The 115,343-nt window shown below is 63.6% G+C and carries 98 protein-coding genes, 1 tRNA gene and 2 pseudogenes (2 of these 101 only partly in view); 51 read left to right on the forward strand and 50 right to left on the reverse strand.

The genetic code is table 11. From position 1 onward, the window contains the following. Positions 1-1,152: the 3' portion of a PhoH family protein gene (locus tag CGLY_RS06220; protein WP_038547469.1), read on the forward strand. It extends 228 nt beyond the left edge of the window; 1,152 of the gene's 1,380 nt are visible here — the last part of the coding sequence; its start codon lies off the left edge, out of view; its stop codon occupies positions 1,150-1,152. A gap of 49 nt (positions 1,153-1,201) precedes the next feature. Beyond that, positions 1,202-1,741, forward strand: coding sequence for a GNAT family N-acetyltransferase (locus tag CGLY_RS06225; protein ID WP_052539765.1), 540 nt, complete (start codon positions 1,202-1,204; stop codon positions 1,739-1,741). 6 nt (positions 1,742-1,747) lie between these two features. Here CGLY_RS06225 and CGLY_RS06230 read toward each other — a convergent pair whose 3' ends face one another. The 6 genes from CGLY_RS06230 to glpX form a co-directional block, all read right to left on the reverse strand. After that, positions 1,748-3,325, reverse strand: a complete 1,578-nt coding sequence (locus CGLY_RS06230) for an MDR family MFS transporter (protein ID WP_038547474.1) — start codon at positions 3,323-3,325, stop codon at positions 1,748-1,750. Between the two features lie 49 nt (positions 3,326-3,374). Then, entirely contained in the window at positions 3,375-4,073 is a 699-nt protein-coding gene (locus CGLY_RS06235; protein ID WP_038547476.1) for a TetR/AcrR family transcriptional regulator, read from the reverse strand. A 70-nt stretch (positions 4,074-4,143) separates the two neighbouring features. Then, on the reverse strand, positions 4,144-5,079 hold the full coding sequence (locus CGLY_RS06240) for a ribonuclease HI family protein (protein ID WP_038547479.1): 936 nt from the start codon (positions 5,077-5,079) through the stop codon (positions 4,144-4,146). Further along, a complete protein-coding gene (locus tag CGLY_RS06245; protein ID WP_038547482.1) occupies positions 5,057-7,636 on the reverse strand; it encodes an excinuclease ABC subunit UvrA in 2,580 nt (859 codons plus the stop codon). The genes CGLY_RS06240 and CGLY_RS06245 overlap by 23 nt, the downstream gene beginning before the upstream one ends. Before the next feature lie 91 nt (positions 7,637-7,727). Further along, positions 7,728-9,125 carry a class II fumarate hydratase gene (locus CGLY_RS06250; RefSeq protein ID WP_038547485.1) on the reverse strand — a complete coding sequence of 466 codons (1,398 nt, stop codon included), beginning with the start codon at positions 9,123-9,125 and terminating at the stop codon, positions 7,728-7,730. A 97-nt stretch (positions 9,126-9,222) separates the two neighbouring features. After that, entirely contained in the window at positions 9,223-10,254 is a 1,032-nt protein-coding gene (gene glpX, locus CGLY_RS06255) for a class II fructose-bisphosphatase (protein WP_052539766.1), read from the reverse strand. Between the two features lie 138 nt (positions 10,255-10,392). Here glpX and CGLY_RS06260 point away from each other — a divergent pair, with 138 nt between their 5' ends. Beyond that, complete coding sequence (locus tag CGLY_RS06260; protein WP_227590408.1) at positions 10,393-11,010, forward strand: DUF4245 domain-containing protein; 618 nt, start codon at positions 10,393-10,395, stop codon at positions 11,008-11,010. On the opposite strand, the gene CGLY_RS06265 is transcribed toward CGLY_RS06260, so the two are convergent. Then, positions 11,007-11,291, reverse strand: a complete 285-nt coding sequence (locus CGLY_RS06265) for an exodeoxyribonuclease VII small subunit (RefSeq protein WP_038547491.1) — start codon at positions 11,289-11,291, stop codon at positions 11,007-11,009. The two genes, CGLY_RS06260 and CGLY_RS06265, sit on opposite strands and share 4 nt — an antisense overlap. Beyond that, positions 11,284-12,639, reverse strand: a complete 1,356-nt coding sequence (xseA, locus tag CGLY_RS06270; protein WP_038547504.1) for an exodeoxyribonuclease VII large subunit — start codon at positions 12,637-12,639, stop codon at positions 11,284-11,286. The genes CGLY_RS06265 and xseA overlap by 8 nt, the downstream gene beginning before the upstream one ends. Positions 12,640-12,674: 35 nt before the next feature. On the opposite strand from xseA, the gene CGLY_RS06275 reads away from it, so the two are divergent. After that, positions 12,675-13,709 carry a 4-hydroxy-3-methylbut-2-enyl diphosphate reductase gene (locus CGLY_RS06275; protein WP_081804037.1) on the forward strand — a complete coding sequence of 345 codons (1,035 nt, stop codon included), beginning with the start codon at positions 12,675-12,677 and terminating at the stop codon, positions 13,707-13,709. Positions 13,710-13,786: 77 nt separating this feature from the next. Here CGLY_RS06275 and CGLY_RS06280 read toward each other — a convergent pair whose 3' ends face one another. The 4 genes from CGLY_RS06280 to CGLY_RS06295 are packed head-to-tail and all read right to left on the reverse strand — an operon-like array spanning position 13,787 to position 18,048. Next, positions 13,787-14,539, reverse strand: a complete 753-nt coding sequence (locus CGLY_RS06280) for a DUF6542 domain-containing protein (protein WP_038547507.1) — start codon at positions 14,537-14,539, stop codon at positions 13,787-13,789. Between the two features lie 22 nt (positions 14,540-14,561). After that, on the reverse strand, positions 14,562-16,166 hold the full coding sequence (locus CGLY_RS06285; RefSeq protein ID WP_052539767.1) for an AI-2E family transporter: 1,605 nt from the start codon (positions 16,164-16,166) through the stop codon (positions 14,562-14,564). Positions 16,167-16,210: 44 nt separating this feature from the next. After that, entirely contained in the window at positions 16,211-16,390 is a 180-nt protein-coding gene (gene metS / locus CGLY_RS06290; protein WP_038547510.1) for a methionine/alanine import NSS transporter subunit MetS, read from the reverse strand. Next, entirely contained in the window at positions 16,387-18,048 is a 1,662-nt protein-coding gene (locus CGLY_RS06295; RefSeq protein ID WP_038547513.1) for a sodium-dependent transporter, read from the reverse strand. The genes metS and CGLY_RS06295 overlap by 4 nt, the downstream gene beginning before the upstream one ends. Before the next feature lie 172 nt (positions 18,049-18,220). On the opposite strand from CGLY_RS06295, the gene ychF reads away from it, so the two are divergent. From ychF to CGLY_RS06310, 3 genes are all read left to right on the forward strand, one after another. Next, complete coding sequence (gene ychF, locus CGLY_RS06300) at positions 18,221-19,306, forward strand: redox-regulated ATPase YchF (protein ID WP_038551657.1); 1,086 nt, start codon at positions 18,221-18,223, stop codon at positions 19,304-19,306. A gap of 366 nt (positions 19,307-19,672) precedes the next feature. Continuing rightward, entirely contained in the window at positions 19,673-21,229 is a 1,557-nt protein-coding gene (locus tag CGLY_RS06305; RefSeq protein WP_038547516.1) for an LTA synthase family protein, read from the forward strand. A gap of 50 nt (positions 21,230-21,279) precedes the next feature. Next, positions 21,280-21,564 carry a YchJ family protein gene (locus CGLY_RS06310; RefSeq protein ID WP_038551662.1) on the forward strand — a complete coding sequence of 95 codons (285 nt, stop codon included), beginning with the start codon at positions 21,280-21,282 and terminating at the stop codon, positions 21,562-21,564. An 8-nt stretch (positions 21,565-21,572) separates the two neighbouring features. Here CGLY_RS06310 and arr read toward each other — a convergent pair whose 3' ends face one another. Continuing rightward, a complete protein-coding gene (arr, locus tag CGLY_RS06315; protein WP_038547519.1) occupies positions 21,573-21,998 on the reverse strand; it encodes an NAD(+)--rifampin ADP-ribosyltransferase in 426 nt (141 codons plus the stop codon). Between the two features lie 152 nt (positions 21,999-22,150). Between arr and CGLY_RS06320 the strand changes: the two genes are divergently transcribed. Both CGLY_RS06320 and CGLY_RS06325 read left to right on the forward strand, forming a co-directional pair. Next, the gene (locus tag CGLY_RS06320; RefSeq protein ID WP_052539768.1) at positions 22,151-22,876 is read left to right on the forward strand and encodes an endonuclease/exonuclease/phosphatase family protein; all 726 of its coding nucleotides are present in this window, start codon (positions 22,151-22,153) and stop codon (positions 22,874-22,876) included. A gap of 87 nt (positions 22,877-22,963) precedes the next feature. After that, on the forward strand, positions 22,964-24,073 hold the full coding sequence (locus tag CGLY_RS06325; protein ID WP_052539770.1) for a magnesium and cobalt transport protein CorA: 1,110 nt from the start codon (positions 22,964-22,966) through the stop codon (positions 24,071-24,073). Positions 24,074-24,090: 17 nt separating this feature from the next. Here CGLY_RS06325 and CGLY_RS06330 read toward each other — a convergent pair whose 3' ends face one another. Together CGLY_RS06330 and CGLY_RS16685 are read right to left on the reverse strand one after the other, a co-directional pair. Then, positions 24,091-24,708 carry a response regulator transcription factor gene (locus tag CGLY_RS06330; protein ID WP_038547523.1) on the reverse strand — a complete coding sequence of 206 codons (618 nt, stop codon included), beginning with the start codon at positions 24,706-24,708 and terminating at the stop codon, positions 24,091-24,093. After that, complete coding sequence (locus tag CGLY_RS16685) at positions 24,705-25,769, reverse strand: sensor histidine kinase (RefSeq protein WP_052539772.1); 1,065 nt, start codon at positions 25,767-25,769, stop codon at positions 24,705-24,707. The genes CGLY_RS06330 and CGLY_RS16685 overlap by 4 nt, the downstream gene beginning before the upstream one ends. Before the next feature lie 189 nt (positions 25,770-25,958). Between CGLY_RS16685 and CGLY_RS06340 the strand changes: the two genes are divergently transcribed. From CGLY_RS06340 to CGLY_RS06350, 3 genes are all read left to right on the forward strand, one after another. Beyond that, positions 25,959-26,435 (forward strand): hypothetical protein, encoded by a 477-nt coding sequence (locus CGLY_RS06340; protein ID WP_038547526.1) that lies wholly within the window; start codon positions 25,959-25,961, stop codon positions 26,433-26,435. A 76-nt stretch (positions 26,436-26,511) separates the two neighbouring features. Beyond that, positions 26,512-26,964, forward strand: a complete 453-nt coding sequence (locus CGLY_RS06345; RefSeq protein ID WP_038547529.1) for an acetyltransferase — start codon at positions 26,512-26,514, stop codon at positions 26,962-26,964. Between the two features lie 191 nt (positions 26,965-27,155). Beyond that, entirely contained in the window at positions 27,156-28,997 is a 1,842-nt protein-coding gene (locus CGLY_RS06350) for a BCCT family transporter (protein WP_038551679.1), read from the forward strand. Here the strand turns inward: CGLY_RS06350 and CGLY_RS06355 are convergent. The 7 genes from CGLY_RS06355 to CGLY_RS06385 form a co-directional block, all read right to left on the reverse strand. Continuing rightward, positions 28,960-29,922, reverse strand: a complete 963-nt coding sequence (locus CGLY_RS06355; protein ID WP_038547532.1) for a DUF808 domain-containing protein — start codon at positions 29,920-29,922, stop codon at positions 28,960-28,962. The genes CGLY_RS06350 and CGLY_RS06355 overlap by 38 nt on opposite strands. Positions 29,923-30,004: 82 nt before the next feature. Continuing rightward, the gene (locus tag CGLY_RS06360; RefSeq protein ID WP_038547535.1) at positions 30,005-30,502 is read right to left on the reverse strand and encodes a hypothetical protein; all 498 of its coding nucleotides are present in this window, start codon (positions 30,500-30,502) and stop codon (positions 30,005-30,007) included. Positions 30,503-30,585: 83 nt separating this feature from the next. Then, positions 30,586-31,146 (reverse strand): hypothetical protein, encoded by a 561-nt coding sequence (locus CGLY_RS06365; RefSeq protein WP_038547539.1) that lies wholly within the window; start codon positions 31,144-31,146, stop codon positions 30,586-30,588. A 46-nt stretch (positions 31,147-31,192) separates the two neighbouring features. Next, the gene (locus CGLY_RS06370; protein WP_052540732.1) at positions 31,193-32,023 is read right to left on the reverse strand and encodes a patatin-like phospholipase family protein; all 831 of its coding nucleotides are present in this window, start codon (positions 32,021-32,023) and stop codon (positions 31,193-31,195) included. A gap of 62 nt (positions 32,024-32,085) precedes the next feature. Then, the gene (locus tag CGLY_RS06375; RefSeq protein WP_038547542.1) at positions 32,086-32,754 is read right to left on the reverse strand and encodes an SDR family oxidoreductase; all 669 of its coding nucleotides are present in this window, start codon (positions 32,752-32,754) and stop codon (positions 32,086-32,088) included. A 59-nt stretch (positions 32,755-32,813) separates the two neighbouring features. Then, positions 32,814-34,589: a hypothetical protein gene (locus CGLY_RS06380; protein ID WP_052539776.1), complete on the reverse strand. Its 1,776-nt coding sequence runs from the start codon at positions 34,587-34,589 to the stop codon at positions 32,814-32,816. Beyond that, on the reverse strand, positions 34,586-35,329 hold the full coding sequence (locus CGLY_RS06385) for a DUF4232 domain-containing protein (RefSeq protein ID WP_158407375.1): 744 nt from the start codon (positions 35,327-35,329) through the stop codon (positions 34,586-34,588). The genes CGLY_RS06380 and CGLY_RS06385 overlap by 4 nt, the downstream gene beginning before the upstream one ends. A 118-nt stretch (positions 35,330-35,447) precedes the next feature. Between CGLY_RS06385 and CGLY_RS06390 the strand changes: the two genes are divergently transcribed. Further along, positions 35,448-36,617 carry an acyl-CoA dehydrogenase family protein gene (locus tag CGLY_RS06390; RefSeq protein WP_038547545.1) on the forward strand — a complete coding sequence of 390 codons (1,170 nt, stop codon included), beginning with the start codon at positions 35,448-35,450 and terminating at the stop codon, positions 36,615-36,617. A 77-nt stretch (positions 36,618-36,694) separates the two neighbouring features. Here the strand turns inward: CGLY_RS06390 and CGLY_RS06395 are convergent, their stop codons facing one another. After that, complete coding sequence (locus tag CGLY_RS06395; RefSeq protein ID WP_038547548.1) at positions 36,695-37,564, reverse strand: tyrosine-type recombinase/integrase; 870 nt, start codon at positions 37,562-37,564, stop codon at positions 36,695-36,697. A gap of 196 nt (positions 37,565-37,760) precedes the next feature. Further along, positions 37,761-38,998, reverse strand: a pseudogene (locus CGLY_RS17105) (IS110 family RNA-guided transposase). Positions 38,999-39,486: 488 nt separating this feature from the next. On the opposite strand from CGLY_RS17105, the pseudogene CGLY_RS06410 reads away from it, so the two are divergent. After that, a pseudogene (locus CGLY_RS06410) lies at positions 39,487-40,564 on the forward strand (IS110 family RNA-guided transposase). Between the two features lie 383 nt (positions 40,565-40,947). Here the strand turns inward: CGLY_RS06410 and CGLY_RS06415 are convergent. From CGLY_RS06415 to CGLY_RS06440, 8 genes are all read right to left on the reverse strand, one after another. Continuing rightward, entirely contained in the window at positions 40,948-41,172 is a 225-nt protein-coding gene (locus tag CGLY_RS06415) for a hypothetical protein (RefSeq protein WP_144313638.1), read from the reverse strand. Positions 41,173-41,393: 221 nt separating this feature from the next. Next, positions 41,394-41,780: a hypothetical protein gene (locus CGLY_RS06420; protein WP_038547557.1), complete on the reverse strand. Its 387-nt coding sequence runs from the start codon at positions 41,778-41,780 to the stop codon at positions 41,394-41,396. A 45-nt stretch (positions 41,781-41,825) separates the two neighbouring features. Next, on the reverse strand, positions 41,826-42,224 hold the full coding sequence (locus tag CGLY_RS17370; protein WP_144313639.1) for a hypothetical protein: 399 nt from the start codon (positions 42,222-42,224) through the stop codon (positions 41,826-41,828). A gap of 402 nt (positions 42,225-42,626) precedes the next feature. Next, positions 42,627-43,148: a hypothetical protein gene (locus CGLY_RS06425; RefSeq protein WP_038547560.1), complete on the reverse strand. Its 522-nt coding sequence runs from the start codon at positions 43,146-43,148 to the stop codon at positions 42,627-42,629. 131 nt (positions 43,149-43,279) lie between these two features. Next, a complete protein-coding gene (locus CGLY_RS17540; protein ID WP_158407376.1) occupies positions 43,280-43,441 on the reverse strand; it encodes a hypothetical protein in 162 nt (53 codons plus the stop codon). Positions 43,442-43,835: 394 nt separating this feature from the next. After that, positions 43,836-44,168 (reverse strand): hypothetical protein, encoded by a 333-nt coding sequence (locus tag CGLY_RS06430; protein WP_038547563.1) that lies wholly within the window; start codon positions 44,166-44,168, stop codon positions 43,836-43,838. A gap of 51 nt (positions 44,169-44,219) precedes the next feature. Then, a complete protein-coding gene (locus CGLY_RS06435) occupies positions 44,220-44,627 on the reverse strand; it encodes an ImmA/IrrE family metallo-endopeptidase (protein WP_052539782.1) in 408 nt (135 codons plus the stop codon). 98 nt (positions 44,628-44,725) lie between these two features. Further along, a complete protein-coding gene (locus CGLY_RS06440) occupies positions 44,726-44,938 on the reverse strand; it encodes a hypothetical protein (RefSeq protein ID WP_038547566.1) in 213 nt (70 codons plus the stop codon). 43 nt (positions 44,939-44,981) lie between these two features. Here CGLY_RS06440 and CGLY_RS06445 point away from each other — a divergent pair, with 43 nt between their 5' ends. From CGLY_RS06445 to CGLY_RS06460, 3 genes are all read left to right on the forward strand, one after another. Continuing rightward, on the forward strand, positions 44,982-45,182 hold the full coding sequence (locus tag CGLY_RS06445) for a hypothetical protein (RefSeq protein WP_038547569.1): 201 nt from the start codon (positions 44,982-44,984) through the stop codon (positions 45,180-45,182). Between the two features lie 1,729 nt (positions 45,183-46,911). Beyond that, positions 46,912-47,196, forward strand: coding sequence for a hypothetical protein (locus CGLY_RS16700; protein WP_144313640.1), 285 nt, complete (start codon positions 46,912-46,914; stop codon positions 47,194-47,196). Between the two features lie 540 nt (positions 47,197-47,736). Beyond that, a complete protein-coding gene (locus tag CGLY_RS06460; protein ID WP_144313641.1) occupies positions 47,737-48,498 on the forward strand; it encodes a DUF5677 domain-containing protein in 762 nt (253 codons plus the stop codon). 569 nt (positions 48,499-49,067) lie between these two features. On the opposite strand, the gene CGLY_RS06465 is transcribed toward CGLY_RS06460, so the two are convergent. Together CGLY_RS06465 and CGLY_RS06470 are read right to left on the reverse strand one after the other, a co-directional pair. Then, the gene (locus CGLY_RS06465) at positions 49,068-49,613 is read right to left on the reverse strand and encodes a DUF402 domain-containing protein (RefSeq protein WP_038547600.1); all 546 of its coding nucleotides are present in this window, start codon (positions 49,611-49,613) and stop codon (positions 49,068-49,070) included. Positions 49,614-49,636: 23 nt separating this feature from the next. After that, a complete protein-coding gene (locus CGLY_RS06470) occupies positions 49,637-50,452 on the reverse strand; it encodes an Rv1157c family protein (RefSeq protein WP_227590410.1) in 816 nt (271 codons plus the stop codon). A gap of 215 nt (positions 50,453-50,667) precedes the next feature. Here CGLY_RS06470 and typA point away from each other — a divergent pair, with 215 nt between their 5' ends. The 6 genes from typA to dapC all read left to right on the forward strand — a co-directional run bounded on the left by typA (position 50,668) and on the right by dapC (position 57,487). Next, positions 50,668-52,578 carry a translational GTPase TypA gene (gene typA, locus CGLY_RS06475; RefSeq protein ID WP_038547603.1) on the forward strand — a complete coding sequence of 637 codons (1,911 nt, stop codon included), beginning with the start codon at positions 50,668-50,670 and terminating at the stop codon, positions 52,576-52,578. 42 nt (positions 52,579-52,620) lie between these two features. Further along, on the forward strand, positions 52,621-54,489 hold the full coding sequence (locus tag CGLY_RS06480; protein ID WP_052539789.1) for an ABC transporter family substrate-binding protein: 1,869 nt from the start codon (positions 52,621-52,623) through the stop codon (positions 54,487-54,489). After that, a complete protein-coding gene (gene mshB, locus CGLY_RS06485; RefSeq protein ID WP_407080805.1) occupies positions 54,482-55,429 on the forward strand; it encodes an N-acetyl-1-D-myo-inositol-2-amino-2-deoxy-alpha-D-glucopyranoside deacetylase in 948 nt (315 codons plus the stop codon). Before CGLY_RS06480 ends, mshB begins: the two co-directional genes overlap by 8 nt. 4 nt (positions 55,430-55,433) lie before the next feature. Continuing rightward, entirely contained in the window at positions 55,434-55,889 is a 456-nt protein-coding gene (locus CGLY_RS06490) for a hypothetical protein (protein ID WP_052539791.1), read from the forward strand. A 99-nt stretch (positions 55,890-55,988) separates the two neighbouring features. Next, on the forward strand, positions 55,989-56,312 hold the full coding sequence (gene fdxA / locus CGLY_RS06495; RefSeq protein ID WP_038547609.1) for a ferredoxin: 324 nt from the start codon (positions 55,989-55,991) through the stop codon (positions 56,310-56,312). 47 nt (positions 56,313-56,359) lie between these two features. Beyond that, on the forward strand, positions 56,360-57,487 hold the full coding sequence (gene dapC / locus CGLY_RS06500; RefSeq protein ID WP_038547612.1) for a succinyldiaminopimelate transaminase: 1,128 nt from the start codon (positions 56,360-56,362) through the stop codon (positions 57,485-57,487). A 20-nt stretch (positions 57,488-57,507) separates the two neighbouring features. Here the strand turns inward: dapC and CGLY_RS06505 are convergent, their stop codons facing one another. The 3 genes from CGLY_RS06505 to CGLY_RS06515 form a co-directional block, all read right to left on the reverse strand. Continuing rightward, a complete protein-coding gene (locus tag CGLY_RS06505) occupies positions 57,508-60,138 on the reverse strand; it encodes an ABC transporter permease (protein ID WP_038547615.1) in 2,631 nt (876 codons plus the stop codon). A gap of 181 nt (positions 60,139-60,319) precedes the next feature. Further along, on the reverse strand, positions 60,320-61,264 hold the full coding sequence (dapD, locus tag CGLY_RS06510) for a 2,3,4,5-tetrahydropyridine-2,6-dicarboxylate N-succinyltransferase (protein ID WP_038547618.1): 945 nt from the start codon (positions 61,262-61,264) through the stop codon (positions 60,320-60,322). Positions 61,265-61,296: 32 nt separating this feature from the next. Further along, complete coding sequence (locus CGLY_RS06515) at positions 61,297-62,733, reverse strand: amino acid permease (RefSeq protein WP_038547621.1); 1,437 nt, start codon at positions 62,731-62,733, stop codon at positions 61,297-61,299. 64 nt (positions 62,734-62,797) lie between these two features. On the opposite strand from CGLY_RS06515, the gene dapE reads away from it, so the two are divergent. The 5 genes from dapE to CGLY_RS06540 are packed head-to-tail and all read left to right on the forward strand — an operon-like array spanning position 62,798 to position 67,460. Continuing rightward, complete coding sequence (gene dapE, locus CGLY_RS06520) at positions 62,798-63,979, forward strand: succinyl-diaminopimelate desuccinylase (protein WP_227590411.1); 1,182 nt, start codon at positions 62,798-62,800, stop codon at positions 63,977-63,979. A 6-nt stretch (positions 63,980-63,985) separates the two neighbouring features. Further along, positions 63,986-64,879, forward strand: coding sequence for a TIGR00730 family Rossman fold protein (locus tag CGLY_RS06525; protein WP_052539793.1), 894 nt, complete (start codon positions 63,986-63,988; stop codon positions 64,877-64,879). An 11-nt stretch (positions 64,880-64,890) separates the two neighbouring features. Continuing rightward, a complete protein-coding gene (locus CGLY_RS06530) occupies positions 64,891-65,070 on the forward strand; it encodes a hypothetical protein (RefSeq protein ID WP_038547640.1) in 180 nt (59 codons plus the stop codon). A gap of 53 nt (positions 65,071-65,123) precedes the next feature. After that, positions 65,124-66,530 carry an aminopeptidase gene (locus tag CGLY_RS06535; protein ID WP_227590412.1) on the forward strand — a complete coding sequence of 469 codons (1,407 nt, stop codon included), beginning with the start codon at positions 65,124-65,126 and terminating at the stop codon, positions 66,528-66,530. A gap of 48 nt (positions 66,531-66,578) precedes the next feature. After that, positions 66,579-67,460 (forward strand): methyltransferase domain-containing protein, encoded by an 882-nt coding sequence (locus tag CGLY_RS06540; protein WP_038547649.1) that lies wholly within the window; start codon positions 66,579-66,581, stop codon positions 67,458-67,460. Positions 67,461-67,475: 15 nt separating this feature from the next. On the opposite strand, the gene CGLY_RS06545 is transcribed toward CGLY_RS06540, so the two are convergent. Next, positions 67,476-68,990 carry a GH32 C-terminal domain-containing protein gene (locus CGLY_RS06545; protein ID WP_038551725.1) on the reverse strand — a complete coding sequence of 505 codons (1,515 nt, stop codon included), beginning with the start codon at positions 68,988-68,990 and terminating at the stop codon, positions 67,476-67,478. Between the two features lie 62 nt (positions 68,991-69,052). Then, a complete protein-coding gene (locus tag CGLY_RS06550; RefSeq protein ID WP_038547652.1) occupies positions 69,053-69,709 on the reverse strand; it encodes an O-methyltransferase in 657 nt (218 codons plus the stop codon). 231 nt (positions 69,710-69,940) lie between these two features. Between CGLY_RS06550 and sigE the strand changes: the two genes are divergently transcribed. Genes sigE through tatB form a run of 3 tightly spaced genes read left to right on the forward strand, consistent with a single transcriptional unit; the run spans position 69,941 to position 71,546 of the window. Beyond that, positions 69,941-70,528, forward strand: coding sequence for an RNA polymerase sigma factor SigE (gene sigE / locus CGLY_RS06555; RefSeq protein WP_038551730.1), 588 nt, complete (start codon positions 69,941-69,943; stop codon positions 70,526-70,528). Positions 70,529-70,586: 58 nt separating this feature from the next. Beyond that, positions 70,587-71,012 (forward strand): anti-sigma factor, encoded by a 426-nt coding sequence (locus CGLY_RS06560; RefSeq protein WP_038547654.1) that lies wholly within the window; start codon positions 70,587-70,589, stop codon positions 71,010-71,012. 39 nt (positions 71,013-71,051) lie between these two features. After that, a complete protein-coding gene (gene tatB / locus CGLY_RS18040; protein ID WP_038547657.1) occupies positions 71,052-71,546 on the forward strand; it encodes a Sec-independent protein translocase protein TatB in 495 nt (164 codons plus the stop codon). Between the two features lie 39 nt (positions 71,547-71,585). Here the strand turns inward: tatB and CGLY_RS06570 are convergent, their stop codons facing one another. Genes CGLY_RS06570 through CGLY_RS06580 form a run of 3 tightly spaced genes read right to left on the reverse strand, consistent with a single transcriptional unit; the run spans position 71,586 to position 74,596 of the window. Continuing rightward, complete coding sequence (locus CGLY_RS06570; RefSeq protein WP_038547660.1) at positions 71,586-72,716, reverse strand: Mrp/NBP35 family ATP-binding protein; 1,131 nt, start codon at positions 72,714-72,716, stop codon at positions 71,586-71,588. Positions 72,717-72,753: 37 nt separating this feature from the next. Continuing rightward, positions 72,754-73,293, reverse strand: coding sequence for a DUF1003 domain-containing protein (locus tag CGLY_RS06575; protein WP_038547664.1), 540 nt, complete (start codon positions 73,291-73,293; stop codon positions 72,754-72,756). A gap of 7 nt (positions 73,294-73,300) precedes the next feature. After that, the gene (locus tag CGLY_RS06580) at positions 73,301-74,596 is read right to left on the reverse strand and encodes a magnesium transporter MgtE N-terminal domain-containing protein (RefSeq protein ID WP_038547668.1); all 1,296 of its coding nucleotides are present in this window, start codon (positions 74,594-74,596) and stop codon (positions 73,301-73,303) included. A 140-nt stretch (positions 74,597-74,736) separates the two neighbouring features. Here CGLY_RS06580 and CGLY_RS06585 point away from each other — a divergent pair, with 140 nt between their 5' ends. Continuing rightward, the gene (locus CGLY_RS06585) at positions 74,737-74,931 is read left to right on the forward strand and encodes a hypothetical protein (protein ID WP_038547671.1); all 195 of its coding nucleotides are present in this window, start codon (positions 74,737-74,739) and stop codon (positions 74,929-74,931) included. A 225-nt stretch (positions 74,932-75,156) separates the two neighbouring features. Further along, on the forward strand, positions 75,157-75,660 hold the full coding sequence (locus tag CGLY_RS06590; protein WP_227590413.1) for a hypothetical protein: 504 nt from the start codon (positions 75,157-75,159) through the stop codon (positions 75,658-75,660). 100 nt (positions 75,661-75,760) lie between these two features. On the opposite strand, the gene CGLY_RS06595 is transcribed toward CGLY_RS06590, so the two are convergent. Further along, on the reverse strand, positions 75,761-79,498 hold the full coding sequence (locus CGLY_RS06595) for a multifunctional oxoglutarate decarboxylase/oxoglutarate dehydrogenase thiamine pyrophosphate-binding subunit/dihydrolipoyllysine-residue succinyltransferase subunit (RefSeq protein ID WP_038547673.1): 3,738 nt from the start codon (positions 79,496-79,498) through the stop codon (positions 75,761-75,763). A 294-nt stretch (positions 79,499-79,792) separates the two neighbouring features. Here CGLY_RS06595 and CGLY_RS06600 point away from each other — a divergent pair, with 294 nt between their 5' ends. Next, complete coding sequence (locus CGLY_RS06600) at positions 79,793-80,578, forward strand: hypothetical protein (RefSeq protein ID WP_038547676.1); 786 nt, start codon at positions 79,793-79,795, stop codon at positions 80,576-80,578. A gap of 695 nt (positions 80,579-81,273) precedes the next feature. Here CGLY_RS06600 and CGLY_RS06605 read toward each other — a convergent pair. Then, positions 81,274-82,743: a glyceraldehyde-3-phosphate dehydrogenase gene (locus tag CGLY_RS06605; RefSeq protein ID WP_038547680.1), complete on the reverse strand. Its 1,470-nt coding sequence runs from the start codon at positions 82,741-82,743 to the stop codon at positions 81,274-81,276. Positions 82,744-82,844: 101 nt separating this feature from the next. Then, positions 82,845-84,281, reverse strand: coding sequence for an amino acid permease (locus CGLY_RS06610; RefSeq protein WP_038547684.1), 1,437 nt, complete (start codon positions 84,279-84,281; stop codon positions 82,845-82,847). 90 nt (positions 84,282-84,371) lie between these two features. Between CGLY_RS06610 and CGLY_RS06615 the strand changes: the two genes are divergently transcribed. Further along, positions 84,372-86,504 carry a DEAD/DEAH box helicase gene (locus CGLY_RS06615; RefSeq protein WP_038547687.1) on the forward strand — a complete coding sequence of 711 codons (2,133 nt, stop codon included), beginning with the start codon at positions 84,372-84,374 and terminating at the stop codon, positions 86,502-86,504. A 36-nt stretch (positions 86,505-86,540) separates the two neighbouring features. Here the strand turns inward: CGLY_RS06615 and CGLY_RS06620 are convergent, their stop codons facing one another. The 3 genes from CGLY_RS06620 to CGLY_RS06630 form a co-directional block, all read right to left on the reverse strand. Beyond that, complete coding sequence (locus tag CGLY_RS06620; protein ID WP_081803807.1) at positions 86,541-87,254, reverse strand: HNH endonuclease family protein; 714 nt, start codon at positions 87,252-87,254, stop codon at positions 86,541-86,543. 60 nt (positions 87,255-87,314) lie between these two features. Further along, positions 87,315-88,943, reverse strand: a complete 1,629-nt coding sequence (putP, locus tag CGLY_RS06625) for a sodium/proline symporter PutP (RefSeq protein ID WP_038547690.1) — start codon at positions 88,941-88,943, stop codon at positions 87,315-87,317. A 190-nt stretch (positions 88,944-89,133) separates the two neighbouring features. After that, positions 89,134-90,612 carry an MFS transporter gene (locus CGLY_RS06630; RefSeq protein WP_052539801.1) on the reverse strand — a complete coding sequence of 493 codons (1,479 nt, stop codon included), beginning with the start codon at positions 90,610-90,612 and terminating at the stop codon, positions 89,134-89,136. Positions 90,613-90,771: 159 nt separating this feature from the next. On the opposite strand from CGLY_RS06630, the gene CGLY_RS06635 reads away from it, so the two are divergent. The 4 genes from CGLY_RS06635 to CGLY_RS06650 all read left to right on the forward strand — a co-directional run bounded on the left by CGLY_RS06635 (position 90,772) and on the right by CGLY_RS06650 (position 98,937). After that, entirely contained in the window at positions 90,772-93,924 is a 3,153-nt protein-coding gene (locus CGLY_RS06635) for a DEAD/DEAH box helicase (RefSeq protein ID WP_144313643.1), read from the forward strand. 139 nt (positions 93,925-94,063) lie between these two features. Further along, positions 94,064-94,954, forward strand: a complete 891-nt coding sequence (locus tag CGLY_RS06640; RefSeq protein ID WP_144313644.1) for an SWIM zinc finger family protein — start codon at positions 94,064-94,066, stop codon at positions 94,952-94,954. Beyond that, complete coding sequence (locus tag CGLY_RS06645) at positions 94,947-96,206, forward strand: metallophosphoesterase family protein (RefSeq protein ID WP_052539805.1); 1,260 nt, start codon at positions 94,947-94,949, stop codon at positions 96,204-96,206. The genes CGLY_RS06640 and CGLY_RS06645 overlap by 8 nt, the downstream gene beginning before the upstream one ends. Positions 96,207-96,213: 7 nt before the next feature. Next, positions 96,214-98,937, forward strand: a complete 2,724-nt coding sequence (locus tag CGLY_RS06650; protein ID WP_038547699.1) for an AAA family ATPase — start codon at positions 96,214-96,216, stop codon at positions 98,935-98,937. 64 nt (positions 98,938-99,001) lie between these two features. Here the strand turns inward: CGLY_RS06650 and CGLY_RS06655 are convergent. Continuing rightward, positions 99,002-99,074: transfer RNA gene (locus tag CGLY_RS06655), tRNA-Arg, on the reverse strand. 100 nt (positions 99,075-99,174) lie between these two features. Between CGLY_RS06655 and argS the strand changes: the two genes are divergently transcribed. From argS to thrB, 5 genes are all read left to right on the forward strand, one after another. Further along, a complete protein-coding gene (gene argS / locus CGLY_RS06660) occupies positions 99,175-100,851 on the forward strand; it encodes an arginine--tRNA ligase (RefSeq protein ID WP_038547702.1) in 1,677 nt (558 codons plus the stop codon). A 9-nt stretch (positions 100,852-100,860) separates the two neighbouring features. Further along, positions 100,861-102,264, forward strand: a complete 1,404-nt coding sequence (gene lysA / locus CGLY_RS06665) for a diaminopimelate decarboxylase (RefSeq protein WP_038547705.1) — start codon at positions 100,861-100,863, stop codon at positions 102,262-102,264. A 66-nt stretch (positions 102,265-102,330) separates the two neighbouring features. Further along, complete coding sequence (locus CGLY_RS06670) at positions 102,331-103,656, forward strand: homoserine dehydrogenase (protein ID WP_038547708.1); 1,326 nt, start codon at positions 102,331-102,333, stop codon at positions 103,654-103,656. Then, positions 103,656-104,738, forward strand: coding sequence for a threonine synthase (gene thrC / locus CGLY_RS06675; RefSeq protein WP_038547711.1), 1,083 nt, complete (start codon positions 103,656-103,658; stop codon positions 104,736-104,738). The genes CGLY_RS06670 and thrC overlap by 1 nt, the downstream gene beginning before the upstream one ends. Next, positions 104,738-105,715, forward strand: coding sequence for a homoserine kinase (gene thrB, locus CGLY_RS06680; RefSeq protein WP_052540738.1), 978 nt, complete (start codon positions 104,738-104,740; stop codon positions 105,713-105,715). The genes thrC and thrB overlap by 1 nt, the downstream gene beginning before the upstream one ends. A gap of 41 nt (positions 105,716-105,756) precedes the next feature. On the opposite strand, the gene CGLY_RS06685 is transcribed toward thrB, so the two are convergent. Next, positions 105,757-107,523, reverse strand: coding sequence for a long-chain fatty-acid--CoA ligase (locus CGLY_RS06685; protein ID WP_052540741.1), 1,767 nt, complete (start codon positions 107,521-107,523; stop codon positions 105,757-105,759). A gap of 568 nt (positions 107,524-108,091) precedes the next feature. Here CGLY_RS06685 and rho point away from each other — a divergent pair. From rho to atpB, 7 genes are all read left to right on the forward strand, one after another. Next, on the forward strand, positions 108,092-110,038 hold the full coding sequence (gene rho, locus CGLY_RS06690) for a transcription termination factor Rho (RefSeq protein WP_038547714.1): 1,947 nt from the start codon (positions 108,092-108,094) through the stop codon (positions 110,036-110,038). Position 110,039: 1 nt separating this feature from the next. Further along, entirely contained in the window at positions 110,040-111,116 is a 1,077-nt protein-coding gene (gene prfA, locus CGLY_RS06695) for a peptide chain release factor 1 (protein WP_038551765.1), read from the forward strand. Between the two features lie 7 nt (positions 111,117-111,123). After that, on the forward strand, positions 111,124-112,116 hold the full coding sequence (locus CGLY_RS06700; protein WP_081803809.1) for a N5-glutamine methyltransferase family protein: 993 nt from the start codon (positions 111,124-111,126) through the stop codon (positions 112,114-112,116). Positions 112,117-112,172: 56 nt separating this feature from the next. Then, a complete protein-coding gene (locus tag CGLY_RS06705; protein WP_038551776.1) occupies positions 112,173-112,847 on the forward strand; it encodes an L-threonylcarbamoyladenylate synthase in 675 nt (224 codons plus the stop codon). Between the two features lie 2 nt (positions 112,848-112,849). Then, entirely contained in the window at positions 112,850-114,025 is a 1,176-nt protein-coding gene (locus tag CGLY_RS06710; RefSeq protein ID WP_038547717.1) for an MraY family glycosyltransferase, read from the forward strand. Positions 114,026-114,059: 34 nt separating this feature from the next. Then, positions 114,060-114,518: a hypothetical protein gene (locus CGLY_RS06715; RefSeq protein ID WP_174411417.1), complete on the forward strand. Its 459-nt coding sequence runs from the start codon at positions 114,060-114,062 to the stop codon at positions 114,516-114,518. Positions 114,519-114,814: 296 nt separating this feature from the next. Further along, positions 114,815-115,343, forward strand: partial view of a F0F1 ATP synthase subunit A gene (gene atpB / locus CGLY_RS06720; RefSeq protein ID WP_038547720.1) — the 5' portion only. The gene runs 272 nt beyond the window's last position; 529 of the gene's 801 nt are visible here — the first part of the coding sequence; the start codon lies at positions 114,815-114,817; its stop codon lies beyond the right edge, outside the window.

Below are 115,343 nucleotides of genomic sequence, written 5' to 3' on the forward strand. Positions count from 1 at the left end.
CTGGGACTCCTCGAAGACCTGCGCCGGGCCAGCGGACGTCTTGACCGCGAAATCGAAGTCACCCCGGACGGTGGCACACTGCGTGTGGAACTCAATCACGTTGACCAGTCGGTGTTGCCCGCAGGCCTCCGGGCTCACCCGGACGACGGGGCGGACAATGACCGGAGGATTCTCGCGTCGGCCCTCAACCTCCGGGCGGAGGGCGAGCACGTCACGCTGGTCACCAAAGACGTCCCCCTGCGGGTGAAGGCCGGCGCCGTCGGCCTGGACGCGGACGAATACCGTGCACAGGACGTCGTCCTGACCGGATACGAGGGTATGGTGACCGCAGAAGTCTCACCGGATCTCATCGACCGGCTCTTCGCAGAGGGGGCCGTCGACGCTGCGGGCGAGGTCGACGACGTGATGGACCTGCCGGTGCACTGCGGCGTACAACTTACCTCCGGTAGCCAATCGGCGTTGGCGCGTGTCACGGCTCACGGGGTCCTGCGGCAGGTACCGCAGGACCGGGAGGCATTCGGTCTCCGGGGTCGTAGTGCGCGACAACGGGTGGCGCTTGACATCCTGCTCGACGAGGAAGTCGGCATCATCTCCCTGGGAGGGTCGGCCGGTACAGGCAAATCGGCCCTGGCCCTGTGTGCGGGTTTGGAGGCGGTGCTGGAACGGCAGAGTCACCGTCGAATCGTGGTGTTTCGTCCGTTGCATGCCGTCGGTGGCCAGGATCTGGGCTACCTGCCCGGAGACGGCATCGAGAAGATGAATCCGTGGGCACAGGCGGTCTACGACACGCTTGATGGTCTGGTCAGCGGAAATGTCCTCGATGAGATCGACGACCGTGGGTTGCTTGAGGTGCTGCCGTTAACGCATATCCGCGGGCGCAGCATCCACGACAGCTTCGTCATCGTCGATGAGGCACAGTCGTTGGAACGCAATGTCCTGCTGACCGTGCTGTCGAGGTTGGGACGCAATTCCCGTGTAGTGCTCACCCACGATGTCGCCCAACGGGACAACCTGCGCGTGGGCAGACATGACGGTATCCAGGCCGTGGTGGAGAAGCTGAAGGGCAATCCGCTGTTCGCGCATGTCACCTTGACCCGGTCCGAGCGCTCCGCGGTCGCGGAACTGGTGACCAGTCTGCTGGAAAAAGGGTGATGTGCTGCTGCGCTGCGCAGGTGACCGCGGCGCGTTTACAATGCCTTCCATGACATTCACGATTCGTCCTATGCGGGAGGACGACTACGCCCAGGTTGCGCGCATCCAGCAGTCCGGCATGGACACCGGCCACGCCACCTATGAGGGGGAGACTCTCTCCTGGGATGCCTTCATGGAGCACAAGATCGCCGACCTGATGTTCGTTGCCGACGAGGACGGCGACGTGCTCGGGTGGGTGTCGGCGTCGAAAGCGTCCCGGCGGTCCGTATTCGACGGGGTGCTGGAAGACTCGGTCTATATAGCGCCGGACGCTGCAGGCAGGGGAGTCGCCGGTGCGCTTCTGGACCATATGATCACCGCGGCGACGGAGGCGGGATACTGGGCGATGCACTCCACCGTGTTCCCGGAGAACCAGGGCTCCCTGAAGCTGCACCTGTCGCGCGGTTTCACGGAGATCGGTATCGCGCACACGATGGCGCGGATGAACTACGGCCCGATGGAAGGTCGTTGGCGCGACATCCTTCTCCTGGAGAAGATTCTCGAGGGGGGACCCGCGTACCCGGAGTACCAGGCACGGGTCAAGGAGTAGCAGCTCCTATTCGACGGTGTCCTTGAGCTTCTCCTGCCGGGTGAAGATCAGGACGATACCGGCGATGACGGCCAGCGGGATCAGTACGGTGAAGATCGGGACCAACGCATCGTTGTAGCTGGTGATCACAGCTTCGTGCAATACGTCCGGAAGTTGGTTGACCAGGTCCGGGGTGATGCTGTGTGAACCACTGTCGGAGAAAGAATCGGTGTACTGCGCGGCGTCGGGGCCCATCTCCTGCATGGCGCCGGGGACACGCTCACCCATCAGCGACTGCAGGCGCGAGGTGAACACCGAACCGACGATCGCCGACCCCACCGACATTCCGATCTGCCGGAAGAAGTTGTTCGATGCGGTCGCGGTGCCGACCATGGTGACCGGGAAAGCGTTCTGCACGATCAGCACCAGGATCTGCATGGCGCAGCCCAGTCCGAAACCAAAGACGAACAGCACAAGTCCGAGGTGCACGAGGCTGTCGTGGGTCTCGAGCCCGCCGAGAAGGAACAGGCCGACGGCGGTGACGAACATGCCCACGACCGGGTACCACTTGTAGTTACCGGTCCGACTGACGATGATGCCGACGACAATGGACGTGGGCATCATACCGAGGATCATCGGGATCATCATCAGACCGGCCTTGGTCGGCGACATACCGTGGACCATCTGGATGTAGGTCGGCATGTAGGACAGGGTGCCCAGCATGACTACACCGATGACGAGGCCGGCGAGAGTGCACAGCACGAAGTTCCGGTTAGCGAACAGCGTCATCGGGATGAGCGGCTCCTTGGCGCGGAGCTCAACGAAGACGAACAGGACCGCGCACACCACGGTGGCGATGATCAGGCCGATGATCGTGGCGGAGCCCCACTCGTAGTCCTTGCCTCCCCAGCTGAGGAAGAGGATCAGGCAGGTGGCGAACCCGGCCATGAAGACGGTACCCCAGACATCCAGCTTCGCATGTCCGCCGCCACGGGCCGGCAGGTGCATGGCGAAGACGGCGATGACGATCGCGACGAGAGCCAGCGGAACGTTGAACCAGAGAGCCCAGCGCCAGCCGGGGCCGTCGGTGAAGAATCCACCGAGCAGCGGGCCCAGGACGGACGACAGGCCGAACACGGACCCCATCAGGCCCATGTACTTGCCGCGCTGGCGGGCAGGGATGATGTCGGCGATGATGGCCTGTGACAGCACCATCATGCCGCCGCCGCCGAGCCCCTGGATGGCGCGGGCGATGATGATGATCCAGATGTTCTGTCCGAGGGCACCGACCACCGACCCGATGAGGTACATGCTCAGGGCGAAGATGAACAGGGGTTTACGACCGATCTGGTCGCCGAGCTTGCCGTAGATCGGCAGTCCGATCGTCTGGGCCAGCAGGAATGCCGTGATGACCCAGCTCATCTGGTCGACGCCGCCGAGTTCGCCGACGACGGTCGGTAGTGCGGTGGCGAAGATCGTCTGACCCAGGGACACCAGCAGCATGCCGAGCATGAGGCTGGCGAAGACCAGGGGAATATTGTTCTTTGAGGCGTGCGTGTCCTCATGAGTCGTCGGTGACGACTCGAGTTTCTCAACTGTGCTCATGAAGGATCTCTTCTCGTGCTTTCTTGCGTGGGGATCGGACGGTCAGGGGTTAGTCCCAGCCATGGGAGTAATTGGCCGCGAGGGCTGTCATGTGTCGGCCTGCGTGGGTGAGGACCTCCCACTTGGTCAACTCCGGCTGCTCGCGGTGGAGAAGTCCTCCGGTGGCCAGTGCCGTGCGAATAAGGCCAGTCAACTGCAGTGACTCCTGATGGACGGTGACATCCGGCAGATGCCGGTGCTCGGGGAAACGCGTGAGGAACGCGGTGATGGCGGCGAGGATGTCTCCGGCCAGGGCATCGAACCGTCGCATGCCCGCGGCGCTGAGCTCCGGGGTCTCCAGGACGATCCGACGTCGGCGTTCCCGGATCGTCAGGCTGGTGGCCCGGTCCGGGGACAGACGTAGCGCCGAGTCGGGGTCAGTATCCACCGCTTTCCCGATGTAGTCGAGGATGTCACGGATGATGTTGGTGGAGTCGGTGGTGGCGAAGGCCTCCAGGTCGTCCGCCGGGATCGGAGGTACACCCCGGCCTGCGGCCACCTGGTCCTTGGAGTCGAAGTAGTTGAAGAACGTCCGACGACTCACCTCGGCCTTCTCACAGATCTCGTCAATGGTGACCTGGTGGAATCCGTGCTCCAGGATGAGCGCCGTAGCACAGTCTTCGATGCGTAGCCGGGTTTCCCGGCGTTTGCGCTCGCGAAGACCGCACTCCGCGGTGCTCTGTGTGGATTCGTTCCTTGTCTCAGTCACGAGACAGGTCTACACCGAGTGAAAAGTTGCACGCAATGCAAAAATATCGTTAACCCCCTTATGGGGGTGGTCAGCTCCTTATGGTCTGCTGGTGATGTCGCAGAACGAGAGGAGAATCACTCGAACCGTGTCGGACCCAGAGTGAACTACGCACCGTTCTGCCGTAGGCACCACTGGCTGTGGAGCGAACCAGTACCGCGCTGTCGGAGAGGGCTTCAGTAACGACGTCAGAGATCTCAAGCCGATCAAAACCGCGTAGGGGCGCCAGGGACGCCAGGTACTCGCGGCGGTTCAGGACCGTTCCTGCACTGTCGATGACACAGAGGTCGGGGTGCAGGAGTGCTTCGGCGAACTCACGGTTGCCCCGGACTTCATCGGTGTAGAGCGCCAGTTCACGCTCAGCAGCGTCTGTGACGGCTGTGGTCTCTCCCGTCTCTCCCGTATCTGCAGCATCGGCCTTCGGCGTCCCGGCAGAGGACGGGGTTGAAGGGGCCGGTGTGGTGGTGTCCGACGACGTCCGGCCGCTGCCGTATGCGTCGAGACCGGGCCCGGTCTCCGGCGCGCGACCCGCCGAATATGCGGTGGCTGCAGCATTGGCACGTGTGTCCGCCGCCTCGTTCAGCGGATGTCCCGCATGCCCTTTCACCCACTCGAAGTCAACTGCGCGCCCCTGCATGGCCGCGTCGATCGCCTGCATCAACTCGACATTCTGGACCGGCTTGCCGTCCTTCTTCTTCCACCCCTTCTTCTTCCACCCCGGCATCCATTTCGTGACGGAGTTGATCACGTACTGGGAGTCACACAGGATCAGCAGATGCTCGTCGGCGGTAGAGGGTTCGGCCGCCGTGGCCTCGAGCAGGTCGAGGACTGCCTTCAACTCACCCATGTTGTTGGTGCCGTGGGGCCAACCTCCGGCGCGCCAGGTGTGGTCGTCGATGTACCAGGCCCATCCTGCCGGACCGGGATTTCCGAGGGCAGAGCCGTCAGCGGCTGCGGTGATCGTCATGGGATGTATCGTCGCACACGGGAAGAGCGCAGTGCTGCGCGAGGTGCCGCCCCGTCACCGACGCTGAATCGGCCGCCACCTCGTCCGGTGTCCCGGCGCTGACCACCCGGCCGCCGTCGGAGCCTCCACCCGGGCCCATGTCGACGACGTAGTCGGCGTTGGCCACCATATCGAGATCATGCTCGATAACGATCACCGTCGCTCCCTGCTCGGTCAGTCGTTGCAGGACCTCGAGCAGCGTACGCACGTCACTGGGGTGCAGACCGACGCTCGGCTCATCCAGGATGAACACCGCATCACGTTGGGTCCGGTGCACTTCATTGACCAGCTTCAGGCGCTGCGCTTCTCCGCCGGACAAGGCGGGTGTGGCCTCACCGAGGACAAGATAACCCAGTCCCAGGTCAGTCAGCGCAGTGAGTCGCCGGCCGACCTTCGGAAGCCCGCTGACCACCTCGCGCGCCTCTGCGACGGTCATGCCGAGCAGCTCGGGCAGGCTGACGCCGTCACGACGGTAGCGGTCGGCATCGGGGGAGTACCGGCGTCCACCGCACTCCGGGCACGGGATATCGATGTCAGGAAGGAACTGGACGTCCAGCGACACCTCACCGGTGCCCTCGCAGCGGGGGCACGCCAGCGGACGCCCCCGTGACGTCTTCCGGGACCGGGTGTTGTAGGAGAAGTCGGAGGCGGTCAGGCCGTCCGTCATCGCCTGCTCGGTCGCGGAGTATGCAGCGCGGAGATCGTCCATCACACCGGAGTACGTCGCTACTGTCGAGCGGACGTTGATCCCGATCGGCGTCGCGTCAACGACGTGGACCGTGGTGCCGGGCGGAGCGTCACATGCGGTCACATGACCGGGATCCCTGTCGCGGAGTGCGGGGACCAGGGACTCGAGAATCAGCGTCGTCTTGCCGGAGCCTGACATTCCCGTCACCGCCGTCACACGTCCGACAGGGATATCGACCGTAAGGGGGTGAACCGTGTGGATCTGGGCAGTTTCCAGGTGGATCGCTCCACCCGCAAAGAGCGAGCCGGCATCGGCACGGTCCCGGACCACGACCGGTTCAGCACCGTCCAGAAATCCGGCCAACCGCGAGACACCGGAGGCCGTGAGGTCGGCGGTATCACCGGTCGCCACCACAGAACCGCCCTGATCGCCAGACCCGGGACCGATCTCCACAAGGTGGTCGGCGCGACGGAGTACCTGGACGTCATGGTCGACGAACACCACCGAATTTCCGTCCGCCACCAGGTCGGACATGACACCCAGGAGACCGTCGACATTCGCCGGGTGGAGGCCGATCGACGGCTCATCGAGGACGTACAGGACCCCGGTTGTGCGGTTACGGACTGCACGCGACAACTGGATCCGTTGACGCTCACCGGTCGACAAGGTGGAGCCGGCACGATCCAGTGAGAGATATCCGAGGCCGAGTTCCGTGAGTCGCTGCGACATCTGCTGCAGTGTGTCGATGAGCCCGTTGGCGAGGGCGTGCATCTCCTCCGGGAGAGAGTCCGGTACCCGTGCCGCCCAGGTGAGCACGTCATTGAGTGGAAGCGCGGTAACTTCCGCCAGATTCATTCCTCCGTCGTCACCGTCACCGTCGTTGCTGCTGAGCATGATCCGCGGCGTGCGGGCGGCTTCACTGAGCCGCGTGCCGTGACAGTCCGGACACGTCCCGGTGGAAAGAAACCTGCTCACCCGGTCCAACCTCTTCTCGGTATCCGCGCGTTCCAGTTCGCGGATCACCGTCAACCGGGCGTTGCGGAACGTGAAATCGAGTTCATGGACACCTTTCACCGAGGTGACGGAGATATGCTTCTTCTCCTCCGGGCCGTCAAGAACGATCTCTTTCTCGGAATCGGAGAGCCTGTTCCAGGGGACGTCGGTGCGCACGCCGAACTCCCGGGCGATGTCGGGCTGCACGTTGAAGCCGAACATCGACCACGGGACCACCGCGCCGCCGTCCAGCGTCTTCGTGGGATCCGGTACGAGGGTCGAGTCGTCGACGGTGCGGATCGCGCCGGTGCCCTCGCACCGGGGACACGCCCCACCGGAATTGAAGGCGAGGTCCTCCGCGCCTGGCGGTGACACCGGTTCGTCACAGACGGGGCAGGAGAACGGCCGTTCGGCGGCGACCGCGAGCGTGGGGGAGACCCGGTGGCCGTTCGGGCAGACATGCGACGACAGCCGAGAGAACATCAGACGAAGGACGTTGAGAAGTTCGGTGAGGGTGCCGAACGTCGAGCGGACCCCGGGTACGCCGGGGCGTTGCCGTAGTGCCAGGGCGGCCGGGACGTGCTCCACGGAATCGACCTCGGCCCGGGCGCTCTGGGACATTCGCCGTCGGGTATAGGTGGACAGGGCTTCGATGTAGCGCCGTGACCCTTCTGCGTAAAGAACCCCCAGCGCCAGTGAAGACTTTCCGGAACCGGACACCCCGGCGATACCCACGAGTCGGTTGAGGGGGATGTCGACATCGACGTTCTTCAGGTTATTGACACGTGCTCCGCGTACGGTGACGTGACTGGGGGTGGCAGGAGAATCGACCGACATGCCCCCAGCCTAGAACGCCGTAGGGCGCCGCGGCAGTGGAGCCACGGCGCCCTACGGCGCGTGCGGGGATCGGCGGGTGGGCCGACCTGGATTAGTCGCGGTCGGTGTTGGCCATCGCCAGCACGTCGAGGCGCTTGTCCAGCTCGTCCTCGGACAGCGTGTCCGGGACATAACCGAGGTCAATGACCGTCTGACGGATGGTCTTGCCCTCAGCGAGTGCGGTCTTGGCGACCTTGGCGGCGGCCTCGTAGCCGATCGCCGAGTTCAGCGGGGTCACGATGGACGGTGACGACTCGGCCAGAGTACGCATGCGCTCGTTGTTCGGCTCGATGCCGTCGACGAGACGTTCGGCGAAGACCCGGGAGGTGTTCGCGAGCAGCTTGGTGGACTCCAGCACGTTGCGGGCCATCATCGGGATGAACACGTTGAGCTCGAAGTGGCCCTGTGCGCCACCGAAAGCGATGGCGGCATCGTTGCCGATGACCTGGGCGGCGACCTGGGTGGCGGTCTCGCACAGCACGGGGTTGACTTTGCCCGGCATGATCGAGGACCCCGGCTGAAGATCAGGGAGGTGGATCTCGGCGAATCCGGTCAGCGGACCGGAGCCCATCATGCGGATGTCGTTGGCGATCTTGTTCAGGGACACGGCAATGGTACGCATCGCGCCGGAGAACTCGACGAGCGCATCGCGTGCGGCCTGTGCCTCGAAGTGGTTCTCCGCTTCGGTGAGCTGCTCGACACCGGTGAGCTTCTTGAGCTCCTCGGTGACCTTCGCGCCGAAGTCGGCCGAGGTGTTCAGACCGGTTCCGGTGGCGGTGCCACCGATGGCCAGCTCACCCAGGCGAGGGAGGGTGGCCTCGACACGCTCGATACCGAGCTCGATCTGGCGGGCGTATCCGCCGAATTCCTGGCCGAGGGTCACCGGGACGGCGTCCATGAGGTGGGTACGCCCCGACTTCACTTCGTTCTTCCACTCTGTTGCCTTGGTGGCCAGAGAGGTGTGCAGAACCTTCAGCGCGGGGATCAGATCGGTGACGGCCGCCTCGGTCGCCGCGACGTGTGTCGCGGTAGGGAAGGTGTCATTGGACGACTGGCCCATGTTCACGTCGTCGTTCGGGTGGATTTCCACACCGTTCTGCTTCGCCAGCGAGGCGATGACCTCGTTGGTGTTCATGTTCGACGAGGTACCGGAGCCGGTCTGGAAGACGTCGATCGGGAATTCGTCGTTGTAGGTGCCCTCTGCGATGGCCTTACCGGCGGCGATGATGGCGTCAGCCTTCTCACCGTCTAGCGCACCGGAGTCCTTGTTGACCTGGGCACAGGCTGCCTTCAACAGCCCCATCGCCCGGATCTGCGCGGCCTCCAGGGGACGGTCGGAGATCGGGAAGTTCTCCACGGCACGCTGGGTCTGGGCACGCCACAGGGCGTTGACCGGGACCTTGACCTCGCCCATGGTGTCGTGCTCGATGCGGAATTCCTGCTCACTCATAATGAACTGTCGTGTCCTTCCTGATTATTGTGTCGACTGACATATAAGGGTACCCGCACCGCGGTGGTGTCGGGTCGCTGCGGGGGTGGGGCGGACGTCAGATGTAGTCCTGGACCGAGTAGTCCTTGAGCTTCTGCAACTGGTGGGTGGCCTCGATGTTCCGGATCGTGCCGGACCGGGAGCGCATGACCAGCGACCGGGTGGTTGCTCCGCCAGCTCGGTAGCTCACGCCGCGGAGCATGTCGCCGTTGGTGACGCCGGTGGCGACGAAGTAGCAGTTGTCCGAGGACACCAGGTCGTTCGTTCCGAGGACGGTGTCGAGTGCAAGACCTGCGTCGAGGGCCTTCTGGCGTTCTGCATCGTCGGTGGGGGCCAGGATGCCCTGGATTTCGCCACCCATGCACTTCATCGCGCAGGCGGTGATGATCCCTTCCGGAGTGCCACCGGTGCCCATCATCAGGTCCACGGCGTGGCTTTCGCCCGCGGCGGCCACGGCACCGGCGACGTCGCCGTCGCCGATGAGGCGAACCTTCGCGCCGGCAGCCCGGATCTCGGCGATCAGGTCGGTGTGGCGGGGGCGGTCCAGGACAACGACGGTGACGTCGGAGGGATGGACGCCTTTGGCCTTGGCGACCGCGTTGATGTTGTGCGCGGCGGGAGCCTCGATGTCGATGCTGCCGGCAGCTTCCGGACCGACGGCGATCTTCTTCATGTAGAACACGGCGGAGGGATCGTACATCGCACCACGCTCGGCGGCGGCGAGCACGGAGATGGCGTTGGGGCGTCCCTCGGCCATCAGGGTCGTCCCGTCGACAGGATCGACGGCGATGTCGACGGCCGGACCTTCGCCGGTGCCGACCTGTTCCCCGTTGAAGAGCATCGGGGCTTCGTCCTTCTCGCCTTCACCGATGATCACGGTGCCGTTCATCTGCACTGTGTTGATCATCCGTCGCATGGCGTCGACAGCGGCACCGTCGCCGGACTCCTTCTTGCCGCGGCCCACCCATTTGCCCGAGGCCAGCGCCGCGGCTTCGGTGACGCGGACGAGCTCCATGGCGAGGTTGCGGTCCGGGGAGGCGGCGGGCAGTGCCTCGGGAGGGGTGGGGACGGAGTCGGATCCGGAAGTCATGGGAGACCAGCTTTCTGATATCGGGCGAGCATCGGGGGTGCCCTCCATTGTTCCATGACTCCTCCCAGGTGTCCCCACACGGTCGCCCGATGGCGACGGTTAGGGGTCCTGGTCCGGTTGTCTGCAATAATCGGTGCCGTGAAACTCGAGAAACCGCGCATGTTCACCTCCACCCGCGACCTGCTGATTTCCCTGGGCGTGCTGGGGCTGGTGATGGCGTTCTCTGTCGGCTTTACCGGATTGTGCAGTTACAACCCTGGCCCGGCAGAAACGACGGGGCAGGTCAACGAGGTGGACATCGATTCGATCCTGGGCACCGAAGCGCGGAGTCTGAGCATCCCGGTGCGCAACCCGGACGTGCCGGACAACTGGCAGGCCAATTCGGGGCGACGGACGACGGTGGACGGGGAGCCGTCCTCGATCGCGGGGTGGGTCGTGGACGAGAAGTACTACATTTCGCTGACCCAGACCGGCGCTGACCTCGAGGACGCTGTGGCGGACGTGGACGACGACTACCGCGAGGAAACCGACTCGTATCGTAGTTCCGCCTCCGGAAAGACGGCGGAAATGGTCGGGGACGCCGGGGACGCGGGCGACACGGTCACCTGGCGGATCTTCAGCGGGGATGACGCCCGCACCATCTGGGCGGCTGACCTGGGGGAGTCCACCGTCTTGCTGTCCGGGACCGCCACCGGTGACATCTACGAGACCCTGGCGGACAAAGTGGTGACGACTGACCCGATCGTCACAAGCTAGTCCGGTTGCTCCGACTCCTCCGGTTCGTCGGAGGAGTTCTCCGAGCTGTCGGCGTCGTGGCGGTTCTGCAGAGCGGCCTCCACCCGCTCGGACGCGCCGTCGAGGTAACGCTCGCAGTACGCGGCGAGCTCTTCTCCCCGTTCCCAGTAGCGCAGTGACTCATCCAGACTCATCTGCCCGAGTTCGAGGATCTTGACGACCTCCACCAGTTCGTCACGGGCCTGTTCGTAGCTCAGTTCCTCCAGGGGGCGGAACGTCTGCTTGTTGTCGCTGTCACTCATCGGTGGCGGGGTCCTTTCGGTCGGTGCTTCGGTCTGGGTCGGAGGACGTGGGTGTGTTGCCCGGGGCAGGTGCGGTGGTCCCCTCCGCGCGCTGTACGGCCATGGCTGCGGCGGTGACGGACCCGTCGAGGACGCGGATCCTGAGCTGGGATCCCGGTGTGACGTCGTCGACCGTCGTCACAACCTGCGGTGGTGTGTGGTCCCGTGGGAGCACCTGCACCACGGAGTAGCCGCGGCGCAGGGTCTGAGACGGTCCCAGTGCGTTGACCTGTGCTTTCAGGGAGGTGATCTGGGAGCGCATGTCCCGGATAGTGATTCCCAACGCGCGGTCGTTGCGGTCCCGGGCTTCGGACACGAGGTCCTGTTCACGACGGATCGGCAGGAGGGGATCGGCCAGGACAGGTCGGGACCGGACGGTGGACAGGCCCCGCTGCTCATTGGCGACCCAGGAACGCAGGGCCCCGGCGGCGCGATCCCGGAGCTCAGTGACGAGCTCGAGCTCAGCCGCGACGTCGGGGACGACTCGTTTGGCGGCATCGGTCGGTGTGGCGGCTCTGAGGTCGGCGACGTTGTCGAGAATCGGGTTGTCGGGCTCATGACCGATGGCGCTGACAACCGGGGTGGTCATCCGGCTCACCTGGCGGATCAGGGCTTCCTCCGAGAAGGGGAGGAGGTCCTCCACCGAACCACCGCCGCGGGCCACGATGATGACGTCGACCCGTGGATCGGACTCCAGTTGTTGGAGCGCGGCCAGGACCTGAGGCACCGCCTGGGGGCCCTGGACCGCGGTGTTGATGACCTCGGTCTGAACCGCGGGCCACCGGTCGTGGGCGACAGCCAGGACGTCCCGTTCCGCGGCGGAGCCACGTCCGGTGATCAGACCGACCCGGCGGGGCAGGAACGGCAGAGGGCGCTTGAGCCGGACGTCAAACAACCCCTCAGCATCCAGGGCACGCTTGAGCTGTTCCATCCGTGCCAGCAGTTCGCCGACACCGACGTGTTGAACACGTGAGACCCACAGGGAGAATGAGCCGCGCCCCGAGTAGAAGGCAGGTTTCCCGTAGACCACCACCCGATCGCCGTTCTTCAGTGGTGTGGGCATGGAACGCAGCATCGATGTTGAGCAGGTCAGAGGGATGGACTGCTCCTTCTCCACGTCACGCAGGGTGATGTAGGAGAGCTTCCAGGACGGCTTCATGTTGACCTGGGTGATCTGCCCTTCCACCCAGAGATGGCCGAGGCGTTCAATCCACCCCTTCACCTTGTCATTGACCACGTGGACCGGCCACGGTGACTCCGCAGAGGTCGGTGACGGCGGTGAACCTGACGGCGGCGAGGCATCTGACATGGCTCTGATTGTAGAGGTCCGATAGCATGGGGGACATGACTGAGGCTTCACCTGTGGATAACTTCACCACAATTGCCCCGACGACCACCATCGACAGCCCGAGGCTGGACGCCGACAGGCGCGACAGCAAGCGCGTGCTGCTGGCGGCGCCGCGTGGTTACTGCGCAGGCGTCGACCGAGCCGTGGAGACGGTGGAGAAGGCGCTGGAAAAGCACGGCGCACCCCTGTACGTCCGCAAGGAGATCGTGCACAACAAGCATGTCGTCAAGACGCTCGAGGAACGCGGCGTCATCTTCGTCGACCAGACGACGGAGGTGCCGGAGGGCGCCAATGTCGTGTTCTCGGCCCACGGGGTCTCCCCGCAGGTGCATCTCGAGGCGAAACAGCTGAACCTGAAGACCTTCGACGCGACTTGTCCACTGGTGACCAAGGTGCACAACGAGGTCAAGCGTTTCGCCAAGCAGGGCTACCAGATCATCCTCATCGGCCACCACGGTCACGAGGAAGTCGAGGGGACCGCAGGAGAAGCACCGGATGTGGTGCACCTGGTCGACGGGCAGGAGGACGTCGATGCGCTGGAGTTCCCCGAGGGGACCAAGCTGATCTGGCTCTCACAGACCACCCTGAGCGTCGACGAGACGATGCGTACGGTGAAACTCCTCCACGAGAAGTTCCCGCAGCTGGAGACGCCGCCGAGTGACGACATCTGCTACGCCACCCAGAACCGGCAGGTCGCGGTGAAGGCGATTGCTCCGCAGGTCGAGTTGATGATCGTCGTGGGTTCACAGAACTCGTCGAACTCGAAGCGGTTGGTCGAGGTCGCGCTCCAGCACGGAACGAAGGAGTCCTACCTGGTCGACTACGCCGAGCAGGTCGACCCGTCGTGGTTCGACGGCGTCACCTCGGTGGGAGTCACCTCGGGCGCCTCGGTCCCGGAACTGCTGGTGCGGGGAGTGCTTGAACTGCTCGCTGAGCACGGCTTCTCAAGTATCGAGGAGGTTACCACCGCCACGGAGGACCTGGTCTTCTCACTGCCGCGTGAACTCCGGCCCGCCCGGAACGCCAGCTGACTGCGCCCCGGAATCGTCGCGTCAGACGCTTCCGGGGCACACACGGGGTCCTTGGGGAGGGGAGAGGGCCCGGGGTACTAGTCCATGTCGAGGGGCCGGTCCTGGCTCCGTGACCGACGGCGGCGGCTCGCCTCCCGGAGCTCCGCAGCGGTGCGAGTGCGGGTTTCCGCACTGTCCGAATTCTCCGGTTGTTCCTGCCTGGCGACGGGCCGACGGCCTTCTTCCCGAGCACCCGTTGCATCGCCGGTAGACCGGTACTGCCGTGTCGTCTGCGGGCCCCGGTCCGGACGGGCTGCAGGACTCGTCTGTTCCCGATCCGACGTGCGGTCGTAGTCCCGGACCCGTGCGTTGAGACGCTGATTGCTCTGCTCGGCATCACTCATCTGACGACGGCGTGACCGCTCACGCCGATGCTGACTTTGCAGTACCGCGGCGTCAATCCGCTGACGCACGACACCGATAATCGCGCAGATCACGAACGTGGCAGCTAACCAGAGGAATTTCTCGATCGCCGGATAAGCGGCGGTAATGAGCGCGGTCCTCAGTCCCGAACCTGCAGTACCTGATGAGGCATCGATCAAGCCCGCGCCGGTAATGCCGAAGAACCAGTACACCGGTAACAGGACGACAGTCAGGAACAGGCCCCTCAACTCGACCAGGGCCGTGCACACGATCGCAGAGACGGCGAAGAGGACGACGTAGGAGGTCCCGACTCCGCCGAGCACGATTCCGGTGAGAACCACGGCCACCATTACGAGCAGTGGGGCCCATACCGGAATCAGGCCCCTGCGGTTCAACGGGGCGGACTCATCAGTGGTGTCAGAAGTCACGGGCGCTGATGTTACCCGATCCTCATGACTGCGTTGAAGCAGAGTCGTCACTCGGCTTGTCGTCCTTACCGCCCTTACCGTCCTTGTCATCGGGCAGGAGAGGCGCGAGGAACCGGCTGAACGGCTTCGGTTCACCGGAGTCGTCGGTTGTCAGCGACTTCTTCCAGTCCTGCCACCGCTGGGCGGCCTGCTCACGCTGCGCACCCGTCTGCTGGCCGGCGGAGGTGGCGAAGGCGATGTCGGCCGAGTGCTTCTCACCTGTCGCCAGGTCGGTGAGGTCACCGATGTAACGGAAGACTTCGGTGATCATCGCAGCCACCGGGACGGCCAGGAAGGCGCCGATGATGCCGAAGAGACCGCCACCGACGGTGACCGACAGCAGGACGATGACCGCATGCATCTTCATCGCCTTGGACTGCAGGACCGGCTGCAGCACATTGCCCTCGAGTTGCTGCACGGCCAGGACGATACCGAGGACGATCAGCGCGGTGGTGAAGCCGTTGGCAACCAGTGCAACAAGCACGGCCAGCGCGCCGGCGGTGAAGGCACCGACGATCGGGATGAATCCACCGAAGAAGGTGATGATCGCGAGCGGACCGGCAAGAGGAACGCCCATGATGACCAGTCCAAGGCCGATGAAGAAGGCGTCGATGAAGCTGACGATGGCCTGGGTACGGATGAATCCACCGAGTGTGTTCCAGCACCGGGTCAGAACCTCGGTGAGGTGCCAGCCGACGCGTCGGCCAGCGACCCGACGCACCATGGGCAGGAACTTCTCTCCGTCCTTGAGGAAGAAGAAGATGAGGACGAGCATCACGAACAGGGTGATGGCGCCGGAGGTGATGGCCGACACGCCGGTGATTGCGGTCTGGGTGATCTGGTCGGTCTGGTCCTGGACCCAGTTGGTGGCCTGATCGATCATGTTGTCGATCTGGTCGCTCTGAAGATTCAGCGGGGGACCGGCGACCCAGTTCTGAATCTGCTCGATGCCCTCGGCGCCGCGGTCCACGAGCTGCGGAATCTGCTTGGACACACTCGGGGCGATCGCGGCGATGATGCCGCCGATCACGGCGAAGAACAGGATGATGGTCAGCAGTACGGCGAGTGCATTGGGTAGATGCCCCTTGCGCAGCAGACGCACGACCGGCCACAGGACGGTACAGACGATGATCGCGAGGATGACCGGGAGGATACCGGTCCAGACGCCCGACAGTGCGCGGCCGAGGACCCAGAAAGCTGCTGCGACGACCAGGAACCGCAGGCTCCAGCCCGCCGCCCAGCGTGCGGACGTTCCGATGACTTCGGCGCGGTCGCGGAGTTCCTTACCCGGCTCTGCATTTTCATCCGACTGCAGAGGACCGACCTCCTCGTCCGGGTGGGACATAGCCGGATCCCCGTCAAGGAAGATTGACTCACGGGATGCCTCGGCAGGGCTCTTCACTGGAGCCGGATCCTCCCCGGGAAGGGGCAACGATGACTCGGGGTCCATACGGCCCGAGCCCATGAGAATATCGGCGAAGTCCCGGCCATCGACGACATCGCGCGGATCGGGGCTGTTCGGTCCCCCGGACTTCTTCTGCCCGGAGGACTCGTTGGTGTTCTTGGAATCACTGCTCACCCGACCCATTGTGCACTACGACGCCGTGTGCGTCATCGGGACGGGCCAGGTACTCACCCTACGGGGTGGGACGTGGCGTGAAGGATGAGAGTCTCGTCGTCGGTACCGGGTGCAGAACCGAGTTCCCCGGACTCTTCATCGGAGTTGTTCCTGAGGTTGATGGAGGCAATGATGAGCCCGCCCCAGAGGAAAACCATGAACAGGACCATCATGACGATCGCGGTTGTACTCATCGGGTCGCTCCTTGTTCCTTAAGCGGGGAGGTGGTGGTGGAGTCACCGGCAAGTGGATTGGGGACTCGGCGTCCACGGCCGCCTGGCGGCACGCCGAAATCGGATCCCGGCGTGCCGTCGAGCACGAGGGACTTCCGGCGGAAGGGCACCATGTGCATGGCGACTCCGACGATGGCAATCACGATGATCAGCAACCAGCCCCAGGTGAACACCTGGTTATCCTGGTATCCACCGTATCCCTCGTCGAGCAGCGTCGAGACCTCGCTGAGGAGGGTGAAGGTCAGGATCACGGAGGTCACGTACATCAGGAACGTCCGCCACGTCGGTCCGACTTTGAAAGAGGACACGGCATTGAGATGCTGTTCCAGCTCGTTGATCCGCATAGTCAGGACGCCGACCACGATGATCGCAACCAGTGCGGCGAGGACAATACCGATGTTGTTGGTGAACTTGTCCATGATGTCCAGCGTTACCAGTCCGCTCGTGGCAGAGAAGGCCAGGATTGACAGCACTGCCATCGGCACGCCGACGGCGAGCGCGGCGGTACGGCGGGGAAGGTCGAACTTGTCACGCACAGCGGACGCCACGACCTCGACGATCGAGATCAGCGACGTGACCCCCGCGATCGCGAGGCTGGCGAAGAACAGGATGCCGAAGATCTCTCCTGCCGGCATCTGGTTGATGATCGTGGGGAACGCCTCGAACGCCAGGCCGATACCGGACGTGGCGACTTCGCTGACCGGGATCCCGGATGCAGCGGACATGAAGCCCAGGGCGGCGAACACCCCGATACCGGCGAGAACCTCGAAAGAGGAGTTGGCGAAGGCAGTGACCAGGCCGGTGCTGGTCAGGTTCGACCGCGGCTTGAGGTAGGAGGAGTAGGTGATCATGATGCCGAAACCGATGGACAACGAGAAGAAGATCTGCCCGTAGGCGGCGATCCAGACCGTCGCGTCCGTCAGAGCACTCCAGTCCGGTGTGAACAGGGCATCGAGCCCGGTGGCCGCACCATCGAGGAACAGTGCGCGGACCACCATGACAACGAACAACACGAGGAGCAGAGGGATGAAAATGACGTTGAGACGACCGATTCCCTTGCTCACGTCGAGCACCAGCGTGGCCAGGACGATGATCCATACGACAATCATCGTGATGAGGATCGGCATGACGAAGCTGCCGGAGAATACGGTGTCAGTGTCCGCCTGGAGGAACTCCCCGGAGAAGTAGTCGCCGGGGTTCTCACCCCAGCCCTTGGTGAAGGACTTCATCGTGTAGAGCAGCGCCCATCCGATGATTGCCGCGTAGTACACGGCGATGAAGAAGGAGATCCCGACCTGGAACCAGCCCAGGATCTCTGCCCGGGGGTGGATACGGCGGAACACCAGCGGCGCCGAACCGCGGAAACGGTGGCCGAGGGCGAAGAACATCCACAACAAGGGGATACCTGCAGTGAGCAGGGCGATCATGTAGGGGACGAGGAACGCCCCGCCGCCTGATTCGTAGGCGACGTAGGGGAATCGCCAGATGTTACCGAGGCCGACGGCGGAGCCGATGGCGGCGAAGAGGAAGAGGATCCGCGAGTTGAATGTGTCGCGGGTGACCTTTCCGTCTTTGCCGTCGGATCCGACCTGCGGCCCGGCGGGAGCGTCTGCAGACATGTGCGGGGACCTTCCGGGTGTCTAGTTGTGGCAGGTGAACTGAAGAAATCGAATCTATCCTAGATTCCCACCAGACTTACAGGAAACAGACAGTTAGGGCACGACTTCGCCAGGACCTGCGCTGGCGGGGGTGGGCGGCGGTGCGGGCGTGGCACCGGTTAGGATGGGCGCCGTGACCCTTACTCTCGGAATCGTCGGCCTGCCCAATGTCGGTAAGTCCACGTTGTTCAATGCCCTGACCCGCAATGACGTCCTCGCGGCGAACTACCCTTTCGCCACCATCGAGCCGAACGTCGGCCTCGTCGAACTCCCAGACCCACGTCTGAACCGTCTGTCGGAGATCTACTCCTCCGAGCGGATCCTGCCGGCCACCGTGTCCTTCGTCGACATCGCCGGCATCGTCAAGGGCGCTTCCGAAGGTGAGGGAATGGGCAACGCCTTCCTCGCCAACATCCGTGAAGCGGATGCTATCTGCCAGGTTGTGCGTGCCTTCTCGAACGACGACGTGATCCACGTCGATGGTCGCGTCGACCCCGCGACTGACATCTCCGTGATTGAGACGGAACTCATCCTCGCCGACCTGCAGACCGTGGAGAAGGCGGTCCCGCGTCTCGAGAAGGAAGGACGCAAGGACCGCGATAAAGCGGACCAGGCGACGGCAGCCAAGCAGGCGCAGGAGATTCTGGAGGACGGACGGACGCTGTACTCCGCCTCCGTCTCCGGGGAGTTTGATCTGGCTGCGGTCCGTGAGCTTCACCTGATGACCGCCAAGCCGTTCCTCTACGTCTTCAACTCCGATGAGGCGGTGTTGACCGACGAGTCCCGCCAGAAGGAACTGCGGGATCTCGTGGCCCCGGCGGACTGTGTGTTCTTGGATGCCGCGACCGAGGCGGAACTTCTGGAACTTGACGATGAGGAAGCTGCTGAGCTGTTGGCCTCGGTGGGGCAGGACGAGCCAGGACTGCAGACGCTGGCCAAGGCCGGATTCGCCACGCTCGGGCTGCAGACCTACCTCACGGCCGGCCCGAAAGAGGCGCGGGCCTGGACAATTCCGCAGGGTGCGACCGCGCCTCAGGCTGCCGGCGTGATTCACACCGATTTCGAGCGCGGATTCATCAAGGCCGAAATCGTCGGGTTCGCCGATCTGGACGAGTACGGCTCCGTGGCTGAAGCCCGTAACCACGGCAAGGTCCGCCAGGAAGGCAAGGACTACGTCATGAAGGACGGCGATGTCGTGGAGTTTAAGTTCAACGTGTAGGTGTGACTTTCCGTGACTCGTTCACGGACGCTGCCGGCCGAAGAGGAGGGGTTGAGGGGTTATTGTCCGGCGACGACCGACTCAGCACGGTGAGCGCGTACAGGTAGCCACAGGGGGACGAGGAGAACTGACCTCAAACGAGACCATATTTCCTATGGCGTCTGACCAGGAAACATGGGGGTAGGTGCACCGCGTTCAACGGCACCGGAAGCGCCTCACGCGCACGCCAATTCTCGCGTTGAGACGGTGAACTGTGGTTGAATTCCAGATATTAATCGGATGAATCTTCTGCTGGCCTCGTGCATGGCGGCAGGACGGAGCGACCCGCGCGTCAGGCGCATCGTGTCGGAAAGGTGAGATGTCCCAGTGTCTGGACCCGTCAAAATCACGGCCAAACGGGTTGGTTCAATTGTAGGGCACCTTGCCGTATACCTGCTGATCTGGCTGGCTCTCACCCTGTTCATCGTCGGTATCGGGATCCACATGTTCTGGGGCTCGATCACGGTCGACCAGATGATGATGAATCTGGTCTCCATGCAGACCGACGGTGGCGGCGGTGACCTCGTCTGGCTGGGCATCCTCGCTTTCGGCGTGCTGCCCGTGGTCCTGACTCTCGGTATCGCTTTCTGGCATCATCGCCGCGTCCGTAAACACCGGGCCGACCAGGATGTTGATCGTCCGGGCGGTCAAGTATGGGTGAAACGCACGGTCTCTATCGTGCTGGTTACCGCCGTGGTCGTCAGCGGCACCGCAATGTTCGGAACCTCGGTCCATGTCGGTGCCTATATCAAGGCGGCGAATTCCGACTACACCATCGACCAGTACTACCGGGAACCCCAGGTCGACTCGGCCGAGAATGCGCGCAACGTCGTGATGATCTATCTCGAGTCGGGCGAGGAGACACTGTCCGATACCACGCTGTTCGAGAAAGACCCGTTTGTACCGCTCAAGGAGGTCACCTCGGAAGACGACGGCTGGAACAGCGTCGACAATTTCCAGCAGTACGAAGGCGGTGGCTGGACCATGTCGGGCATCGCCGGCACGCAGTGCGGTGTTCCCTTGAAAGGCAACGGCCTCATCACCGGGCAATCTGGTCTCAACTCGCTCGGTGGTGATGTCGGAAACTACCTGGGTGGCTTGACCTGCGTCGGCGACGTCCTCAAGGATCAGGGGTACCGGAACGTATTTATGGGTGGAGCGAACGGCTCCTTCGCTGCGAAGGATCAGTTCCTCACGACCCACGGCTACGACGAGCAGTATGATCTCGACGACTGGCGGGCACAAGGTGAGCCGAGTGACCAGTTCCGTGACGACTGGGGTCTGAGCGACAAACGTCTTATGGCGAATGCGAAAGAACACGTCGACGCTCTGCACGAGGAGTCGACGAAGACAGGTACGCCGTTCAACCTCTCTATGCTGACGGTGGACACTCACGAACCAGTGCATATCTACGACTACTGCGATGTGGACACGGAAAGTGAAGTCACCTCCATGTTCTCGTGCTCCATGACGCAGGTTGCGGACTTCGTGAGTTACATGGAGGAGCAGGGGTATCTGGAGGACACTGCCGTCGTACTGATGGGTGACCACCTCAAGCACATGGGGTCCAGCAACGCCTTCGCCGAAGAACTCGGTGACCATCCGAACCGCACCATCTTCAACCGCGTCTGGGTCCCCGGAGAGGAGAAGGAGACGTCGACAATGCGAGGGGGTGTCGATCAGCTGAACATGATGCCGACGATCCTGGAAGCTGCTGGTATCGAGATGGAGGACCGGCAGGCGGGGCTTGGTGTGTCAGCGTTCTCGGACCGGATTCCCACTGACTCTGCGCAGGACCTGGACCCGGAGATCTACAAGCAGTTGCTCGAATCGCGTTCGCAGGACTTCTACAGTGCAGCGTGGGCGGGTGAGGAACTGCAGTAGTGGAGCGAAGCAACGACGCCGCGCAGGAACCGACGACCGCCGAAGCGCTGATGAGGTCGCGGTTCGATGCCTTTCGGCGCGCGGACGATGACTGGCTGTTGCGGACCTGGCACCCGACGACGAGACCCGCTCAGTTAGATCTGTCGGACAATCCCGTCTGGCGGGGGCTCCAGATCATCGACACGGTCGCCGGAGGGGTGGACGACGACGCCGGTGTCGTGGAGTTCCGGGCCACTTATATCGCCGACGGAGGCGGTATCGGCGTGTTGCGGGAACGGTCTCGGTTCCTCCGCGAAGACGGACGGTGGTTCTATCTCGACGGCGAGGTGGAGTAGAAAACCGGTCAGTTGATGATCTCGGCGTTGTTCTCGCGCAGTGCGGTCAACCGGCTCCGCCAGAGGTCGAGAGAGTGCGGTGAAAGGCGTGGCCAGTCGGCAATCTCCTCGACGATCTCCAGTGGGGACGTGGTCCGGAAAGAACGGGTCGGGTTGCCAGGGAACTTCTTGTCTGTCACGTTCGGGTCGTCTTCGAACGGCCCGGTGGGGCTGACGACATAGACGTGCGGTTCGGACTGTCCGCCACCGAGCATGGCTGCAATCTCCGCGGCGAGACCGGCGCCGTCCTTCACTGCAGTGAAGTAGATGTGATTCATGATGATCTCGGGACGGTAGTTTGACGGATGCCCGGCACACAGCAGATCACCAACTGCCAGGGCGGCGCGCGTGCCGTGGAAGAAGGGACCGCTCACCTGCGGGTTCGGTGTGTTCATCGCTCTATTTTAGCACTATGGCTTCCGGGGAAAAGGTGCTGCGAAACCAGGCGTACAGACCCCCTCTCGTCCGCTTTCCTGTGGAAGACGGTGCGGACCTCACCGGATTTACTCATCTACCGCGGCGTCGGATGTACTATGCTCGTACACCAATGAAGCTGATTAGCTACAACCTGCATAAACACAACGCGGTCACCGAGCTTCTCCCGCTCGCTGGTGTCCATGTCCCGGATGCCATCTGCGTCCAGGAGGCCGATACCCGACGGCTGCCACATCGCCTCGGCGGCCTGGAACTCGTCCACGCGACCACGGAGAACCGCCTCGGCCTCGCCGTCTACCTGCACGCGAGCAGGTTCGACGTGAAGGATCTGCAGGTGACCGCGCTGGAGAAGTCCTTCCATGACCGTGTCATGAAGCCTGCCTCCGAGCGGCTGGTGATGGTCAGGGCCCATGATGCCAAGCATGACCGTGATGTTGTCATCGCCTCCTTCCACGCTGCCCCTCTGACGGCGACGAACGCACTCCGTCGCCAGCAGATCCGTACATCCTTCGAGGCGCTCGGCCAGATCGGTGCCGGAGTGCCGTCCGTCATGGTCGGAGACTTCAATTACCCGTTGTTCCAGAGCGGCCTTCGCCGGCACGTTGATGCCCATGGCTTCGAGATGGCCAGGAGCAGCGGAGCGACCTACTCGCGTTACGGCGTACTGCGGGGGAACTATGATTTCGCACTCTCGCGAGGTTTCAGGCAGTCTCACGTCGACGTGCTGCCCCAAGGGCGCTCTGACCATCTGCCGATCCTCGTGCAGACCTCAGTCGACCGGAGCAGGGCTGCTGTCGTAGCCGCCCGGCGTGGCCTGCAACCCGTCGTAAGCGCCTGAGGCAAGTCTGAGTTACCCGCTTCGGCCGTCGGGGTCTAGGGTAACTCACGGATAACAGAGCAGACCTCGGGCCGAGAGGGCAGATGTATGGGCAACCGCAGGATCAATGACGGCAGGACTAGTAGGTTCACCCGCGGGAAGCAGCGAGTTGGGGGGTCGGTGCCGACGCCGACCGCAACTCCGCCCGTCCTGACCTATGTTGACGACGGCAGCGCACGCCCGGCCCCGGAGACCACCACGGTGGCAGAAGCGACTGCGTCTGCGGTCGATCGTCCGGAGCGTATGGTGATGCTCCTGTACCCGACCTCGGGCAGGGAGGGGATCAGCGAACTCGCCGAAGCGTGGGAGCTTCATCCGTTGCTTGTCGAAGACCTGGTGAATGCACACCAACGTCCGAAACTGGAACGGTACGGGGATGTCCTGTTCATCGTCGCCAGGTCTGCCCGGTACAACGACGCAGCGGAGGACGTCGCGTTCTCTGAGTTCCACATTCTTGTCCGCCATGGATCCGTTGCCGTGCTGTGCCAGGACGGACGGTGGGTCGACGGGACGGACAGCGCCGCGTTCGCCGCAGTGGACGGCGCAGATCCCCGTGAACGGACCTTGTTGGCGGACCGGGATGTGCTGCGGCTGGGGCCAGAGGCGGTGGTCTACCGGATCCTGGACGCGATCGTCGACGGCTATCCGCCTGTCCTCCGGGGCATTGCGATCGACAAGGAGCAGATCGAGCGCCAGGTGTTCAGCGGTGACGCTGCGGTGGCAGAACGCATTTACCGGTTGAGTCAGGAAGTCATCGACGTCCAGCAGACCATCGCGTCGATGGCGGAGGTACTTGATGCGCTTCGCGCTGGATTCGTGAAGTACGACATCCCCGAGGAACTCCGTTCCTACCTTGATGACGTCGCCGATCACCTGACGCGTGCGGGGATGTTGGCCGCAGACCATCGAGATGCTCTGGCCCAGATCCTTAATGTGAATGCCACTCTCGTCGCACAGCGTCAGAATGAGGACATGAAGAAGATCTCCGGCTGGGCGGCGATCCTCTTCGCCCCGACGTTGGTCGGCGCTATCTATGGCATGAACTTCGACGACATGCCGGAACTGCACTGGGCCTTCGGCTATCCCATGGCGTTGAGCATGATGCTCGGGGTCGCCGTCCTGCTCTATGTCTTCTTCCGCCGCAGTAAATGGATGTGAGATCCCGGGGCAAGGGGTCAGAGCCAGTCGTTGTTCCTCGCGTGACGTGCCGCGTCATGTCGGGTGGTGTGGCCAGTCTTCTGTATGGCGAAGGATAGGTAGTTGCGCACCGTCCCGGGGGACAGGTGCAGAATCTTCGCGATGTCACGGACACTGTAGCCGTCGCCGGTGACACGGAGCACGTCCTTCTCCCTCTCCGTCAGCGGTGATACGTCGGTAACTGCTTTCGCCGCCACGGACGGGTCAATGACGCGGCCTCCCTTGGCTAGTCTGAGTACCGCGGCGGTGATCTCGTCAGGATCAGCATCTTTGCCGAGGAATCCGCGGATGCCGTTCTCCAGAGCCGTTCGTAGCACTCCGGGGCGAGCGTGCCGGGTGAGAAGAAGAACTGCCTGACCAGGAACGATCTGAAGCATCTGTATGGCGGCATGTAGACCGTCGAGTCCAGGCATATCGAGGTCGAGGATGACGACGTCGGGGCGTCGGCGGGTGAACTCGTCGACGGCGGAGCGTCCATTGCTTACTTCACCAGAAATGGCGATCGTTCCGTCTAACGGAAGCAACGTCGCCAATGCCGTGCGGATGAGCCGCTCATCGTCGGCGAGCATAACCTGCACCGGTTGCTTCCCTGTCATCGATCTCCTCCTGCAGTTGCGGTGAGGACGACAGTCCCGTCCCGGTACTCCAACTCCAGGTCACCGCCCTGTGTCTGAAGTGCACGACGGAGTGCTGCCAGGCCTCGGAACGACCCGGGGGAGGGGAGTCCGCGGGCCCCGTCGTTGGTCACGGTGAGCATGGACCGCATGACTGAGACCGATACCTGTTCGGCTCGGGAGTGTCGGAGAATGTTCGTGGTGGCTTCGCGCAGCACGCGGGCCAGAAGAGCGTCATGCGATGCGTCAGGCGTGTCGGCGGGACGGTGGACTGTCGTCTCAATACCGGCAGCAGTCATCAGGCCTGTGACCGATGATAACTCACTGGTGAAGGTCATCAGGTGGGTGTCTTCAGCCAGCGCCCGGGCCGTTCTGATGGAATCGGCCGCGAGGCCCTGGATGGCTTCGAGTTCCCGGTCCGTTCGTTCCGGATCAGTGGTCCGAACCCGGGCAGCCACAGCCGCCTTCAACTTGATGGCGTGCAGCGAGTGTCCCTGGATATCATGCAGGTCTGCGGCGAAGCGTCGTCTCTCATTGAGGACGGAGAGCTCCCTTTCATTGTCCTTGGCCTGTTCGAACAAGGTGAGCAGTCGAGCTTCGGCGCCGTTGTCGATGATGGCGACCATCCAGACACCCGCGACGACCGTAAGCTTGAGGAGCGTCCCCAACGCGTTCGGGGATCCGGTGGTGAACACCAGTGCACTGACCGCCACGATAGTGCAGAATCCGACTACTCCCCAGATCCCGGGACGGGATGACTTAGAGTCGATGGCGACTGCTAACGCTGCGGCGATGCCCGCAGAACCGACCGGGTTCGATTCGGACAGGGCAGACCACAGCAGCGTCCCGACGCCGACACCGGTGGCGACGGTCAGGAGTGCACGGTTGGGTTCCTCACCCAGACGTAACATCAGGATCGCAGTGAGTACCAGACTCGGGGCAACAGCGATGAGGCTGCTCCAGTTCGTGGCATTCACGATTCCCAGGGCAACGGTGACACCGACAGAAAGCAGTACCGACCGGGCACGTCGGGTCCGCGCCATTTCCTGGATGCTCGGAGGGTGTCGGAGCCGATGAGAAGTCACGGATCCATTGCATCAGTTCTACGGGGGTGCCCGCCAGTGACGCTGCGTCACGACAACATCTGACCGAGCGCCGGTGTCCGTACTGATCCGGTCCGGGCACCGTGGTCCACGGCGAATCAGACGCATCTACTCGAGGGAGGAACTCACGTGGAACAGATTCAAGACTGGATCATCTCGTTGCAGCAGTATGTCGACACCCTTCCTGGCGGCCTGCAACTGACAGCGGTCTTCGTCATCGGGTTGGTGCCGCTTCTCGAGGGTGATGTGGCGGCACTAGTCGGTGTCCTCTCTGGCATACACTGGTTACCGACCGTCATCGTCGGAACGGTGGGGACGGTTCTGATCACTGTCTCTGCAGTAGGGATCGCAGGTACCGTCGGTCGTCGTCAGGAGGGCAGATGGAAGGACCACAGGGTGATGCGCCGTGTCGGGAGCTGGGGGTCGCCCGTGGCGATGCTTGTCAGCGGACTTCTGTTTAGTGTCCCGATAACTGCGTTCATCATGCGTGCCTCGGGTATCCCTAGGACGGTGGTCCTCACCTCCGCGGTGCTGGTTAGTGCGGCCAATGCGCTGATCGTCGGATTGCTGGTCTCTGGAGCGTTGTCGTGGCTGGTCGATACCTGAGGACGCACGGCGGTCCTGTGCACATCCGGCGGCCGACTACAGTGTGAGACCATGCAGGCAGGAACGGAGGAGTCTGATGGACAGTACATCGCTGAGACCATGCCGCGGGGCGTACGAGTACCCGACGCTGGTAGGGATCTGGCGGTCGGCCGTCGATGCCACCCATGACTTCCTGGCGGATGCGGACCGCGACGCCATCGAGTCAGCTTTAGCTGCGGAGTACTTCCCTCAGGTTCAGTTGACCGTCGCCGAGCTCGGTGGTGTGCCCGTCGGGTTCGCAGGCACGAACGAGCGGAACCTGGAGATGCTTTTCGTCGATGCCGCGGTCCGGGGGAATGGTGTCGGAGGTCTTCTGCTGGACAATGTCCTCGCCGTTCACGGCGTCCGCCGGGTGGATGTCAATGAGCAGAACGCCCAGGCAGTGGCGTTCTACCGTCGCCGCGGTTTCACTGTCACTGGCCGGGACGACTACGACGACGCCGGACGTCCGTACCCGGTCCTCCACATGTCATGGTCAGCTCCACACTGACTGTCGCCGGGGAACACCCGTGATGATTTCTGCAGCGCAGCACGTTCTTCTCTACCGTTGTAAAGGTTGGCAGTGACGAACCACAAGAGAAGATAACGGAGAAAACGATCGTGGACCCCTCAGAACCTGGAGAGAAACGCGAGCAGACGAGATCCACCCGCAGGGAGTCTGCGAAGAGTTTCATCCGGGAAGTGACTTACCCGCACAGCATCCACCCGGCTCTGGTGCCGGGCGTTTCTGTGGAGGATCAACGCATCAGGTACTCCATTGACTGGCGTATCGTGAGCGTTGTCGGTGGCCTGATCGTCGCTTTCATCGCGTGGGGCGTTCTTGATCCGCAGCAGGTGTTTGATGCTTCCTCAGCGGCATTGGCCTGGGTCATGCAGAACATGGGCTGGGTGTTCACCGCTCTGGCCACGGGACTGATGTTCTTCCTCCTCATTCTCGCTTTTAGCAGGTACGGAAAGATCCCCTTGGGCCTCGACGGTGAGAAAGCCGAGTACTCCACGATGTCCTGGACGGCGATGCTGTTCGCCGCAGGTATCGGTATCGGGATCATCTTCTTCGGCCCGTACGAACCGATGAGCCACTACCTCGATCCTCGTCCTGGTGGATATGACGCGGCCACGCAGGAAGCGGTCAAGGGCGCGATGTCGCAGTCGGCGATGCACTGGGGCATCAACGCCTGGGCCATCTACGCCATCGTCGGCCTCGCCGTGGCTTATGTGTCCTACCGCAGAGGCAGGGTTCCTCTGATGAGTTCGATTCTCATGCCGTTGTTTGCAGTGAAGTCCACCGACACCCTCCCGGCACGTCTTATCGACGGGATGGCCATCGTCGCGACCCTCTTCGGTACCGCGGCGTCGCTCGGTATCGGTGCGCTGCAGATCGCCAAGGGGGTAGAAGTGGTGTCCGGCTGGTCGCCGGCAGGAAACACCTTCGCACTCCTGATCATCATGGTCCTGACTATCGGCACCATCCTGTCTGCGGTCTCGGGTGTGGCTAAGGGCATCCGGTGGCTGTCGAACATCAACATGGTGCTCGCCATCGGACTGGCGTTGTTCTTCTTCATCGTCGGGCCCACGGCGTTCCTCGCCAATATGATCCCCGCTGTGATCGTCGATTACGTCGGGTCGATGCCCGAGATGCTGTCGGCGAATATGGGCGAAGGCGAGGATATGCAGGCCTTTCTCTCCGGATGGACGACGTTCTACTGGGCGTGGTGGGTTTCCTGGTCTCCGTTCGTCGGAGTCTTCGTGGCCAAGATCTCCCGGGGTCGCACGATCCGGCAGTTCATCCTCGGCGTTCTCTTCATCCCCTCTACGATCATCGTGCTGGCTTTCACCATCCTCGGTGGTACATCGATCTGGATTCAGCGACAGTCCGGTGGTATCGCCCCGGGCGATGATCCGGCCGGCATGCCCGCCGCCGAGGAGATTTTCTTCACGGTGCTGGACCAGCTCCCGGGTGCCGGGATCGTGGCACCGGTGGTTATCGTGATGCTTGCCGTGTTTTTCATTACGACAGCTGATTCCGCCTCTCTGGTGAACTCCCAGCTGTCACAGCGTGGAAACCCGAACCCCCGGAAAGGTGTGACGGTCTTCTGGGGCCTGTGCATGGCCGGTATCGCCGTGGTCATCCTTCTCGCCGGAGGCGAAGATGCTCTCCAGGGGCTGCAGAACTTCATCACTGTCACCGCACTGCCCTTCGCCGTCGTCCTGGTGCTGATGGCGATAGCCCTGCTTCGGGAACTCCGTACAGATCCGTACACGATCCGGGACGACTTCCAGGAACAGGCGTTGTCTAACGCCGTAGTGCACGGCGTCCGCGATCACGGCGACAACTTCGCGATCGCCGTCGAAGAGACCGACGCCGACAGTGATTACGCCACCGGCGGGGACTTCAATTCCCGCGCGGCCGAAGTCACGGACTGGTACACGCGGACGGATGAGGACGGAAACCCCGTTGACTACGACTATGAACGGGGTGAGTACATCATCGCGAACGAACCGCCACCCGACGGACAGTCGTGACAAGTGCGACGACAACAGAACCGACGAGGAGCCCGATGAACGCCGAGCATCCGGTCTCCACCAGCCACTGCACGGCACCACCGGCGGAAGAAACCAGTTCCTCAAGGTGATGGACGGCAGCGTACGGCGCATGCCAGCCCAGGTCGTCGGTACCGACCAGAAGAATATGCCCGCCGACCCAGAGCATGGCGGCGGTGCCGACCACCGAGAGCGTCGTCAATAGTCGGGGCATCAGCGCCACGAGCCCCCGTCCCAGACGACGGACGGCCTCCGCGCGTTCGCGGGAGGGGTCGGCGAGGGCGAGGCCGACATCATCCATCTTGATCAGTACCCCGACCACTCCGTAGACGACGAATGTGATCACCAGCGCTACGCCGACGAGTATCGCCGCCCGTTCTGGTAGCCCGCGCCCTGTCAGCTCATTGAGGGACAGAACCATGATCTCGGCCGACAGGATGAAGTCGGTGCGTACTGCCCCTTTCACCAGTGAATCCTCATCATCCGGGGAAGCAGCGGTGCTGTCGTCAGGCTCATGGTGGACGGTGTCTCCACCGCGTCGGGCAGCTCTGGAGGATATGGCGTGCCAGATCTTCTCCGCACCTTCAAACGCCAGATAGGTGCCGCCGAGCATGAGGATGGGGGTCAGCGCCCACGGGGCAAGCCAGCTGAGAAGAAGGATCACCGGGAGGATCACGATGATCTTGTTGACCAGCGAGCCCTTGGTGATCCGCCAGATGATCGGCAGTTCACGGGCAGGACTGACACCCTGGACGAAGCTGGGGGTCACGGCGGCGTCGTCTACGACGACGGCAGCGGCCTTCGTGCTTGTGGTTGCTGCAGCCTGTGCAATGTCACGACTACTGGCAGCTGCTTTCCTGGCGATGAGGGTGACATCGTCAAGTAGTGCGATCAGGCCACCGGCCATGGTGTGCTCCGTACAGGGTCAGGGGACAGGGAGAGAAAATCCCTATCCTAAGACATTGCAGGCTCGGTCGGTGTGCGAGACGTCACGGAGCGTGGAATGTTCCCGCCCCGGGTAACGACGGCTGGCCGGCATTCGGGGACATGGCGGAATTCGTCACCCGGATGGAGACCGCGATCTGGCCGCTGCCGGTTTTCTCATTGACGTTCAGCGGTGTCGGATCGAGGTAGGTCGGACACGGTTTCACTGTGACTTCACCGGCCTTCCCCGTCGTGAGGTTCAGGTAGTTGACGGTCACGTGCGAGCCGGCTGCGCTTCCGGAGCAGATGGTCGGGTCTGCAGGGGCGGAGATGTTCACCTCACCAGGGGTGACGGTGGCCCGGGCCACGACGGAGGCGAAGTAGGGGCCGGGGACGACAAGCCCACTGACATGAAGCCCGAGCGCCGGGATCTGGTAGACCGCCAACGGTCGACCCTCCTGACCTTGTGCAGGGCTGGCGAGGCCGACAGCCAGAGCGGTGGAAGCAGCCAGGGCAGCGACCCCGGCGAGGAGGCGTCGAGGAAAAGAGCGGGAGGATGACATGGTGCATCACGTCCAAGAGGGTGAGAGGTCCGACAGTTGTTCACTCATAGAAATAATCGGCTCTACTGTGCAAACGTTACCCACTACGTCTGCTCCCGCTGTTCATCGGAGGCGAGCTGATCGACCAACCACCTGCGACACATGACGGTCTCCTTCTCGTCGAGGAGGGTGGGAAAGCTAGAGGAGGTGGGGGAGGTTTCGGCCAGTATCTCGCTCACCGCCGACCGAAATGCGCGGTCCTGCCGGATGCATCGACGGTGGAGCACCACCCCCGCCCACAGATAGACCAGGCACAGTACGCCGCTGAAGGATCCACCGAGGACCAGCAGCAGACCACCGGCCTTCCCCGGAATGTTCCGGATACCCGCTCCGTCCGCGGTAGCGGTGATGAGGGAGAGCCCGCCAACCACGAGTAACCCGGCAGCGGCTACAACGACGACTGACCATGCCACGGCGGAAGCGGGGGACTGTGCCCGGCTCTCATTGGCGGTGATCATCATGTCGATGCGCCGGAGATCTTCCGTGGAGGCAGCGAGCTCATCAGAGGAGACACTGCTGCGGTGGAGGAGCGCACGTCGGTGCGCGATGACCTCGGGCAAATCGGAGGGGCGGAGGAGCCCGTCTCCGCGGGGCCTGGCGTCCATGGATCGAACTGTACAGGGTACCCGGCCACCGGTCAGCACCTACGGTCTACGCCGTGAGGAACTCCATCCACCTCGACCAGTCAGCACTGGTCTGTGCCGCTCCGTCCTCATAGGACGCCCGTAGCTTGTCGATCTTGCGCTCGGTGTTGGCGATCCGCATATGGTCCGGGAAGAAGAGGAGAGCACGGCCCTGTGCCTCCAACTCAAGGAGGCGGCGCTTGGTGGCGTTGTAGCGGGCGGGCCGGGTGATCACGGCCTCCGCGACAGCAGGAGTGTCCCTGAGTACCCTGCGTACTGCACCGGGGTACTTGACGTCGGGTTTGACGTAATCGCGTGGGCGGGTGCAGATGACCAGGAACTTCTCGAATCCGTCGTTCTCGGCGGCCTCCAGAAGGACGCCTCCCGAGGACCCCAGTGCTCCGTCGACGTACGGCTCGCCGTCCACCACAGGTGTCTTCATCAGTACGGGCATCGTTGAGGAGGCCCTGACTCGTTTCATCAACGACTGTAGGTCGGGGATGTCGTCCCGGCCCCAGTAGACCGTTTCGCCGGTCCGGGCATGCATGGCACCAATGCGGAACGGCGTCGGATCAGCGGCGAACTCGTCCCAGTCGAAAGGAAACTCGTTGCCTGGAAGTCCGGATGTCTCATAGATGAACTCCGCGTTGAAGTAGCCGTCGCCACGTAGGAAAGAGCTGATACCGCCGGTGCCCGGGGCTGCACCGAATTCCACGAAACTCTGTCTGGCCCGCTCTGCGTCGTGGGACAGGAAGTTCACCGTGTGTGATGCGCCGGCGGAGATCCCGCCGACCCAACCGAAGCGGACGCGCCGCTCGATGAGCTCGGACACGCAGGCCGCAGTGTAACTGTTGCGCATTCCCCCGCCCTCGAAAAGGAGGGCGACGTCGGGTGCTTGCACGGGTGCTGGCTCCGACGGGGTCACCACTCGATCCTCCGCAGAGCCTCGTGGGGATCTTCATTGCCCTCGTTGAACCTGATCGTCCGCGCGGAGGTCTGCGGGCACTCCAGCGCGGCGACAATGGTCTGGGCCACGGTCTCCCGGGGGACCTCCGTGGCGTCAGTCCGTCCATCGCCCTCAGGGAGGATCTCGATGCCACCGCGGTCGCGGTCATCGGTCAGTGTGCTCGGCGCGATGATCGTCCAGTCGAGTTCGGAATCGCGGAGGTGTTGGTCGGCAGCTGCCTTCGACTCCGCGTACGGGTAGAAGTCGCTGTCCTCAGGAATGCAGTGGTCGAGGTAGGAACCCGACCAGGACACCATGATGAAGCGGCTGATTCCGACCTCTTCGGCCGCGTTGACGGTGCGGATCGCAGCGTCACGGTCGACCGCCCAGGTACGTTCAGGATCTCCTCCGCCGGCGCCCGCCGCCCAGATGACTGTGTCATGTCCTTCGAGGAGATCGGCGATGGCGTCGGTGCTCATGGATTCGATGTCAGCCACCGTGGGGGTCGCACCGGTCTCCCGGACGTCATTGAACTGGTCACGGGAGCGGATCACCGAGGTCACGGTGCTGCCTGACTCGACGAGCATCGGTGCCGTCAGCATGGCCACCTTCCCGTGACCGCCGATGATGACGATGTCGTACATGGTGTGGGTGCCTTTCGTCGCGATCGTGTGTCCTATGTGTCCTAGGCCTCGCCCCCAGCCTAGCGGGCCAGAAGCGGGCCTACCGCTCCGGCACCGACACAGACGTGTGAGCCGGGTGGGCCGTCGATCTCGGCCAGGATCGTCCCGCCGCCACCTGACAGATTGACCCACCTGGTCACGAGATCAGTGCCCACCTCAACGGCCACGGTCCGTGCCCGCCACTGCGACTCGTCCTCGAGCCCGTTGGGGGTGGATAGACGGACGGTGACGGGTTGGTCCGCGGTCGCGGTGAATTCCCAGGTCCAGTCGCCGAACGGGAGCGCGGGGTCAACCCTGATGATCTGGGGTTGACCTGCCTCTACCCGGACGCCGCAGTCTGGGGAATCTCCCGGGGTGCTTCTCGCGATGTCGAGCACGGCTGCATCAGCAATCCGGCCGTCGGGTGTCACCACCCGCGGATTCGTGGTGACTGCGCTGATGCTGTCGCTGTCATGCAGTCGCCCCGCCACCGCACCGACTGTGTTGTACGGCGACATCAGGGGGGTGAGCACCTCCAGGGGGGTGTTCTGTTCCGGGAGCGGAATACCGGAGGTTTCAGCGTCATTCACCGCCCGACGTACTCCGGCAAGATAGTCGTCGGTCTCGTCCCCGGACCAAGCGGAAACCCAGGTGACGGTGGACACGGACGAGCTGACAATGAAAAGGAGACAGAGCACCACCGCGACTACCGGATGAGACACGCGCCGGCCAGTGTGCACGGACGTATGGCGTCGAGACCCGGCCACGGCCGCAACGAGAAGGAGAACGGTGACGGCCCACCAGTCGGCGTAGTAGTGCATGCCACGTGCCAACAGGTCCGTCGACCCCTCGCCGGTGCGGCCCTCACGAAGCAGCAGCAGGATCACCACGAGATAGCCTGCAGAACCGGCGAGAGCGGCAACGCCGACGACGATCCGTGACCGCAGGTGAACAAGGTAGGCTGCAACGAGTCCAGCCACCACAAGTGCGGCCACCAGCTGGACCACGCCGGGAGTCGTCGAGAACGCCGGGGACGGGTTCCACCGGTCCCAACTCCACGGGCCGCCGAGGACACCCGGCAGCACCGAGGAACCGAGCGCCGTGGTGATGCCGTCGAGGCCGGGGGAGAACGCGTCCGGGGTTCGGTCGACCAGAGACAGGTAGAGAACGACCCATCCACCGGTCAGTACAGCCGGCAGACTGTAGACGAGTAGTGAGAACCGTCGCCCACCTGCACGCAGTACCAGTGCCACCATCACCATCGCGGGAACCACCGACAGAGCTTTCTCCGTCATAAACAGACCGGCGAACAATACAGTGCTCGCGGCCAGGGAGCGTGTCGCCGTTGTATAGAAGCCCGCGCGCGCCGGGGCGGACAGTATGATCAGGCCGACTCCGGCGGCCGCGATCTGCCAGGCGAGCGCATTGACGCCGGCTGACCACCAGCCGGAGGCAGTTCCCAGAAACGGCGAGAACATTATCGCGGTGAAGGCAATCGTCTGAAGCAGCCGCTGGTCTGTGACGTGCCCAAGGACGTGCCCAAGGAGACGCCACCAGAGGAAAGCCGCCAAAGCCGTCGCCGCAACCGTGATGACGGCGGGTAGCCACCACTGCAACGGAGCCACAGTGTCAGCGAAGATCTGTACGGCCGCGGACCCGGGCATCAGGTGACCGTCGTAGGGAACCCACAGACCGGTGTCCCGGAACCGGGAAGGAATGACCAGGTCGTCCCAGTAGAAACTTCGTTGGCTCAGCTGCCATCCCCGCAGCACCAGGACGGTGACAGTGACGGCGAGGGGAGTAAGTGCCCGGATCACGCGCCTGCAGCGAGGGGCTGGACGGACAACAGCTCCACGGAGTCGTCGATGCATGCGGTGACCTGGGCGAGGTCGTCGGAACCGTCGGTGAAGCTGAGGACCGTGGTGTCAGTTTCCTCGGGCACGATGACCTGCAACCCGTCGGCGGGAGTCAGCCCGCAGGCCTGGTCATCGTAATTCTCCGCCCGGCTGATCTTGAGGGCTGCGGTAGCCGATTCGCCGGGCCGGAGGTCGACGACTCCACTGGGTGCATTGTCCTCCCGAACTGCAGGGGCACCGATCGGATCGCCGGCCTCGTCAACGAGTGCGACCCCGGGGAACCCGGCCAGGGTGCAGTCCGCAGAAGCGGAGTTGGTGAAGTTCACGTCCACCAGCAGGCTGCCTGCGGCGCCTTGGCTCTGTCCCAGCGTGATGTCGAGACCGTCGGTGGTGCAGCGGCCTTCATCGCTCGAATCATCATCGCCCCCGGTGCTGCCGTTCCCGGTGTTGTCGCTCCCGTCGGCAGGAGTGTCTGCAGGTTCCGCGGCAGAGTCGCTGGTGGAACCGGCATCCTCGACCGGCGCCGTGCCCGCGTCCGTCGAACTGTCTCCGTCGGCACACGCGCTGAGAGCCGACACCGCCAGAACTACTGATGCCCCGACAGCTCCCACCGTCCCGGCCCGACGGAACCTGGGGCGATCGGTCACGCTGGTGGTGGTATCTGTGCTGTTCGGAGTCCCCTGCGGGTGCTGAGTAACCATGACCTCCAGTGTAGGCTGAATCACATCATCGGGTTCGGCGTACCTCGGTGCGGGCGTACTGAGCCGGGTAACGTCCGGTACGAGCATTTCCAACGATTTTCCCAGGAGACTGACGTTCATGGCTTTCAACCCTGATTTTGATCTTTTCCAGTTGCCGGAAGAATACCGCGAGCTCCGCGACAGCATCCGTGGCCTCGCAGAGCAGCAGATCGCCCCGTACGCCGCCGCCGTCGACGCCGACGAGCGCTTCCCGGACGAGGCACTCACCGCACTCAACGACAGCGGGTTCAACGCGATCCACGTCGGTGAGGCCTACGGTGGACAGGGGGCGGACTCGTTGGCCGCGGTGATCGTCATCGAGGAAGTCGCCCGTGTGTGCGGGGCATCCTCACTGATCCCGGCGGTGAACAAGCTGGGCACGATGGGACTGATCCTGTCCGGCTCCGAGGAGCTCAAGCAGCAGGTACTGCCGGATATCGCCAACGGTGCGATGGCGTCCTACGCACTGACCGAGCGTGAGGCCGGCTCTGATGCCGGGGGCATGAAGACCAAGGCCGTGCATGACGGCGATCACTGGGTGCTCAATGGCTCCAAGTGCTTCATCACCAACGGTGGGAAATCCACCTGGTACACCGTGATGGCGGTGACTGACCCGGAGGCCGGCGCCAACGGGATCTCCGCGTTCATGGTGCACAAGGATGATCCCGGTTTCCGGGTCGGTGGCCTCGAGCACAAGCTGGGTATCAAGGGCTCCCCGACCGCGGAGTTGTACTTCGAGGACTGCCAGATCCCGGCTGACCGCATCATCGGGGCGCAGGGCACTGGGTTCAAGACCGCGTTGGCGACCCTGGACCACACTCGGCCGACGATCGGCGCGCAGGCGCTGGGTATCGCCCAGGGCGCGTTCGATGCCGCAGTGGAGTACGTCAAGGAGCGCAAGCAGTTCGGTAAGCCTATTGCGGCGTTCCAGAACACGCAGTTCATGCTCGCCGATATGAAGATGAAGATTGATGCTGCACGGCTGATGATCTACACCGCGGCCTCCAATGCGGAGCGCGGCGAGGCAGAGGGCGGGGAGAAGCTGGGGCTGCTGGCCGCCGGGTCGAAGACCTTCGCCTCCGACATCGCGATGCAGGTGACCACCGACGCGGTACAGCTGCTCGGCGGGTATGGCTACACCCGTGATTTCCCGGTGGAGCGGATGATGCGTGATGCCAAGATCACGCAGATCTATGAGGGCACCAACCAGGTCTGTCGCATGGTCATGGGCCGCCAGATCCTCACGTAGAGGTCAGAGGGGGCATCACCCCTCTGCATCACCAACTGATACATCCGGGGTGCTGGTCCCCATCCCTTGTACATCCCTTACCAGCCCCGCCGCAGATCCTCCTCATCCGGGAGGACATGCCAGTAGGTGTCCTTCGTCGTCGACGCGCTCGCGTGACCGAGCGCCTTCTGCACGGCCTTGGTACTGCGCCCCTGGGACAGCTGCGACGTCGCATAGACGTGCCGCAGCGCGTGGAAACCCCACTCGCCCTTCCCGACGAGGTTGATGATCGCGTGATTGATCCGATCGGATGACCACAGCCTCCCGGTCGGGGTACGGAACATCGCATCGCCCGCGTCGGCGGGGTGTTTCAACCGGTACCGTCGAAGCCGGTTCATCGTCTCCGGAGGAACCGGAATTTTCCGACGCGACGACCGTGTCTTGAGCGGCCCCCACCCGTCCGAGTCTTTCGCCGGGCATTGCACGGTCTGCTCGGTCACATGGATTACCCCGGCCTGACGGTCGACATTCTTCCACCGCAGTCCTCCGACTTCCCCGGGCGGCATTCCGGTGGACACTGCGAGGTTGATCATCGTTGCAATGGTGTCCCGTCCTGTGTCGTCCGCGTGCTGCACCGCGTCCCGGATCTGGGCGATCGTCGGTCGCGTGCGCGGGTCCACCGGGTCCGATCCCGCGCCGGGGCCCGGGACCTTGCTGCACGGGTTTACGATCAGCATCTCATCTGTGACGGCCATGTGTAGACAACCGGACAGCTGGGTCCACCAGGACGTCCGGGTGTTCAGCGACAGACCGCCGCACCCCTTCACCCACGGGCGGCCAGCCTTTAAGAGTGCCTGCCAGGTGCGCAGCTGGGTGGGGCGCAAGTCGGTGATCTTTGTCGTGGCGAGCTCGCCGAGGTTCTTCCCAACGCGTTCCCGTACCGCCTTGGTGCCCTCGGTGGTAGCCATCTGTTCCCATAGGGGCCAGATGTCTTTCAGTAGGGGGTGTCCCTATCTAGATTGTCAATCCCCCCGCCGTAGTTCCTTCGACCTGCCTTACTGATCAACGGTGAGGGCACTTCGAACATGCAGGCGCGCACGTTCCACCCGCGGTTACGGTGGAACGCCTACAAGGTGGGCGGGACAGGGGATTCAGTTCAACAATCTAGGCAGCAACAGCCTCCGCAGCCGGGCTCGGCGGCAGCTCCTGGAAAAACTCCCCACGGGTCAGCATCACGAAGATCACGTTGCATCGTCGGCGGGCCAGGCACATCACCGCTTCCGTTGTGTCGCTTACCCTCGGCTCGTTTCTTGGTGTAGTACGACCGTGAGGCATCGTGGCAGTTCGATGCGATCCAGGCGGATCTGAACAGGGCGTTCTTGAGCCTCTTGTTGCCGGATCGGGCGGGGAACTCCCCACGGATTGATGTGCCGGACCGTCTGGTCACCGGGGCGATGCCGGCTGAGGGGTCCAGGTGGGCGGCATCGGGGAAGTCGGAACAGTCGCCGACAGACAGCAGGATGTTGGCGGCGGTCTTGATGCCGACCCAGGGCATCGACATCAAGACTGCAACTGGCTCCAGGAAAGAGGGAAGTCATCAAGCATCTCCTCGACCTGCCCGGCGATGCTGTCACGCTGGGTTTTCAGCGCCTTGATGTTGGTCGCCAGCATCTTCGATCGCCACTTCTGCTGCGGCGGTGCCGGGCACGGTGACGGTCTGGGCGTTCAGGGCTTGGAAGATGGCGTCGACCAGGGCCTCGGGGTCTTTCTTGGCGTGGTTTCGGGCCCAGGTTAGCACCCGCTTCCTGCCCATTTTCTTCAGTTTCGTGGGCCCGGCGTAGTGGATCAGCAGGTCCAGGACGAATGTTCGCTGGATGATCTCACCGGCGAAGACCCGCTCCAACGACGGGTAGATCTGCACCAGGATGCTGCGCAGCCGGTTGATCGTGCGGGTGGCGTCCCGGGCGATGTCGTCATCGAGTCCGGACAGCATCTTCAGCGCGGAAAATACCTCAGCATTGCGGTCCACCGCACGCAGGGTATGCGGCATCGTACGGGCGGTGGCAAGCGATGATGAACGCATCCCGCGGGTCAGTCTTGGCTTGTCCGGGGTACAGATCAGCTGCCTTACGCATCGCCAGGCCGGGCAGGTAGGCAACCGCGCAGTCGCAGGCCCTCGCTACGGCGATCGGCAGGGCACCGATGGTATTGGGCTGGTCCACGATCAACAGCACACTGCCATGGGCAGTGAGCTCGTCGAAGACGGTGCGCAGGCTGGTTTCGTCCTGGGGTAGAGCTTTGTCGTAGACCGTGGTGCCATCGGTGGTCAGTGCGTAGCCGTGGTGGGCGGTTTTGCCGACGTCGAGTCCGAGGTAGACGTCGTAGGTGGTGGTGTCTTCCATGGTGGTTCCCCTCCTTGAAGTGGGGAGGTTGGTATGTGGTTGTGGTGGAAGATCACTGGTGGTGGTCGGACACTCGGTGCGGGCACCCACGTTACGAAGAGACTTCACCGCACCCGAAAGCCGGTGAGCCGCGTCCCTATTAGCCGTCAGCGTGCGTCCTGGTACCTCGGCGGCAACACCCCCCTGTAAGACTAGTTCTAGCTGGTCTGGGACTAGCTGGCAGGCTTGGTGTAGGCCGCCTCTTCGCAGCTGTGATCCAACACCCCCTCGGCCCGTTGTGGGCCTTGGATCCGAATTGTCCGGCATCGAAGCTGGCGGTCGTCACCGACCCTGTCCACACCGACGGCTTGATCAGAAGACTGCCCAGCCCACATGGTTGTGGCTCATTACAGGACTGTCTCGGTAGTGACTTCCCACACGGGGCCGCTGCCGACCGTGACGCGGTCGAACATATCTGTCCGTTCGTCAGGAAAGGACCATCGGTGACAATGACCACCGTCGCGCATTCTCATCCCTTCGTCATCGGCGTCGATACACACGCCCGCACCCACACCTATGCCGTGCTCACCGCCAAACGGTGAACATGTCGACACTGCTACATTCCCAAACACCAAACCTGGTCGATCCCGCGCCATTGCGTGGGTATCCCGCCGAACTGGCGAGGATCTCGGTGCTCTATGGGTGGTTGAGGGTACTGGAAGCTATGGAGCACTACTGGCCGGTACTGTCGCACGAGACGGATACTCGGTTATCGAAGCTCCCAGAGTCACCGCCTACGCGTCGGCGCGTCCAGGCGCTGGGAAACCCGACCCGTTAGACGCTGCTGCTATCGCTGCGGCAAGCCTGCCGCTTGAACACACCAAACTGCGCATCCCGCGTCACGATCAAGGAGCACGTGCCAGTCTGCGAGTCCTCCTTGCTGCCAGGGAACAGATGACCGACGAACGCACGGCGAAAGTCAACGCGCTCGTGGCATTGATTCGTAGCGTTGAACTCGATATTGATGCTCGGCAGACGCTCACGCCTGAGCAGCTGGCGACGGTGGCCCACTGGCGCGTCCGCAACGAGGAAATGGCCACGTCGACGGCACGAACCGAAGCAGCTCGTTTAGCCAAACGCATTATCTGTCTTGACGACGAGCTCAAGGGCAACCATGCTCGTATCACAGAGATTCTCGAGTCAACTCCCGCCGCCGGTCTACTGGACGAAATCGGGGTCGGGTCAGTCAACGCCGCTGTTGTCTACACGGCCTGGTCGCATCTCGGGCGCGTGCGTTCCGAGGCTGCGTTTGCTGCGTTGGCTGGAGTCAACCCGATTCCTGCATCCTCGGGTAACACTGTCCGACACCGCCTCAACCGGGGTGGCGATCGGCGCCTCAACAGTGCACTCCACATGGCTGTTGTCGTACGAATGGCTCATGATCCCGTAACTCAGGCCTACGCGGACCGACGAAGAGGTGAAGGCAAAACACCGCGTGAGATCCGTCGGTGTCTCAAACGCTACCTCGCTCGTCGCCTATACCGACTGCTCAACGCGCTTCATACGACTGCCGAAAATGGCCATTGACGGATATAGAAGATTCGGATCATTGTGTAGAACAACAGGGTGAATCAGCCATACCAAGGCCAGTGAACTGCCCCCGAGCTTACGGGGACACCATCAAGGTAACGGGCGTTATCGGTGTCGACCCACTCGCGCCGGCGCAGCAGCCGGGACTGTTCCTCATCGTGAGCAACAGCCTCGGCCCTGGTGGGGAATGTCCGGGAGTGCTGCTTCCCGGATGGTCCGTAGTACCGGACTACCCACCGGACCCTGCCTCTGCTGTCCTTGCCTCTCTTCGGACGTCGTTGAACGGTCATTGCTACGCTCCTTGTGTATGCTGGTGATACGGAGACGTTCTGGCCCCCATCCTCTTAACCAGGGTGGGGGGGCACGCTTCTGTCGGGTTGCTATCCGACTTCGACGACGATGTCGAAGACGATGTTTTCGCTGGTCTCTGGATCCTTGATCGTGGCGGTGGTTCCTCCGGGGTTCAGGGGCGTGAACCCTGGGTTGAACGTTGCGGATCCGTCATTCCGCCCGGGGGCGAAGCGTGCGATGGTGTCGTCTGCGGTGCTTCCCTCTGTCCACGAGGCGGCGTTACTGGCCACGTTGATGACGAGGGGTCTGTACATGGCGATTGTTATAGGACTGTTTTTGGCCAGTTCTTCGGGAGTGAGGATGACGGGCGCTGGCATGGCAGCGGATGTGTTCATCTCAGATTCTGTCGTCATGGCTTCTTGGCTGTTAGCGGCACAGCTCGCGAGAGCTATTGGCATACCGATTGTGATGGCGATAGCGAGTACGCGAAGTTCCATCTGCTGTCCGTTCTTCTTTGGGGTTCTGGATCGCTGGCCTAGTCGATATTGGTGATTGTTGGTGTTGACGTCATCTCGAGGTGTTCGGTTAGCTTGCATTGGTAACGAACGGATCGTTGTTCGTTGTTCTCGTCAGTAATCTCTGTCTTCCCCTGGACGAGCCATAGGTCACCGTCTCGTTTTCCGACATCCACGTCCGACCAACTGGCATCTTCTGCAACTGTGACTGTGCTATCGATCTTGTTCTGGCATGCTCTGATGGCTTCGCCTTCGGTCATTGACGTGAACATGATGTATCCGACGTAAGCTGCGCCCGCTACGACGAGGGTCCCACCCATGAGACTCCAGGGCAGCAGTGTTTTGTACCAAGGCTTTGCATCCGTTGTTTGGTCCTTATCGCGTTCAGAGCGCTCGGGCAATGTCATTCTGTGGTCGCTTTCGGTCCTGAAGATCGGCAGGGGTCTTCTTCGTTATAGGTCGGGGTAGGGCTCTGTATCGTTGAGGTGTACCACGCGGTCGCCGCCGAAGAGGAGCCGGTCTGCGTCGTCTGGGATCCACTGAGCTGCGTAGATCTGTTCGCTCTCGCCTGCTGGAACGTACGTTGACCACCGTTCAAAACCTGCCGGTGTGTAGCAGGGGGCGAGAGTAGCTTGTTCCGGTTTGCCGCCTGGGCGTAGGTACTGGGGGTGCCAGATTGATGCTGTGTCCGGTTTACGGCTTACGACTTCTCTGGTGGCCCACATTTGGACGAGTTTCTTTCCTTCAACTTCGGGTGTTTCTAGTGTGCCGTTGATGTCGCTTGATTGTGCACAGGGGCCGCCGACTGTGATGTGTTCGATGGTGGAGTATTCTTCGCCGCGGTCGGTCACGTGGTGGGTTCGTTCGCCTATGTGCATGGGCAGCGTGGGACGTGGAGCGGCTGCCGTGGCGTGGGTTGGGGTCGTGGTGGTGGGCGGTTCACTATCGGTGCACGCGGTAAGGATGAGGAGCATCGCTATAGCAGCTGCGAGGAGTGATATCCGGTGTGGTCTCATCCGTGTCCTTCTTCTCAAATGATCGGTACTGCTCGTCCTCATTACTCTGCCCGGCGATGGGGGGCGTATTCTTGCGCGGGGTTAGATCTTGAGGACGAGTGAAATGATCATCAGTGCTACGAAAAACCCACCTGGTATGGACACGATCGTGGCAACGACAGCGATCAGTATGACGAGAGCACGTGGCGGTTTCTGGTCTGGCTTAGTCATGTGAGTGCCTTGCCCCTCGGCTGCCTCTTACAGCTTTCCGGTCCAGACTGCTTCGTTGGTCAGGGGATCGATGTTTCCCCTGAACCGGAGCTCATAGTCGCCTGGGGTGCCGGGGGCGTTGTCGAAGCACACGGTTCCCTGTGCTTCCTGGCCTGGTTCGACGACGTTGGGAAGATGCTGTGTGTCGTCGTTTGCTGTTTGGAGGCGGGCCGTGTTCGACGGGTCGTAGAGCTTCCATGCGGCGAGGCCGTGGATGTCAAGTGGTTCGGCGTCGCTGGCGACTTTGATGTTGATGTCGACGCAGGTGTGCTTTTGTTCTGACTGTTCGGCGGGGCGGAGGTTCGTAGGTGTGATTTCAGCTCCGGCGACCGTGAGGGGTTGGCCGATTCTAGCTTCGTCTTCTGAGGCCTCAGTGGCTTCTGTTGTCGTACTGTTTGCCGGGGCCGTGGTTTGGTTGGTGTCGGCAGTTTCATCGTTAGTCGTGCAGGCTGATAGCGCGAGGGGGACGGCAAGAATCAGCGCGACTGTGGCGGTTCTTCTGACGGTCATGTTCTTGGATTCTCTCTGAGAGCGGGGAGGGGTGGTGATTGGCGGTGTTGTGATCGCCGGGTGCTCAGGGGTCGGAACCATGATAGGCGATTGTGACGTCCTCTTGCTGGTCAGCGATACGTGAACTCTCATCATCTTGCCCGGCCGGGGGCTATTTTCGTGCCAGGGGGTTCCATGGTGGGGTTGCCGTTGTCGTCGTAGTACCGGGGTGAGGTCTCGCCGGTCTCCTTGTCGAACCAGATCGGGTTGCCGTTGTCGTCGTAGTAGCCGCACGTTTCAGCGGGCCGACGCATCCGCCGGATCGGTACGGCTCTTCGTACACCGGGGTGGGTTCCGTGAGTCGGTAGAACTCGTCGGGGTCGATGACCCCGTTGGAGGGGTTGCAGTCGGCGTAGTTCCATACGTAGGCGTCGGTGCCGGGGCAGCGGGTTCCTTGACCTGGCGGTGCCCAGATGCCCTGTTGTTCGGGGACGGGTTCGACTGCTGCTGGTTCGTCGACGACGGGCTCCGGGGCGGGTGTCTCCGATGATGTGCTGCTGGTCGTACTCGAGGTGGTTGCGCTTGTGGTACTGGTGGTCGTGGATGCGGCACTGCTCGTCGTGGGCGCTGGGGCCTGGTCGTCGTTGCCGCACGCGGCGAGGACGAGGGGAATCGCGAACAGTGCAGCAAGGGCAGATCGTCGGATGCTCATCGGGCAGTGCCTGCTTTGCGAATCGCAGCACCGATACGCGAAAGGATCATGCCGATGAACCCCGCGCCGGAAAAGATTGCGAAGATGATGGAGAATGCGAGGTCTTCGGTGTATCTGACTTCATCAAGGGCGATGAACGTGAGGAGTCCGCAAATGGCGAAGATCAGGGCGGAGACGGTCGTCCAGGCGGTGAATCCGTCAATGGTTCTTGCCGGGTTCGCCAGTGGTGCGTGGTAGTTGGCTGGGGTGCCGATGCCGGTGTGGTTCTGTTGGATGGCTTGCTGGGCAGCACTGGGGCGGCCTGGTTGGGGTGGCTGGTTGGTGGTCATGGTCGTCTCCTCATGTGGGGTGGGCCTGCCGTCGTCAGCCCGGCAGTCTATTTAGTTTCTCACAGTGATCTTATGAGGGGTGGTGTGGACCATGGCCCGCCATACCTCGACGAGATGCCGAGTGACTCCAAGGGCCCAGGCGATAGCGCCGACATGGGGGCCGTACTGCGCTTCGGCTTCCTGGTAGGCGTCCGGGTCGATGAGCATGCGGGCTGCGTACTCGTCGGCACGGCGCTCCTGGCGGTTGTGGAGTACCTGGTTGGCGGTGGGCTGGTGACCGTAGGTGTGGTGGCCGAGTTCGTGGGCGAGGGTGCATCGTCGAGCTATGGGCCCGAGGTCTGATCGGAGAGTGATGCTGCCGTCCGGATGTCGCCGACCTTTCTCGCCGCCGTGGTGGTCGTCCACGGCGATGTTGTTCTCCCTGGCATAGGCCTCAGGGTCCGTCGTGGTAATCGTCATCGCCCTCCTCTGGTTCGGTGTCGCTGCTATCAGCAACGTATTCGAGGGGACGGACACTTGGAGTAGTTTCATCGGGTTCTCCCTGTTCGGGGCCGAAACTATGGGGGGGAGTCTGACCGGAGGTCGACAACATTGTTGCGGTCGTCCATCTCGGGGTTGATGACGTCTTCGGTGCGCCCGAAGAGGTACTGGGCTTCGGGGTCGGAGCGGCGCATGATGCCGTCGAGGAGCTGCTTGTTGGTGGCCTGGTCGATAGCAGCGTCAATGCTGACGCCTTCAATCTCCCACGGCTGCAGGTAGCCGGTCTCCACGAGGCTGTCGACGGCCGAGCACTGGCAGCAGCTGGCGGATCAGATGAACCAGTTCACTCGGCTACAGGTGAACGAGTTGAAGCGGCTGCTCAAGGCGAGCAATGAGCGAGTGGACAGCCTAGAGAATCGAGTGAGCGTGCTGGAGTCGAAGTACCGTGCGGCGCTGACGTCGATCCGTCGCCTGTTGCAACGGCATCCGGAGTCAGCGGATGTGGTCGCAGATGATATCCGGCACGACCTGTAGATTCGCCTGCTTGTGTCACCATCTGTGCTGTACCGACCACGGTCCTCGTCTGCGATCAGGCACCCCCGTTTCAGGGTGGTTATGTTGCCGAGCGTAACGAACTGCCCCAGCCCGTCGGTACACTTGCGCCCGTGATGCGGAACCCCGCGTTACCTCAGTTTTTCACCTTCAATCGAAAGGTAGATCATCATGATCGAAACCATTCAGGGCATCATCACCACCGTCTCCGAGGCTCTCGTTTCCGTCTTCGAGTCCATCGTCGGCTCCATCAACGCCGGTGGCGCTGAGGGCGGCGCTGAGTAATACACTCAGCTCAATGTTCCCTGCACTGCGGTGCAGGGGATTTTTTATGCGCCATGACGCATCGTGACAACGCTATAAGTGGCATGAATCACAACACCCCCAGGGGTGAAGTTCGCGCAATGTTTGTTGGGATTGAGATAGTGTCGAATTCGTACGAGAGCGTGATGACCTCTCGTGCTTGACCATCTTGGTGGTCATCCTTTCGAAGAGTCTCGCGCACCCCGAACATAGTTGCCGTTCGGGGTGTGCGTTCCTTCGCTTGGCGGGGGTAATCATTCGCGCTGCTAGATATGCGTTTCGTTACGTTTGCGGGGGTACTGGTTTTGGGACCGTAACGAAGACGCGGCGCGCCTCGGTAGTGTCACTGTCACGGCGGGAACACTCGCTGTATCTACTTCACACTCTTGAGGAGATCATCATGATCGAGACCATCCAGTCCATCATCGACACCGTTGCTACCGCTCTCGTCGACGTCTTCACTGCCATCGTCGGCTCCATCCAGGGCAACTAAGCTCTAGATCGATTAGCCCCCGCACTTCGGTGCGGGGGCTTTTTGCGTTGAGCAGAGTGCCAGATAGGCCAGGGGCATGATGTCGCCAGAGTCGGTAGATTGACTGTCGTGGGAGACGTGGCCCTGTCGTGTGGTGATCGCGGGTCTACGACGGCCCGTCTCCCACTCACATCCTCAATTTTCCCCGTCTGCGTTTGTTTTTGATAGCATTGCGTCCGGCGGTCCGAGTGGTGTCGCCGTCATCTCAGAGCTCTCGCCGTCTCCGAGACGGTGGGGGCTCTTCACTGCATCGGGGGCAGTTTTCACCGTTTGGGGGTCTTGGCAGGTGCGATGCAGCTAAGTTGGGTACTGGCGGGAGATAGGTGAACACTTGAACCTGCTTGTCCTCATCGTCTCCGGGTGGTGGGGACATTCCTGTTTCTAGAGACACTGCGGTGATGGCGTCGGTACGCTGTCCACTGGCGGGGTCCCCTAGCCCCCGCTCGGGTTGAGCGCCACCGACTCCCCTCAGGCGTGCAGCTCGCCGACAGTCTCTACAGGCGCGCTGATAGCTCAGGAGACAGGAAGAGCTCGAGGTGGATATCGAGCGCAATCAAGGTAGATAAGCGCTTGAAAGTGCGTAGCGAATGACTGCAATTCTGCGTGCGCTTGTTAGTAGATCACGGACGCGATTTAGGTCGCTACAGTTTAAGGATGAAGTGATTCACGCTGACCTCCAACAGTTGCGCAGGATTGTCGAGCGTTCGCGCCTCCGCTATCGTCTCCTAAGGCGAACGGGTACAGCACGGGCCCGCCCGACGGGGGAATTTCGTACGAGTGTGCTATGGTAGTTTAGTGAACTTTCCTAGAGCTAATCAGAAGGATGGGCCCCTCGCAGGCCACGTCCGTAATAAGCGTGTCTTCAAACCGCCGCTGGTGGCGACTGGAGTACTGGATATGGGCAACTGGATCAAGGATGACTTTCCGGACTTGCTGTGGCCTGCATTGATCCTTGCCAGTCGTGGTGAGGATGGCATCCGTGACTTGATTCACTGGCAGAAGGCTGTTCAGGAACGTCTCTCCCGTCACGGTGAGAACGGGTGGGTGGCGGAGCGTCTTGACGGACGCCTTACCTCGCTGGATGACCTTACGGAGAAGTTCCCGGATGCTGAGACAATCGTCGTTCAGGAGGCGCGGCGACGCGGTCTACTTGCTGGGTGAGTGACTCAAGTCTTGGCGTCATACTCACAGATACCCGCTCAGTGGATCTCCGGCGGGCTGGCTTTACAGCAGCCCGATGTGGAAGCCTTGGTACTTGTTCGCGATGCGCTGCTCGGGGTCATCGGGGATGGTCACCACGAAGCCCTCATCAAGTGTTTGCGGATCTGGAGCACCGTCCAAGCGGCGACATTCCGATCTGACGGCGAGACGATTGACTTGCTGAAGGACTATCCTGACAACCTCGGTAATCGGGCGAAGGCCGATGCGACTATTCGGGCAATGTGGGGTGCCCACAAAGGTCTGTTGAAGAAAAGAGACTCGAGCTGCTTCGATGCGGCAACCGACTGGGCTCGAGTCTTTTGGTGTGCTAATTCTGTGACTTCGGATTGTATCCGGCAGCGGGACCTTGACTCGTCGAGCGGTAACTCCCAGGATCCAGCTGAGGCAGCTGAGGAGGAGGCCGCCGAGGAAGAGGTTGAGATGACACCGGCTTAGATCCCCGAAGGTGGTCGGTACTTGCGGGGGTTCGTAATGGATCTTATGGGCAGCTTTGTCGAGGCCCTCGAGAGAGCCCCGTCGAACCTGTATGCGCAGGAGCGGCAGGAGGTTGTATCAGGACTAGTTTCGCGTGCGGGGCGTGACCTGATTGCCGTGCTCGGTGCGCCGTCGCTGGGGTGCCTTGAACACGGTGCAAACATCATGCGCATGCTAGTCGAGATCGAGGTCTATCTGCGTTGGATGGCAACTCAAGATCTGGGGATCTACAAGCAGTTTCAAGAGTACGGAGCGGGGAAAGCGAAGCTGTACGCCCAAATCTTTGACGAGCTTCCAGATCACGTGCGTACAGCAGGGTTTCGCGAGAGCATCGAGGAGTTGCGCCGGCTTAGCCGCAATGACAACCCTCTTGATCTGCGGACCGTCGACACTCGGGATACGTTTGCTGAGGGGAAGTCCATCCGCGCGATGGCGCAGGACGGAGGCCTCCTTGACTTCTATCGGCATGCGTACTCAATATCTAGCGGGGTTGCTCACTCCGAGTGGTGGTCAATCGAAAAGCACGCAATGGAGAGATGCTACAACGTGCTTCATGGGATGCACCTGATCCCGAGCTTGTCGATCAATCCGGGAAGCGACGTCGAGTTGGCTCGTGCTTGGGTGGACCAGTTCTATGCGCTGATGCGGGACGGCCTTGAGATTCTTCGGACGGATGAGTCGGCCGTCGCACGCGCTTTCAGCTGGCTCGACGCCGATAGGAGTCCTGCCACCGCGGAGGCACCAGACGGTGACTCGGGACCAACGTGAGTGACACCTCTCACGAGAAACCTGACGAAGTAGCGCCACAACAGGGCCCGTCCGGCTGGACGGTCCTGCCGTCTAGTGTTCGCTCAACTTTGGGCGTCGCGAGAGGGTGACTTGGGGTCCTTGCATGGGCGCAGGGAGAGTGGATTGCCATCCCGCACTCATCCCGCATCAGGCCCCATAAAGACCACAATTACCGCACTGTCCATAGCCGCCATAGGGCGTTGACCTGCAGAGATAATTTGACCTGCGGGTCACGGTAGATCGCGCAGATCTATGAGGGCACCAACCAGGTCTGCCGCATGGTCATGGGCCGCCAGATCCTCACGTAGAACTCCGGACACACAGTTGACCCCCGGCCCAGAGGGCCGGGGGTCAACTGCTGACGTTTCAAGAGGAGAATGCTCAGCTGCCGTATACGGGGTGTCCTTCCGGTCGCTTCTCTGCCTGCCGGCCACCGTTGCGGTGGCTCTGACAATCAACTTACGACCGTGATCTTGGAGGATCCTGGCAGTGCGCTGCAGTGTCGGTGGAAATTCACGTAGCGGTCGCGCAGGAAGCCGTGCAGGCGGCTACGCCGTTTGGGGAGCTGCCAGTGTGACGTTCTCGGCCCAGGACAGGGTGAACCCTTGAGCCCCCAACCAGTTGTCGACTCCGCCTTCGTCCAGCATGCCGTTGATGAGACGTTGGGAGGATTCTAGAGCGCGTGCTGTTGTAGCGGCGTCGAGGTGGCCGGCGCTGAGTGCCTCACCGAGCTCCTCCAGGTCGAGAACCTCCCACCGTCCCCCGGCATAGGTGACCAGGTCGACATACAGGTCCGTGGTCCGCCACAGTGGGCCGTCACGCTCGATGAGTGCGATGTCCACGTAGAGATCTTGGTCAGCGAACCGGCCGCCTTCGCCGGCGCGGAAGTGAAAGCGGTTGACGCGTAGATCAAGCGGCGGGATCAACCAGCTCTCGAGGTAACCGAAGCGCGGGTGATCCGCAGGCCTGGCCATGTACAGCATTCCGTCACGCTGGTCCCACCGGTCCACCTGACGGCGACAGCCTTTGGGATCAGTGTTGCTCAGCCTGGGAACGTCAAAGATCTCGACCTTGGGCGGATGCGTGGCACTCATGGAGGTGTCGTGGCCGTATGGAGTCAGCGAACGTTGAAGATCCCGGCGGTCGGCAGGAAAGTGCAGTTGCCCTGCGCGCCCTCCTCATTGGTGGTGACGCCGCCTTCCAGCAGGGCGAGGACATTGCCGGGGCCGGTGTCCGCCAGACCGTTGATGGTCGCCGGGCCCTCGGGGTTGATCCCGCCGTAGGCAAGTTCCGTCTGACCGATTCTGCCGTTGTTGATGTTTACCCAGTGCACCCGCATCCCGGTGTTCTGTTTTTCGGCAACGGTCCCGGTCCCCAATGCCGTGAACACGAACGAGACATGACCACCGGGAACGCCAGGTAGTGGCAGTTCGGCGGGACCGGGGACGCCCATGGCCAAGCCGACGGCGTTGCTGGTGCCCCCGATGCAGTTCGACGCGAGCGTCGGCCAACCGAACTGGGTGAACCCTGGAGCGTTCTCCGGGAGACCGACGCCGGGCTCCCCGTCACCGCGGAAGAAGCTGACGACCCGTTTGAGAATGTCGCCGACGTTGGCGGGAACATCGGGACTGTTGGCGAAGTCCTCGATCTGCTGCAGGAGCTCTGGCGTGGGGCGCCCGAGGTTGTCGATCGGCAGATCGGGGAGACCGGGTAGCGCAGGGGCGGAATGTGCCGCCGGCGCTGCGGCCAGCGAGGCACCGGTGGACACGGCTACGGCGGCCAGGACGGCGGAGACCGCGCGGGAGATGCGACGGGCGGGTCGTCCGGTCCGTGCGATCCGCGAGGTGCGGGTGAACTGGGAAAGCACTGTCAGCCTCTCGGTGGTTATGAATCGTGCCGTCGACGAGGACGTCACGAACGCATCAAACGTCACATTGGTCACAACAGTAACATGGGTAACAGGAGGCGACCAAGGTTCTCTTTTGACCACCATAGCAGTGACGGACGTTAACCCATGCTGGATTGCGTCGATGAGAAAAAATGCCACTCTGTCGAGTACCCTGGAGCGTCGTTGTCCCCCCGGGGCCGCTCAGCGGTGCCCCGGGCCCCCGACCTCGACCGACTCTCAATTAGGAAGCTGAAGGATCTGTGTCACTGACTGAATTCCGTAATGTCGCCATCGTCGCCCACGTTGACCACGGCAAGACCACCCTCGTCGACGCAATGTTGCGTCAGTCCGGGGTGTTCGATGCCCACGGCGAGGTCGAGGACCGTGTCATGGATTCGGGGGATCTGGAGAAAGAGAAGGGCATCACCATCCTGGCCAAGAACACGGCGATCCGCCGTGCCGGCCTCGGTAAGGACGGCGGTGACCTGGTTATCAACGTCATCGACACGCCCGGTCACGCCGACTTCGGCGGTGAGGTGGAGCGCGCGCTGTCGATGGTCGACGGTGTCGTCCTGCTGATCGACGCATCCGAGGGGCCCCTTCCCCAGACGCGTTTCGTGCTGGGTAAGGCACTCGAGGCCAAGATGCCCGTGATGATCTGCGTCAACAAGACCGACCGTCCGGACGCCCGCATCGACGAGGTCGTCACCGAAGCGCAGGACCTGCTCCTCGAGCTCGCTGCCGCTCTCGACGACGAGGAAGCGGCAGCTGCCGCGGAAACGCTGCTGGATCTGCCGGTCCTCTACGCTTCGGGCCGTGCAGGCAAGGCCTCCACCGAGAATCCCGGCAACGGGAACGTCCCCGACGCAGAGGATCTCCAGGCACTCTTCGATGTCCTCTACGATGTGCTTCCGGAGCCCTCCGCGGACATCGAGGCACCGCTGCAGGCTCACGTGACCAACCTGGACTCGAGCTCCTTCCTTGGCCGCATCGGCCTGATCCGCGTCTTCGCGGGCACGATCCGCAAGGGTCAGCAGGTCTCCTGGATCCACTATGACGCCGACGGGGTCGAGCACACCAAGACCGCCAAGATCGCGGAGCTCCTGCGTACCGTCGGTGTGTCCCGCGTCCCGGCCGAGGAAGTTATCGCCGGCGACATTGCCGCGATCTCGGGTATCGAGGACATCATGATCGGTGACACTCTCGCTGATCCCGAGCATCCGGTGGCGCTGCCTCGTATCACCGTTGACGAGCCGGCGATCTCGATGACCATCGGTGTGAACACCTCTCCTATGGCCGGACGCGGTGGTGGCGACAAGCTGACCGCCCGTGTGGTCAAGGCCCGTCTGGACCAGGAACTGATCGGTAACGTCTCGATCCGCGTCCTGCCCACTGAGCGGCCCGACGCCTGGGAGGTGCAGGGGCGCGGTGAAATGGCGCTGTCGGTGCTCGTGGAGACGATGCGCCGCGAGGGCTTCGAGCTGACCGTCGGTAAACCCCAGGTGGTTACCCGGACCGTCGACGGCAAGCTCCAGGAACCCTACGAGCACATGATCATCGACGTCCCGGAAGAGCACCTCGGTGCCGTCACTCAGCTCATGGCTGCCCGTAAGGGTCGTATGGAAGGCATGGACAACACCGGTACCGGATGGATCAGGATGAACTTCACGGTTCCGTCCCGCGGCCTGATCGGTTTCCGGACCATCTTCATGACCGAGACCCGTGGTACCGGCATCGCCAACCACTACTCGGCTGGCTACGAGGCCTGGGCAGGGGAGATCAAGGACCGTCCCAACGGCTCCCTCGTTTCCGACCGCACCGGCCAGATCACCGCCTACGCGCTGACCCAGCTTGCCGACCGCGGTGACTTCTTCGTCGAGCCCGGTACGCAGACCTACGAGGGCATGGTCGTCGGTCAGAACAACCGCGACGAAGACATGGACATCAACATCACCAAGGAGAAGAAGCTCACGAACATGCGTTCCGCAACTGCGGACGCGACCGTGACGCTGGCCAAGGCCCGCAACCTGACCCTTGACGAGGCCATGGAGTTCTGTGGCCAGGACGAGTGCGTGGAGGTCACGCCGGAGAACATCCGCGTGCGTAAGGTTATCCTCGGTGCCAACGAGCGTGCGCGCGCGCTGTCGCGTATGAAGGCCCGCAACAAGTAGGGCATTCCTTCCACAGTCCGGATTATGAGGAGCCGTCGCCAGGTGAAGCAGTTCAGTAGGTCTCGGCGGCGTCCGTCGTCCGTCGTCGTGGTTGCCTCGGTCGTCACCGCCTGCGGGCTCGCACTGTCCGCCTGCCAGGCGGATCCAGGCGACGCCCCCACCGTCGACGATGCGGAAGAAGCAGGGGAAGGGCGGCCGGACGAACCCGGATCCGGCGATACCGACGATGAAGCCTCCGCTGTTCCCGAGGAACTCCGCACGATCACTGTGGGGGTCGACCGGATCCCCGCCGATCTGAACCCCCACCTGGTCGGCTCCCGGTCGATGCTGACCTCCACCGTGGCCGACCTGACGTTGCCCAGTGCCTTCACCGTCGGGGAGGACGGTCGACGGACCGTGCTGAACTCAGATCTGCTGGAATCCGTCGATGTGCGTTCCGGCGACGAGGACGCACCGACGGAGGTGAGGTACACACTCGCGCATGAGGCACAGTGGTCTGACGGTACCCCGATCAGCGGCTCGGATTTCCACTACCTGTGGCAACAGGTCACGACGATGCCGGGGACCACGGACAACGCAGGTTACGCCGACATCAGCGACCTGACGGTGTCTGCAGGTGGCAACACCGTCACCGTCACGTTCTCCCGACCTCAGCAGGACTGGCGCGAGCTTTTCGCCCACCTGTTGCCCAGTCACATCTACGGCGCCGAGGGGCGGAACTTCACCACGGTGCTGGGTACTCTTCCGGCCGCCTCGGGTGGGGTCTACACTGTCCGGCAGTTCGATCCGGGGAGGGGAAACCTGGTTCTGGAGCGGAACACGAGGTACTGGGGCACATCACCGGCGAGGACGGACCGGGTCGTTTTTTCTGAGTCGGGTGACCTGAACACATCCACGCAGATGTTGCGTGCCGGTCAGTTCCAGATGCTGACAACGAGAAATGGCGCGGTGACCGCAGAGTCGGTGGCCAGTGTGCCCGGTGTAGGATCGACCACCGTTGATCTGGACACCCGGATGGACCTGGTCCCGAATGTCGCCGCAGGGCGTCTGGAGTCTGCCGAGGCGCGCAGGGCGTTGTTGTCCACCATCGACTCCGACCAGGTCGCACGGTTGGTGACCGGCGACCCCGACGCTGTCGCACCTGAGGGTGGTACCGGGGCTTTTCAGGGGCACACGGATTCCGACGATGCGGCCGAGATGCTCGGTGCTACCGCAGCCGACCCGTTGCGCATCGCCGCCGATACGTTGGATGACGAGGCCGTGGAGGCCGCCCGACGGGTCGTCGACCAGTTGGGGGCCGCGGGCGTTCCCGCCACCGTCGTGACGCCTACGGTGTCCGACCTGTACTCGTCATTTCTTCCTCGAGGGGACGTCGATGCTGTGGTGGTCTGGCAGGACCGCGAACGCTCGCGTACCGATGTGCGCAGTACCTTCGCCTGCGATGAGGCGGACCGTCCACTGCAGTCACCGTCCCAGCAGCTCCCGACTGAGTCAGAGTTGTCCACCGAGGCAGACGGCGGCGGGGACAACGCGGCTTCCTCGCAGGCACCGGACTCGACGATCGCGGAGGAGGCCCCGTCCACCACGACGGAACCGGACGAGGGGTCTCCGAACGCGCGCGGGTCGAATGTCTCGGGCGTCTGCGATGCTGAGCTGGAGGCCCTTCTGGACGACGGCACCGATGAACAGGTGGCCGATTATCTCTCAGGCCAGGCGCTGTCTCTGCCGTTGATCGGCGACCGGGTCGTCGTGGGGCGTTCCGCCGAACTCGCAGGCCCACCGGGCAGGATCGCCTCCTGGCCGGTAGGGGAGAGGTCCGGTCCCTTCACCACGGTCGCGGAATGGTTCAGGACCGTCGATTCCGAGACACTCAATGACACCGACACGACCCGGGAGGCCGACGATGAATGAGATGCCTGACGACGGCGATCTGACGGGACTACGTGTCGTGGCTGTCCATGCCCATCCCGACGACGAGTCCATCTGGGGTGGGTTGGCCATGGCCAACTGGGCCCGTCGGGGTGCGGACGTGACCGTGGTGACGTGCACACTCGGTGAGGAAGGAGAGGTCATCGGCGACAAATACGCCAGTCTTGTCGCCGACGACTGTGACATCCTCGGTGGTTACCGTATCGCCGAACTTCAGCGTGCGCTCGGGGCGCTCGGACTGGGGCGCCCGGTGTTTCTCGGTGGTCCGGGCCGGTGGCGTGACTCCGGGATGGCAGGAACCCCTGCTGCAGAGCACTCGCGCGCATTCGTGAATTCGGGTCAGCGTGCCGTTGACCAGCTCGGGGAGCTCTTCGATGAACATCGGCCCCACGTGGTCGTCACCTACGGCCCCGACGGCGGCTACGGGCACCCGGACCATATCAGGGCTCACGAGATCACCCATCGTGCTGCTGCCGACGCCGTCGGGGACGGACGGTGGGCTCCGGCCAGGATCTACTGGACAGCGCAGGAACGTGAACGCGTGGAGGAGGGGCTGCGTGCTCTCGACGCTCACGGTGCGCTGCCCGAGGGGTGGCGGCGCGCGGCGCCCGGAGACTTGGCCACGGTCCCCTCACGTGTCGTGGATGCCCGGGTTGAGGGCAGTGAGCAGGATGTCGCAGCCAAAAGGCGCGCAATGGCGGCTCATGCGACTCAGCTGTGGGTTGCGGACGGGTCCGTCTCGGACGTCAACGACCGTCCGCGGTACTCCTCGGGGCCGGTGGCCTTCTGTCTCTCCAATCTCATTGCTCAACCGTTGCTGGACTCTGAGAGCTACACACTCGGAGAAGAGTTCTCGACGAGGGCCGGTTTTTCCCCGGACACTCTGGACAGACTAGACTGTCTATTTGCAGAAGGGAGGTGACCCGATGAGTTCTGAAGATACGACAGCCGTGAACCCCGGCGCGGAGCCGCACTGGGGCGATCCGGAGCGTTCACAGGTCCGTCGGGACACCGCACGCTCGGAACGGGTGGCCGGTATCGTCTGGCTCTGTGTCGGGTCGCTGGTGGCGATTCTGTTGTCAGCGCTCTATCTGGGGTCGAGGATCACCGTCGGTGACCTGTCGGTGCCGTTTCCCTGGCCGGTGATCGTCGGCCCGTGGTTCAACTACGTGCTCGTGAAGACGGCACTGCTGTGGACCGACAATCGGCGGGTCGCTGCCGCGCCGTTGTGGGTGTGGTTGGCCGGATACGCTCTCCTGCTGTTCTGGCCGGTGCTACCTGGTCTGGGCGGTGACACGATCCTCGCCGGTACGGTGTGGGCCCTGCTTCTGCTCCCCCTGGGAGCGGCCGGTGGCGGTTGGGCATTACTGCGGTTGAAGTGAGAAGATCACAGCGACGACCACAGCCCCGGTGACTCCGGGGCGACTGATGAATACATTGAGAACTCTTGACAGTGACGAACTCCAGAAGGTGACAACCAGATGACCTACGTGATCGCGCAGCCGTGTGTGGACGTGATGGACCGGGCGTGCGTTGAAGAATGCCCCGTCGACTGCATCTACGAGGGCAAGCGTTCGCTGTACATCCACCCGGACGAATGTGTGGACTGCGGCGCGTGTGAGCCGGTCTGCCCGGTCGAGGCGATCTTCTACGAAGACGACCTCCCCGACGAGTGGGAGGACTACATCGATTTCAATGTCGCCTTCTTCGATGATCTCGGGGACCCGGGTGGAGCTGCGAAGCTTGGCCCGCAGGACTTCGACGTGGAGGGGATCAAGAACCTCCCGCCGCAGAACCAGGACTGATCCCGCAACCGTTACCCCGCTCACGCCACCGCTGTTGAGGAAACCTTATGTCGAGCCGTTCCCGCCGTATCCTGTCCTCCGAACTCCCTGATTTTCCCTGGGACTCGCTGTCCGGTGCGAAGCAGGTGGCGTCCTCTCACCCGGACGGTCTCATTGACCTGTCAGTCGGGACCCCGGTCGACGAGGTTGCACCGTCTATCCAGCTGGCACTTGCAGAAAGTGCGGCGGCCCCCGGCTACCCGCAGACCGTCGGCACGCCGGAGCTCCGTCAGGCGATCGTTGCTGCACTGGAACGGCGGTTCGGCGTCACCGACGTCGCTGAGGACGCCGTTCTTCCTGTGGTCGGTACGAAAGAAGCCATTGCGTGGCTGCCGTTCCTGCTCGGCGTGATGCCGGGACAGACCGTGGTGATCCCGGAACTGGCGTACCCGACCTACGAGGTCGGTGCCCGTCTCGCCGGGGCGACGGTGGTCCGGAGCGACTCACTGCTCAAGCTGGGCCCGGAGACCCCCACACTGATTTTCATCAACTCGCCGGCCAACCCCCACGGCAAGGTCCTGGGGGCCGACCATCTCCGTAAGGTCGTGGAGTTCGCCAGGGAACGTGATGTCGTGGTCGTCTCCGACGAGTGTTACCTCGGTCTCGGGTGGTCGGAGGCGGATGCCCCGGTGTCCGTCCTCGACCCGAGTGTGTGCGGCGGCGATCACACCAACCTGGTCGCCGTTCACTCACTGTCGAAGACCTCGAACCTGGCGTCCTACCGTTCGGGGTTCCTCGCCGGTGACCGGGGGCTGATCGCCGAACTGCTGAGCGTCCGGAAGAACGCAGGTCTGATGATGCCTGGTCCTATTCAGGCCGCCAGCGTCGCGGCCCTGGAAGATGACGGGCAGGAGATCCTGCAGAAGGAGCGTTACCGCAAGCGGCGTGAACTGTTGTCCGCTGCGGTGGATGCCGCGGGACTGCGTATCGATGACTCTGACGGTGGCCTCTACCTGTGGGCCACGGAAGGCCGCCCCTGTCGCGAGACGGTGGACCGGCTCGCGCGTCTCGGCATACTGGTGGCTCCCGGCGATTTCTACGGTCCTGGCGGTGCTGAGCATGTACGGATCGGCCTGACTGCCACGGACATGCAGATCGTCACCGCCGCCCGGCGGCTCGTGGCAGGACGCGAATAGAACGTCGGCGGCATCGTCTTCTACGGCCGGGCCGCTTCAAGGGGAGGGGTCGTCGCAGCCCGTGCCGCCGGGGCCAGGGCCGCGACGAGGCCCAGAGGCACGGACGCGGCCAGAACCGACCCGACGAGTAGCCACGGCACCACGACAGTGGAGAGCCCGACCCCTGACAGGATGTTGAGCAGGGCCCATCCTGCGCCGAGTCCCAGCCCGGTACCGAGTACGGCGCCGTAGACGGTCGTCTGCAGGGCCTCCACGACCACCATGCGGCGTACCTGTCTGCGACTCATCCCCACCGCCCTGAGCATGCCGATCTCACGGCGGCGTTCCACCACCGACAACGCAAGGGTGTTCACCACCCCCATCACCGCGACGATCACGGCAAGAGCGAGCAGGGCGTAGAGAGCCAGGATCACGCGTTCGACCAACACAGACTGCTCACCGGCGAATTCAGCAGGTGTCTGGACGGTCACTGGTGCGGTGTCACCGAGGACGTCGCCCAGTCGGGTGGCCAACGTGTCCTGTGTGACGGATCCGTCCCCGGTGACCAGCAGGGCGATCACACGATGCCCGGCGCCGCCCTGGACACCCGGTGCGACTCGCCAGAACGCGCTCGCACCGATGACGACGTCACCGAGAATCCGTGACTGTTCGTATGTTCCGGTCAACTCGAGTTCGACGGTGCGCTCCTGGCCCTGCGCCCGCACCGGGACCCGGTCTCCGATACTCCAGCCGTGACCGGCAGCGTAGGATGCCGACATCGTGACCTGGTCGCGGGTGCCGATGTTCAGGTCACCGCGCAGCTCACCGAGATCCAGGACCGCTGACGGATCTCCGTTGCTGACGGTCACAAGCGACAGGTCGGGTTCCGGCCCGTCACCGAGGCGGGCGACCCCCTTGCCGAGTGGATATGCAGCGCCGACGGCGGGGGAGTCCCGTACCTCGTCAACGGTGGTGCCGGGGACAGGGACGTCCACCGCACCGCCGGGCGCTGCAATCACCAGGTCGGCTGAGACTTCCGTGTCGACTGTCTGCCGCAGTGATGCCACCGTCGACGCACCCGTCATCCCGGTCACGGTGACCAGACACATCCCCAGAGTGAGGGCGAAGGCGGTTCCCGCCGTCCGACGCGGGGACTGCCGGCTTGTGCGCACGGCTATCGTGCCTGGCACCCGGAAAGACCTGCCCAGGGGTAGGACCAGAAGTCGTCCCAAAGGGGGCAGCGCGCACCGGACGAGTGCGGGGGACACGAGATATACCCCGGTGAGTGTCACGAGGATTCCCGCCCCGCAGATGACCACCCGTGTCTGGGCACTCCACCCGGTGTCGAACTCGGCGGTCACGCCGACCGCCGCTGTGCCGGTGACGCAGGTGAGCACTCCTGCCAGAGCCCGCGCGCGCCACAGCGTGGCGGGGGACGCCGCGAGGTCGTCCCCGGCGACCGCCAGTGGCGGAACGGACGCGGCCCGGCGCGCAGGTCCCCATGCAGCGAGGACGGTGGCGAGCGTCCCCACCACCCAGGGCGGCGCGACGGTCATCGCCATGAGTCCCAGGTCGTTGGTGGGGATCTCCGGTGCCAGGGGGCCGGACATGGTGAGCAGCCGTGCTGCGGCTGCGACCAGTCCGATGCCGGCAAGAACCCCCAGCGTGGAACCGAGGACCCCGATGACCACCGCCTCGCACAGGACCGAGAAGGATACCTGGCGACCGGACATCCCCAGTGCCCGTATGAGCGCGTAGTCCCGCATCCGTTGCCCGACGGTCATCGCGAAGGTGTTGGCGATGATGAACATCCCGACGATCAGCGCGATGGCACCGAAGGCACCGAGGATGTAGCGCAGATATCCCAGCCCTTTATCCAGCATGGTTGAGTCAGATCTTTCCACCTCAGCGGCGGTGCGCACGGAGGGCACCGGGGTGCCGGGAGCCCCGCCAGCAGCTGTGCCGAGGGCATCGGTCAGGGTCGTGACCACGTTCTCGGGTACCGCGTCAGGGGTGACCCGTAGCGCCAGTCCGGGGGGACCGGTGGGAGCGATGTTCTCACGGTAGGTCCGTTCGTCCATTGCCAGGCCGAAGGCGCCCGCGTCGTCACCGCCGGTGGTGGACATCCCGCTGATGCTGAGGGGAAACCCGCCGGTCGGCCCGGTGACGTAGATCTCGTCACCGAGTGCCAGACCTGTCGCGTCAGCAGCGGCGGCGGTGACAACCACCTCGCCGGGGTGTGGGGGTGAACCGGCGACGAGGTGCTCTTGTGGATCGAGGGAGCGCTCCGGGCTGTACCAGGGCGACGACCGCACAGGCATGCCGCCGGTATCCACTGTGGGCCCGTCTGCGGATGACCCTCGGCTGAGGACGACGCTACGGCGTTCATCGACGGCGACGCGGTCGACCTCCGGGTTGTCGAGAATCTGGCGTGCCACGCGGTCCGGGAGTTCGCGATGGCCGTCTGCCGGGCGGATGATGATATCGGCGTGGCTGTAGTCCGAGGTGGTGAGACGGCTGACGGAATCGTCGAGGACTCCCGACAGCAGGGTCGTCCCCGCGAGGAAGGAGGTCGAGAGAACCACTGACAGTGTCGTCAGCACCAGCCGGGCCCGGTGAGCCCGGAGACCGCGGACGCTCAGACGGAGGAGTGTCCGTGCTGCGCGTGTCATCGCTGTGCAGCGGTGGGGTGGGGACCGACGAGCGTGATGCGGACCGGGTGGGCAGGTGAGGCTGCTGGATGTCCCATGGAGAGAAGAGCTTTCCGACGGAGGAGTCGAGGAGAGGGGAGCGGCGAGAGCAGGAGGATGAGGGGGATGAGGCGGGGCGTGGAGAGGGAAGCCCCGGTGCCCGTCAGTTCTTGTGGAGGTCCTCGTTCAGTTCCACCGAACCGGTGGTGCGTGCGACGGCTTCGACGGCACCGGACACGGAATTGCGACGGAACAGCACGTTGGAAACCTCCGAGAGGTCGGAGGCCTTCACGGTGCTGCCGTCCTGGACACCGACTGCTTCAGCAACAGCACCTGAGACGACTGCCTTGGTTCCGAAGGTGACGTACAGGCCGGCCTCGACGACACAGTCATCGCCGAGCGAGATTCCGAGTCCGGAATTGGCCCCCAGAAGGCAGCGTTGGCCGACGGAGATCACGGCTTTGCCGCCGCCGGAGAGGGTGCCCATGATCGAAGCACCGCCGCCCACATCGGAACCGTCGCCGACCACGACTCCGCCAGAAATGCGACCCTCGACCATCGAGGAACCCAGGGTGCCTGCGTTGAAGTTCACGAAGCCCTCATGCATCACGGTGGTGCCTTCGGCAAGGTGGGCGCCGAGGCGGACACGGTCGGCGTCACCGATCCGGACCCCGGTCGGGACGACGTAGTCGACCATACGAGGGAATTTGTCTACCGAGAAGACCGTGACTCGACCGTGCCGGCTCAGACGGGCGCGGGTGGCCTCGAACCCCTCGACGGCGCAGGGACCGGAGTCGGTCCAGACGACATTGGCCAACTTGCCGAAGATGCCGTCCAGGTTACAGCCGTGGGGCTGGATCTTCCGGCCGGAGATCAGATGGAGACGGAGGTAGACGTCGGCGGTGTCGACGGGGGCAGCGTCCAGGTCCTCGATGACCGTGGCCACCACCGTGCGCCGGACGCCGCGGTCGGCATCCTCGCCTTCCAGGTGGGAGAAGTCTGACGGGGTCGACGGTGCCTCCCCGAGACCGAACTCGGGATACCACACGTCAAGGACGGTGTCATCGGCTGTCAGGGTCGCAATTCCGGTTCCATATGCGGCAGTCATGGTGTCACAGTCTACCTGTCGCCCGCGGAACCCTACGAGGTACGTTCGGGTTCCTCGTTCGCTACCGTGCGGGCGTGGTGCCGGGTGACGTAGACGCCCAACAGGCTCACCGCGGTGAAGGCGATGGCCACGGTGATCACCTGGTCACGGGCGGTCTCGTCGAAGAGCATCAGTACCGCCAGGCCGACCAGCGCCACCAGCGTGACAATCGGAAGGGTCGGCCAGGCCCACATGCGGATCTTCAGACTGCCTTCGGCCTCGAGCTGCGGGCGAAGCTTCAGTTCGCTGAGCACGATGATGAACCAGATGACCAGCAGGCACCCGCCGACGGCGTTGAACAGGATGTTGATGAGGTTGTCCGGGCCCCAGACCTGCAGCCCGACGGAGACGAAGGCAAAGACCAGCGAACAGATCACCGCGGCCGTCGGGACCTTCTGCGAGGACACCTTCCGGAACAGCTTGGGGGCGTTGCCCTGGTGGGAGAAGGAGAAGGTCAGACGCGAGGTCGCGTAGATCTGCGCATTGAACGCCGACAGCAGCGCCAGGACGATGATGACTTCCATGAATCCGACGACGCCGGGGATGTCTGCCATGGCGAGCACGCGGGTGAACGGAGAGTCGGCGGCGCCATCGGCGTCATCGAGGGTGGTGACGTTGAGCAGCGCGGTGATCACCAGCACCGAGCCGAGGTAGAACACCGAGATGCGCCAGACGACGGCCCGCACTGCCGCGGTGATCGCCTCGCTGGGCTTCTCGGACTCGGCAGCCGCGATGGTGACGATCTCGATACCGCCGAAGGCAAAGGCCACCGCCAGTAGTCCGGCGGCGATCCCTGACACACCGTTCGGGGCGAAGGGCGTGAAGTTGTCGACGCCGACCGGGTCATGGCTGGGGAGCAGTCCGAAGATCAGCAGCGCACCGACGACGAGGAAGAAGATGATGACCGCGACCTTGACGAAGGAGAACCAGTACTCGAACTCGCCGAAACCACGGACCGCGAACAGGTTGACCACGGTGAACAGGATCACGCACAGCAGGCCCGGGATCCATCCCTCGACACCGAACCAGTTGCCCATGATGGCACCGGCACCGGTGATTTCCGTACCCATGACCATGATGAGCATGAACCAGTACAACCAGCCCGTGGAGAAGCCCGCCCACGGGCCCAGAGCCATCTTCGCGTAGGTGGCGAACGTGCCTGAGGCAGGGCGGGCGGCTGCAAGCTCGCCGAGCATGCGCATCACGAAGACCACGACAATGCCGGCGACGATATAGGACAGCAGAACCGCCGGCCCCGCGGCCTTGATGCCCACCCCGGTGCCGAGAAAGAGTCCCGCACCGACGGCGGAACCGAGTCCCATCATCGTCAGGTGTCGGACTTTGAGGCTGTGCCCGAGGTCCCGGTTACCCGCCTCGGTCGGCGCCGCACCTTGAGAATCGGTGGGGGAGTCGGTGTGCTGTGTGCTCATACTTTCGGATTCTCGCACACTCATCCGGCGTCCGAGGCCAGAGCCCACTAGAGTGAGTGCCACAATGACGAATTCTGTGCCCGCCCCGCCGCCCACCACAATGACCACCGCCCTGACTGCTTCAGACCTGTCGGCCTGCCCGGTGGAGTTGACACGCAGACTTGTCGACATCCCGAGCCGGTCCCATGAAGAACAGGCCATCGCTGATGCGCTCCAGGGCGCGCTCGAGGGACTGCGGGACGACCATCCGCACGTCACTGTCGACCGTCACGGCAACACTCTTGTCGCCCGAACCCACCGTGGGTTGGCGACCCGGGTCATCCTCGCCGGCCATATCGACACCGTTCCTCCCGCCGACAACCTGCCCTCGACGCGCGGGCCGGACAGTGAGGGCAAGGACAGCATCCACGGCCTCGGGTCGGTCGACATGAAGTCCGGGGACGCGGTGTACCTCCATGCCTTCGCCAGCCTCGCCAGTTCCCCGGACCTCGCCCATGACCTCACGCTTGTGCTCTACGAGGGTGAGGAGGTCGCCACCCGTTATAACGGGCTCGGCCATCTCGTCGAAACTCACCCGGAATGGCTCGAGGGCGACGTCGCGCTGCTAGGCGAGCCGTCCGGTGCAGTGATCGAGGCCGGATGTCAGGGAACGCTACGTATCCGGGTCACCGCGCACGGAACCCGGGCGCATTCGGCACGTGCGTGGCTGGGTGACAATGCGGTCCATCGACTCTCCCCCGTCATCGCGAGGGTGAGTGACTACCGCCCCCGCGACGTCGATATCGACGGGTGTCTCTACCGCGAGGGGCTCAATGTGGTCCACCTGGAAGCGGGCGTGGCCACGAACACCATCCCCGATGACGCCTGGATGTTCGTGAACTTCCGCTTCGCCCCGGACCGTTCCGGTGAGGAGGCGCTCGCCCACACACTGGAGGTCCTTGGCGTCGGGACGCCAGATGTACCCTCTGACGGTTTCAGCCTGGAGGTTGACGACCTCGCCCCCGGCGCGCTGCCGGGACTCCAGCACCCTGCTGCGTCTGCGCTCGTTGACGCCACCGGCGGCAACGTCCGGGCGAAGTACGGGTGGACCGACGTCTCCCGCTTCTCGTCCCTCGGGATACCGGCGGTGAATTTCGGGCCGGGCGACCCGGGGTTGTGCCATACCCCGCAGGAGAACTGCCCGGTGGAGATGATCGAGACCGTGAGTGCCCAGTTGACCGACTACCTGACCCGGAAGGCACGGTGACGTGCAATGGCAAGTGACAACCCGCAACCGTTCACCTTTCAGGGGCCGGTGATGCGTCGGGGTATCAACGGCGTCTACCCGGGGACCCCGTACCCTCGGTCGACGACCGACCAGAGGCTGTTGGACGAACAGCCGAACACCGACTGGCTGCATTCCGACCCGTGGCGGGTGATGCGTATCCAGTCCGAGTTCGTCGAAGGTTTCGGTGCGCTCGCCGAGCTGCCGAAGGCGGTCACCGTGTGGGGGTCGGCGAGAATTGCCGAGGACCATCCTTACTACGAGACGGGTCGCGAACTCGGACGCAGGCTGAAAGAAGCCGGGTACGCGGTGATCACCGGAGGCGGCCCCGGGTTGATGGAGGCGCCGAACCGGGGAGCGGCCGAGGACGGCGGGCTGTCCGTGGGGCTGGGAATCGAGCTTCCCCATGAGCAGGGCCTGAACTCGTGGGTGAACCTCGGCCTGAACTTCCGGTACTTCTTCGTCCGCAAGATGATGTTCTTGAAGTATGCCCAGGCCTTCATCTGTCTCCCCGGTGGTTACGGGACGCTTGACGAGCTCTTCGAAGCCCTGGTGATGGTGCAGACCGGGAAGGTGCGCCAGTTCCCGATCGTCCTGCTCGGCTGCGAGTTCTGGAGCGGCCTGGTCGACTGGATCACCACCCGGCTCGTCGAGGAAGGCATGATCTCCGAAGGAGACCCGGACCTGTTCCTTCTGACAGATTCGCCCGAGGAAGCGGTCGCCTACTGCGTCGCGGCGCACCAGGGGCAGGTCGAGGAACTGGAGGAACGGCGTAGCCAGCTCCTCCAGGAACTCGAGAATCTGGAGAAGCAGGCCGGACGGATGTCGCGTGAGACCGGAGCTGAGGGCCGGAGCGATTCTGACGGTCGGTCGTTCGGGTAGTCTCGGCTGCCATGTATCTGCTCATCACCGTTATCGCGTCACTGCTGGTGGGGCTGATCCTTGTCTACCTGGTGCTCGCCGTCTTCGACCGCGAGCCCAAGGTGCCGGGACGTACCAGGCGAGAGCGACGAGCAGTGCGACCGGACGAGGGCGACGGTGAGTATGAGGAACAGCAGGAGAGGGCACAGTGAAGAGGATTCCGAATCTACCTCGGCCGGTACCGGAGATTACGGTGGGAGCCACGGTGACTGGCAGCGATGTCATCGACTGCCGGATCGTGTGCGCCGACACACCGGAGAGTTCCACTGACCGGGACCTCAGAGCCGACCTGGCTACCGACGGGGTGTGGGAGGTCCGCGTTCCTCAGGACGTGCGGGCGTTGACGGATCTCACGGAGTTGTCCGAGGAACCGCGGTTAGCCGATGACGGCTGGCGGGCAGCGGGGGCCGTACTGATTCGTCGTATCGGCACGCTCGTCGACGGGCACCCGGTGCGCGCCAAGCGGCATACGGTGCAGATCCGTGTGCCGGAGAACGCGACTGTGCAGAACCTCCGCAATCTGGCCCAGGGAATCGTGCTGGGTGGACGGCACCTTGTCGTCACGCGGAAGGACCCGGCCGCAGATGTCCGGTCCGTGCACGTCGACATTGGTGGCATCGCTGATGACTCCGTGGTTCAGCGGGCTGAGGAGAGCGTGTACCGGGGACGGGTCCTGGGGGCTGCCACGGTGTTGGCCAGAGACATCAACGCAGTACCGGCGCCCTCGGCGACGTCTGTGTGGTGGCGGCGCAAGGCCAAGGCGGTGCTCGGTGACGTCGCCGGTACCCGGGTGAAGACCCATGGGCGTGGTTGGCTGCAGCGTAAAGGCTTCGGTGGAATCCTCGCCACTGCAACCGCAGGTGCTGGGGTCAATGATCCGGAGGGGGAAGACGAGGTCGGTTTCGTCGAGATGTTCTGGGACCCCGCGGCGGCAGAGGGAGACCTCACCAACGACCGGCCGGAGGTCCTGCTCGTCGGAGGAGCACCGGTGCCTGCGGTGATCCGGGCGTTGGCGGAGTTGAAGGGACCGCAGAAGGTCGTCGGGCTGGTACCGGTCCACGGCTACCGTCTTCCTGCCTGGGTACCCGGTCGGGCCCGGCCGGTCGTCGAACACGTCAACGGGACCACCACTCAGCTTCCGGGTGCCGCCGGTGCAGTGGAGCAGGCGGAGGTCTGCCGCCGGTTGGCACTGGCAGATGCGGTGGCGTACGGCGTTCAGCGCTACCGACCCCGCCGTGTGGTTGTCGTCGGATCTGTGTCGACGGCGTCGAAAACCGCCCTGGGCGAACTGACTGGAGCCGTCACCGGTGATGCGCAGGCACTTCGTCGGGTGACGCTGCGGGGCGCGCGGGTGGGTGAGCGGTGGTGGCCGTTGCCTACGCCGGGGTATCTGGAGAAGAATGTCAGTGCCAGGGACGCCGACGTTGCGGCCGCTCCCGAGGGGCCTGGCGCACTGACCGCGGCCATGTACCTCCGGCGTTTCGCGGACGGTGTGCCCTGCGCCGTCCTCGATACGACGGGCCCGTCGTGGTCGGACGCCGTACGGGGTGACATCGACCGGGGCAGCACGGGTTTTGCGGCCCGTACTCTTGTAGAGTGGTTCCGGAAGTAGCCGACCCGGCACTTTTTCGTTCTGCTATCGAGGGGAGACCCCGCACCCGTGCTCTCTGATGTCATCGACCTTCTCGCCGACCCGGTGGACGGCACCCCGTTGCGCGCCGGTGATGCGGCGTGGAAGACCCTCGTGTCCGAATCCGGTCACAACTACGACGTGGCGAGGCAGGGGTACGTCACCCTTGCCGGTGGTGCCGGGCTGCGCTATTCCGGCGACGACGCCGAGATGATCCAGGCGCGGGAGACGTTCCTTTCCGGGGGGCATTTCGCGCCGTTCGTCGAGGCGATCACCGATCACGTCGGCCAGGCGCTCGACGATGCCGGTGTCGCCGACGACGCGCACCCGTCCATCGTGGAAATCGGCGCAGGTACCGGTTACTACTTGTCGCATACCCTGGATTCGATCGAGAACTCCCGGGGTGTGGGAATCGACGTGTCGGTGCCAGCGGCGAAGCGGTTGGCTTCGTGCCACCCCAATATCGGCGCAGTCGTCGCCGACGCCTGGTCCCGGCTGCCGCTGCGGGACGGAGTCGTGGACGCCGTCACGGTGATCTTCGCTCCCCGTAATGCCGCAGAGTTCGCCCGGGTGCTGTCTACGGAGGGACAGGTCATCGTGCTCACGGCAGATGCTGGCCACCTGGCAGAGCTACGTGAACCGCTCGGCATCATCGACGTCGAAGAAGGCAAGGTGGAGCGGATGATCGCGCAGGCGTCGGGCCACCTCGTGCCGGTCGGGGATCCTGAGAGCGTGGAGTTCCAGATGAATCTGGATCAGGCGTCGATCGCCGCACAGATCGGGATGAGCCCCTCTGCGCGCCACATTCACCCCACTGTGCTGGCCGAGCGCATCGCGGCGCTGCCGGAGACGATGACCGTCACCGCTCGGGCCGCGATCACCCGTCTGCGGCGCGACCCCCACCTGAGCTGAGGGGCGCGGAGTCCGCTATTCTCCCGGGTCAATCCCGGCGGAAAGATCCCGGTCAGCCAGGACTGCCTCGCGGATGAGCTTCTCCTGCTCGGCAGGATCATCCAGGTGGGCGAGCTGGCGCTGCAGCTGGCGCCCCAGTGACTCCATCGCGGACAAGACCCGTGCACCGCCGGTCGCGCTGACGGAGAACCTGTCGAATGCCCGGGGGCCGGTCAGGGCCGTGGTCAGCGAGACCAGGCCGCCGTCGGCGAAGACCTCGCACACCGGCCCGTCCACGAAGATAGTGAGTGTGTCACTGTCGCCGTCGGCGAGGGGAGCGACCCGCGTATCACCGTCACGGGTCACTGAGACCTGTTCACCTGAGTGGGCGACACTGACGATGACGTTTCCGTCCTTGTCCAGGAGTTCCACCGTGGCGGTACCCGACTCGACCTCGAGCTGTGCGGTGTAGACGGCGGCGCGGTCGGTGTAGGAGCGGACGGCGGTGGGGAGTCCGATCACATCCTGGTAGAGGTGACCGTCCCGGAGGCTGAGGAACCTCGGCACAGACAGGCAGTTGGCCCAGGTGGCTGGCTCATCGCCGTCACCGCTGTGCGGGAAAGCGCCCACCAGCCCGGAGAGGACGGGACGGGTGCCGTGCACCAGACGCGGACGGGTGAAGTCGTGGCCGTGATCGAGGACCTGGAAACTCGTCGAGGTGTGGAACGTGGTTCCGTCGAGCGTGCCGACGATGTAGCCCGTTGTTTCGCCTGCCTCGTCCCGGGAATCGGCGGCATCATCGAGGCTGTCGTCAGGATAGGTGATGAACAGGACGTCCTTGTCCTCATCGGTCCCACGGTCGGTCATCAGGGTCAGGCGGGGCGCGTACGGGCGCCCCTGGGGGACTGATTCACCGGCGAACTCGAGGGAGCCGCGGACGGTCCATGTCTGGCGGTCCGCCGACTCCAGGACGACGATTCGGGCATCCACGTCATCGACCAGGTCCAGCGCGATCATGGTCCATACGTCGCCACGGCGGACCACCGACGGTGTCGCGAGATCATGGACGGGGTACGCGGAGTCGTCGATGTCCACTGGGCCGAGCCGCTCGACGAAAGCAGAGACCACGCTGGGGTCGTCGGAGACCTCCGCGGTGGCCGCTCCGAGGTCGGCGATGCGTGCCCGTTGAATGGTGAAGGCCCTGGCACCCCGGTGGCCGTGTGTGACGGTGTTCGAGCGCAGCGTGGACGGATCGCTGTCTTCTGCCGGGGTCGTGGTGACGAAGAAGAGTTCGACCCCGTCGCCCACGGGGACCGAGGATCCGGCCAGGCAGTCGATCTCGTTGTCGCGAGGAACGAGGACGTCGTCGCACACGTCCCAGCCGTAGGGGATGCCGGAGGCGACCTGGTGGGCCCACCGGGCCCCGGCATCAGGTCGGGGCCGGAACTGGTGGAAGACGTGGAGGGAATCTCCCCGGCTCAAGGCTCCGGCTGGTGCCTCGAGAACGCCGACTTCCGCGGTGACGTGTAGTTCAGGTCTGTAGCGGTTCACGTCATCCCTGTATACCATCGTCGCCGACCTCAGCGCCGCGTCACCGGATGAGAGCGGTCTATTCAGGCGGCATGCTTGGTGATGACGGTGCATCCCGCGCCCAGCGGCAGGCGGGCCACGGTGATGCCGTCCAGAGACCGGAGGTGTTCTTCGGCATCGGCGGCCGCGCGCGTCTGCCGGTCGGTGTGGTCCGGGTCAGTCAGCGTGCCATCGAGAAGTGAGTCCAGCAGGATCAGTACCCCGCCCGGGCGGAGGACGGGGAGTGCGGCGTCGACCGTCGCGGACAGATGCTCGACCATGGACTGGGAGACGATGATGTCGTAGGCGTCTGTGGCCAACCGGGACACGCCGACCAGAGGGGCTGACGGCAGGAACCGGTAAGCGTTGGAGCGGACACCCGCGGAGTTGAAGGCGCTGCGTGCCAGCACCTGGTGTTGGACTTCCGGGTCGATGCAGGTGACGTGTCCGCCCCCAGAGAATCCAGCGAAGAGGTGCAGGCCGATCACACCGAACGCCGGGGACATGACGACTGCAGTGGGTGACGGGGTGGTGATCTGGGCCGCCAGGAAAGTGAGGAACTCTCCGGTCATTGCGTCGGGGGTGAGCAGCCCGTACTCAGTGGCTGAATCGCGGGCGGCGTCGAGTGACTCGTCGGTCGCGGCTGTGCTGTTGACGTAGTCGCGGACGGCGTCGAGGGCGGAGCTGGATTCTGCGTTCACGGATGTAACTGTAGGGGCCCTGAGCTGCCGATGTGGTGACCGCCCCCGGCGAGTCGGGCGGACGCTGCCTAACGTGGGAGAACTGTGTTTGATGGGGCGCAAGTTACATCTTTACAGGGGTACGAAACAGAGGATATATTTTGAAGGGAAAGGCACCAGCGCGAGGTACTCACAGTGAATCCGAAGCGCCCAGGCACACAAAGATAATGGACGTGCGTCAGGATGGAGACCATGAACACCGCAGCAGACTCCGGCCCTGACGGGGCAACGGGCGCTTTCGATCGCGGCGAAGGTGCTATCCCGTCCTGGAGTGAACTCGTCGAGGAACACGCGGACAGCGTCTACCGCCTGGCGTACCGACTCAGTGGCGACAGGCAGGATGCGGAAGACCTTACGCAGGACACGTTCATGCGGGCGTTCCGGTCGTTGAAATCCTACCGGCCGGGGACGTTCTCGGGCTGGCTGCACCGCATCACGACGAACCTCTTCCTCGACATGGTCCGTCATCGTGGGACGATCCGGATGGAGGCTCTGCCGGAGGACTATGACCGCGTCGAGGGGACACGGGTCGGCCCGGAACGTGCCTTCGAGATGAACAACCTCGACCCGGCCCTGGAAAAGGCTCTGGATGATCTGAGCCCTGAGTTCCGCGTCGCGGTGATCCTGTGCGACGGGCTCGACATGACCTACGAGGAAATCGCCGATACGTTGGGTCTCAAGATGGGCACGGTACGCTCGCGGATTCACCGTGCGAGAAGCCAGCTCCGGGCCAGCCTGGCCCGGTCTGCCGGTGAACTCAGCTACATCCCACAGTCTTAGCGCTATCATCGATGGCAGATGAGGCACGCGATGTGCGAGTCGCCAAGGAGGTCCAGTCATGTCGGAAGTCGGGAAGCTGTCGGATGTCGGCCATCTGACCCCGGAGGTTGTCGCGGCACTGGTGGACGGAGAACTGTCCCGCGGGGCCGAGCACCGGGCGCGGATCCACCTGGTCCACTGTGTGGAGTGCCGGGACGAGGTTCGGGCGCAGCGCCAGGCATCTGACCGTCTACGGGGCAGTATTCCGATGGACCAGCTCCACGCGTCGGGTAGCCTGCTCAGCCGTCTCGTCCGTATCCCCGATGATTGTGCACGGGGGGACGAGTCCCCGGACGACGCCCCGGCTGACCGGGATGCGGTGGGTATCGACGGGTGTCGTCGCCCGGACAGCATCACCGGTCGCATGGCTGCTGCGGCGCGCAAGGTGCAGCGCCGGACCACCAAGGGAAGGGTGAAATCGCCGCGTCAGCGCAGCGAGGGTTAGAATCAGGCGGTCGGCAGTGTCAAGAGAAAGGCGTGTCTGGTGTTCTCCAGCGTCGGATGGGGCGAAGTCCTCGTCCTGATTGTCGTGGGCATTATCGTCGTCGGACCGGAGCGACTGCCTCGGCTGATCACCGACCTCAAGGCCCTGCTCCTTGCCGCACGAACCGCCATCGCGAACGCCCGGCAAGAGTTGGACCAGGACTTCGGCGAAGACTTCGAGGAATTCCGCAAGCCTCTGTCCCAACTCAACAGTGTCCGTCAGATGGGCGCACGTGGATTCATCACGAAAACGCTGCTGGATGACGACGACAGCTTCCTCACGGATCTGGAGTCCTCGGCGAAGGATGTCACCGGAGCGGTGCGGGGTACATCGGCGCAGATCTCCGGCAGGACACCGAAGAACCCTCCGAGACCGACTGAGGTCGCCGCGAAGCAGGAAGAAGGGGAAGAGGAACGGGTGGAACTCCCGCAGCAGGATGAGGTCGGCCAGTCCCGGGACTGGGGCGCCACCGGAAACTACGACGACACCATGTAGCCCCCAGGGTCGTTGTTCTGGTCGCAGTCGTGGGCAGGGCTACTGCCCGGCGACACCGAGATTCAGCTGACGTCCGGCAAGTGACTGACGCCGCGTGGCGAGCTTCTCTGCGATCGCGCCCAGCGCCGCCCCGGCCGCTGAGGCGGGTTCGGAGATGGCGATCGGGTTACCGAGGTCACCACCGATCCGGAGATTCGGATCCAGCGGAATCTGGCCCATCAGGGGCACCTCACCGCCGGTCAATTGACTCAGGTGGTCAGCGACGACCTGCCCGCCACCAGTGCCGAAGACGTCCATCCTGGTGCCGTCCGGCATGTCCATCCAACTCATGTTCTCGATGACGCCGCCGATCCGCTGGCGCGTCTGCTGGGAGATACTGCCGGCGCGCTCGGCGACTTCCGCTGCCGCGACCTGAGGTGTGGTCACAATCAGAAGTTCCGCGTTCGGGACCAGTTGGGCGACAGAAATGGCCACATCTCCGGTTCCCGGGGGCAGGTCGAGCAGCAGGATATCCAGGTCCCCCCAGAAAACGTCCGCGAGGAACTGTTGGATGGCGCGGTGCAGCATCGGGCCGCGCCACACGACCGGAGAATTGCCGTCCAGGAAGTGACCGATCGACATGATCTTCACTCCGTGGGCCTGCGGCGGGATGATCATGTCGTCCACCTGGTGGGGGCGGTGGTTCGACCCCATCATATGGGGGATCGAGTGACCGTAGATGTCGGCGTCGACCACGCCGACCTGCAGGCCACGTTTCGCCAGTGCGGTGGCGAGGTTCACCGTCACTGAGGATTTCCCGACCCCGCCCTTGCCGGATGCGACGGCGAAGACCCGCGTCGTCGACTCCGGCTGCGCGAAGGGGATGACGGGTTCCGCGGCCCCGCCGCGCAACCTGGTGCGTAGTTCGCGCCGTTGTTCGTCACTCATCACGTCGGTGGTGACCGTGGCCTGCTCGACGCCCTCGACACTTTCGGCGGCATCGCGGGTGCGCGTCGTCAGTGTCGATTTCATGGGGCAACCGGCGATGGTCAGATAAATCTCGACGGCAACATGGGTGCCGTCGATATCGATCGACTTGACCATCCCCAGTTCGGTGATGGGCTTGTTGAGCTCCGGGTCCTCCACAGTTGCCAGGGCACTGCGAACCGCTGATTCAGTGACAGTAGACATTGACCACGATGATACGCCCACCCCAGTTCAGGGCCAATCACCGTGCGGTGTCAGAGGGGCCGTCGTCGGTCCGACCATCGTTGCGCTGATCCTCCAGCTTGTCTTCGATACGGCGGAGCATGTCACCGAGGTCGTCGAGTTCGCGACGGAGATAGTCCCGCGTGACGTTCTCACCCACGGCAATGCGCAGGCCTGCGAGCTCCCGGGCGAGGAATTCCGTGTCGGCCTTGGTTTCTTCGGCACGCCGCCGGTCCTCGTTGAGGGACACCCGGTCGCGGTCGTCCTGCCTGTTCTGCGCCAGCAGAATCAACGGGGCAGCATAGGCCGCCTGGGTGGAGAACGCGAGGTTCAGCAGAATAAAGGGGTAGACATCCCAGTTCCACCAGAAACCGCCCACGTTGAGACAGATCCAGACGATGACGATGATGGTCTGCCACATGAGATAGCGGCCCGTCCCGAGGAACCGGGCGACTTTCTCGGCCCCGACGCCGACCGCGTCATCGTTGTAGGCGAGGAGTCTGCGTCGGGGTCCTGTGGAGGGAGTGTCCAGGTCAGTTCTGGAGAAGTTGTCCGGCATGGTGCTCTCACTTCCGTTCTGCGGTCGGCGGTGTCGGGGCGGACCGGTTGCTGCGCCAGTCTTCGTCGCGCCAGTTCTCAGGCAGCAGATGGTCAAGCAGATCGTCGACACCGACCACGCCGAGCAGGTGACTGTCTTCGTCGAGCACCGGTGCGGAGACCAGGTTGTAGGTGGCGAAGTACCGGGCGGCAGTCTCTTCGGTGTCCTCGGGATGCAATGCGGGAAGCTCGAGATCCAGGATCCCGCCGACCAGTGAGGACGGCGGTTCCCGCAGTAGTTTCTGGAGATGGACACAGCCGAGGTAACGGCCGGTCGGTGTGGCCTGCGGAGGGCGCACGACGAAGATCAGTGAACTCAAGGAGAGCGGGACTTCGGGGTTACGGGCATGCGCGAGAGCTTCTGCCACGGTGGCCTGGGGTGTCAGGATGATGGCCTCAGACGTCATCAGGGCTCCGACGGTGTCCGGTGAGAAGCTCATGAGCCGACGCACAGGCTCGGACTCTTCGGGGTCCATGAGCTCGAGGAGGACGTCGGCCTTGTCGTCGGGGAGTTCACCGAGCAGGTCCGCCGCGTCATCAGGGTCCATCTCCTCCAGGATCATCGCGGCGCGTTCGATGTTGAGTTCCTCGACGAGTTCGGTCTGTTCATCGTCGGGGAGTTCGGCGATCACATCAGCGAGGCGTTCGTCGTCGAGTTCCGAGGCGATCCGGAACCGACGGTCAGGGTCCATGTCACGGAGGGCGTGGGCGATGTCGGCGTTGCGCATCGTGGTGAACTCGGCGATCAGTTCCGCGTCGACGTCGCGGGGGCCTGCGCCGGACGCGGAGAGACCGTGGACATGCATGAAGGGGATCACCGCAGGGGTCGTCCGGCGTCCGAGCCTGCCGCGGGTGATCACGGCCACCCGGCTGAGTTCCCACTCGCGGGTGCGGGTCCGCTCGAGTTCGACGTCGGATATCTCCACCGCCCGACCGGTGAGGTGGCTGAATTCGGGGTCGTCGGTATGAACCTTCGCACCGATCAGGTCATCCATCACCGTCAGCTCTCCTGCCCGAGACCGAAACGGGCGGAGGTTCACGGAGCTGGTATTGAGTGTGACTTCCTTGGGGTCGATGGAAGTGATGCGTCCCATCGGCAGGAATATTCGACGTTTGCCGGCGACCTCGGCGACGAGGCCGAGAGCGACTGCCCGCGTCGAACGGATCGTCAGGACGACATCCCGGATTCGTCCGAGGGATTCGCCGTCCGCGCCAAGTAGAAGCATGCCGGCGAGCCGCCCGGCGAATACCCGTGTGGTGTCCATGAGACTAGAGATTACGGCACAGTATCCCGTGGGCGCGCTGTGAACCGGTGTCACGGCGGCGTCAGAGCTTCTTCCGGTGTCAGCTGTCCGGGTATTCTTGAGCGGATGTCGAGATACTGCTGGAAACGTGGGAGGAAACCATGTCACGACTGATCGCCGGCGGTCTGTGCGGGGTCGCGGTGATCCTGGCACTGCTGGGTAGCCCGTTGTGGATTCCCCATGCGGTGGGCGGGGTAGTGGCCGTAGCCGGGGCGCTGCTCTCGGACCGGGCACGCCTGTGGGGTGTGGTTCCATGGCTCGCACTGGTGGGTGTCTACGTCGTGGCATGGTGGTGACATGATGGTGGCACTAGCGATGACGGGCGTGAACCTACGCCCCGGTGCGACTCAACGGAGAATGGACGGTACATGGGTGTGAGACGCTTCTGGAAGGCGACGGTGTCGCCGTGGCGTCGGCAGGATCGTCGAGGGTCTGTCGCGACAGCAGTGGTCTGCACGGCAGTGGCGGTGGGGCTCTCCGGTTGTTCGGCGGGAGGGGTGACCGGCCCGGCGGAATTGAGAATGGCAGACGAGACATCCGGTCCGATCTACCTGGGCCTCACCGACGACCCCGTGCAGCACCGGTTGGCGGAGAGCTACCAGAACGCTTTCGCCGGGACCGGTCGCCCGGTAGAGTTCCGGGACATCGACGGCGCTGATCGACTGGACCTGCTCCACAGCGGGGACGTCAACGTCGTCCTGGGCTGCGTCGGTGAGTTGCTCGATGTCCTCGACCCGGTCAAAGGCGAAGAACTCCGGGGGCTTTATGCGGAGGCGCGCGACGAGGGGGCGGATTCGGGCCAGTGGCGCGATATCGCCCACACGACCATGTTCTCTGCTCTTCCGACCGATCTCCAGGCCAGCGACCCTGGGGAAGCGGTCGGGTGTGACGATGATTCCCTCCCGCAGAATACGGTCGCGGTCTACCGTAAGACAGCGCTGGAGCGGTCGGATCGACGGGCGCTGAACAACGTCGCGGGAGGGGTCTCCAGCGACGATCTCGCTGCCGACGGAGACGACGACTAGCCGAGACGCCAGAGAACCCGGTGGGGAAGGGCACTGTCGTGCCTTCCCCACCGGGTTCTCTGGGCCACCGGGGTGCCCACCGGAGCGGTGGGCTCAGAGGCTACTTGGCGAACGCCTCGTTGAGCAGCTGTTCCTGCTCAAGCTTGTGGACCTTGGCCAGGCCGGTCGCCGTCGAGGACTGGGCCCGACGGGAGACCCGCTTCAGCTTCAGGCCCTCGATGCGCTCCGGCAGGTTCAGTGCGATGAACGGCCACGGTCCCTGGTTGGCGGGCTCATCCTGCACCCAGCGGAACTCGGCGTTCGGGTACCGGTCGAGGACCTCCTTGATGCGGTTGTGCGGCAACGGGTGCAGCATCTCCACACGGGCGATGGCGACGTCGTCGCGCTCGTCCTCCTGACGCTTCTTCTCCAGGTCGTAGTAGATCTTGCCGGAGCACAGCAGGACAGTGGTGATGTCGTCGTGCGTGGCGGCGGAATCACTCAGGCGGGGGTCGTCGAGGACGGAGCGGAAGCTCGTCACGTCGGTGAAGTCCTCGACCGCGGAGGTCGCCGCCTTGTTGCGCAGCATCGACTTCGGGGTGAAGACCACCAGCGGACGGCGCATCGTGCCCATGGCATGACGACGCAGCAGATGGAAGTGGTTCGCCGGGGTGGACGGCTGGGCGATCGTCATGGAGCCTTCCGCAGCCATCTGCAGGAAGCGTTCGATGCGGGCGCTCGAGTGGTCCGGGCCCTGGCCCTCGTAACCGTGCGGCAGCAGCAGGATCACGCTGGAGAGCTGACCCCACTTCGCCTCACCGGACGCGATGTACTGGTCGATGATCGTCTGTCCACCGTTGACGAAATCGCCGAACTGAGCTTCCCAGGCCACCACGGCGTCGAGGTTGCCCACGGAGTAGCCGTACTCGAAGCCGAGACCCGCGAACTCGGTCAGCGGTGAGTTGTAGGCACGGAAGGAACCTCCGTTGCCGGACTCGTCAGCGAGCTTCTCGAGCGGGCTGTAGGGCTCAGTGGTTTCCGAGTCAAAGAGGACCGCGTGACGCTGGGTGAATGTGCCTCGTAGTGAATCTTCACCAGCCAGTCGAACGAGTCGACCGTCCTGGGCGAGGGTGGAGAATGCGAGGAGTTCACCGAATGCCCAGTCGATGCCGCCCTTTCGGGTCATCTCCTGGCGACGTTTGACGACGGGCTTGACCCGCTGGTGGACGTTGAATCCCTCCGGGACGCCGGTGAAGGCATCGCCCACGGCCTCGAGGACCTCGCGGGAGATGGAGGTGTCCAGACCACGGGTCAGGGACTGGGAGCCGGCGATACCGGTCTGTTCGGCCGGGGCGGTGCCCTTCTCCGCTTCGCGGACCTGATTGAACACCGTCTCCAGCTGTCCCTGGAAGTCGTCGGCGGCACGCTGCGCGTCTTCCTCGGACAGCTCGCCACGGCCGACCAGGGTGTCGTGGTACAGGGCACGAACGGTGGCCCGGTCCTGGATACGGTCGTACATTTCCGGCTGGGTCATGGACGGGTCATCAGACTCGTTGTGACCACGACGCCGGTAGCAGACGAGGTCGATGAAGACGTCCTTGCCGAAGCGGCGACGGTACTCGACCGCCAGGCGGGCCACCCAGACGACTGATTCCGGGTCATCACCGTTGACGTGGAAGATCGGGGCGTCGAAGCCCTTGGCGAGGTCGGTGACGTAGTGGGTGGAACGTCCTGCATCGGGCGTGGTGGTAAACCCGATCTGGTTGTTGACCACGACGTGTACGGTGCCACCGACGGTGTAGCCGTCGAGCTTCGCGAGGTTGATGGTCTCCTGGACGATACCCAGTCCGGTGAACGCGGCGTCGCCGTGCATCAGAATCGGCATGATCGGGTGATCGTGGCCGTTGGTGGAGATGTCCTGGTGGGCGCGGGCAATGCCCTCCATCACCGGGTTCACGGCCTCGAGGTGGGACGGGTTTGCCGTCAAGGTGATGTCGATGTCGTTGTCGCCGAACATCTGGGTGTACTGGCCGGTCTGGCCGAGGTGGTACTTCACGTCACCGGATCCGCCGGCGACGGTGGGCTCGATATTGCCCTCGAACTCGGTGAACACCTTCGAGTACGGCTTACCGACGATATTGGCCAGGACATTGAGACGCCCGCGGTGGGGCATGCCGATGACGACCTCTTCAAGTCCCTGCTCGGCAGCGGAGTCCACTGCAGCGTCCAGCAGCGGGATGAGCGACTCCGCACCCTCCAGCGAGAACCGCTTCTGGCCGATGTACTTGGTCTGCAGGAAGTTCTCGAACGCCTCGGCGGAGTTCAGTGTCTGCAGGAGGTACTTCTGCTCGGGGTTGGACAGCTTCGGCTGGCCACCTTCGATCTGCTCCTCCAGCCACTGACGCTCGTCGTGGTCGAGAATGTGGGTGTATTCGGAGCCGACCTTCAGGGTGTAGGCCCGGCGCAGCGTCGCGAGGACTTCGCGCAGGGTCATCTTCTCGCGTCCGGCGAAGCCGCCGACGTTGAAGCTGCGATCGTAATCCCACAGGGTCAGTCCGTGGGTTTCGATCTCCAGATCGGAGTGGTCGGGAACCGGGAGTCCCGGCTGGGTCCACTGCAGAGGATCGATGTCGGCGATCAGGTGACCACGGCTGCGGTAGGCCTCGATGAGCTGCATGACGCGGGTGGACTTGTCGACACCGATATTCGGCAGGTCCTGGCTCCACCGCACGGGGGCGTAGGGCACCGACATCGCGGAGAACAGGTCGTCCCAGAAATCGTCGTTGATCAGCAGCCGACTGATATCCCGGAGGAACTCGCCCGACTCCGCACCCTGGATGATGCGGTGGTCGTACGTGGAGGTCATCGTGACGAGCTTGCCGACACCCATGTCTGCGAGACGGTCTTCGGACGCCCCGGCGAACTCCGCGGGGTAGTCCATGGCGCCGACGCCGACGATGGTTCCCTGGCCGCGGGTAAGGCGGGGCACCGAGTGCCGGGTGCCGATACCACCGGGGTTGGTGAGCTGGATGGTCACGCCGCTGAAGTCGTCCATCGTGAGCTTGCCGATACGGGCACGCTTGACGATGTCCTCGTAGGCGTCGACGAACCCGTCGAAGGTGAGCGTCTCGCATTCACGGATGGCGGCGACAACGAGGTTGCGGGCTCCGTTCTTGCTGACCATGTCGATGGCCAGGCCGAGGTTGATGTGCTCGGGAGTGACCTGGACGGGCTTGCCGTCGACGACCTTGTAGCTGTTGTTCATCGAGGGGTGGGCCTGAACTGCCTTGACCATGGCCCAGCCGATGATGTGGGTGAAGCTGATCTTGCCTTTACCGCGGGACTGCAGGTGGTCATTGACCATCGCCCGGTTCTCGAACATGAGCTTGGCGGGCATGTCGCGGACCGTGGTGGCGGTGGGGATCTCCAGCGAGATGTCCATGTTCTTCGCGATGGACTTCTGGGCCCCCTTGAGCGGGTGCTCGCCGGCAGTAGGCGCCTCGGCGGGGCTCTTCGGTGCCGGAGGTGCGACGCGTTCCGGAATCGGGTTAACCGATGCAGAAAGCGACTTCTTCGGGGTGGCCGGCGCACTCTTCGGTGCGCTCTTGGTCTTGTTCTCGACGGAGCCGGTGGCCTTCGTGGTCTTCGTGGCCGGTGCGCTCTTCGTCTCGGCGGTCTTACCGCCGTTCCCGGAGGTCGTGGAGCTCGGGGACGGGGTCCCCGAGGCGTGGTCAACCGTGTCCGGCCGCTTGTTGAAGAGTTCCCGCCACTCCGGATCGACGGACTGGGGGTCTTCCTTGAACTGCTGGTACATCTGGTCGACCAGCCATTCATTTTGGCCGAAATTGGTGCTGTTCACAGCAGGTCCTCGCCTCATTTCATGATGTGGTCAATCTCGACGCTCCACCCTACTACAACACTGTCGACGGTGAATCCGTTGGGCCGCGAGTCGAAACAGGCAGATGAGGGTATGTTTTCAGTAACTTTCTCCGTGCACTGTGACGGAGGTCCTGTTCCGTCGGAAAAATGACAGTTTCTTGCCTCCGCTGCGGCGGTGGAACTGGGCTAGCATGGGGGAGTTCCGGCAGGCGTGCCGCATGAAACTGGCGCGTGCTGCACAAAGTGTGGATTAGGTACCTAGGAGGCACCCGCCATGGGGTTCTATGAGGATGTTGCAGAGTCCCTGGATTCGGAGGGGATTGAGTCCAGGGTCAATGACGGTACCCTTTTCGTTCCGGTGTCTACGGATCTGGAGATTCAGTTCGTTGAGATCGAGGACGGTGTACCCGGTGGCCTGTCGGCGGCGAACGTCTTCCTCGCCATGGCCGACGTGGCGGAAGACGACGAAGATTTCGAGGCGGCGCTGGTAGGGGTGGTGTTCTCCGTGGATGACGCCGTAGCCACCGTCGCACGTCATGTCGCCACAGACCTTGTGGTGGGTGTCATCCGTGACCTGATCGACGGAACTGACTCGCGGATTGTTGATCTGCAGTTCGAGCAGGATGCCAGTGACGCTCTCCGTGTTTCCGCGGAGATCGGGGAGAGCTCGGAGCTGGTTGTCACTCTTGACGGTGAGTCCGTGGAGCCGACTGCCCACGTCGAGTTCATCTCGTTGGGAGAGGGCTTTGAGGACCTGATGGATCAGGCGATTGCCGAGGTCTGGGATGACGGGGCCCTTAGTGAAGAGTATTCGGAGATGGAACGTCAGGCCATGTTCCGCGGCCTGGTCGCCAATGTCGCGGATATGTCCGAGGAGGTTCTCGATCTGGGGCAGTACACCGATTTCGACCGGCTCTTCGATGTGCTTGCACTGGCGCAGAAACAGGCGTCCCACTGGGAGTCGCTCCTTGTCCCCCTGGAAACACTGTGGGAGGACGATGCTGCCGCGGACGACGCATCGGAGGACTCAGCGGACTATGTCGCCGACGAGGATTCGTGATCTGACACCGTCAGGCAACGTTGGTGTGCCCGGTGTGGTGACTATGTCCGTGGCCGTGTGGGACGGAGCGGCCGGGCTCTCCGTTTGTCAGGGCATGCCATGTCCACTCCAGGCGTTGACCGTCGGGGGTGGGCTCACCACACACTTCCTCCGATAGCCACGGCACGCAGTCACAGGGGGCGGGCCCCTCTTCCCCTGAAGAGGCGGGGCAGCCCTGTGGGAGGAGTATCCGACGGAACAGGGAGTGGACGTCAACAGTCATATTCCGGTCTGAACCGTTGAGTTCAGATGGTGACGCCAGTGCCGTGAGCGTGACCAGATGGCATTCGGGTGCGGGTGGGGAGTCTAGGGCGCGTGAACCGGTGAGCCTACGCCACATGGCGGGTGACACACGGTGACGTGACAGGAATACTTGCGCAGGACCTGTCGGTAGCGCGATCTGCAGGGAGGGTGCCTGCCAGCCCGGTGTTACCTGAATCCGGCTGCGAGGGTGGCGGAGAACGCCAGAGCACCGGTCGGCCGCCCGGCTGACGGAGGCAGAAGGCCTCAGGGCGCTGAGTGGCCGTCGCATTAGGGTCCGGAGGGAATGTGCCGGCGTGGTGGTGTGGTCCATGGTCCGTGACGTTACGGGCGGCTGTGGACACTGATAGCACTCACTGTCCCACTATCGAACATTCGTTCGATAGTGGGCGTGGCTAGAACAGTTCTGTAGGCGCAACCCGACGAGGGAAGACGCGGGGCCGGGCTCCCGCAATCTCCTCGACGATGCGGATCACCTGGTTGGAGTAGCCGTACTCGTTGTCGTACCAGACGTAGACAACCAGGTTATTGCCGTCGGCAATCGTGGCCAGTCCGTCGACGATGCCGGCATGGGTTGAACCGACGAAGTCGGTGGAGACCACCTCAGGAGATTTGATGTAGTCGATCTGCTGGCGGAGGTTGGAGTGCAGCGCGACCTTATGGAGGTAGGTGTTGACCTCGTCACGGCTGGTGGCGTTGTCGAGAGTGAGGTTCAGCACTGCCATGGATACGTCTGGGGTGGGCACGCGGATGGCGTTACCCGTGAGCTTGCCCTCGAGCTCGGGGAGGGCCTTGGCGACCGCTTTTGCTGCGCCGGTTTCCGTGAGGACCATGTTCAGGCCCGCCGCACGACCACGTCGGTCACCCTTGTGGAAGTTGTCGATGAGGTTCTGGTCGTTGGTGAACGAGTGGACGGTCTCCACATGACCGTGGCTGATGCCGTACCTGTCGTTGAGTACCTTGAGGACCGGGGTGATGGCGTTTGTGGTGCAGGAAGCAGCCGAGAGGATGTTGTCGGCGTCGCTGTCGGTGATATCGGCATGGTTGATGCCGTAGACCAGGTTGCGGACATCGCCCTTGCCCGGAGCGGTCAGCAGCACTTTGCTGACCCCCGGTGCCGTGAGGTGCTGAGACAGTCCTTCACGGTCGCGCCAGCGTCCGGTGTTGTCGACGAGGACTGCATCCTGGATTCCGTAGGAGGTGTAGTCGACCTGTGCCGGATCGTTGGAGTAGATGACCTGGATCGGCGTGCCGTTGGCCCAGATGATCTCCTTGTCGGTGTCGACCGTGATCGTCCCGTCGAAGGCCCCGTGAACGGAGTCTCGACGCAGAAGGCTGGCGCGCTTCTCGAGGTCTTCGTCACCGTTGCGCCGGACCACGATCGCGCGCAGGCGGACGCCGCCGTACGCGGCCTCGCGGGCAATGAGGATGCGTGCCAGCAACCGGCCGATCCGTCCGAAACCGTAGAGCACCACGTCGGTGGGCTGCTTCTCGGAGTGGCCCCCGACGACCTCGGCGAGCTCGCGTTCGAGGTAACTACGGAGGCTCCCCGTAGAGGCACCTTCTGCCTCGTAACCGGTCGCCAGACGACCGAGGTCGATGGATGCCGTTCCCAGATTCATCTCAACGAGTTCCTGCAGGATCGGCAGCGTTGAACTCAGCGGCAGCTCACGGTCCGTGACCAGTCGTGCGTAACGATGAGACTTGATGATGTCGACACTCGTGACGTTGATGAGCAGTCGCCCGAAGACGGAGGTCACGACATTGTGTTCGCGGTGCAGACGCGACAGCAGGGGGAGGATCTGTTCGGCGAGCAGAATGCGGGAGTTCCAGTCACTCTGGGAATCGGGGGCCTGTGCACTCATGGGCGGGAAGCTCCTTGGGGTGATGGGCTGGGCGGGGTAGAAGATCCCCGGTAAGGGGGTAAAAGGACATTACAAAGGTAGGTTAACGGGGCGGCTGGCACCTAGTCGGCCGCCGTTTCGTCCCCCCGGAGTGAGGTGTCTGACTGGATGGCGGCAGCGCGGCGCCGAGCAAGGGGGTAGAAGGCGGACATGATCACCAGGAAAATGACGCCGGCCCACAACGCAGAGTGGTACTCGTCCATCCAGACCATGGTGCCGAACGTGACGAGAATGACGGCGATGGCGAAGTACTGGCCGACGGGCCACAGCGGGACGGGGAACGAGCGGGCTTGAGGTTCAGCACCATCCCCGGCCCGCGAGCGGTAGCGACTGCCGAGATGGGCGAGCAGGATCATCAACCACACGAAAACCGTGGCGAAGGTCGCCAACGCCGCGATGTTCTGGAACATATCGGCGGCTGTATCGCTCGCCAGCTGGAGGGCGACGCCGATCAGCAGCACAATGAGCATGACACCGATCGTCGTCACCGGAACACCGCGGTGATTGAGTCGGGCGAAGATTCTCGGCGACAATCCCTGGCGCGCCATGCCGAAAACCACGCGGCCGGCACCGTAGAGATCGGAGTTGATCGCGGACAGAGCGGCGGAGATGACGACGACGTTGAGCGCCGCGGCCGCCCAACCGATGCCGAGGCCACTGAAGATCTGGACGAACGGTGACTCTTCACCGGTGATGTCTCGCCATGGGATCACAGCCACGATCACGAGAATCGCGAGAATGTAGAACAGCAGGATGCGCATCGGCACCGTGTTGACTGCCTTGGGGATTGTCTTCTCGTGGTCGGCGGCCTCGCCGGCTGTCACGCCGATGATCTCTGTCCCGCCGAAAGCGAAAAGAACAAGAATGAGTGCGCTGAAGACACCGGTGATCCCGTTGGGGAACAGGCCGCCGTCGTTCCAGAGGTTGTCGAATCCGGCGGAACCGCCGGTATCGACGTTGAACACCAGAATCGCAGCGCCGCCGAGGATCATTGCGATGACGGCGGTCACCTTGATCGAGGTGAACCAGAACTCCAGCTCGCCGTACCAGCGGGCGCTGGCGAGATTCGCCGCACCGACGACGAGGAGCGCCACTGCGACCCATACCCAGCCGGGGGTCTCGGGGAACCAGAACGTCATGTACACCGTGATGGCGGTGAGATCGGCGAGACAGACGATGATCATCTCGAAGGCGTACATCCAGCCGGTGATGTACCCGGCCCAGCCGCCGAGATACCGGCGGCAGTACTCTGCGAAGGACCCGGGGGCGGGGTCCGCGACCGCCATCTCACCGAGTGCCCGAAGCATGAAGTAGACGACCGCCCCGCCGAGGAGATAGACGAAGACGACACCGGGCCCGGCGGCACCGATGGCGCCGGACGAGCCGTAGAAGAGGCCCGTACCGATGGCGGAGCCCAGGGCGATGAAATGTATGTGCCTGTGGGTCAGGGTGCGGCGTAACTGTCTCGGTCGCCGTGCGGGGGTGCTTGTGTCACTCACGGACTCACATATTAACCATCGAAGAGTCCTATATCACAGCACAGGGCGGCCGAATCGCTTTTGCGGCTCCGACAACGTACTGTGAGGTCAATGTCTGAAACTGAGAACGTGACCGGCGACGAGAAAATGCCGGAAACCTCCCAGTCGTCAGTACCTCAGGAGAATCTGCACGAGGATGCCGCCTCCCCGGTCACGGGGTCGCCGGACCTCGGTGACGTAGTGGGCGCAGAGATTCCCGAGAGCACTGTGGACGGGGACGTCACCGAGAAGAACATCCGAACAGAGAACGAGAAGACCGACGAGGACGCGGCCGACACCAACGGCTTCGATTCTTTGGGTCTACCGCAGAAGATCCTTGACGCCGTCGCAGGCGTCGGGTTCACCACGCCGTCGCCGATCCAGGCGTCCACCATTCCGCCCCTGATGGAGGGGCGGGACGTGGTGGGTCTGGCGCAGACGGGTACCGGCAAGACCGCAGCGTTCGCGCTGCCGGCCCTGTCGCGTCTTGATCCCCATCAGCGTACCCCGCAGGTCCTGGTCCTCGCCCCTACGCGAGAGCTCGCGCTGCAGGTCGCCGATTCCTTCGAGTCTTTCGCCAACCAGCTCGGCGGCATCAGCGTGCTGCCGATCTACGGTGGTGCCCCCTATGGTGCCCAGTTGTCGGGTCTCCGTCGTGGCGCACACGTGGTGGTCGGCACGCCGGGGCGCGTGATCGATCACCTGGAGAAGGGCAGCCTGGACCTGTCTGGTCTGCGCTTCCTCGTCCTCGACGAGGCCGACGAGATGCTCAACATGGGCTTCCAGGACGATGTCGAGCGTATTCTGTCCGACACTCCGGACAACCGCCAGGTCGCGCTGTTCTCGGCTACGATGCCGTCGGCGATCCGTCGTCTTTCCAAGCAGTACCTCAATGATGCTGCCGAGATTACCGTGAAGTCCACGCAGCGTACCGCGGAGAATATCGAACAGGACTACCTGTACGTCACCTACCGCAACAAGCTCAATGCGCTGACCCGCATTCTTGAAGTCACGGACTTCGAGGCGATGATTCTCTTCGTCCGTACGAAGAACGACACCGAAGAGATCGCCGAGAAATTGCGCGAGCGCGGTTTTGATGCGGCCGCCATTAACGGCGACATTCCGCAGAACCAGCGTGAACGTACCGTCGACCAGCTGAAGGACGGGCGTCTCGACATCCTGGTCGCCACCGATGTCGCTGCCCGCGGACTCGATGTTGAGCGCATCACCCATGTGTTCAACTACGACATTCCGCGCGATACCGAGTCTTATGTCCACCGCATCGGCCGCACCGGACGTGCCGGCCGTCACGGACGTGCAATCCTGTTTGTCACCCCGCGTGAAGGACGCTTGCTCAAGAACATCGAGCGAGCGACCAAGTCCAAGCTCAACGAAATTGAGCTTCCCGGCGTCGACAAGGTCAACGAAGCGCGCAAGAACAAGTTCCACGCGTCGATCACCGAGGCCCGCAAGGGCAAGCAGGTCGATACGTTCCGCGAACTGATCTCGACCTACGCTGAAGAGAACGAGGTCGACCCCACGGAAATCGCTGCCGCACTTGCAGCGAAACTGCAGGGCAAGGAACCCCTCTACATGGAGGAGATCCAGGAGCCTCCGCGGCGGGAGCGTCGTGACCGCAATGACCGACAGGATCGTCGGGACGGTTCTGAGGCGCAGTCCGGTGTTCACCGTCCCTTCAAGGAGCGGTTCAACAAGCAGGCACCCACGGTCACCGACCGTAACGGGAAGTCCTTGTCTGTGTACCGGATCGGTGTCGGCCACCGTCAGCGCGTACGTCCCGGCGCGATTGTCGGAGCTCTCGCCAACGAGGGCAATATGAACTCCCGTGACTTCGGCCGGATCAGCATCTTCTCCGAGCACTCCTTGGTTGAACTGCCGTCCGATCTGCCGAAGGAAGTCTTCGAGTCTCTCGACCAGACGCGCATTTCCGGCAAGCTGATCAACATCGAGCCCGATCCCGGCGCTCCGGCAGGCCACCCGGCCAGGCACCGCCAGGACGGGGATCGTGGCGGACACCGCGGCGGTGGACGTCCTCGTGGTGACCGTGGTGAACGCGGAGGACGGGGTCGCAACGACCGAAACGACCGGGGCGGACGTTTCGACCGTGACCGGAGCGACCGCGATCGCGGCGACCGCGGTGGACGAGGCAGCTACCGGGGTAACCGTGGAGCCCGCCGGGACTGACCACGAGACAGGTGAGGGTGTGACCGTTAGTGACGGTCACACCCCGCACGCCCGTCTTGCGGTCTCACCGTCAGCGTTGCTGACGGTGAGTTGGTAACGCAGGCATACAGCGAGATATCTCGCAGCATAAGCACAGCCGGCTTCCGAAGGGGAGCCGGCTTTCGCTGTCGGGGGCAGCCATTCTCCCAAACTCCCGTCGCTCTTGGCCTGGTTGACCGTGCCCGCCACGGCGAGCAGGTTCAGTTCGAGGTCATTGGCGAAAGCGACGCGGACTGCGCGGGGCCATGCCCACGCCCCGTGGTCCCAACCGGCGGACAAGGGAACCACGTGGTCGATCTCCACGTCGGACGGTACGATCTGGTCACCGGTGTAGACGTCCGTGATGTTGCCGAGGGCAGAGGGGCAGGAGCCATCATCGGCGCGGGACCGGTCCGGGAAGACCTGCAACATGACGACGGTTCGCGTAGTGCACTGTGCACCGGACTGCTCTTCGGGACCGCCGCCTGGTTCTGTCCACCATTGCTGTGACCATCCGCCGAACTGTTCGCGTGAGTACCCGAGGACATGGGTACGTCGGGGGACGGTGGTGAGGTGCTCCAGCGACTGCGCGACCGTGGCTTGGTCAGCTGCCGATGGCGCTTCTGTTCCGCTGTCCGTGTACCAGTGGATTGCGGTCCCGACGGAGAGCATCACCACCAGCGCGACAGCGAAAGGCGTTGGGAAGGACGAAACCGGCCGGGGGAGTCTCATAAAATAGAGAGACTCTCCCGGCCGGTTCAGGGGTTCCCCCTCCCCGTCAGATCTTCACTGTCAGATCTTGCCCTGGGAAGATTCGGCATCGACCTTGTCGCGGACCGCGTCAAGGTCAGCGTCGCTGTCACCCACGGTGAGCTGGGCGAAGCGCACTGCTTCGTCGAACTCGTCGGTGATCTCCTTGCTCGGGGCCTTCGTGGCAAGCGTGACGATGACCATGAGGATGACGTTGAGGGCAACGCCCGGGATCATTTCATACAGACCGAACGGCTTGTCCATGACACCGAACTGCGGCAGCCCGCCCCAGATGAAGGCGACGAGGGCACCGGCGATCATGCCCGCTGCCGCGCCCTGGGCGTTGAGCCGTTTCCAGTAGAGCGAGGCCACGACGACCGGGCCGAACGCGGCGCCGAAGCCCGCCCAGGCGAACTCCACCAGTCCGAGGATCGCGGAGTCTGGATCCAGTGCAATCAGAGCCGCGATGACCGCCACGATGATGACCATGACCCGGGACAGGTTCTTCAACAGCGTGTCCGAGGCGTTCTTGTTGATCATGCCGGCGTAGATGTCCTCGACAAGTGCGGAGGCGACCACCAGCAGCTGGGAGGACACGGTGGACATGATGGCGGCCAGAACGGCGGTGAGGATCAGTCCGGCGACCAGCGGGTGGAAGAGGACCTTCGCCATGTCGAGGAAGTTGGTCTCGTAGTTGGCGGTGTCGGAGAAGAAGGCCTGACCGTTTTCGGCGAAGAATGCGGGAGCGGTCATGGCGATGAACACTGCACCGACCAGGCACAGGAACATCCAGGTCACGCCGTAGCGACGACCGGCGACGGCGTCGGCGGGCTTGCGCATCGCCATGAAGCGGACGACGATGTGCGGCTGCCCGAAGTATCCCAGGCCCCACGCGAGGTTCGAGATGATGATGATGAACGCAGCCCAGGCTGTGGTGTCATTGAACTGGAACAGGTTGTAGAAGTTCGAGTTCGCGCCGATCATGTTTGCGACATCGCCGTAGGCGTTGTCGAGCTGGAACGTGAAGATGTCACCGGGGTTGTCCAACGAGATGATGGCGAACACCGGCACCAGGATCAGCGCCAGGAACATCATCGAGCCCTGCACCACGTCCGTGTAGGACACCGCGAGGAAGCCACCGACGAAGGTGTAGACCACCGTGACAGCACCGATGATCAGCAGCCCGGTGAGGTAGTCACCGTCGAAGCTGGACTGGAAGTAACGGCCGCCGGCAACCATGCCGGAGGAGACGTAGAAGGTGAAGAACACCAAGATGATGATGCCCGCGACCACGCGCAGGGTGTGGCTGTGGTCGCGCAGCCGGTTCTCAAAGAACGAGGGGACCGTGATGGAGTTGTTGGAGACCTCCGTGTAACTACGCAGACGGGGAGCCACCAGCTTCCAGTTGAGCCAGCAGCCGACCAGGAGGCCGACTGCCATCCAGATCTCGGAGAAACCGGACATGAACAGTGCTCCGGGCAGGCCCATGAGCAGCCAGCCGGACATGTCGGACGCGCCGGCGGACAGTGCTGCGACGAACGGGTGGAGACCGCGGCCTCCGACCATGTAGTCCTCATATTTATCTGTCTTGGTGAAACTCCAGATGCCGATGCCGAGCATCACAGCCAGATAGATCACCATGGCGATAATGAACCATGTTTGTTCACTCACCGTGGGCCTCCTTGGGGGGTCGTAGTGGTCGCTTGGTCAACAATCAGTTACGGCCGTCTCCGGAAAAGAGACGGCGACACTGCAAGGTTTCCATGTCCGCGGCCTGAATACCAGCCGACTGGCGAATAACGCCCACATACTTGCCAGGTTTTTCCAAGGATTGCTGGTGCGGCCGTACCGCCCCGTCTCGTCAGCGGGAGTGTTGGTCAATCGGCATGGTGTCGAGATCGTACTTGTCGTTGGCGTCGAGGGTCTTGAGCACGTTCTGGATCTCGTGTTCGTGGTCGACCGTGGGCATGGATCCCAGAAGGTTGTGTCCGGCAGTCTCTTTCATGCAGTACACGCCAATGCCGCCGACGAGGCAGGCGAACATGATGTAGTACGCGCCGGCAAGGTCAGAGCCGATGGCAGATTGGAGTGCACTGATGACGAAGCCGGTGGTTCCACCGAAGAGGGCGACGGCGATATTGAACATCAGTCCCATCGCCGTATAGCGACTCTCGGTGGGGAACAGTGACGGCAGTGCGGAGGCCTGGATCGAGACCTGGAACATCATGATGATCCCGACGATCATCAACCCCGCCAGAGTGGACCAGACGTGTCCCATCATCATCAACAGAAATGCCGGTATCGCCGTCAGCAGGCCCAGTGCACACCCCGTCAGCATCACCGGTCGCCGCCCGACCCGGTCGGAAATCATTCCGAAGACCGGCAGGCACAGGGAGACGATCAGCAGGACGGGTACCAGCAGAGCATTGCCGTGGAGAGTGTCATATCCCAGTGACTCGGTGAGATAGGTCGGCATGTAGGTGGTCAACGCGTACCCGACCACTTGTGCACACATGACCAGGGCCGCTCCAATGAGCATCTGCGGCCAGAAGCGTCGGAGCAGGTAGCGGATCTGGGCGACCATGCCCTGGCTTGGAGCGGGTACGCCGGACGCGATCGCAGCATCGGCTTGTCGCTGAGAAGCATCTTGGGACGCCTCGAAGGTGTGGGATTCCTTGATCCGCGAACGCATGTACACCCCGACCAGTCCCAGTGGCAGCGCCAGCAGGAACGGGATTCGCCAACCCCAGCTCTCCATCTGCGGGTCGTCGGTGAGCACCTCGATCATCGTCACCAGGAGCGCGGCAGCGGCGAAACCGAGATAGGAGCCGAGGTCGAGGAACGAGCCCCAGAAGCCGCGTCTGCGGTCGGAGGAGTACTCGGCGATGAAGGTGGCAGCGCCCGCATACTCTCCACCGGTAGAGAAGCCTTGCACGAACTTCAGTAGCACCAGCAGGATCGGCGCAGCGACGCCGATGTGCGCGTAGGTCGGCAGTACACCGATCAGAGCAGTGCCGAGCGACATCATGACGATCGTGAAAGCCAGGATTTTGCGGCGTCCGATCCGATCTCCCAATGGTCCTAGGATCAGTCCGCCGAGAGGTCGCACGAGGAAGGTGACGGCGAGTGTGGCGAAGCTTGCCAGACCGCCCCACGGGTCGGGGAGCGGAAAGAAATTGAGAGTGATGTAGGTCATCACGTAGGCGAACACGCCAATGTCGAACCATTCCATGAAATTGCCCAGCAGTGTCGCGCGCAGGGCCTTCTTCATTTCGTCCTGGTCGACCACGTGTATGTCGGCTTCCGTCAGGCGACCGGCCGGTGCCGTAGTCTTGCTCATCACTTCACGTCCTTAGGTATGCGGATGTCTGAGCATAGACCAGAAAGCGTGACGGACCTACCAACTATAGATAATGTTAATTATCTCTATGTCAACGATAAGGCTGCGTGCGACCGTTCGGTGTCGTTGCGCGTCCGGTCCGCGTGGTACACAAGGAGGGTGACTGAGCATCAGGTACATTTGCTGTGGCTGACGGGCCGCGGCCTCCATGTCTGGGCCGAACGGACGGACGGGCACACCGCCGTCGTCGATGCCTCCGACATTCCGGACGGTGGCCTTCCGGGGCCGCTGCATTCACTGATGCTGTCTCGCCCGCTGCGGCGTCGTGAGGGCATCCGTGTAGCGACGCCGAAAGGCCGCCTTCTTTCACTGGATCTGCCGACGCAGGCACACACCCCTGACCAGGCTCTGACGGTACTGGGCAGGCTGTCACACTATCTCAGGTCGACGGGGGCCGTCGTCCCGGCGGGCGGAAGCGGGCTGAGTCCGGAGGCGTTGTGGCTCATCCGTCTCTACGATCTTCTGCTGGATGCGGTCCACGCGGGGCGGGTGATGATGAAGATGCAGTTCACCGATGGACAGTGGTATCCCACCTGGTGCCTGTCCTCCAGCGGTGCGCATAACCGTGCGTTACGGGAGATTCAGGCGTCAGCACCGGCGGTACTCACTCTCAACGGCGGTCCCGATGTGTTGCTGCGTGCTGCCGATGAGCTGGTGCACTGGATGTGCGTGCGGTTGCTGCAGGACCGGGAGGAGGTGATCGGGGGTGTGCCGGAGAACCACTTCGTCTCCTCGTTGTTCACCGGGGACGCCGATGCACGCGCGAACCCTGTGACGGCAGAAGCCCTCAACACCTGGCGCGCTTCGGCGCAGGAAGCGTCGACCAGGATGGTGCTCTCCCTGGAGGAGCCCGATTCGCTCGCGGGGGCGGTATCAGGCGGCACTGGCACCGCTGAGGTTGACAGCGCTGAGCCACGGTGGCGTCTAGAGGTCAGGATGTCCGTCGATGACGGCGCCGCCGAGCCTGTTTCCGCGGCCGAAGCGACGGAGTCACGGAGGCGCTCCCTCCGCGAGGGCCTGGACCGCGCTTACCGTGCCTGGCCTGAGCTCAGGCAGCTAGCTTCAGCTGTCGAAGCGTGGCTCCGGACAAACGTCTGGTTTCCTCCCGCTGCCTCGTTGACGGGACGCCCGGAGAAGGACCGGGTCGTGTACCTCGCTTTGACCACGGATCAGGTGGAGAGATTTCTGGTTGACGGTGCGAAAGCGCTCACCGCCGGTGGTATCGAAGTCCTGGTACCGCGGGCGTGGTCGGCGGTACGCCCGGAGATGCGGGTGAAAGTTACTCCGGTCGGTGAAGGGCCGGGGTCGGGGAAGCTGGGCCTGGAACAGGTCCTGTCCTTCGACTGGTCGGTGTCCGTGGACGGAGAGCCACTCAGTGCATCGGCGATGTCCGCCTTGATGACCACGGCGTCGTCACTTGTCGAGATCCAGGGCCGCTATGTCCGGCTGGATCCGCGTTCTCTCGGGGTGGCCCGCAGCTACTTCGCGAAGCTCCGTGAGGCAGAAGCCGACGACGGAACTGCCCGGATCACCCTCGCCGATCTCGTTGACGCTGAGCTGGCTTCTGTCGCCGACGGGGGACAACAAGCGGAGGCAGGGGACATCACCGTGGACGCCGACGGTTGGTTGGCGCAGATGGTTCGTTCGTTCTTCCCTGCTCCTGGAGAGGAGGGGCAGCGTCCGGCGATCGCACCGCCGGAGATCATCGAGGTGCCCTCATCTGTGCGAACGCAGTTGCGTGATCACCAACGTCGGGGCTTGAACTGGTTGGTGTGGATGTACCGGCACCGGATCGGGGCAATTCTCGCCGACGACATGGGCCTTGGTAAAACCCTCCAGGTCCTCAGCCTCCTTGCCTGGGAGCGGGAGGCGGGTGACTGCGACGGGCCGACGCTGGTCATCGCTCCAACGTCTGTCCTGGACACGTGGCAGAGCGAGGTGGCACGACACGTCCCCACACTGAGCGTGCTCGTTGACCACGGTGGAAAGAAGGTCGCCGCCGCGGAGTTCGCGGAGAAGGCACACGTGTCCGATATCGTGCTGACAACCTACGGCACGGTGGGGCGCAACCCTGACAGATACTCCGATCTCGTCTGGGGGCGGGTTGTCGTCGATGAGGCACAGAACATCAAGAACCCCGGAACAGTCCAGAGCAAAGCAGTCCGTGCGATCAGGGCGGGCCACCACCTGGCGTTGACGGGCACCCCGGTAGAGAACCGGCTCGCTGAGCTTCACTCGATCCTTGATTTCTGTAATCCCGGTCTCCTCGGTAGTGCGCAGGCATTTCAGAATCGCTTGGCGATCCCCATTGAGCGATACCAGGACAGTGAGTTGATGGACCGGCTGCGCCGGCTCGTCGAGCCCTTCATTCTCAGGCGGGTCAAGAACGACGAATCCATGGGCCTGAATCTTCCTGAAAAGCGGGAAGTGATTGACACTGTCCCGTTGACCGAGGAACAGGCGGCACTGTACGAGGCCTATACGAACAGTCTTGAACAGCGGATCGCTGAGGCTGAAGGTAAGGGTCGCAGTGGCATCATTCTCGGAGCCTTGGTGAGGATCAAACAGATCTGCAATCATCCGGCCCATTTCTCGGGTGACGGGTCAGGACTCCTGAGGAACGGACGGCACCGGTCCAAGAAGGTCGAGCGGCTGTTCGAGATCGTCGAGGACGCACTGGACCGGGACCGCAAGGTCCTGGTCTTCACCCAGTTCCCCTCCTTCGGGGAGATGCTCGTCCCCGAACTCCAACGGCAGTTCGGGGCCCTCGACGACGGTGTTCCTGTCCTCCACGGCGGACTCAGCAGATCGGCTCGGTCAGCCATCGTCGATGACTTCCAGTCCGACAGTGGACCTAAGGTCATGATTCTGTCGACCCGCGCGGGGGGAACTGGAATCACCCTCACTCGAGCCAGCGTGGTCGTCCACATCGACAGGTGGTGGAATCCTGCTGTCGAAGACCAGGCTACCGATCGTGCCTACCGTATCGGTCAGGGCAGAGATGTGACGGTCCACAAACTGGTCACCACCGGTACCCTGGATGAGCGGATCAATGACATCCTCAGTTCGAAGCGGGAACTGGCCGGTGACATCGTCACCAGTGGTGAAGGGTGGATCGCCAGCCTGGATGATCACGACCTGGCCGAACTTTGGCAGCTCAACCGGTCAACCGTCGCCAGGGAGACTGCAGGAAGCGACAGGGCGGCACCGGTGGTGCACCACGGAGAGAGGAAGGGGGACAATAATGGGTGATGACCGACGGCGACGCCGAGCAACAGAACGGAAGCGGGTGGGCATCCCGCAGCCCGAGTGGGGGGACAATGTTGTCTCAGCGGACTTCAGCCGAGGGCGCGATAAACCTACGATGTCGCGAAAGACACCGCCAACGCGGGTGAGCGAGGACGCACAGGCGCGGAAGTCTACCTCGGAGACGGAGGATCATTCCTCGACGACGGAAAGCTGGGCAGCGGGACAGGTGATGCGGACAGCGACGGCGCTGGCGGATTCAGCTCGTCTCTCGCGGGGGCGCACGTACTTCCGCGGCGGGAATGTTATCCGTATCGACTATGAACTGGGGCAGGTCAACGGCCTCGTCAGCGGGACTCAACTTGATCCGTTCGAGGTGCAGATCCGATGGAGGCCACTGACGCGACGCCAGATCGAATTTGTTGTCGGAGAATGCGGTGACCACCCGGAAAGCGTCCGTAACCTGTTGGCGGGGCGGCGCCCACAGTCGTCGATAGCCACTGTTCTTTTCGGAGTTGAACACTACCTCGACTCGTACTGTACGTGCCCGGATCACGCGACATTCTGCAAACACCGGGTATGCGTCGCCTATGCGCTCGCCGCAGAGTTCACCGGGGATCCTGCAGCTTTCCTGGCATGGCGCGGGATTGACATGGACCAGCTCCTGGAGAAGGTCGATGGTGGGAAACAGGGGGCAGGTCCCCCTACTGAACTGCCCGTGGAGCCGTCCGACAACCAGGAAACCATGTACTCCCCGACGGAGTTCTGGGGCGACCCCACGAATGTTCCTGTGTGGGAACCTCTGGAGGTGGAATTCGGCCTGGAGTTGGGCGACACTACCGCCCGCGACGCGGCACTGCGTAAATTCAGTTGGAATAACGCCGACCAACTACGGGTGCTCGATACATTGACGAGGTGCTTCGAAGCACTGACGGTTCTCGACGATGACGCAGGAGAAACCCGCGGGCGAGAGAAGGTGTTCGAACGCGAACCATGGTTGTCCGGGGCGGATGATAGGAGTAGTCACCATGACTGATCCCTCCCGACGACTACCGATGACGCCCGGCCCTGGTGTGTTCCGGTTCCTCCATACCTCAGACTGGCAGCTGGGGATGGACCGCTGGTTTCTCGGGGAGGAGGCGGGTCCACGCTACCGTGAGGCACGTCTTGCGGCAGTGGAACGACTGCTGGACGTGGCGAAGGCTCGCCAGTGTGCCGCTGTGGTCGTCGCCGGTGACGTCTTTGACGACAACCTGGTTGATCCTGTCACCTGGCGGCGCACGGTAGACATCCTCCGCCGGAGCCCGGTCCCGGTGTTCCTCCTCCCGGGGAATCATGACCCCTACGACGCAGCCAGCGTCTACCGGTCGAGGGACTTCGATGAACTCACCCCGGCTGTCCAGGTGCTCAACGACAGTCGTCCCAGGACAGTCCCGGGAACCACGGACAGTTCCCCCACGGCGGAGATCATCGGGGCGCCGCTGCTGTCGAAGTACATGAGCACCGATCCGGTGGCCTCAGTTCTCGCCCGGGCGGCTGAAACCGGGGGACCAGATCACACGGAGCGCGCAGAGGATCGGACCGTGAAGATTCTCGTCGGTCACGGTGCAACCGAATCTCGGTCGTCCGGGGAGGATCCTGCCGTCATCGACGTCGATGCAGCGGCCAGGGCCTGTCGCGACGGTGTCATCGACATGCTGGTACTGGGAGACACCCACTCCGTCACGTCACTCCACCCCGACGGAACCGTCTGGTACTCCGGGAGCCCTGAGGTGACCGACTTCCGGGAAGAAGGAGGCGGCGGCGAAGCGAGGTCAGGATACGCCCTGGTCGTTGACGTCCTGCCCGCCAGCGGGAAGGACGCAGGTCGGACTTCGCAGGTCAGTGTCGAGGAGGTGAAGACGGGCCGCTGGAGTTTTCTGGCGCTCGCCGCACAGATCAACACCCGTGAGGACGTGGCCGAGTGGATCAACAGGCTCGAGGATATCCGGGATAAGCGCACGACGGTGGTGAAGTACACCTTGACCGGATCAGTAGACCTGGCCACGGCCGCCGTGCTCGACGAGGAACTTGACCGGATCGCTCCGGCCTTCGCAGCGCTGTACCCCCGTCGTCGGTTGATGGACCTCCATGTGGTCCCCGGGGATGAGGAACTGGCGGACGCCGACTGGCCCGGAGTGGTGGGCGTCGCCGCCCGTGGACTCGCCGACCGCGCATCCCACGACGACGCCGCCGCCCGCGACGCGTTACGCCTGTTGTACCGGCTCAGCGCACAGAAGGGGAACTAGGACGAACATGCTGAACTTCAGGTCGCTCACCCTGTCCCACGTGGCAGGCGTCACCCATGCCCATCTCGAGTTTCCAGAGAGCGGAGTGTTGGTCGTGCACGGCCCCAACGAGGCAGGGAAATCGACCCTGCTTCGTGCGGTCCGTCTCCTGCTCGATGACACCCCGACGAGCTCCCGGAAGCGGGACGTGAAGCTGCTGAAGGACGTCAGCGTCGACGAGCCGACCACCATCTCTGCCGAACTCGTGGTCGGGGAGACCGAACTACAGCTGACCAAGGCCTTCAACAAAGGAGCAGGGCGTTGTGAACTGCGGGTCACAGCACCCCGGGCGGAGAGTCTGACCGGAAGGGAAGCATCGGACCGGTTCGCCGAGATCATGCGGGGGGAAGTCGATACCGACCTGCTCGACGCGCTGACAGTGGAACAGGGGGCGAGCCTCGACCAACTTGCCGCCGCCGGCCTCGGACCGCTGGAGAGGGCACTGAACGGAGAGCCGGCGGACGGATCTGAGGACAATGATGGAGTCGGTACCGCCGATGCCGGCGACGGCGGGGGAGCGGCAGTCCTGGTGGACAGGATCGCCACGGAGAGGGCCCGCTACTTCACCCCGGGCGGAAAACCGTCGAAAGAATACAAAGCGGCCATGGACGAGCGCGCAGCGGCGTTGGAGGAGCACACCGCCGCTGGCAAGGCATACGACCAGGCACAGACGCTGATCATTGAGCTGGAGCGCCTGCGCGCCGAGAAAGAGACCATTGCGCTGCAGGAGCCCCACGCCCGTGAGGAGGCGAGAACCGCAGCGGTCAACGCGGAGAGGGGACGGGAACGACAGCGCCGACTGGATGAATGCCGCGCGGTACTGACCGGCGCACAGCAGAGACTCGAACTGGCTGAACAGCGGCTCCAGGTGCGTCGGGACCGTATCACCGAACTCACTGCCGCCGTGAACGTCCACGACGAAGCCACCGCAGAGGCTGCTGCGGCGTCGGACGCAGCAGAAGGTGCACAGCAGCAGGAGACCGAGCTGCGGATGACGCTGACACGTGAGCGACGACGGGCCCGCAGCACGATGGCGTTCATCCGCTACCTTGACGCGGTCCACCACCGCGACACCCTTGCAGAGACGCTCCGGGCGCTCCGGGAGAAACAGACGGAAGCCCGCGGCATCGCCGAGCTGATCACCAGCACCCGTGAACTCATTGACCAGAATCCGGTCACAGCGGAGGCGGCCGAGACGGTGCGACGCGCCGACGCCGATCTGACCAGGGCAGAGAGTGTCCGGGATGCCTCGGCCACGCTGATCGAACTGACCGGGGAGCAGGGTGGACGGTTCTTCGTCGACGGAGACGAGTACGAACTCGGCGAGACCCCGGAACAGCTGCATGTCACCTCCCGCCGCACACTCCAGCTCGGCGACTTTTCGCTCACGATCACTCCGGCGCAGGGCGTCGGGAGGTCGAAGGACGGCAGTGACCTCACCGCCGACGTCGACAGCGCAACGGCACGTCTGCAGTCAGCGCTCGCCGACGCGGGCGTTGACACCGTTGAGGCGGTGACACGGAAGGCCGAGACGCGTCGCCAGCTCCAGACTGAGCTCGCAGAACTCAGAATCAAGGTCAGCCAGGCGACCGGCGGGCTCGGACTGGAGGAGCTTGACCGGAACATCGAGGAACAGGGCCTGGAGCACCGGCGGGCGGAACACGCGGTGTCCGCGGCCCGCGAAGTCCTCGACACGGAGGATCCGGACAACGAGGTTGAACTGCCAGATTCCGACGTAGCGGACACAGAGGAGCTGCGTCGGGACGCTGAAGCGTGCGAAGGCCGAGTCGACCGGCTCCGCGAAGAGCTGGATACCCTTGCCAGAACCGGGGCGGCAGCCGTCCTGAACAGTCGACTTGAGGAACAGAAACGCGCTGCGGCCCGGGGGGCGGATCTCGAGGCGGCACTGGAAGGCATGCGGGCGGACGTCAGCGACGACCACCTGCGAACACAGGTTGAGCAGGCGCACCGTGAGGTGGAGGATGCGACGGAAAAACTGGAGGGATTGACCGCTGAACTCGATCCTGCCGTCAGTGACCTGGACACCCTTGAAGGACTCCTGGCGGGCGCCGAGTCACGGGTGCGGACGCTACGTGACCGTGCTGACCGGATCAGTCACGAGATCTCGAGGGCGAACGGGGCCTTGGGCGAGCACAGCGGTGTGGCCGAACGACTCGAAGCGGCCTCCGCCCGGCTCCAGCGGGCGCAACGGACCGAGGAACGCGTCAGCCAGCAGGCCCAGGCGGCGGACACCCTCCATCGTGCCGTGCAGTCGGCGCGGGACGATGCGCGGCGCCGCTACGAAGCTCCGTACCGTGCCTCCGTGGAAAGCCTGGCCAGGACACTGTACGGCCGTGCTGTCAGTATCGAGTTCGATGACGACCTCAGTATTTCGCGCCGGGTCCTGGACGCTACCGCACTCGACGCTGCGCAATTGTCCGGTGGAGCGAGGGAACAACTCGCGATTCTCTCCAGGCTCGCGGTCGCCGACATCGTCGGGCGCGGTGAAGGGGTTCCCGTCGTTATCGATGACGCACTCGGCTTCTCTGACACTGCACGGATTCACCGGATGAACGTGGTGCTCTCCCAGCTGGCGAAGACAAATCAGATCATCATCCTTACCTGTGATCCGGCGCGGTTCGACAGCATCCCCGGAGCCACCGCGACATCGATGGCGGAGTTGCGGCAGTAGTGTGCGACTTCACACAGAAAAACGGCCCGACCACCATCAACGATGGTGGTCGGGCCGCGCGATGTGCCCCCGAGACGATTCGAACGTCCGACCGCTGGTACCGGAAACCAGTGCTCTATCCCCTGAGCTACGGAGGCAATGCGGTTACTATAGCACCGTGGGTCCACGGCACCGCAAAACCCCCGCACGGGACGCGATTCGTGGAGGGTTCACCCTTCCTTGTTACTCTCATGGGTTGTGACTCCAGCTGAACTCGCCTCCATCATCACCGAGACCACCCGTACCGTCCTGACGGAGCGTGATCTCGACCCCTCCGTCGCACCTGACCTGGCTACCGTTGAACGGCCCCGAAATCCGGAACACGGCGACTACGCCACCAATATCGCACTGCAGACCGCGAAGAAGGCGGGAACGAACCCGCGCGACCTCGGCACGTGGTTGGCCGACGAACTCAGCCGTGTCGAGGGGATTGAGGAGGCCTCCATCGCCGGCCCCGGGTTCATCAATATCCGGCTCGCCGCCGACGCGCAGGGCAAGCTGGTCGCCGACATTATCGAGGCGGGGGAGTCCTACGGTACCGGCGACGACTATTCAGACCAGCGCATCAATCTGGAGTTCGTCTCCGCCAACCCCACCGGCCCCATCCACCTTGGAGGCACCCGGTGGGCGGCCGTCGGTGATTCACTCGGCCGTATCCTCGCTGCCCGTGGTGCAGCAGTGACCCGCGAATACTACTTCAATGACCACGGCACCCAGATCGACCGTTTCGCGCGCTCACTGGTGGCGTCGGCGAAGAACGAACCTGCCCCGGAGGACGGTTACGGCGGAGAGTACATCTCCGACATCGCCAACCAGATCATGGAGGCGACCCCGGACTGGGCGGACCACGACGATGTCACGGTGCAGGAGATCTTCCGTTCCCAGGGTGTCGAGCTGATGTTCGCGCATATCAAGCAGACCCTGGCCGAGTTCGGCACGGAGTTCGACGTCTTTTTCCACGAGAACGCACTCTTCGAGTCCGGTGCCGTGGACAAGGCGATCGTCACGCTGAAGGAGAACGGTAACCTCTACGAGGCCGACGGTGCGTGGTGGCTGCGTTCCTCGGAGTTCGGCGATGACAAGGACCGGGTCGTCATCAAGTCCGACGGCAACGCCGCCTACATCGCGGGCGACATCGCCTACATCGCCGACAAGATCGACCGGGGGCACAACCTGTGCATCTACATGCTCGGTGCCGATCACCACGGCTACATCGCCCGGCTGAAAGCCGCGGCGTCCGCACTCGGGTACGATTCCGACCAGGTCGAGGTGCTCATCGGCCAGATGGTCAACCTGGTGCGTGACGGAAAAGCCGTGCGCATGTCGAAGCGCGCCGGAACGGTGATTACACTCGACGACCTGGTGGAGGCGATCGGCGTGGACGCGGCCCGCTACGCCCTGATCCGCACCTCTGTCGACTCGTCACTGGATATCGACATGGCTCTGTGGGCCAGCGAAACCAGTGACAATCCGGTCTACTACGTCCAGTACGGCCATGCCCGACTGTGCTCGCTGCAGCGTAAGGCGGCCGATACCGGAGTGAGCCTCCCGGAGGACCTCTCCACACTCGATTTCTCCCTGCTCGACCATGACCGGGAAGGCGACCTCATTCGCACTCTGGGCGAGTTCCCGGGTGTGGTGGCCACGGCGGCGGAATTACGTGAGCCTCACCGTATCGCCCGGTACGCAGAGCAGCTGGCGGGAACCTTCCACCGCTTCTACGACTCCTGCCAGATTCTCCCCAAATCCGACGAGCCCACCGGGGACGATACTGCCGCGATCTTCCTTGCGCGACTGGCGCTGGCCGATGCAACGCGTCGCGTCCTCGCCAATGCCCTGGGACTGCTCGGCGTCTCTGCCCCAGAGAGGATGTGACCCGGCTCCATGGACCCTAATGTTCATCTTCCCCAGGTCCCGCTGCGCAAGCGCACCGAGACTCTGGAGGATTTCAACAAGATCCCGGCCCATGTCTTCCCCGCCTCAGCCGGGCGGACGGAGGACGGCGAACTGGTCATCGCCGGTAACCGCGTCACGCACCTGGCAGACCAGTACGGCACGGCCACGTTCGTCATGGATGAGGCCGACTTCCGTGCACGGTGCCGACGTCTCGCCGAGGCCTTCGGGGGCGGGGAGCGGGTGCACTACGCGTCCAAGGCGTTCCTGTCGCGCACCGTCTGCCGGTGGGTCGACGAGGAAGGGCTCGCGCTCGACGTGGCCAGCCACGGCGAACTTGCCGTCGCCCTCGCTGCCGGTTTCCCTCCCGAGCGCATCACCGTGCACGGAAACAACAAGAACCACGAGTTCATCACCGCCGCCGTACAGGCGGGTGTCGAACTTGTCGTCATCGACTCGCTCATCGAAATCGACAGGGTCGCTGAAATCGCCCGGCAGGAAGGACGGGTCCAGGACGTTCTGGTGCGGGTGAAGCCGGGAGTTCATGCCGACACCCATGAGTTCATCGCCACGAGTCACGAGGACCAGAAGTTCGGATTCTCGTTGGCATCGGGTTCCGCCGAGAACGCCTGCCTCTCCTGCCTGTCCACCGACGGGCTGCGACTGCGGGGCCTGCACTGCCACGTCGGCTCCCAGGTCTTCGAGGCCGACGGGTTCGCATTGGCAGCGGACCGTCTCCTGGGGCTGTGGGCCCGGCTGGTCAGCGGGGAAAAGACGGTGGACGCTGATGTCACTGCCCTGGACGTCCTCGATCTCGGCGGTGGTTACGGTATCGCCTACACCCCGGACCAGGAGGCGCTCGATGTCGAGGAGGTCGCCGGCGACCTCCTGTCCCGCGTCGCGACGAAGGCAGCGTCCTACGGGGTCAACGCTCCGGTGGTCAACGTCGAGCCGGGTCGTGCCGTGGTCGGACCGTCTGCCGTCACGGTCTACCGTGTCGGGACAGTCAAGGACGTCCATACCGCTGACGACACAGTCCGTCGCTACATTTCGGTGGACGGAGGGATGAGCGACAACATCCGGCCGGCGCTGTACCAGGCGGAGTACGACTGTCGCCTGGCCAACCGGTTGGCTACCGGTGACCTGGTCTCCACCCGCGTGGTGGGCAGCCACTGCGAGTCCGGGGACATCCTGATCAACGACGCACTGATGCCAGACGACATCGCCCCGGGCGACCTGCTCGTCATCCCCGCCACGGGCGCGTACTGCTACATGATGGCCTCCCGCTACAACATGATGACCCGCCCGCCGGTGATTGTCGTGGCGGACGGCGAGTCCCGGGTGATGATCCGCCGGGAGACGGTAGAGGACGTGCTCGCGCTGGAGAATTTCTGATGGTTTATCATCGGGAAAACGAACTTTCACACGACAGACCCCACACGAGACAACTTCGGGAGAGTAATGGCTGATCAGGCTGACAACAATGCCGCCGCGCCCACCGTCGGCGTAGCGCTGCTGGGCATGGGAACCGTGGGTACCGAGGTTCTGCGCATCCTCCAGGAGGACGCGCAGGATTTCACCGCCCGCACCGGTGGCCCCATCGAGGTCCGCGGTATCGCCGTGTCCGACCTGTCCAAGCCCCGTCCAGGTGTCTCCTCCGAGCTGCTCACGGATGATGCCTTCGGTCTCGTCAACCGCGAGGACATTGACCTGGTCATCGAGGTGATCGGTGGTATCGACTACCCGCGTACCGTCGTGCTGGCCGCGCTGCGTGCCGGCAAGTCCGTGGTGACGGCGAACAAGGCGCTGGTTGCCGCGCATGCCGGAGAACTGTCCGAGGCCGCGGACTCCTCAGGGGCCGACCTGTTCTTCGAGGCCGCCGTTGCCGCAGCTATCCCTGTAGTCGGTCCGTTGCGCCGTTCCCTGGCAGGGGACCGGGTGAACCAGGTCATGGGTATCGTCAACGGCACCACGAACTTCATCCTCGATGCGATGTACAAGCGCGGGGCGTCCTACGACGAGATGCTTGCCGAAGCCACCGCCCTCGGATACGCCGAGGCGGACCCCTCTGCTGACGTGGACGGCTACGACGCCGCGTCCAAGGCTGCGATCCTGGCGAACCTGGCCTTCCATTCGCCGGTCGGCAGCGATGACGTGCACGTCGAGGGCATCCGGTCGATCAACGTCGCCGACATCGAGGCCGCCAAGGCCGCCGGATGCACCATCAAGCTGCTGGCCATCTGTGAACGCCTCGTCGACGACGAGGGGCAGGAGTCCGTCTCCGCCCGCGTTTACCCGGCACTGATTCCGCTGGACCACCCGCTGTCCAGCGTCAGCGAGTCCTTCAACGCGATCTTCGTCGTCGCAGAGTACGCCGGACGCCTGATGTTCTACGGCAACGGTGCCGGTGGCGCCCCGACGGCTTCGGCGGTGCTTGGTGACGTGGTCGCCGCCGCCCGCAATATCGTGCACGGTGGACGTGCCCCCGGCATGTCGACCTACGCCAACCTGCCTGTCGGCGATTTCGGTTCGGTGCGCACCCGCTACCACGTTGACATGGTCGTCGACGACCGGCCGGGTGTGCTGGCGGAGGTCGCCTCGACATTCTCCGTACAAGGGGTGTCGCTGAAGACAGTCCGCCAGGAGGACGCCGGTGACGCCGGTGCGCGACTGGTCGTCATCACCCACCACGCCGCCGAGAGTGACCTCGAGTCGACGGTGGACAACCTCAAGAACCTTGACGCCGTGAAGGCCGTCAACAGCGTGATCCGAATGGAAGGCAACTGATGACCGATAAGCGCACCCCGGTGCTCCACCACTGGACCGGCCTGATCAACGAGTACCGCGACTGGATGCCCTTCGCCGCGGACTGGGAGCCGGTGACCCTCAACGAGGGTGGGACCCCGCTGATCAGAGCGAACTATGTTTCCGAGATCACCGGGTGCGATGTCTGGCTCAAAGTCGAGGGCGCCAACCCGACCGGTTCCTTCAAGGACCGCGGCATGACCGTGGCCGTCACCGATGCGGTCCACGCGGGCAAGAAGGTCCTGATGTGTGCCTCCACGGGTAACACCTCAGCCTCCGCCGCCGCCTACGCCGCACGTGCGGGGATCGCCTCCGCTGTGCTGATCCCCGAAGGCAAGATCGCCCAGGGCAAGCTTTCGCAGGCGGTGATGCACGGTGCGAAGATCATCCAGGTGCGCGGTAACTTCGACGACTGCCTGGAACTGGTGCGCAAGACCACGACGGACTTCCCGGAGATCGCGCTGGTGAACTCGGTCAACCCGATGCGCATCGAGGGGCAGAAGACCGCTGCCTTCGAAATCGTCGACGCTCTCGGTGACGCCCCCGACATCCACGCGCTGCCGGTGGGGAACGCAGGAAATATCACCGCGTACTGGAAGGGCTACTCGGAGTACGCCGAGGCGGGCCTGTCGACCAAGCGACCGGTGATGCTGGGTGTGCAGGCCGCCGGTGCTGCACCCCTCGTCAGCGGTGAGCCGGTGCTTGAGCCCGAGACGGTGGCCACCGCCATCCGGATCGGTAACCCGGCTTCCTGGCACCAGGCTGTCGCGGCCAAGGAGGAGTCCGGTGGGTCCTTCCGTGCGGCGACGGACGAGAAGATTCTCGAGGCCTACCGACTGATCGCTGCACGCGAAGGAGTCTTCGTGGAACCGGCGTCGGCCTCCTCCGTGGCAGGGTTGCTCGCCGCTCACGCCGAGGGGTCCATCGAGAAGGGGCAGCGCATCGTCTGCACCGTCACCGGTCACGGGTTGAAGGATCCGACGACTGCTCTGAGCGAGATGCCGGAGCCGACCCCGATCGACGTCGACACCAATGCAGTCGCTGAGGCACTGGAACTCGCATGATGTCCGGTTCGACTGCGGGCACAGGCGCCGTCGATGCGCCGCTCCGGACGATCGCCCCTGGCCGCAGGGTGACGGTGACCGTACCTGCGTCCACTGCGAACCTGGGTCCGGGCTTCGACACCCTGGGCCTCGCCGTCGGGTTGTACGACACCGTAGAGGTGGAGTCGACTGACGCAGGTCTGGACGTCACCGTGCACGGTGAAGGCGAAGGTGAGGTTCCCCTCGACGAACGGCACCTTGTGGTTCGTGCGCTGCGTGCCGGCCTGCATGAGGCAGGCGCGAGTGTCGGTGGCCTGCGGATCGTGTGCCGGAACAGTATTCCTCACTCGCGTGGTCTGGGGTCCTCGGCGGCAGCAGCTGTCGCCGGCGTGGCGGCCGCCAGCGGGCTTGCCGGAGGAGACCACCCGACCGGTGCACTGGACGACGACACGCTGATCCAGCTGTCGTCGGCGTTCGAAGGGCACCCGGACAACGCTGCCGCGTGCGTCCTCGGCGGGGGAGTGGTCTCGTGGACCAATATCCCTGTCGACGGTCGAAGTGCCCCGGAGTACCATGCCGTCGGCGTTCCCGTGCATCCTGATATTTCCGCGACCGCGTTGATCCCTGATTTCCACGCGTCGACAGAGGCGGTGCGCAGGGTCCTGCCGAGTGATGTGTCCCACCAGGACGCCCGTTTCAATGTGTCCCGTGCCGCACTCCTGCCCCTGGCGTTGAGCTCGTACCCCGAGCTGCTGTGGGAGGCCACGCGCGACCGGTTGCACCAGCCGTACCGTGCGGAGGTTCTGCCGGTCACGACTGAGTGGGTCAACAGGCTGCGTAACCTGGGGTTCCCTGCGTTTCTGTCCGGCGCAGGCCCGACGGTCATGGTCTTGTCGACGTCCGCCGTCGACGCTCCACTGCTGGAGGAGGCCAGAGGCAGGGGCATCGCCGTCCTGGAGACCGGCGTAGGACGACGGGCATCGGTCGAGGTCAACTGACGGCCCCGGAGGTACGCCCCGGAACGCTTCCGGTATCGCCGCTACTGTGCGTCCTCGGGATCGTCCTGCGGCTTCGGTTCACCGGGGCTACGCAGCTTGATGACGTCGAACTCCCCGGACGCCAGGTGCGCGCGGAGATCCTTCTTGTCGAATTTGCCGACTGATGTCTTGTCAATCCGGTCGACGAAGGTCCAGTATTCCGGCGCCATCCAGCGGGGCACTTTCGCCGCGACTGCAGCAGCGAGCTCCTCTGCTGTGGTGCGGTCGCGGTCGACGCCCGCAATCGTCACCACCACGGCGAGCGGGCGTTGGCCCCATCGCTCATCGGGGACACCGATCACCGCTGCCTCGGCGACCATGTCGGACTCCATGACGATATTCTCCAGGATCGCCGAATAGATCCATTCTCCTCCGGAGCGGATGGTGTCGGTCTGCCGGTCATGCACGGTGAGGAATCCGTCCCGGGTGATCGTCCCGATGTCACCGGTGCGCAGCCAGCCGTCGTCAGTGAAGCGTTCGGCGGCGTCGTCGGAATCATCGACGTCCGTGCCGCGGAACACGTGTGCGGCACCACCTTTGGCGGCTGCGGGAGAGTGATGGTAATCGGTGGTGACCCAGTTGCCACGCACCTGTATCTCACCGCTTGAACGGTCGTTGGGCTGCTGTGGTGTCCCGTCATCGGACACCACACGGAACTCCATTCCGATGGGGAACCGCCCCTGGCTGTCGCGGTAGCGGCGCCGCGCGGCGCCGCCGACCCCCACCGGGGTCCTGGCGACGGTGCCCACCGGCCCTGTCTCGGTCATGCCCCAGGAATGGATCATGTCGACTCCGTAGCGTTCCTCCCATGCGTCGATCAACGCGGGTGGTACGGGTGCACCGCCGGAAATGATCTCCTGCAGGCTCATTTTCTCCGGCGGTGTGTGTTGGTAGTGCACGACAAGTTGCATCCAGACACTGGGAGCGCCGTGGGCCATGCGTGGCATCGAGTCGGCGATGACGTGTGCCAGATGGGCGGGGCCGGCCACTCCGCCGGGGAAGACCAGCGGTGTGCCGGCCATGAAAGCGGCGATCGGTACACCCCAACTCAGCACATGAAAGACCGGTACAGTGCAGAGGAAGCTGTGACCGTTGCGGATGCCGAATGAGTCGGGGGTGCGCAGGTTCATCGCGTGTAACCACATCGCGCGGTGGGAGTACACCACTCCTTTAGGCGCACCAGTGGAGCCGGTGGAGTACAGCAGAGCCGCCGGCGCGGTCTCGCTCACGTCCGGCCAGGTGTAGGTGGTGGCGTACCCGTCGAGGATCTCCTCGTAGCTGAGGACAGTGATGTCCCCGCGACCGGCCTCGGTGAGGAGCGTATGGAGATCATCCCGTGCTTCGGCACCACCGGTGCCTGTGACGATGACGGTGTGGATCTCCGGACAGTCCGGCATCACCGGGGCCAGACGGCGTGACAGGCGGGGAGAACCGATGATCACACGGTCGCCGGCGTGGTTGATGATATGCACCAGTTGGTCGGCGACGAGGTTGGAGTTCAGCGGCTGGATTACCGCTCCCATCGATGTCACCGCGAACAACGACTCCAGATGTTCGGTGATATTGGGCATGAACGTCGCGACGCGGTCCCCAGGGTTGACACCGGCAATATCGGCGAGCGCATGGGCCAGAGCGGCACTGCGTCCTCCTATCTCGCTGAAGGTGGTGTCCTCGGGCGTCTCTCCGTAGTAGGTACGCACCGTTGTCGAACCGTGAACAACGCGCCCGTACTCGAGCACGGAAGCCATCGTCAGGGGGAACTCGCGCATCGTCGACGACGTGAGGGGCGCGGTGCTGGGGGCGGGGCCGGTGGTGTGACCGGGCTCTGTGCGCTGGGTGCCGTCCATGTCATCAAGGATAGGGGACGGGGTCGGCGCAGGGTTGCATGACCGCCGCAACACCGGCACGCCGGTCTGGATTAGGGATACTCGCGCAACCGGGTGGTAGCATCTACGCTGAGAACCGACCATCGCCATCCCGTCGGCCCTGAGAAGTCAGAGTCGGGAACCGGTCCGAGACGGTGGACGGTCATCCGGATTCACGGGAATCCACGCGGGAGCATTGCCCCGACAGCATCATCTACCGGGCGTGATCGTCTGCTCCGGTACCGGGGTTCCACAACAGGTGTCGGCACACGAGATGTCGACCATGTTGCCCGCGCGCACCGTGCTATCCGTTCCACATATCGACGACTCACGAGAGCACGTCACCTTCCGTTGTTCTGCCGCCGTGAGGGACTGTGGACGCCTGTCGGGCGTGCACACCCAGTGCGGCGGGATCGTCCTTCGGTCACCACCGTTGGTCGACAGCAGGGGAAGGTGAACCGAAAGGACACCTGTGACTTTGCCGGACATCGTCTCCCGGGCACAGAACGACGGGCTTGCCTCCCTGAAACTGGCGGAACTCAAGCAGATCGCGACATCGCAAGGTCTGCGCGGGATCTCCGGAATGAGGAAGGGGGAGCTGGTCTCCGCCATCGCCAGCGCGGGGATCGGCAGCGGCCGCCCTGCCGGGGCCCAGCCCTCGGCCCCTGCTGAACCGGTGAAAGCTCCGGCCAAGGAAACTGCCTCTGCACGGTCAAAGGAGGGCGCCCCCGCGTCGGACCGCCAGGACAGAGCAGGCAGGAGGGAACAGCAGGCGCCTCAGCCGACTGCCGACAACGCCGACAACGCCGACAACGCCGGCAACGCCGGCAACGCCGGCAACGCCGGCAATGCCGACAACGCTGAAAACACCGGCAACGCTGGTAATGCCGGCAATGCTGGTACCCGGGGTTCTGGTGAGCGCAACGACGGTAACGACCGTCGTGACCGTAACGACCGGGGCGACCGTAACGACCGGGGCGACCACGGTGACGAGGAGGGCGGTCGCCGTGGCCGCAGGAACCGCAGGAACCGGCGGAACCGAGGCAAGGGGGACCAGGGCGGGAATCAGGGTAACCAGGGCAACCAGCAGAATGCCGATGACCGTGGCGGCCGGAACCGCAATGACCGCGGCAACAAGAACAACCGCGGTGACCGCGGTGACCGGGGTGACCGGGGTGGCAACCAGGGCAACCAGGGTGGTCAGAACAACCAGAACCAGAACAACGGTGGCGGCAACAATGAGCCGCCCACACCGGTTGCCGGCATTCTCGACTTTGCCGACGCCAACACCGCGTTCATCCGCACCACCGGTTACCATGCCGGTTCCACCGACGTGTACGTTCCGATCCAGATGGTGCGAAAGTACGGGATGCGGCATGGCGACGCGGTCACCGGCACGATCCGGCCCGGTGCCAAGGCACAGCAGGCTGGAGGCGGTGGACGGGGAGGACGCAACCGCCAGAAGTACACGCCGTTGCACGCCGTCGACACTGTCAACGGGCTGGCCCCTGACCAGGCTGCGCAGCGGCCGAAGTTCAACAACCTCACACCGCTGTACCCGAACCAACGGCTGCGACTGGAAACTGAGCCGAAGGTCCTGACCACCCGCGTCATCGACCTGATCATGCCGATCGGTAAGGGACAGCGTGCGCTGATCGTCTCCCCGCCGAAGGCCGGCAAGACCACAATTCTCCAGGACATCGCCAACGCGATCACGGTCAACAACCCGGAGTGCTACCTCATGGTCGTCCTAGTTGACGAGCGTCCGGAAGAGGTCACCGATATGCAGCGTTCGGTGCGCGGCGAGGTCATCGCCTCCACGTTCGACCGCCCGCCGAACGAGCACACCGCCATCGCTGAGCTGGCCATTGAGCGTGCGAAGCGTCTGGTGGAGCAGGGCAAGGACGTCGTCGTGCTTCTCGATTCGATCACGCGTCTGGGCCGCGCATACAACAACTCCTCACCTGCCTCCGGCCGTATCCTCTCCGGCGGTGTGGACTCCAATGCTCTGTACCCGCCGAAGCGTTTCCTGGGCGCGGCACGGAACATTGAGAATGGTGGATCGCTGACGATCATCGCTACGGCCATGGTCGAGACCGGTTCTGCCGGCGATACCGTGATCTTCGAGGAGTTCAAGGGCACGGGCAACGCGGAACTGAAGCTCGACCGCAAGATCGCGGAGCGTCGTATGTTCCCCGCCGTCGACGTCAACCCGTCCGGGACGCGCAAGGACGATCTCCTGCTGGGGCCCGACGAGGCCCGGCTGCTGCACAAACTGCGTCGGATTCTCTCTGCCCTGGATCCGCAGGCCGCTATCGATCTGTTGCTCAAGCAGCTGCGGAAGTCGAAGACCAACCGCGACTTCATGCTCCAGATCGCTTCTTCGGCTCCGTTGGCAGGGGAGGACGACGATGAGTGAGTTGGCAGGGTCGCCGTCGAAGGTCGACGACATCCTTTCTGAGTATCAGGGGCTTGAGATGCAGCTCGCCGACCCCGATCTGCACAATGACGCGGCGGCGGCGCGACGCGTGGCCAAGCGGTTCAGCGAACTTCAGCCGGTCATCCAGACCTACAACAAGCTCGTTGAAGCCCGTGATGATTATGAGGCAGCCAAGGAGATGGCGGCCGAGGACGCTGACTTCGCCGATGAAGCCGACCGTCTCGCCGCGGAACTGCCCGGGCTCGAAGAAAAGCTCACCGACCTGCTCGCCCCTCGTGATCCTCACGACAGCGAAGACGTGGTCATGGAGATCAAGTCGGGCGCCGGCGGTGAAGAGGCCGCCCTGTTCGCCGGGGAACTCGCCCGGATGTACCAACGTTACGGTGAGCGGCACGGTTTCACCTTCGAGATCCTTGATGTCAACGAGACGGATCTCGGTGGGGTGAAGGACATGACCATGTCCGTCCGGGCGAAGCAGCCCGGGCGCGACGGCGCATGGAGCGTCTTCAAGTACGAGGGCGGTGTCCACCGGGTCCAGCGCATCCCCGTGACAGAGTCGCAGGGACGGATCCAGACCTCTGCCGCCGGCGTTCTGGTGTACCCGGAACCCGACGAGGTCGAGGACGTCGAGATCGACGACAAGGACATCCGGGTCGACGTCTACCGGTCATCCGGCAAGGGGGGCCAGGGTGTGAACACCACCGATTCAGCGGTGCGCATCACCCACCTGCCGACAGGCATCGTGGTCACCTGTCAGAAGGAACGGTCCCAGATCCAGAACCGGGCGCGTGCGATGCAGGTGCTCGCCGCCCGCCTTCAGCAGATGAAGGAGGAAGAAGCGGATGCCGTGGCTGCGGAAGGACGCGCAGCTCAGATCCGCACGATGGACCGGTCCGAACGCATCCGGACCTACAACTTCCCGGAGTCCCGGGTCTCGGATCACCGCATCGGATACAAGGCGAACAACCTCGACGCTGTCCTGGACGGCGATCTCGACGCTCTCTTCGGCGCACTCAGTGAGGCAGAACGTCAGAGCAGGCTGGAAGCCGGGGAGTAGGTCCACGGTGGCACTCAGTGACGCGACCACCGTCTCCGCGGCGCTCAGGGAGGCCGTGCCGGCACTTGTCGAGGCCGGTGTGGAGTCTGCGGCACATGACGCGCGCGTGCTCATGGCAGCGGCCCTGGAGCAGGAGACCGGAACCACGGTCTCGCCGCTGGATCTGGTCATGTGCGGCGGTGACACCGCACCGGCACTGTTCGTGGAACTCCTGCAGCGGCGAATCGCCAGGGAACCCCTGCAGCGGATCCTCGGTCATGGATCAGTGATGGGGATCGATCTCGCAGTCACCCCCGGGGTGTTCATTCCCCGACCGGAAACCGATCTGCTCATTGACTGGGTGGCGAGGGAGGCGGAACGTCGTGTGTCGCGCCGAGAGCACGGACTGTTCTCCCGGCTGCTCGAGCCGACCCTCACTATTGTGGATCTGTGCAGTGGACCTGGCACGGTCGCCCTGGGAGTGGCCCACGAGCTGAGCGTCCGGGGGATCCCGGAGAAGGTCTCTGTGCGTGTGGTCGGTCTGGAGATCACCGAGGAGGGCGTACACCTGGCACGAAGGAACGCCGGATCCTGGGTCGACGACGGACATGTTGACTCGCGTGTACAGGTGCAGTTCCACCGCGCCGATGTCTCGGCCCCGGCGGATATCGTGGCACTCGGACTCGTCAATTCCGCCGATATCGTGGCCTCCAACCCTCCCTATGTTCCGGAAACCACCCCGGTGTCGCCGGAGGTGGCCCAGGACCCCCACAACGCGGTGTTCTCGGGGGCAGACGGTCTGGCTCTGATGCGCCCGTTGGCCGGAATCATCGAACTGGTCGCGGCCCCCAGCGCGGCAGTCGCTGTCGAACACGATGATTCGACGGGGGAGGCAGTGCGGGAACTCCTCGTCGACGCCGGTGTTTCGGACGTGGTACAGCATCGTGACCTTGCGGGACGGGACCGGTTCGTCAGCGGGCAGGTGCACCGCGATCCCGGGCATCGTCCGGTACAGGGCTAGAGTGAACGGGTCAGAGTTAGTGACACAACGACATGAAGGGACGGACGGCGCAGACGATGGCACAGACCTACGACTGTTCTGAGGACGAAGGCCGGGAGAGCGGTGTCGCAGCGGCGCTCAGCGCAGTGAAGGCGGGTAGGCTGATCGTCACCCCCACCGACACCGTCTACGGCATTGGCGCCGATGCGTTCGACAATGATGCCGTGGCAGCGCTACTGCGTGCGAAACACCGCGGTCCCGATATGCCGGTGCCTGTCCTGATCGGTTCGTGGGACACGGTGGCCGGGCTGGTTCGGGACTACAGCGAGCCACTGCGACTGCTCACTGAGGCGTTCTGGCCCGGTGGGCTGACCATCGTCACCCACCAGGCCCCCAGTCTTCCGTGGAATCTCGGGGATACCCGGGGGACGGTGGCCCTGCGGATGCCTTTGCACCCGTTGGCCATCGAACTCCTGCAGCAGACCGGGCCGATGGCGGTGTCCAGTGCGAACATTTCGGGTAGCCCGGCCGCTCTCACGGCCGAGGCGGCACGGGAGCAACTCGGGGACTCTGTCTCGGTCTACCTCGATGCCGGTGAAGCCTCCATCGGGACGGCGTCGACAATCGTCGATCTTTCGGGGCACCGACCGCGTATTCTTCGTGACGGTGCCATCAGCGCCGACCGCGTCGGCGAGGTGCTCGGTATCTCGTCCGCCGCTCTTCTCGATGACGGCGCAGCACAGGGGCACTGAGGATGGACCTCTACGCGGCGTCCTGGTCCGGGGTAGGCGTGCCGTTCCGGGAACTGGCACTGATTCTGCTCGTCGGCTTGGTCACCACGTATCTGACCACCGGAATTATCCGGATGCTGATGCTCAGGTTCGGACGGTTGGCCGCCCCGCGTTCACGGGACGTGCACACGGTGCCGACTCCACGGCTCGGCGGGGTGGCGATGTTCACCGGCTTTGTTGTTGCCGTGCTTGTCGCTAACCAGTTGCCGGCATTGAATCGTGGTTTCCCGCCGGTGACCCCGGACATGGTCGCGGTTGTTGCTGCGGCGTTCGTCATCGTGATTGTGGGAGTGGTTGATGACCTCTTCGATATTTCCTGGGTGCTGAAGCTTGGCGGCCAGGTGGCGGGGTCCGTCGTGATGAGTCTGGCGGGGCTGTCGTGGTACCTGATCTACTCGCCGTTCGGAAGCGGCACCACGTTAATTCTTGACCAGGTCCAGTCGACGCTCTTGACCGCATTGCTGACCGTCGCCATCATCAACGCGATGAACTTCGTGGACGGGCTCGACGGACTCGCCGCCGGCCTCGGAGCCATCGCCGCGACAACGCTGTTGATCTATTCCCTGACGATCTTGCACGACCAGGGCGGTACCGTCAGTGCGTACCCACCGGCGATGATCTCAGCGGGTCTGCTGGGGGTGTGCCTGGGTTTTCTTCCGCACAACTTCTCGCCCGCACGGATATTCATGGGAGATTCCGGGTCGATGCTGATCGGTCTGCTGCTTGCCGCAGCGAGTGTGTCAGCGTCGGGCCGGATCAACATGGCGTTGTACGGCCCGGCGGATTTCCTGGCGTTGATGACCCCGGTTCTCGTCGTGATCGCCGCCCTCTTCATTCCGATGCTGGACCTGCTGATGGCCGTGGTTCGTAGGCTGAAGGCGGGAAAGAGCCCTTTCGCCCCCGACAAGCAGCACCTGCACCACCGTCTTCTCCGACTCGGTCACTCCCAGAAACAAGTTGTTCTGGTGTTGTACAGCTGGGTCGGCGTCGTGGCGCTGGGTGCTGTGGGGTCGACCGTCCTCCCGTTACCGATCGCTGCCATCGTCTTCGGTATGGCGATCCTCCTGGCGACGGCGTTCACTGCTGTCCCGCTGTGGCGCGAGCGCGGAGAGCGCCCGCATGCAGCGGCATCCGGGTAGGTCACTGACGTGGGGGACGGCTAGGCTGTAGCGCGTGACTGAGCAGAACAGCGAGCAGACGAACAACCTCCCCGATATCAACGAGTCTGACGGGGACCTGGCGGATCACCGACGCCCGCTGCTGAACGCAGCCCGGTCGGGTGCCATCGGCCTTCTGGTGATCACCGTGGTCTCCCTGGCACTGTGGGGGAACTTCCGAGGCCTCGAGGGGCTGTGGGGTGTCCTCATCGGGGCAGCCGTCGGTGGTGGATTCGTGCTGGCGACGGTAGCTGTGGTCCTGTTGACGTCGAACACGTCACCCCAGACCACGATGATCGTCACACTGGGGTCGTGGCTGATCAAGATCGTGGTCGTCCTCGGCATCCTCCTCGTACTCCGCGAGATGGATTTCTTCGACCATACGGCGATGGGGGTCACTGTCATTGCTGCACTGGTGGTCGCACTGGGAGCGGAAACCATCGGCATCATCCGGACGAATGTCACGAACGTCTGACCCGGGGGTGCATGCGCGAACCGTGTGAGGAAGGCGCGTCTGCTTTGGGGGAGCGGGGGGAGTTGGTTCGCGCACCTGCGCGGACGGCTGGTATGCTCTCCTGCGGGTAATCAGGTAGGCGGTCCCGTGTAGACACGCGTGCCCGCGAGTAAGCCTGGTATATCACCCCCGGTACCGTGCGGATGTGCGACGGAGTCCACGGTTCCGGGAACTCCTGACATCCTCCATCGCACCGCCTGACCACAATCACGCGGCCCAAACCACGGGAGAGAACGCTGAGCGTTACAACCTTGGCCATGAAGGGCGAATTCCACGCGCCTTCTATGGAGCATGAATTCTTCCCGGGGGAAGTGGATCCCAGCCAGCTCTGGTTCAGCGATTTCGCGAACGGCATCTTTGCAGTAGACCGCCTGATGATCATCCGTCTTCTGATGATCGTCATCCTGGCGGCTTTTTTTCTGTATGCCTTCCGTAAACCGAAGCTGATCCCGAGGGGTGCACAGAACGTTGCAGAGTACGCGGTCGACTTCGTCCGCGTGCACATCGCCGAAGAGATCCTGGGGAAGAAGGAGGGTCGGCGTTTCCTGCCGATCATCGCCACCATCTTCTTCGTGGTCCTCATCGGTAACTTGCCTGCGATCATTCCGGCGTTGAACATCTCCGCCAATGCGAGGGTCGGTATGCCGATCATCCTGGCGGCGGTGGCCTATGTCGCCATGATCTACGCAGGTGCCAAGCGTTACGGCTTCGGCAAGTTCGTGAAGTCCTCCGTGGTCATCCCGAACCTGCCTCCGGCGCTGCACCTGCTGGTCGTCCCGATCGAGT

The sequence above is a fragment of the Corynebacterium glyciniphilum AJ 3170 genome (assembly GCF_000626675.1).
GTDB classification, from domain to species: domain Bacteria; phylum Actinomycetota; class Actinomycetes; order Mycobacteriales; family Mycobacteriaceae; genus Corynebacterium; species Corynebacterium glyciniphilum.

What these genes read in the sequence shown, in the direction of transcription:
- CGLY_RS06225 (WP_052539765.1), top strand. Translation starts at nt 1,202, where the DNA reads ATGACATTCACGATTCGTCCTATGCGGGAGGACGACTACGCCCAGGTT.
- CGLY_RS06230 (WP_038547474.1), bottom strand. Translation starts at nt 3,325, where the DNA reads ATGAGCACAGTTGAGAAACTCGAGTCGTCACCGACGACTCATGAGGAC.
- CGLY_RS06240 (WP_038547479.1), bottom strand. Translation starts at nt 5,079, where the DNA reads ATGACGATCACCGCAGCCGCTGACGGCTCTGCCCTCGGAAATCCCGGT.
- CGLY_RS06245 (WP_038547482.1), bottom strand. Translation starts at nt 7,636, where the DNA reads ATGTCGGTCGATTCTCCTGCCACCCCCAGTCACGTCACCGTACGCGGA.
- CGLY_RS06250 (WP_038547485.1), bottom strand. Translation starts at nt 9,125, where the DNA reads ATGAGTGAGCAGGAATTCCGCATCGAGCACGACACCATGGGCGAGGTC.
- glpX (WP_052539766.1), bottom strand. Translation starts at nt 10,254, where the DNA reads ATGACTTCCGGATCCGACTCCGTCCCCACCCCTCCCGAGGCACTGCCC.
- CGLY_RS06265 (WP_038547491.1), bottom strand. Translation starts at nt 11,291, where the DNA reads ATGAGTGACAGCGACAACAAGCAGACGTTCCGCCCCCTGGAGGAACTG.
- xseA (WP_038547504.1), bottom strand. Translation starts at nt 12,639, where the DNA reads ATGTCAGATGCCTCGCCGCCGTCAGGTTCACCGCCGTCACCGACCTCT.
- CGLY_RS06275 (WP_081804037.1), top strand. Translation starts at nt 12,675, where the DNA reads ATGACTGAGGCTTCACCTGTGGATAACTTCACCACAATTGCCCCGACG.
- CGLY_RS06285 (WP_052539767.1), bottom strand. Translation starts at nt 16,166, where the DNA reads ATGGGTCGGGTGAGCAGTGATTCCAAGAACACCAACGAGTCCTCCGGG.
- metS (WP_038547510.1), bottom strand. Translation starts at nt 16,390, where the DNA reads ATGAGTACAACCGCGATCGTCATGATGGTCCTGTTCATGGTTTTCCTC.
- CGLY_RS06295 (WP_038547513.1), bottom strand. Translation starts at nt 18,048, where the DNA reads ATGTCTGCAGACGCTCCCGCCGGGCCGCAGGTCGGATCCGACGGCAAA.
- CGLY_RS06310 (WP_038551662.1), top strand. Translation starts at nt 21,280, where the DNA reads ATGAGGTCGCGGTTCGATGCCTTTCGGCGCGCGGACGATGACTGGCTG.
- arr (WP_038547519.1), bottom strand. Translation starts at nt 21,998, where the DNA reads ATGAACACACCGAACCCGCAGGTGAGCGGTCCCTTCTTCCACGGCACG.
- CGLY_RS06320 (WP_052539768.1), top strand. Translation starts at nt 22,151, where the DNA reads ATGAAGCTGATTAGCTACAACCTGCATAAACACAACGCGGTCACCGAG.
- CGLY_RS06325 (WP_052539770.1), top strand. Translation starts at nt 22,964, where the DNA reads ATGGGCAACCGCAGGATCAATGACGGCAGGACTAGTAGGTTCACCCGC.
- CGLY_RS06330 (WP_038547523.1), bottom strand. Translation starts at nt 24,708, where the DNA reads ATGACAGGGAAGCAACCGGTGCAGGTTATGCTCGCCGACGATGAGCGG.
- CGLY_RS16685 (WP_052539772.1), bottom strand. Translation starts at nt 25,769, where the DNA reads ATGGCGCGGACCCGACGTGCCCGGTCGGTACTGCTTTCTGTCGGTGTC.
- CGLY_RS06345 (WP_038547529.1), top strand. Translation starts at nt 26,512, where the DNA reads ATGGACAGTACATCGCTGAGACCATGCCGCGGGGCGTACGAGTACCCG.
- CGLY_RS06355 (WP_038547532.1), bottom strand. Translation starts at nt 29,922, where the DNA reads ATGGCCGGTGGCCTGATCGCACTACTTGACGATGTCACCCTCATCGCC.
- CGLY_RS06360 (WP_038547535.1), bottom strand. Translation starts at nt 30,502, where the DNA reads ATGTCATCCTCCCGCTCTTTTCCTCGACGCCTCCTCGCCGGGGTCGCT.
- CGLY_RS06365 (WP_038547539.1), bottom strand. Translation starts at nt 31,146, where the DNA reads ATGGACGCCAGGCCCCGCGGAGACGGGCTCCTCCGCCCCTCCGATTTG.
- CGLY_RS06370 (WP_052540732.1), bottom strand. Translation starts at nt 32,023, where the DNA reads ATGCGCAACAGTTACACTGCGGCCTGCGTGTCCGAGCTCATCGAGCGG.
- CGLY_RS06375 (WP_038547542.1), bottom strand. Translation starts at nt 32,754, where the DNA reads ATGTACGACATCGTCATCATCGGCGGTCACGGGAAGGTGGCCATGCTG.
- CGLY_RS06385 (WP_158407375.1), bottom strand. Translation starts at nt 35,329, where the DNA reads ATGGTTACTCAGCACCCGCAGGGGACTCCGAACAGCACAGATACCACC.
- CGLY_RS06390 (WP_038547545.1), top strand. Translation starts at nt 35,448, where the DNA reads ATGGCTTTCAACCCTGATTTTGATCTTTTCCAGTTGCCGGAAGAATAC.
- CGLY_RS06395 (WP_038547548.1), bottom strand. Translation starts at nt 37,564, where the DNA reads ATGGCTACCACCGAGGGCACCAAGGCGGTACGGGAACGCGTTGGGAAG.
- CGLY_RS06415 (WP_144313638.1), bottom strand. Translation starts at nt 41,172, where the DNA reads ATGTACAGACCCCTCGTCATCAACGTGGCCAGTAACGCCGCCTCGTGG.
- CGLY_RS06420 (WP_038547557.1), bottom strand. Translation starts at nt 41,780, where the DNA reads ATGACATTGCCCGAGCGCTCTGAACGCGATAAGGACCAAACAACGGAT.
- CGLY_RS06425 (WP_038547560.1), bottom strand. Translation starts at nt 43,148, where the DNA reads ATGACCGTCAGAAGAACCGCCACAGTCGCGCTGATTCTTGCCGTCCCC.
- CGLY_RS17540 (WP_158407376.1), bottom strand. Translation starts at nt 43,441, where the DNA reads ATGCGTCGGCCCGCTGAAACGTGCGGCTACTACGACGACAACGGCAAC.
- CGLY_RS06430 (WP_038547563.1), bottom strand. Translation starts at nt 44,168, where the DNA reads ATGACCACCAACCAGCCACCCCAACCAGGCCGCCCCAGTGCTGCCCAG.
- CGLY_RS06435 (WP_052539782.1), bottom strand. Translation starts at nt 44,627, where the DNA reads ATGACGATTACCACGACGGACCCTGAGGCCTATGCCAGGGAGAACAAC.
- CGLY_RS06445 (WP_038547569.1), top strand. Translation starts at nt 44,982, where the DNA reads ATGAACCAGTTCACTCGGCTACAGGTGAACGAGTTGAAGCGGCTGCTC.
- CGLY_RS06460 (WP_144313641.1), top strand. Translation starts at nt 47,737, where the DNA reads ATGGGCAGCTTTGTCGAGGCCCTCGAGAGAGCCCCGTCGAACCTGTAT.
- CGLY_RS06465 (WP_038547600.1), bottom strand. Translation starts at nt 49,613, where the DNA reads ATGAGTGCCACGCATCCGCCCAAGGTCGAGATCTTTGACGTTCCCAGG.
- mshB (WP_407080805.1), top strand. Translation starts at nt 54,482, where the DNA reads ATGAATGAGATGCCTGACGACGGCGATCTGACGGGACTACGTGTCGTG.
- CGLY_RS06490 (WP_052539791.1), top strand. Translation starts at nt 55,434, where the DNA reads ATGAGTTCTGAAGATACGACAGCCGTGAACCCCGGCGCGGAGCCGCAC.
- fdxA (WP_038547609.1), top strand. Translation starts at nt 55,989, where the DNA reads ATGACCTACGTGATCGCGCAGCCGTGTGTGGACGTGATGGACCGGGCG.
- dapC (WP_038547612.1), top strand. Translation starts at nt 56,360, where the DNA reads ATGTCGAGCCGTTCCCGCCGTATCCTGTCCTCCGAACTCCCTGATTTT.
- CGLY_RS06505 (WP_038547615.1), bottom strand. Translation starts at nt 60,138, where the DNA reads ATGACACGCGCAGCACGGACACTCCTCCGTCTGAGCGTCCGCGGTCTC.
- dapD (WP_038547618.1), bottom strand. Translation starts at nt 61,264, where the DNA reads ATGACTGCCGCATATGGAACCGGAATTGCGACCCTGACAGCCGATGAC.
- CGLY_RS06515 (WP_038547621.1), bottom strand. Translation starts at nt 62,733, where the DNA reads ATGAGCACACAGCACACCGACTCCCCCACCGATTCTCAAGGTGCGGCG.
- dapE (WP_227590411.1), top strand. Translation starts at nt 62,798, where the DNA reads ATGACGAATTCTGTGCCCGCCCCGCCGCCCACCACAATGACCACCGCC.
- CGLY_RS06525 (WP_052539793.1), top strand. Translation starts at nt 63,986, where the DNA reads ATGGCAAGTGACAACCCGCAACCGTTCACCTTTCAGGGGCCGGTGATG.
- CGLY_RS06530 (WP_038547640.1), top strand. Translation starts at nt 64,891, where the DNA reads ATGTATCTGCTCATCACCGTTATCGCGTCACTGCTGGTGGGGCTGATC.
- sigE (WP_038551730.1), top strand. Translation starts at nt 69,941, where the DNA reads ATGAACACCGCAGCAGACTCCGGCCCTGACGGGGCAACGGGCGCTTTC.
- CGLY_RS06560 (WP_038547654.1), top strand. Translation starts at nt 70,587, where the DNA reads ATGTCGGAAGTCGGGAAGCTGTCGGATGTCGGCCATCTGACCCCGGAG.
- CGLY_RS06570 (WP_038547660.1), bottom strand. Translation starts at nt 72,716, where the DNA reads ATGTCTACTGTCACTGAATCAGCGGTTCGCAGTGCCCTGGCAACTGTG.
- CGLY_RS06575 (WP_038547664.1), bottom strand. Translation starts at nt 73,293, where the DNA reads ATGCCGGACAACTTCTCCAGAACTGACCTGGACACTCCCTCCACAGGA.
- CGLY_RS06580 (WP_038547668.1), bottom strand. Translation starts at nt 74,596, where the DNA reads ATGGACACCACACGGGTATTCGCCGGGCGGCTCGCCGGCATGCTTCTA.
- CGLY_RS06585 (WP_038547671.1), top strand. Translation starts at nt 74,737, where the DNA reads ATGTCACGACTGATCGCCGGCGGTCTGTGCGGGGTCGCGGTGATCCTG.
- CGLY_RS06590 (WP_227590413.1), top strand. Translation starts at nt 75,157, where the DNA reads ATGGCAGACGAGACATCCGGTCCGATCTACCTGGGCCTCACCGACGAC.
- CGLY_RS06600 (WP_038547676.1), top strand. Translation starts at nt 79,793, where the DNA reads ATGGGGTTCTATGAGGATGTTGCAGAGTCCCTGGATTCGGAGGGGATT.
- CGLY_RS06605 (WP_038547680.1), bottom strand. Translation starts at nt 82,743, where the DNA reads ATGAGTGCACAGGCCCCCGATTCCCAGAGTGACTGGAACTCCCGCATT.
- CGLY_RS06615 (WP_038547687.1), top strand. Translation starts at nt 84,372, where the DNA reads ATGTCTGAAACTGAGAACGTGACCGGCGACGAGAAAATGCCGGAAACC.
- CGLY_RS06620 (WP_081803807.1), bottom strand. Translation starts at nt 87,254, where the DNA reads ATGAGACTCCCCCGGCCGGTTTCGTCCTTCCCAACGCCTTTCGCTGTC.
- CGLY_RS06630 (WP_052539801.1), bottom strand. Translation starts at nt 90,612, where the DNA reads ATGAGCAAGACTACGGCACCGGCCGGTCGCCTGACGGAAGCCGACATA.
- CGLY_RS06645 (WP_052539805.1), top strand. Translation starts at nt 94,947, where the DNA reads ATGACTGATCCCTCCCGACGACTACCGATGACGCCCGGCCCTGGTGTG.
- CGLY_RS06650 (WP_038547699.1), top strand. Translation starts at nt 96,214, where the DNA reads ATGCTGAACTTCAGGTCGCTCACCCTGTCCCACGTGGCAGGCGTCACC.
- lysA (WP_038547705.1), top strand. Translation starts at nt 100,861, where the DNA reads ATGGACCCTAATGTTCATCTTCCCCAGGTCCCGCTGCGCAAGCGCACC.
- CGLY_RS06670 (WP_038547708.1), top strand. Translation starts at nt 102,331, where the DNA reads ATGGCTGATCAGGCTGACAACAATGCCGCCGCGCCCACCGTCGGCGTA.
- thrC (WP_038547711.1), top strand. Translation starts at nt 103,656, where the DNA reads ATGACCGATAAGCGCACCCCGGTGCTCCACCACTGGACCGGCCTGATC.
- thrB (WP_052540738.1), top strand. Translation starts at nt 104,738, where the DNA reads ATGTCCGGTTCGACTGCGGGCACAGGCGCCGTCGATGCGCCGCTCCGG.
- CGLY_RS06685 (WP_052540741.1), bottom strand. Translation starts at nt 107,523, where the DNA reads ATGCGCGAGTTCCCCCTGACGATGGCTTCCGTGCTCGAGTACGGGCGC.
- CGLY_RS06705 (WP_038551776.1), top strand. Translation starts at nt 112,173, where the DNA reads ATGGCACAGACCTACGACTGTTCTGAGGACGAAGGCCGGGAGAGCGGT.
- CGLY_RS06710 (WP_038547717.1), top strand. Translation starts at nt 112,850, where the DNA reads ATGGACCTCTACGCGGCGTCCTGGTCCGGGGTAGGCGTGCCGTTCCGG.